104 protein-coding genes, 1 tRNA gene, 3 pseudogenes and 1 riboswitch are annotated in these 115343 nt (G+C 60.6%); of the genes and pseudogenes, 63 read left to right on the forward strand and 45 right to left on the reverse strand.

Features of this window, described 5'->3' with window-relative positions; genetic code table 11:
• Positions 1-33 precede the first annotated feature (33 nt).
• Positions 34-163: riboswitch (TPP riboswitch) on the forward strand.
• Positions 164-376: 213 nt separating this feature from the next.
• The 4 genes from PTE31013_RS15240 (at position 377) to PTE31013_RS15255 (ending at position 3830) form a co-directional block, all read left to right on the forward strand.
• Positions 377-1507, forward strand: a complete 1131-nt coding sequence (locus PTE31013_RS15240; RefSeq protein ID WP_150613625.1) for an FAD-dependent oxidoreductase — start codon at positions 377-379, stop codon at positions 1505-1507.
• Between the two features lie 16 nt (positions 1508-1523).
• Positions 1524-1721 (forward strand): sulfur carrier protein ThiS, encoded by a 198-nt coding sequence (thiS, locus tag PTE31013_RS15245; protein WP_150613626.1) that lies wholly within the window; start codon positions 1524-1526, stop codon positions 1719-1721.
• 1 nt (position 1722) lies between these two features.
• A complete protein-coding gene (locus tag PTE31013_RS15250; RefSeq protein WP_150613627.1) occupies positions 1723-2568 on the forward strand; it encodes a thiazole synthase in 846 nt (281 codons plus the stop codon).
• A gap of 65 nt (positions 2569-2633) precedes the next feature.
• Positions 2634-3830 (forward strand): thiamine phosphate synthase, encoded by a 1197-nt coding sequence (locus PTE31013_RS15255; protein ID WP_150613628.1) that lies wholly within the window; start codon positions 2634-2636, stop codon positions 3828-3830.
• A gap of 22 nt (positions 3831-3852) precedes the next feature.
• On the opposite strand, the gene PTE31013_RS15260 is transcribed toward PTE31013_RS15255, so the two are convergent.
• Complete coding sequence (locus tag PTE31013_RS15260) at positions 3853-4347, reverse strand: GNAT family N-acetyltransferase (RefSeq protein WP_246174605.1); 495 nt, start codon at positions 4345-4347, stop codon at positions 3853-3855.
• Between the two features lie 341 nt (positions 4348-4688).
• Between PTE31013_RS15260 and PTE31013_RS15265 the strand changes: the two genes are divergently transcribed.
• The 26 genes from PTE31013_RS15265 (at position 4689) to tatC (ending at position 23538) form a co-directional block, all read left to right on the forward strand.
• Positions 4689-5507: an ABC transporter ATP-binding protein gene (locus PTE31013_RS15265; RefSeq protein WP_150613629.1), complete on the forward strand. Its 819-nt coding sequence runs from the start codon at positions 4689-4691 to the stop codon at positions 5505-5507.
• The gene (mlaE, locus tag PTE31013_RS15270) at positions 5504-6271 is read left to right on the forward strand and encodes a lipid asymmetry maintenance ABC transporter permease subunit MlaE (RefSeq protein WP_150613630.1); all 768 of its coding nucleotides are present in this window, start codon (positions 5504-5506) and stop codon (positions 6269-6271) included. The genes PTE31013_RS15265 and mlaE overlap by 4 nt, the downstream gene beginning before the upstream one ends.
• Before the next feature lie 53 nt (positions 6272-6324).
• Positions 6325-6879: an outer membrane lipid asymmetry maintenance protein MlaD gene (gene mlaD, locus PTE31013_RS15275; RefSeq protein ID WP_150613631.1), complete on the forward strand. Its 555-nt coding sequence runs from the start codon at positions 6325-6327 to the stop codon at positions 6877-6879.
• Positions 6880-6884: 5 nt separating this feature from the next.
• On the forward strand, positions 6885-7739 hold the full coding sequence (locus tag PTE31013_RS15280; RefSeq protein WP_150613632.1) for an MlaA family lipoprotein: 855 nt from the start codon (positions 6885-6887) through the stop codon (positions 7737-7739).
• Positions 7740-7928: 189 nt separating this feature from the next.
• On the forward strand, positions 7929-8549 hold the full coding sequence (locus tag PTE31013_RS15285) for an MlaC/ttg2D family ABC transporter substrate-binding protein (RefSeq protein ID WP_150613633.1): 621 nt from the start codon (positions 7929-7931) through the stop codon (positions 8547-8549).
• 4 nt (positions 8550-8553) lie between these two features.
• Positions 8554-8811: an STAS domain-containing protein gene (locus PTE31013_RS15290; protein ID WP_150613634.1), complete on the forward strand. Its 258-nt coding sequence runs from the start codon at positions 8554-8556 to the stop codon at positions 8809-8811.
• 327 nt (positions 8812-9138) lie between these two features.
• Complete coding sequence (locus PTE31013_RS15295; protein WP_150613764.1) at positions 9139-10065, forward strand: ABC transporter ATP-binding protein; 927 nt, start codon at positions 9139-9141, stop codon at positions 10063-10065.
• Complete coding sequence (locus tag PTE31013_RS15300; protein ID WP_150613635.1) at positions 10062-10841, forward strand: ABC transporter permease; 780 nt, start codon at positions 10062-10064, stop codon at positions 10839-10841. Before PTE31013_RS15295 ends, PTE31013_RS15300 begins: the two co-directional genes overlap by 4 nt.
• Before the next feature lie 18 nt (positions 10842-10859).
• Positions 10860-11099, forward strand: a complete 240-nt coding sequence (locus PTE31013_RS15305; RefSeq protein ID WP_150613636.1) for a BolA family protein — start codon at positions 10860-10862, stop codon at positions 11097-11099.
• A gap of 59 nt (positions 11100-11158) precedes the next feature.
• The gene (gene murA, locus PTE31013_RS15310; RefSeq protein WP_246174629.1) at positions 11159-12436 is read left to right on the forward strand and encodes a UDP-N-acetylglucosamine 1-carboxyvinyltransferase; all 1278 of its coding nucleotides are present in this window, start codon (positions 11159-11161) and stop codon (positions 12434-12436) included.
• Positions 12433-13113, forward strand: a complete 681-nt coding sequence (gene hisG / locus PTE31013_RS15315; protein ID WP_010808174.1) for an ATP phosphoribosyltransferase — start codon at positions 12433-12435, stop codon at positions 13111-13113. The genes murA and hisG overlap by 4 nt, the downstream gene beginning before the upstream one ends.
• A complete protein-coding gene (gene hisD, locus PTE31013_RS15320) occupies positions 13110-14432 on the forward strand; it encodes a histidinol dehydrogenase (RefSeq protein ID WP_150613638.1) in 1323 nt (440 codons plus the stop codon). The genes hisG and hisD overlap by 4 nt, the downstream gene beginning before the upstream one ends.
• 148 nt (positions 14433-14580) lie before the next feature.
• Entirely contained in the window at positions 14581-14997 is a 417-nt protein-coding gene (locus tag PTE31013_RS15325; protein ID WP_150613639.1) for a hypothetical protein, read from the forward strand.
• Positions 14998-15105: 108 nt separating this feature from the next.
• A complete protein-coding gene (gene hisC / locus PTE31013_RS15330; protein WP_150613640.1) occupies positions 15106-16170 on the forward strand; it encodes a histidinol-phosphate transaminase in 1065 nt (354 codons plus the stop codon).
• 27 nt (positions 16171-16197) lie between these two features.
• Positions 16198-16785 carry an imidazoleglycerol-phosphate dehydratase HisB gene (gene hisB, locus PTE31013_RS15335; RefSeq protein WP_150613641.1) on the forward strand — a complete coding sequence of 196 codons (588 nt, stop codon included), beginning with the start codon at positions 16198-16200 and terminating at the stop codon, positions 16783-16785.
• 105 nt (positions 16786-16890) lie between these two features.
• Entirely contained in the window at positions 16891-17517 is a 627-nt protein-coding gene (locus PTE31013_RS15340; RefSeq protein ID WP_150613642.1) for a MarC family protein, read from the forward strand.
• On the forward strand, positions 17514-18152 hold the full coding sequence (gene hisH, locus PTE31013_RS15345; RefSeq protein ID WP_150613643.1) for an imidazole glycerol phosphate synthase subunit HisH: 639 nt from the start codon (positions 17514-17516) through the stop codon (positions 18150-18152). Before PTE31013_RS15340 ends, hisH begins: the two co-directional genes overlap by 4 nt.
• Before the next feature lie 191 nt (positions 18153-18343).
• On the forward strand, positions 18344-19093 hold the full coding sequence (gene hisA / locus PTE31013_RS15350) for a 1-(5-phosphoribosyl)-5-[(5-phosphoribosylamino)methylideneamino]imidazole-4-carboxamide isomerase (protein ID WP_150613644.1): 750 nt from the start codon (positions 18344-18346) through the stop codon (positions 19091-19093).
• A gap of 38 nt (positions 19094-19131) precedes the next feature.
• Positions 19132-19905 carry an imidazole glycerol phosphate synthase subunit HisF gene (hisF, locus tag PTE31013_RS15355; RefSeq protein WP_150613645.1) on the forward strand — a complete coding sequence of 258 codons (774 nt, stop codon included), beginning with the start codon at positions 19132-19134 and terminating at the stop codon, positions 19903-19905.
• 17 nt (positions 19906-19922) lie between these two features.
• Positions 19923-20321, forward strand: a complete 399-nt coding sequence (hisI, locus tag PTE31013_RS15360; protein ID WP_150613646.1) for a phosphoribosyl-AMP cyclohydrolase — start codon at positions 19923-19925, stop codon at positions 20319-20321.
• Between the two features lie 5 nt (positions 20322-20326).
• Entirely contained in the window at positions 20327-20683 is a 357-nt protein-coding gene (locus PTE31013_RS15365; RefSeq protein WP_150613647.1) for a phosphoribosyl-ATP diphosphatase, read from the forward strand.
• A 65-nt stretch (positions 20684-20748) separates the two neighbouring features.
• A complete protein-coding gene (locus PTE31013_RS15370; protein ID WP_246174606.1) occupies positions 20749-21171 on the forward strand; it encodes a DUF4870 family protein in 423 nt (140 codons plus the stop codon).
• Between the two features lie 54 nt (positions 21172-21225).
• The gene (locus PTE31013_RS15375) at positions 21226-21600 is read left to right on the forward strand and encodes a histidine triad nucleotide-binding protein (protein WP_150613648.1); all 375 of its coding nucleotides are present in this window, start codon (positions 21226-21228) and stop codon (positions 21598-21600) included.
• A gap of 280 nt (positions 21601-21880) precedes the next feature.
• On the forward strand, positions 21881-22126 hold the full coding sequence (gene tatA / locus PTE31013_RS15380) for a Sec-independent protein translocase subunit TatA (protein ID WP_150613649.1): 246 nt from the start codon (positions 21881-21883) through the stop codon (positions 22124-22126).
• A 12-nt stretch (positions 22127-22138) separates the two neighbouring features.
• A complete protein-coding gene (gene tatB / locus PTE31013_RS15385) occupies positions 22139-22681 on the forward strand; it encodes a Sec-independent protein translocase protein TatB (protein WP_150613650.1) in 543 nt (180 codons plus the stop codon).
• A gap of 65 nt (positions 22682-22746) precedes the next feature.
• Positions 22747-23538, forward strand: coding sequence for a twin-arginine translocase subunit TatC (gene tatC / locus PTE31013_RS15390; RefSeq protein WP_150613651.1), 792 nt, complete (start codon positions 22747-22749; stop codon positions 23536-23538).
• A 209-nt stretch (positions 23539-23747) separates the two neighbouring features.
• Here the strand turns inward: tatC and PTE31013_RS15395 are convergent, their stop codons facing one another.
• Positions 23748-24989: a Do family serine endopeptidase gene (locus PTE31013_RS15395; RefSeq protein WP_150613652.1), complete on the reverse strand. Its 1242-nt coding sequence runs from the start codon at positions 24987-24989 to the stop codon at positions 23748-23750.
• A 20-nt stretch (positions 24990-25009) separates the two neighbouring features.
• Between PTE31013_RS15395 and PTE31013_RS15400 the strand changes: the two genes are divergently transcribed.
• Positions 25010-25759 (forward strand): Nif3-like dinuclear metal center hexameric protein, encoded by a 750-nt coding sequence (locus PTE31013_RS15400; RefSeq protein ID WP_150613653.1) that lies wholly within the window; start codon positions 25010-25012, stop codon positions 25757-25759.
• A 21-nt stretch (positions 25760-25780) separates the two neighbouring features.
• Here the strand turns inward: PTE31013_RS15400 and mscL are convergent, their stop codons facing one another.
• Positions 25781-26227, reverse strand: coding sequence for a large conductance mechanosensitive channel protein MscL (gene mscL, locus PTE31013_RS15405; protein ID WP_150613654.1), 447 nt, complete (start codon positions 26225-26227; stop codon positions 25781-25783).
• A gap of 415 nt (positions 26228-26642) precedes the next feature.
• On the opposite strand from mscL, the gene petA reads away from it, so the two are divergent.
• From petA to PTE31013_RS15455, 11 genes and pseudogenes are all read left to right on the forward strand, one after another.
• Positions 26643-27257, forward strand: coding sequence for a ubiquinol-cytochrome c reductase iron-sulfur subunit (petA, locus tag PTE31013_RS15410; protein WP_150613655.1), 615 nt, complete (start codon positions 26643-26645; stop codon positions 27255-27257).
• A 149-nt stretch (positions 27258-27406) separates the two neighbouring features.
• A pseudogene (locus PTE31013_RS15415) lies at positions 27407-28501 on the forward strand (cytochrome b); the annotation flags it as partial.
• The gene (locus PTE31013_RS25420; protein ID WP_484555855.1) at positions 28441-28680 is read left to right on the forward strand and encodes a Bbp19 family protein; all 240 of its coding nucleotides are present in this window, start codon (positions 28441-28443) and stop codon (positions 28678-28680) included. The pseudogene PTE31013_RS15415 and the gene PTE31013_RS25420, both read left to right, overlap by 61 nt.
• The gene (locus PTE31013_RS15420) at positions 28677-29396 is read left to right on the forward strand and encodes a cytochrome c1 (protein WP_150613657.1); all 720 of its coding nucleotides are present in this window, start codon (positions 28677-28679) and stop codon (positions 29394-29396) included. Before PTE31013_RS25420 ends, PTE31013_RS15420 begins: the two co-directional genes overlap by 4 nt.
• 83 nt (positions 29397-29479) lie before the next feature.
• Positions 29480-30091, forward strand: a complete 612-nt coding sequence (locus PTE31013_RS15425) for a glutathione S-transferase N-terminal domain-containing protein (RefSeq protein ID WP_023593906.1) — start codon at positions 29480-29482, stop codon at positions 30089-30091.
• A gap of 75 nt (positions 30092-30166) precedes the next feature.
• Positions 30167-30625: a ClpXP protease specificity-enhancing factor gene (locus tag PTE31013_RS15430; protein WP_150613658.1), complete on the forward strand. Its 459-nt coding sequence runs from the start codon at positions 30167-30169 to the stop codon at positions 30623-30625.
• Between the two features lie 126 nt (positions 30626-30751).
• Positions 30752-30827, forward strand: a tRNA-Thr gene (locus PTE31013_RS15435).
• A gap of 191 nt (positions 30828-31018) precedes the next feature.
• On the forward strand, positions 31019-32227 hold the full coding sequence (locus PTE31013_RS15440) for a tyrosine-type recombinase/integrase (RefSeq protein WP_150613659.1): 1209 nt from the start codon (positions 31019-31021) through the stop codon (positions 32225-32227).
• A gap of 242 nt (positions 32228-32469) precedes the next feature.
• On the forward strand, positions 32470-33210 hold the full coding sequence (locus tag PTE31013_RS15445) for a transcriptional regulator domain-containing protein (RefSeq protein WP_150613660.1): 741 nt from the start codon (positions 32470-32472) through the stop codon (positions 33208-33210).
• Positions 33211-33320: 110 nt separating this feature from the next.
• Positions 33321-33554, forward strand: coding sequence for a helix-turn-helix transcriptional regulator (locus tag PTE31013_RS15450; protein WP_343039555.1), 234 nt, complete (start codon positions 33321-33323; stop codon positions 33552-33554).
• 151 nt (positions 33555-33705) lie between these two features.
• Complete coding sequence (locus PTE31013_RS15455) at positions 33706-34806, forward strand: phage/plasmid replication domain-containing protein (RefSeq protein ID WP_174978584.1); 1101 nt, start codon at positions 33706-33708, stop codon at positions 34804-34806.
• 260 nt (positions 34807-35066) lie between these two features.
• Here the strand turns inward: PTE31013_RS15455 and PTE31013_RS15460 are convergent, their stop codons facing one another.
• On the reverse strand, positions 35067-35468 hold the full coding sequence (locus tag PTE31013_RS15460) for a helix-turn-helix domain-containing protein (protein ID WP_246174608.1): 402 nt from the start codon (positions 35466-35468) through the stop codon (positions 35067-35069).
• A 151-nt stretch (positions 35469-35619) separates the two neighbouring features.
• On the opposite strand from PTE31013_RS15460, the gene PTE31013_RS15465 reads away from it, so the two are divergent.
• The 3 genes from PTE31013_RS15465 (at position 35620) to PTE31013_RS15475 (ending at position 37835) form a co-directional block, all read left to right on the forward strand.
• A complete protein-coding gene (locus tag PTE31013_RS15465; protein ID WP_217426239.1) occupies positions 35620-36168 on the forward strand; it encodes a YccF domain-containing protein in 549 nt (182 codons plus the stop codon).
• Positions 36169-36197: 29 nt separating this feature from the next.
• Entirely contained in the window at positions 36198-36584 is a 387-nt protein-coding gene (locus PTE31013_RS15470) for a hypothetical protein (RefSeq protein ID WP_150613662.1), read from the forward strand.
• 696 nt (positions 36585-37280) lie between these two features.
• Positions 37281-37835 (forward strand): HD domain-containing protein, encoded by a 555-nt coding sequence (locus PTE31013_RS15475; RefSeq protein WP_150613663.1) that lies wholly within the window; start codon positions 37281-37283, stop codon positions 37833-37835.
• Between the two features lie 117 nt (positions 37836-37952).
• Here the strand turns inward: PTE31013_RS15475 and PTE31013_RS15480 are convergent.
• The 5 genes and pseudogenes from PTE31013_RS15480 to PTE31013_RS15500 all read right to left on the reverse strand — a co-directional run.
• A protein-coding gene (locus PTE31013_RS15480) for an IS3 family transposase (RefSeq protein WP_150613664.1) occupies positions 37953-39040 on the reverse strand; the annotation gives its coding sequence in 2 pieces (ribosomal slippage) (positions 37953-38791 and positions 38791-39040; 1089 coding nt in all).
• A gap of 166 nt (positions 39041-39206) precedes the next feature.
• Positions 39207-39680: a DEAD/DEAH box helicase family protein gene (locus PTE31013_RS15485; protein WP_246174610.1), complete on the reverse strand. Its 474-nt coding sequence runs from the start codon at positions 39678-39680 to the stop codon at positions 39207-39209.
• A 42-nt stretch (positions 39681-39722) separates the two neighbouring features.
• A complete protein-coding gene (locus PTE31013_RS15490) occupies positions 39723-40973 on the reverse strand; it encodes an IS256 family transposase (RefSeq protein ID WP_150613666.1) in 1251 nt (416 codons plus the stop codon).
• A gap of 159 nt (positions 40974-41132) precedes the next feature.
• Positions 41133-42241 (reverse strand): IS3 family transposase gene (locus PTE31013_RS15495; protein ID WP_150613667.1). Its coding sequence is split into 2 segments (ribosomal slippage): positions 41133-41995 and positions 41995-42241, totalling 1110 coding nucleotides; the frame shifts between segments, so codons are not numbered across the junction.
• 59 nt (positions 42242-42300) lie between these two features.
• A pseudogene (locus PTE31013_RS15500) lies at positions 42301-43076 on the reverse strand (transposase); the annotation flags it as partial.
• Positions 43077-43673: 597 nt separating this feature from the next.
• Here PTE31013_RS15500 and PTE31013_RS15505 point away from each other — a divergent pair.
• The 3 genes from PTE31013_RS15505 (at position 43674) to PTE31013_RS15515 (ending at position 52557) form a co-directional block, all read left to right on the forward strand.
• Entirely contained in the window at positions 43674-46199 is a 2526-nt protein-coding gene (locus PTE31013_RS15505) for a UvrD-helicase domain-containing protein (RefSeq protein ID WP_150613668.1), read from the forward strand.
• A gap of 365 nt (positions 46200-46564) precedes the next feature.
• On the forward strand, positions 46565-48421 hold the full coding sequence (locus PTE31013_RS15510; RefSeq protein ID WP_150613669.1) for a DUF4209 domain-containing protein: 1857 nt from the start codon (positions 46565-46567) through the stop codon (positions 48419-48421).
• Positions 48422-48789: 368 nt separating this feature from the next.
• Positions 48790-52557, forward strand: a complete 3768-nt coding sequence (locus PTE31013_RS15515) for an ATP-dependent DNA helicase (protein ID WP_150613670.1) — start codon at positions 48790-48792, stop codon at positions 52555-52557.
• Between the two features lie 315 nt (positions 52558-52872).
• Here PTE31013_RS15515 and PTE31013_RS15520 read toward each other — a convergent pair whose 3' ends face one another.
• The 8 genes from PTE31013_RS15520 to PTE31013_RS15555 form a co-directional block, all read right to left on the reverse strand.
• Positions 52873-54105, reverse strand: coding sequence for a GIY-YIG nuclease family protein (locus PTE31013_RS15520; RefSeq protein ID WP_150613671.1), 1233 nt, complete (start codon positions 54103-54105; stop codon positions 52873-52875).
• On the reverse strand, positions 54092-56206 hold the full coding sequence (locus PTE31013_RS15525) for a DEAD/DEAH box helicase (RefSeq protein WP_150613672.1): 2115 nt from the start codon (positions 56204-56206) through the stop codon (positions 54092-54094). Before PTE31013_RS15525 ends, PTE31013_RS15520 begins: the two co-directional genes overlap by 14 nt.
• A complete protein-coding gene (locus PTE31013_RS15530; RefSeq protein ID WP_150613673.1) occupies positions 56206-59004 on the reverse strand; it encodes a class I SAM-dependent DNA methyltransferase in 2799 nt (932 codons plus the stop codon). Before PTE31013_RS15530 ends, PTE31013_RS15525 begins: the two co-directional genes overlap by 1 nt.
• A gap of 973 nt (positions 59005-59977) precedes the next feature.
• The gene (locus PTE31013_RS15535) at positions 59978-60838 is read right to left on the reverse strand and encodes a hypothetical protein (protein WP_150613674.1); all 861 of its coding nucleotides are present in this window, start codon (positions 60836-60838) and stop codon (positions 59978-59980) included.
• 78 nt (positions 60839-60916) lie between these two features.
• Positions 60917-63853 carry an HsdM family class I SAM-dependent methyltransferase gene (locus tag PTE31013_RS15540; protein WP_150613675.1) on the reverse strand — a complete coding sequence of 979 codons (2937 nt, stop codon included), beginning with the start codon at positions 63851-63853 and terminating at the stop codon, positions 60917-60919.
• 1345 nt (positions 63854-65198) lie between these two features.
• Complete coding sequence (locus tag PTE31013_RS15545; protein WP_150613768.1) at positions 65199-66251, reverse strand: sensor domain-containing diguanylate cyclase; 1053 nt, start codon at positions 66249-66251, stop codon at positions 65199-65201.
• Between the two features lie 277 nt (positions 66252-66528).
• The gene (locus PTE31013_RS15550; protein ID WP_150613676.1) at positions 66529-66831 is read right to left on the reverse strand and encodes a hypothetical protein; all 303 of its coding nucleotides are present in this window, start codon (positions 66829-66831) and stop codon (positions 66529-66531) included.
• Between the two features lie 291 nt (positions 66832-67122).
• Positions 67123-68433 (reverse strand): sigma-54 interaction domain-containing protein, encoded by a 1311-nt coding sequence (locus PTE31013_RS15555; RefSeq protein WP_150613677.1) that lies wholly within the window; start codon positions 68431-68433, stop codon positions 67123-67125.
• 216 nt (positions 68434-68649) lie between these two features.
• On the opposite strand from PTE31013_RS15555, the gene PTE31013_RS15560 reads away from it, so the two are divergent.
• The 4 genes from PTE31013_RS15560 to PTE31013_RS15575 all read left to right on the forward strand — a co-directional run bounded on the left by PTE31013_RS15560 (position 68650) and on the right by PTE31013_RS15575 (position 72317).
• On the forward strand, positions 68650-69525 hold the full coding sequence (locus PTE31013_RS15560) for an MBL fold metallo-hydrolase (RefSeq protein ID WP_150613678.1): 876 nt from the start codon (positions 68650-68652) through the stop codon (positions 69523-69525).
• 17 nt (positions 69526-69542) lie between these two features.
• Positions 69543-69737 carry a YgaP family membrane protein gene (locus PTE31013_RS15565; RefSeq protein ID WP_130027368.1) on the forward strand — a complete coding sequence of 65 codons (195 nt, stop codon included), beginning with the start codon at positions 69543-69545 and terminating at the stop codon, positions 69735-69737.
• Between the two features lie 83 nt (positions 69738-69820).
• Positions 69821-71488 carry a bifunctional protein tyrosine phosphatase family protein/NAD(P)/FAD-dependent oxidoreductase gene (locus PTE31013_RS15570; protein ID WP_150613679.1) on the forward strand — a complete coding sequence of 556 codons (1668 nt, stop codon included), beginning with the start codon at positions 69821-69823 and terminating at the stop codon, positions 71486-71488.
• Positions 71489-71528: 40 nt separating this feature from the next.
• Positions 71529-72317: a sulfite exporter TauE/SafE family protein gene (locus PTE31013_RS15575; RefSeq protein ID WP_150613680.1), complete on the forward strand. Its 789-nt coding sequence runs from the start codon at positions 71529-71531 to the stop codon at positions 72315-72317.
• A 520-nt stretch (positions 72318-72837) separates the two neighbouring features.
• Here PTE31013_RS15575 and PTE31013_RS15580 read toward each other — a convergent pair.
• From PTE31013_RS15580 to PTE31013_RS15590, 3 genes are all read right to left on the reverse strand, one after another.
• Positions 72838-73926 carry a M14 family metallopeptidase gene (locus PTE31013_RS15580; RefSeq protein ID WP_150613681.1) on the reverse strand — a complete coding sequence of 363 codons (1089 nt, stop codon included), beginning with the start codon at positions 73924-73926 and terminating at the stop codon, positions 72838-72840.
• Positions 73927-73932: 6 nt separating this feature from the next.
• Positions 73933-75123 (reverse strand): M20 aminoacylase family protein, encoded by a 1191-nt coding sequence (locus PTE31013_RS15585; RefSeq protein WP_150613682.1) that lies wholly within the window; start codon positions 75121-75123, stop codon positions 73933-73935.
• A gap of 148 nt (positions 75124-75271) precedes the next feature.
• Entirely contained in the window at positions 75272-76597 is a 1326-nt protein-coding gene (locus PTE31013_RS15590; protein WP_150613683.1) for an MFS transporter, read from the reverse strand.
• 168 nt (positions 76598-76765) lie between these two features.
• Here PTE31013_RS15590 and PTE31013_RS15595 point away from each other — a divergent pair, with 168 nt between their 5' ends.
• Positions 76766-77638: a LysR family transcriptional regulator gene (locus tag PTE31013_RS15595; protein ID WP_150613684.1), complete on the forward strand. Its 873-nt coding sequence runs from the start codon at positions 76766-76768 to the stop codon at positions 77636-77638.
• A gap of 373 nt (positions 77639-78011) precedes the next feature.
• Here PTE31013_RS15595 and PTE31013_RS15600 read toward each other — a convergent pair whose 3' ends face one another.
• The 4 genes from PTE31013_RS15600 to PTE31013_RS15615 all read right to left on the reverse strand — a co-directional run bounded on the left by PTE31013_RS15600 (position 78012) and on the right by PTE31013_RS15615 (position 81106).
• Positions 78012-78320, reverse strand: coding sequence for a hypothetical protein (locus tag PTE31013_RS15600; RefSeq protein ID WP_246174612.1), 309 nt, complete (start codon positions 78318-78320; stop codon positions 78012-78014).
• 107 nt (positions 78321-78427) lie between these two features.
• The gene (locus PTE31013_RS15605) at positions 78428-79087 is read right to left on the reverse strand and encodes a dienelactone hydrolase family protein (protein ID WP_150613686.1); all 660 of its coding nucleotides are present in this window, start codon (positions 79085-79087) and stop codon (positions 78428-78430) included.
• A 28-nt stretch (positions 79088-79115) separates the two neighbouring features.
• Positions 79116-80432, reverse strand: a complete 1317-nt coding sequence (locus PTE31013_RS15610) for an erythromycin esterase family protein (RefSeq protein WP_150613687.1) — start codon at positions 80430-80432, stop codon at positions 79116-79118.
• A complete protein-coding gene (locus PTE31013_RS15615) occupies positions 80432-81106 on the reverse strand; it encodes a phosphoribosyltransferase (protein WP_150613688.1) in 675 nt (224 codons plus the stop codon). The genes PTE31013_RS15610 and PTE31013_RS15615 overlap by 1 nt, the downstream gene beginning before the upstream one ends.
• Before the next feature lie 618 nt (positions 81107-81724).
• On the opposite strand from PTE31013_RS15615, the gene PTE31013_RS15620 reads away from it, so the two are divergent.
• The gene (locus tag PTE31013_RS15620) at positions 81725-82885 is read left to right on the forward strand and encodes a methyl-accepting chemotaxis protein (protein ID WP_150613689.1); all 1161 of its coding nucleotides are present in this window, start codon (positions 81725-81727) and stop codon (positions 82883-82885) included.
• A 154-nt stretch (positions 82886-83039) separates the two neighbouring features.
• On the opposite strand, the gene PTE31013_RS15625 is transcribed toward PTE31013_RS15620, so the two are convergent.
• From PTE31013_RS15625 to PTE31013_RS15640, 4 genes are all read right to left on the reverse strand, one after another.
• Entirely contained in the window at positions 83040-83456 is a 417-nt protein-coding gene (locus PTE31013_RS15625) for a cupin domain-containing protein (protein WP_174978585.1), read from the reverse strand.
• A gap of 130 nt (positions 83457-83586) precedes the next feature.
• A complete protein-coding gene (locus tag PTE31013_RS15630) occupies positions 83587-84363 on the reverse strand; it encodes a 3-hydroxybutyrate dehydrogenase (RefSeq protein ID WP_150613691.1) in 777 nt (258 codons plus the stop codon).
• A gap of 12 nt (positions 84364-84375) precedes the next feature.
• Positions 84376-85776: a GntP family permease gene (locus PTE31013_RS15635; protein ID WP_150613692.1), complete on the reverse strand. Its 1401-nt coding sequence runs from the start codon at positions 85774-85776 to the stop codon at positions 84376-84378.
• A 65-nt stretch (positions 85777-85841) separates the two neighbouring features.
• Entirely contained in the window at positions 85842-86159 is a 318-nt protein-coding gene (locus PTE31013_RS15640; protein WP_150613693.1) for a hypothetical protein, read from the reverse strand.
• A 39-nt stretch (positions 86160-86198) separates the two neighbouring features.
• Between PTE31013_RS15640 and PTE31013_RS15645 the strand changes: the two genes are divergently transcribed.
• On the forward strand, positions 86199-87614 hold the full coding sequence (locus PTE31013_RS15645) for a sigma-54 interaction domain-containing protein (RefSeq protein ID WP_425495574.1): 1416 nt from the start codon (positions 86199-86201) through the stop codon (positions 87612-87614).
• Between the two features lie 131 nt (positions 87615-87745).
• Here PTE31013_RS15645 and PTE31013_RS15650 read toward each other — a convergent pair whose 3' ends face one another.
• Together PTE31013_RS15650 and PTE31013_RS15655 are read right to left on the reverse strand one after the other, a co-directional pair.
• On the reverse strand, positions 87746-88924 hold the full coding sequence (locus PTE31013_RS15650; protein ID WP_150613695.1) for a porin: 1179 nt from the start codon (positions 88922-88924) through the stop codon (positions 87746-87748).
• A gap of 74 nt (positions 88925-88998) precedes the next feature.
• Positions 88999-90888, reverse strand: coding sequence for a bifunctional sugar phosphate isomerase/epimerase/4-hydroxyphenylpyruvate dioxygenase family protein (locus tag PTE31013_RS15655; protein ID WP_150613696.1), 1890 nt, complete (start codon positions 90886-90888; stop codon positions 88999-89001).
• Positions 90889-91211: 323 nt separating this feature from the next.
• On the opposite strand from PTE31013_RS15655, the gene aroQ reads away from it, so the two are divergent.
• The 3 genes from aroQ to PTE31013_RS15670 are packed head-to-tail and all read left to right on the forward strand — an operon-like array spanning position 91212 to position 93926.
• Entirely contained in the window at positions 91212-91679 is a 468-nt protein-coding gene (gene aroQ, locus PTE31013_RS15660; protein ID WP_150613697.1) for a type II 3-dehydroquinate dehydratase, read from the forward strand.
• Positions 91676-92551, forward strand: coding sequence for a shikimate dehydrogenase (locus PTE31013_RS15665; RefSeq protein WP_150613698.1), 876 nt, complete (start codon positions 91676-91678; stop codon positions 92549-92551). The genes aroQ and PTE31013_RS15665 overlap by 4 nt, the downstream gene beginning before the upstream one ends.
• Before the next feature lie 22 nt (positions 92552-92573).
• Positions 92574-93926 carry an MFS transporter gene (locus PTE31013_RS15670; protein WP_425495573.1) on the forward strand — a complete coding sequence of 451 codons (1353 nt, stop codon included), beginning with the start codon at positions 92574-92576 and terminating at the stop codon, positions 93924-93926.
• 122 nt (positions 93927-94048) lie between these two features.
• Here PTE31013_RS15670 and PTE31013_RS15675 read toward each other — a convergent pair whose 3' ends face one another.
• Positions 94049-94729 (reverse strand): TetR/AcrR family transcriptional regulator, encoded by a 681-nt coding sequence (locus tag PTE31013_RS15675; protein WP_150613699.1) that lies wholly within the window; start codon positions 94727-94729, stop codon positions 94049-94051.
• A 27-nt stretch (positions 94730-94756) separates the two neighbouring features.
• On the opposite strand from PTE31013_RS15675, the pseudogene PTE31013_RS25165 reads away from it, so the two are divergent.
• Positions 94757-94918, forward strand: a pseudogene (locus tag PTE31013_RS25165) (IS3 family transposase); the annotation flags it as partial.
• Here the strand turns inward: PTE31013_RS25165 and PTE31013_RS15680 are convergent.
• The 11 genes from PTE31013_RS15680 to PTE31013_RS15730 all read right to left on the reverse strand — a co-directional run bounded on the left by PTE31013_RS15680 (position 94873) and on the right by PTE31013_RS15730 (position 105590).
• The gene (locus PTE31013_RS15680; protein WP_150613700.1) at positions 94873-95928 is read right to left on the reverse strand and encodes a 2Fe-2S iron-sulfur cluster-binding protein; all 1056 of its coding nucleotides are present in this window, start codon (positions 95926-95928) and stop codon (positions 94873-94875) included. The pseudogene PTE31013_RS25165 and the gene PTE31013_RS15680 sit on opposite strands and share 46 nt — an antisense overlap.
• Before the next feature lie 120 nt (positions 95929-96048).
• Positions 96049-97110: a hypothetical protein gene (locus PTE31013_RS15685; RefSeq protein ID WP_246174614.1), complete on the reverse strand. Its 1062-nt coding sequence runs from the start codon at positions 97108-97110 to the stop codon at positions 96049-96051.
• Positions 97111-97210: 100 nt separating this feature from the next.
• Positions 97211-98149 carry a CoA transferase gene (locus PTE31013_RS15690; protein WP_174978586.1) on the reverse strand — a complete coding sequence of 313 codons (939 nt, stop codon included), beginning with the start codon at positions 98147-98149 and terminating at the stop codon, positions 97211-97213.
• Positions 98149-99339: a CaiB/BaiF CoA transferase family protein gene (locus PTE31013_RS15695; RefSeq protein ID WP_150613703.1), complete on the reverse strand. Its 1191-nt coding sequence runs from the start codon at positions 99337-99339 to the stop codon at positions 98149-98151. The genes PTE31013_RS15690 and PTE31013_RS15695 overlap by 1 nt, the downstream gene beginning before the upstream one ends.
• Entirely contained in the window at positions 99336-100691 is a 1356-nt protein-coding gene (locus PTE31013_RS15700) for a phenylacetate--CoA ligase family protein (protein ID WP_150613704.1), read from the reverse strand. Before PTE31013_RS15700 ends, PTE31013_RS15695 begins: the two co-directional genes overlap by 4 nt.
• Positions 100692-100846: 155 nt before the next feature.
• The gene (locus tag PTE31013_RS15705) at positions 100847-102001 is read right to left on the reverse strand and encodes an acetyl-CoA acetyltransferase (protein ID WP_150613705.1); all 1155 of its coding nucleotides are present in this window, start codon (positions 101999-102001) and stop codon (positions 100847-100849) included.
• Positions 101998-102369, reverse strand: coding sequence for a Zn-ribbon domain-containing OB-fold protein (locus tag PTE31013_RS15710; protein WP_150613706.1), 372 nt, complete (start codon positions 102367-102369; stop codon positions 101998-102000). The genes PTE31013_RS15705 and PTE31013_RS15710 overlap by 4 nt, the downstream gene beginning before the upstream one ends.
• 2 nt (positions 102370-102371) lie before the next feature.
• Positions 102372-103145: an enoyl-CoA hydratase/isomerase family protein gene (locus tag PTE31013_RS15715; RefSeq protein ID WP_246174617.1), complete on the reverse strand. Its 774-nt coding sequence runs from the start codon at positions 103143-103145 to the stop codon at positions 102372-102374.
• Entirely contained in the window at positions 103142-103597 is a 456-nt protein-coding gene (locus PTE31013_RS15720) for a MaoC/PaaZ C-terminal domain-containing protein (RefSeq protein WP_150613707.1), read from the reverse strand. Before PTE31013_RS15720 ends, PTE31013_RS15715 begins: the two co-directional genes overlap by 4 nt.
• A 70-nt stretch (positions 103598-103667) precedes the next feature.
• On the reverse strand, positions 103668-104255 hold the full coding sequence (locus tag PTE31013_RS15725; RefSeq protein ID WP_150613708.1) for a TetR/AcrR family transcriptional regulator: 588 nt from the start codon (positions 104253-104255) through the stop codon (positions 103668-103670).
• Positions 104256-104630: 375 nt separating this feature from the next.
• Positions 104631-105590: a LysR family transcriptional regulator gene (locus tag PTE31013_RS15730; protein ID WP_174978587.1), complete on the reverse strand. Its 960-nt coding sequence runs from the start codon at positions 105588-105590 to the stop codon at positions 104631-104633.
• A 258-nt stretch (positions 105591-105848) separates the two neighbouring features.
• Between PTE31013_RS15730 and PTE31013_RS15735 the strand changes: the two genes are divergently transcribed.
• From PTE31013_RS15735 to PTE31013_RS15745, 3 genes are read left to right on the forward strand one after another with little or no spacing between them, the layout of a single operon-like run.
• Positions 105849-106928, forward strand: coding sequence for a porin (locus PTE31013_RS15735; protein ID WP_150613710.1), 1080 nt, complete (start codon positions 105849-105851; stop codon positions 106926-106928).
• A 32-nt stretch (positions 106929-106960) separates the two neighbouring features.
• Entirely contained in the window at positions 106961-108184 is a 1224-nt protein-coding gene (locus PTE31013_RS15740; RefSeq protein ID WP_150613711.1) for a M20 aminoacylase family protein, read from the forward strand.
• Positions 108181-109497, forward strand: coding sequence for an MFS transporter (locus PTE31013_RS15745; protein WP_150613712.1), 1317 nt, complete (start codon positions 108181-108183; stop codon positions 109495-109497). Before PTE31013_RS15740 ends, PTE31013_RS15745 begins: the two co-directional genes overlap by 4 nt.
• Before the next feature lie 111 nt (positions 109498-109608).
• Here the strand turns inward: PTE31013_RS15745 and yiaY are convergent, their stop codons facing one another.
• On the reverse strand, positions 109609-110757 hold the full coding sequence (gene yiaY / locus PTE31013_RS15750; RefSeq protein ID WP_150613713.1) for an L-threonine dehydrogenase: 1149 nt from the start codon (positions 110755-110757) through the stop codon (positions 109609-109611).
• 184 nt (positions 110758-110941) lie between these two features.
• Positions 110942-112462 (reverse strand): acetaldehyde dehydrogenase ExaC, encoded by a 1521-nt coding sequence (gene exaC / locus PTE31013_RS15755; protein ID WP_150613714.1) that lies wholly within the window; start codon positions 112460-112462, stop codon positions 110942-110944.
• Positions 112463-112755: 293 nt separating this feature from the next.
• Between exaC and PTE31013_RS15760 the strand changes: the two genes are divergently transcribed.
• A complete protein-coding gene (locus tag PTE31013_RS15760) occupies positions 112756-114660 on the forward strand; it encodes a sigma-54-dependent Fis family transcriptional regulator (protein WP_150613715.1) in 1905 nt (634 codons plus the stop codon).
• A gap of 35 nt (positions 114661-114695) precedes the next feature.
• Here the strand turns inward: PTE31013_RS15760 and PTE31013_RS15765 are convergent, their stop codons facing one another.
• A complete protein-coding gene (locus PTE31013_RS15765) occupies positions 114696-115160 on the reverse strand; it encodes a CreA family protein (RefSeq protein WP_150613716.1) in 465 nt (154 codons plus the stop codon).
• Between the last annotated feature and the right edge of the window lie 183 nt (positions 115161-115343).

The following is a 115343-nucleotide window of genomic DNA, read 5'->3' on the forward strand; positions in this document are numbered from 1 at the left end:
GCACGGGCATCGGCATCTATGTTGTAATGGCTGCGGGCGAAACAGGGGTGCTCCGTGTCGAACGCAGGCGTTGGCCATGCGTAACCATCCGACGTGGGGCTGAGAGAGACCCTTTGCACCCGACCCGGATAATACCGGCGTGGGAAGTTTCCGACTCCTCCAGTGGGGTAAGGTGTTCAACACCGTTTCGTCCTTTGCTTTCATGAGGAAAGGACCCCATGCGTTGCCTTCCGCAGTTTCCCACGCGTATTTCCGCGCTTGTTTCGGTGCCTGTTCAGGCGCTTATTTCCGCAATCGCCGCGATTCCCCCCGCGCGTCCGCCCCTGGGGGCTTTCGAGAGCCTGCGCGCCGTCCCGGCCAGCGCGGCAGCACGCGTATGAGCGCGTCTCCTTCGCGTCCCGACGTCGCCGTGCTCGGCGGTGGGCTGTCCGGCCGTCTTCTGGCGTGGCAACTGATTCGTGCCGGCGCGCGCGTGGCGCTCTACGAGCGCGGGGATGCCGACGGATCGGCGGCTGCCGGCTGGGTCGCGGCCGCCATGCTTGCCCCCTTGGCCGAGGCGGCGGTGGCCGAGCCGAGCATCGTCGAGATGGGCGCCGTCGGCCTGGAGCGCTGGCCGGCATTGATCGACGGCCTGCCCGAACACGTTTTCTTCCAACGCAACGGCACGCTGGTCGTGTGGCATCAGCCCGATCGCGCCGAAGCGGTGATGTTCGATCGCCGCATGCGGGCCAATGCCCCGCCGGCGTTGCTTCGCGACGGGGTTCGTCGCGTGTCGGGCGCGCAGTTGGCCGACGTCGAGCCGGCGCTGGCCGGGCGTTTCCAGGAAGGCTGGTGGCTGCCGAACGAGGGCCAGCTCGATAACCGTCAACTGTTGCGCGCGCTGGCGGCCGGTCTCGCGAAGGCGGGCGCGGCGCTGCATTGGCATACCGAGATCGCGGAGGGGGCATATCCGGACGCCGGTCTCGTCATCGATTGCCGTGGGCTGGGCGCACGTGCCGCGCTCACGCAACTGCGCGGCGTGCGCGGCGAGGTGGTGCGAATTCACGCGCCGGGTATCGGGCTGCGCCGGCCGGTGCGATTGTTGCACCCGCGCTATCCGATCTACATCGCGCCCAAGGAAAACGATTTGTACGTGATCGGCGCGACCGAACTCGAGTCGGAAGACATGTCGCCGATGACGGTGCGCTCGGCGCTCGAGCTGCTCTCGGCGGCGCATTCGTTGAACCCGGCGTTCGGCGAGGCGCGCATTGTCGAGCTGAACGTCAACTGCCGTCCGGCATTGCCCGATCATTTGCCGCGGGTGCAGTGGGACGGTGCGCGGTTGTTGCGCGTGAACGGCTTGTACCGGCACGGCTATCTGCTCGCGCCGGCGGTCACGGGAGAGGCTTGCGCGCTGGCGCAGGCATTAATGCAAACGACGGGCGCGCAAATGGGCGTTGGGCACGCGTTCGATTGGGAGACGTGGCGAGCCAGCCGGCCGTGGCCGGATCTGTTCCGTCAGGTTTGAGAGGGAGGGGGACGCGATGGATATCCATATCAATCAACAGACACTGAACGTGGCCGACGCGGCAACGCTGGCCGAGGCGCTCACCGCCTACGGCGCCAAGCCGCCCTTCGCCGCGGCAATCAATGGGCAGTTCGTGCCCAAGTCGCAATATGCCGCGCGTGCGCTGGCGCACGGCGACAAGATCGATGTCGTGCAACCGGTGGCCGGAGGCTGAAATGAATGCATTCACCGAATCGGCCAATGTTGCCGCAGGCAGCGTGCGCGACGCGCTCACACTCTACGACACGCGCTTCGGCAGCCGCTTCCTGCTCGGGACGGCGCGCTATCCGTCGCTGCAGGCACTTAATGATTCCATCGACGCCGCCCGTCCGGGCATGGTGACGGTGGCGTTGCGCCGCCAGCTCTCGGGCCCCGGGGCGCAGGCCTCGGAAGGCCATTTCTGGGAAACGCTGCGTCGCCTCGCGGTGCCGGTACTGCCCAATACGGCCGGCTGCCATTCGGTGCAGGAAGCGGTGACGACGGCGCAAATGGCGCGCGAAGTCTTCGAGACCGACTGGATCAAGCTCGAACTGATCGGTGACGACTATACGCTCCAGCCTGACCCGTTCGGGCTGGTAACGGCCGCCGAGCAACTGATTCGCGACGGCTTCAAGGTGCTGCCGTATTGCACGGAAGACCTGGTGCTGTGCCGTCGCCTGCTCGATGTCGGCTGCCAGGCGCTGATGCCGTGGGGCGCGCCGATCGGCACCGGCAAGGGCGTGATCAATCCGTACGGCTTGCGGCTACTGCGTGACCGACTGCCGGATACGCCACTGATCGTCGACGCGGGCCTGGGCCTGCCGTCGCACGCGTGTCAGGTGATGGAGTGGGGCTTCGACGGCGTGCTGCTCAACACGGCCGTGGCGCTGGCCGCGCAGCCGGTGGAGATGGCCGGTGCGTTCGCCGCTGCCATCAAGGCGGGCCGCGTGGCGTGGCTCGCGGGGCCGATGGCCGAGCGCGAGAGCGCCGAAGCCAGCACGCCGGTCGTCGGGGTGCCGTTCTGGCATCAGACGGGCGCTTGATGTCCGAGGATGGCTCGCTTGAATTTCAACGTCACGCCGCACTGCCTCACCCACCAGGGATCTTCATGACGACGCATACCGGCGCCGCCTCGCTTTCTCACGTGCAATGCCTGCCGGCCGACGCGCTTCTCGCGAGCGCGTGGCAACAGGCCGCGGCCGACATCCGCGCGCGTCTCGCGCCGTGGCCTGACGACCCGACGGCACCCAGTTGGCGTGTGCATGCGCAGACGCCTGCCTGCGCCAGCACGGGGGATGTGATCTGGTGGCCGCTTTCGCCGCAGGGCGCGTCCGGAACCGAAGCGTCCGCGCAGATCGACGCATGGCGCGCGGCGGACGCCGTTGTCCTTTGCTCGCGTGCACTGGCTGCGGGGCAGGTGGAAGACACCCTGTACACGCGCGACGCCGTTTATCGTGTTGCGGGCGCAGACGATCCGGCCTTCTTCCCCGCATTTGCCGCGTTTCTCGACTGCGGGTTCGCGCCGCACGACGCACTCATGCTCGCGCGCGCGTGGCGCACCGACGGCAGCCATGCCCGCGCTGCGGAGGCAGACACGCTGGGGGCCTGGCCGACGGTGCTCGAGACCTTCCCCGTCGTGCTCGGCCAAGTGCCGTCGCCTGGCCGCTTCCCGGCGTGCCCATCGCGCCTCGGTCTGTATCCGGTGTTGCCGAGCGCCGATGCGTGCGAGCGCATGGCCGATCTCCAGGTCGGCACCGTGCAGTTGCGAATCAAGGACCCCGCGCATCCGACGCTGCGCTCGGAGATCGAGCGGACGGTGGCCGCGGGACAGCGCGTGACGCACGACAGCGCCTGGTTCATCAACGACCATTGGCGCGAGGCGGCGCAAGCGAGCGCCTATGGCGTGCATCTAGGCCAGGAAGATATGGCGGCGCTCTCCGCCGAAGCGGTCGCCGCGCTGTTTGCGACCGGTATGCGGCTGGGCATCAGCACGCACGGCTATTACGAGATGCTGGCGGCGCATCACTTTCGGCCGAGCTATCTGGCCGTGGGGGCCGTGTTTCCGACAACGACCAAGGTGATTGCGACCGCGCCGCAGGGACTGGCCAAGCTGGCGCGGTACGTCAAGCTCATCGCGCCGCACTATCCACTCGTCGCGATTGGCGGCATCGACGCCGACAACCTCGCGCAAGTGCTGGACACCGGTGTGACCAGCGCGGCGGTGGTGCGTGCCGTCACGCAAGCCGTCGATGTGGCGGCAGCGGTGAAAGGAATGCAGCGCGCCTTCGCGCAACAACGGGCGTGATGCCCGTTGCGTTGGCGGTCCGTTAGAGCGAGCGCGTCATGAATACGGCGCCGTCGCCGTAGCCGGCCAGCTTTGCGGCCATCTGCGGCGAGATGTCGCTCATCGCGGCATAACCGAAACGTGTCCAGAATCCCTGCGATTGCTGTACCGCCACGAGGGCCGACGCCGGCAAACCCAACGATTGGGCCGACGCCAGGGCGGCCGCGTACAAGCGGCGGGCCACACCCGCACCGCGCGTGCGCGGGGCGAGCGCCATATCGTGGACGTACCAGCAGTCGGACGCATCGGGCAGCGCGTCGAGGCGAGTATCCAGGGGCGGCGGCGCTGCGATGCACCACGGGTGCGTCAAGAGATAACCGGCCACGGTAGCACCCATCGCGTCGGCGTCCACCGCGACCCAACACGTGGCTGGCGAGAGCGCATGGCGAGAGGCCAACGTCGCCTCTGTCTCCTGCATCGGACCACGATACGCCAGCGCCTGAACCGCCAGGACTTGGGGAAGATCGCCGGATTGCATCGGACGAATCCGGAATTCGAGATTGTCCGCAGATTGCGACTGAATGGGGACGAAAGGCGTTTGGGCGGCGCGGGACATTCGGGTCAATGAGTTATTGCGTGAAACGCGGTATTGTAGCAACGGCGCAACATCCATGCCCGGGGAGGTCCCGATAAGTCCTTGCCGCCGTTACGTTTTTTGTCCGTGGTGCCGACGGGAAGGTGGTAGGGCGAATGGGCGCAGGCCCTGTAGAATGCCGCTGGGCAATGCCGATCCCCGATTTCGTTCATCTCCGTTGGGCGGCATCAATCGGCATTCCCCCCTATAATTGGCGTTTTGCGCCGCACTATAAGACCCGAAACGTGCCTACCCCGAATCCGGAAAATTTGCTCGAATTGCGCGACGTCAGCTTTGGTTATGGCGAGCGGCTTGTGCTTTCTGGGTTGAATATGCGGTTTCCCCGCGGCAAGGTCATTGGGGTGATGGGCGGCTCCGGCTGTGGCAAGACGACTGTGCTGCGCCTGATCGGCGGGCTGGTCCATGCCAGCCGCGGCACCGTCGATTTCGACGGGACCGACGTCGCATCGCTTGACCACGCGGGTTGGTACCGCCTGCGTCGGCGCATGGGCATGCTGTTCCAGTTCGGTGCGCTCTTCACCGACATGACGGTGTTCGACAACGTGGCGTTCCCGCTGCGCGAACACACCCGGCTCAGCGACACGCTCATTCGCGATCTTGTGCTGATGAAGCTCAACGCGGTGGGCCTGCGAGGCGCGCGCGACATGAAGCCCGCCGAGATTTCGGGCGGGATGGCGCGCCGTGTGGCGCTGGCGCGTACGATTGCGCTGGACCCCGACCTCGTCATGTACGACGAGCCGTTCACCGGGCTGGACCCGATCTCGCTGGGCATCACCGCGAATCTGATCCGCAAGCTCAACGACGCGCTGGGTGCCACGTCCATCATTGTTTCGCACGATGTTACGGAGACCTTTGCCATCGCCGACTACATCTATTTCATCAGCGAAGGCCGTATCGGTGCCGAGGGGACGCCGGAGGCAATGCGTGCCTCCAGCGACCCGACGGTGCGCCAGTTCATCGACGCGCAGCCGGACGGTCCCGTGAAATTTCAGTATCCTGCGCCGCCCCTTGCGGACGATTTCGGAATGGGAGCGCGTGCATGATCACAACCCTCGGCAGTTATGTTCGCGGCCACGTCGAACGCGTGGGATATGGCGCTCGCATGTTCCTGCGGGTGCTGGCGTCGAGCGGCGCGATGCTGCGCCGGCCGCGCCTGGTGACCGACCAGATTCACTTCGTCGGTAATTTTTCGTTCGTCATCATTGCGGTCTCGGGCCTGTTCGTCGGCTTCGTACTGGGGCTGCAAGGCTATTACACGCTCAACCGGTACGGCTCGGAGCAGGCGCTGGGCCTGCTTGTGGCGCTGTCGCTCGTGCGCGAGCTGGGGCCGGTGATCACGGCATTGCTGTTTGCCGGACGCGCGGGCACCTCGCTCACGGCCGAAATCGGCCTGATGAAGGCGGGCGAGCAATTGACGGCCATGGAGATGATGGCGATCGATCCGGTCGCGCGCGTGGTGGTTCCGCGTTTCTGGGCGGGGGTGATCGCCATGCCGATTCTCGCGGCGATCTTCTCGGCCGTGGGCGTTTTCGGCGGTTACCTGGTCGGCGTGCAGTTGATCGGCGTGGACTCCGGCGCGTTCTGGTCGCAGATGCAGGGCGGCGTGGACGTGTGGTCGGACATCGCCAATGGCGTCATCAAGAGCATCGTGTTCGGCATTGCCGTCACCTTTATCGCCCTGTACCAGGGGTTCGAGGCGCAGCCGACGCCGGAAGGCGTGTCGCGTGCGACTACCCGCACGGTGGTGCAGGCGTCGCTTGCCGTGCTCGGCCTCGACTTCCTGCTCACGGCCCTCATGTTCAGCTGACGGGCCTGCGTGCCCGCCAAGACATAGACAGACAGTTTGCGCACACTGACACAATGAAAAAACACCCCCTCGACTTCTGGGTTGGCCTGTTCGTGGTTCTCGGCTTCGCAGCGCTGCTGTTCCTCGCGCTCAAGGTGGGCAACATGAGTTCGCTGTCGTTCTCGAGCTCGTACCCGGTGACGGTGCGCTTCGACAACATCGGTGGCCTCAAGCCGCGCGCGCCCGTCAAAAGCGCGGGCGTCGTGGTGGGGCGCGTGGCGTCGATCCGGTTCGACGACAAGCGCTACGTGGCCGACGTGACGCTCAACATTGATTCGCAGTATCACTTTCCCAAGGACTCGTCGGCGAAGATCCTGACGTCGGGCTTGCTCGGTGAGCAGTACATCGGGCTGGACGCCGGCGGTGACGATCAGATGCTCAAGGCGGGTGATACGATCACGATGACGCAATCCGCGATCGTGCTGGAAAACCTGATCAGTCAATTCCTGTACAGCAAGGCGGCAGATGCCGGGGGCGCCCAAGCGGGCGGGGCATCGGCTGCCGCGGCACCGGCAGCACCTTCTGCCACGCCGGCATCAGGGGCGGCAACGGTAACCCAAGGAAAATAAAAGAGATGACCCGCATCCGTACTTCGGCAGTGCTGGCCGCCGGCGCGATGGCGCTGGCCGGTTGCGCTACTGTCACGAACCCGAGTCCCGCAGACCCGATCGAAGGGTTCAACCGTTCGATGTATACGTTCAATGACACGCTCGACAAGACGGTCATGACCCCGGTGGCCAAGGGCTACCGCTTCGCGGTGCCGCAACCGGCGCGCGACATGGTCACGAACTTCTTCTCGAACGTGGGCGACGTGTACAACTTCGCCAACAACCTGCTGCAGCTGGAAGTTACCGCTGCCGCGCAGGACTTGATGCGCCTGACGATCAACACCTTCCTGGGGGTGGGCGGTCTGGTCGACTTCGCCACGCCCGCCGGGTTACCCAAGCACAGCCAGGATTTCGGCGTGACGCTCGGCAAGTGGGGCCTGCCTGATGGTCCGTATCTCGTGCTGCCGGTGCTCGGCCCGAGCACGGTGCGCGACACCGTCGGTATGGCTGGCAACATGTTCATCGACCCGACGTCGTATATCAATCCGAATTGGGTGAGCTACTCGATCTATGGGGTTCGCATCGTGAATACGCGGGCGAACTTGCTCGACGCCTCGAACCTGCTCGAAGCCGCAGCCCTCGATCCGTACTCGTTCACCCGCGATGCTTACCTGGCGCGCCGCAAGTACCTGATCAATGGTGGGGCCTCGGGCAACGCTGCGCTGCCGAATTACGAAGAGGAAGACGGTACCGCCGGTGGCACGAATGCCCAGCCCAAGCCAGCCGAACCCGCGTCGGGCGTTCGGGCCGAACCGGAAGCGCCGCAGGGTTCGCCCGTGCCGGGCAAGATCGTGCCGGGCGGCCTGCCGTTCCGTCGGTGATCGTCGCGAGTCGACTGCCGCGCGGCAGCGACTGACCCTGATGACAGGGCGCCCCGCAGAACGGGGCGCCGTCGGCAGGCCCCGTCGGGCAACAGTTTGTTACACGACACTGCCGGCATTCCGAGAACTCCAGACGCAACACGGGTATCCAACCCCGCAACACCCGTCACTCGAAAGAGGAAGTCCACAATGAAGAAGTTCTGGCTCATTCCCGTCATGGCTTTGATGACGTACACTGCCGCCGGCGCCGCCGTGGCCCAGGCCCAGGCGCCCGACGTGCTGGTCAAGCAGACCGTGAACGAGGTGATGTCCGCGGCCAAGATCGATCCGAATATCCAGAAGGGTGATCTGAACAGTATTACCAAGCTGGTCGAGCAGAAGATTCTGCCGCACGCGGACTTCGCGAAGACGACGCAACTGGCGACCGGCGCCGCATGGCGCAACGCCACTCCGCAGCAACGCCAGCAACTGACCGAGCAATTCAAGACGCTGCTGCTGCGCACGTACGCGGGTGCCATCGCCCAGATTCGCGACCAGCAGGTCAACTACAAGCCGTTCCGCGGTCAGCCCGGCGACACCGACGCGGTCGTCTATACCGACGTCCTCAACAACGGTCAGCAGATCGAGCTCGACTATCGTCTGTACAAGACCGCCAGCGGCGAATGGAAGCTGTATGACCTGAACGTGCTGGGCGCCTGGCTCATCCAGACGTACCGCAACCAGTTCGCCGAGCAGGTGAACAAGTCGGGCGTCGATGGCCTGATTCAGTTCCTGACGCAGCGCAACCAGCAACTGGCAGGCGGCAAGTAAGCGCATGCTCGCGTTGCAGACCAACCTTACGCACGACACCGCCGGCGACGTCCTCGCGCAGGCCATCGATCGCATCGACGCGGGCGAGACCCAGATCGATTGCGCCGGGCTCAAGCAATTCGACTCGTCGGCGCTCGCCGTGCTGCTGGCCCTGCGTCGCCACGCGGTCCGGCGTGGCTCGACGTTGGCGTTCACTAATCTGCCGACGGGGCTGGCCAGCCTTGCGCTGGTGTATGGCGTCGATCATTTGCTCTCGATCTGATTCGTCCGGCCAACGGTGACCCAACGCAAAGCGTCGTCTCGCAACGGCGCTTTTTTTATGCGCCATGCGGCGACGCCGGTCGAGCGCGACGTGCCACTGGCATGACGGCATCGCCGGTGCTGCCGGGCCGTTCGACCGGGCGTGAGCACGGGCGCCACCAGCTTCCTTTATAATCAGGGGTTTTCTGCCGACTTTTGGGCAGTTACCCTCATCCGGGCACCCGCGCCGCCGCTGTGGCTGCTGCCGCGATCTCAGCGGTTGGCGCCCACAGGCGGCCGTGACCGGAGAATCTATATGGCGTACCCGCCAGGCGGGTGCGTGCAGTCAATGGCCGCCATCGAAATCCGTCACGTCAAAAAGCGCTATCAAGCGTTGCAGGCGCTCAAAGGCGTCAGCTTTTCGATCGAAGAAGGGGAATTCTTCGGTCTGCTCGGTCCCAACGGCGCCGGCAAGACCACGCTGATCAGTATTCTCGCGGGGCTTGCGCGCGCGGATGCCGGCAGCATCAGTGTGCTTGGCCACGATGTCGTGCGCGACTACCGCAATGCCCGCCGCAAACTCGGCGTGGTGCCGCAGGAACTCGTCTTCGATCCGTTCTTCTCCGTGCGCGAAACGCTGCGTATCCAGTCCGGCTATTTCGGCCTGGCACACAACGACGACTGGATCGACGAAGTGATGGCGAATCTCGACCTGACCGACAAGGCCGACGCGAACATGCGCCAGCTCTCGGGCGGCATGAAGCGACGTGTGCTCGTCGCGCAGGCGCTCGTGCATCGCCCGCCGGTGATTGTGCTCGACGAGCCGACCGCCGGGGTCGACGTCGAACTGCGCCAGACGCTCTGGAAATTCATCTCGCGCCTGAACCGCGAAGGCCACACCATCGTGCTGACGACGCACTATCTCGAAGAAGCGGAAGCGCTGTGCGACCGCATTGCCATGCTCAAGCGCGGCGAAGTCGTGGCGCTCGAGCGCACGACCTCGCTGCTGCAGCGTTTTGCGGGCACGCGTCTGGTGCTGCGCTTCAAGCAGGGCACGCTGCCTGACGAACTGCGTCCGTTGCTGAGTGATGCGCAGGACACAGGAGGTTCCCAGTTCGCGCTGCGCCTGTCGGGCTGCGACGAAGTGGAATCGATTCTCGCCACCTGCCGGGCGGCGGGCTGCATCGTCGAGGACATCGATATCCAGAAGGCCGACCTCGAGGACGTGTTCGTGCAGATCATGTCCGGTTCGCGCGCGACGGAGGTGGCAGCATGAGCGGCGCATGGGTTGGCGGGTGGATCGGATTCCGCACACTGTTCTACAAGGAAGTGCTGCGCTTCTGGAAGGTCAGTTTCCAGACCGTGGCCGCGCCGGTGCTCACCGCGCTGCTGTACCTGATGATCTTCGGCCACGTGCTCGAAGACCGCGTGAAGGTCTATGACCAGATCACGTACACGTCCTTTCTCGTGCCGGGCCTGGTGATGATGAGCGTGTTGCAGAACGCGTTCGCGAACAGTTCGTCGTCGCTGATCCAGTCCAAGATCACGGGCAACCTCGTGTTCATGCTGTTGCCCCCGCTGTCGCACTGGGAGATATACGGCGCGTACGTGCTCGCCGCCGTCGTGCGCGGGCTGTGTGTGGGCGCAGGCGTGTTCGCGGTGACGGTGACGTTCACGCATCTGACGTTTGCCGCGCCGCTGTGGATCTTGGGCTTCGCGTTCCTCGGGGCGGCGATTCTCGGCACGCTGGGCCTGATCGCGGGCATTTGGGCAGAAAAATTCGACCAGCTTGCGGCGTTCCAGAACTTCCTGATCATGCCGGCAACGTTCCTCGCGGGCGTGTTTTACTCGATTCACTCGCTGCCGCCGCTGTGGCAGGCTGTCTCGCACTTCAACCCGTTCTTCTACATGATCGATGGGTTCCGTTACGGCTTCTTCGGCGTGTCCGACGTCGCCCCGCAGACCAGCCTTGCCGTCGTGGGTGCGACTTTTCTGATAGTCGCAACCGTGGCGCTGAATTTGCTGCGCCGTGGCTATAAATTGCGTCACTGAACTTCTCTAGGATTGGCCATGCTGCCTACCCCCGAACAAATCAAACACTACATCGAAGCCGGCCTGGCGTGCGAGCATGTGGCCGTCGAAGGCGATGGCCAGCATTTCTTCGCGACCATCGTGAGCGAGCAGTTCGCCGGCAAGCGCCTCATTGCCCGCCATCAACTTGTGTACGCCGCGCTGGGCGATCGCATGAAGGCTGAAATTCATGCGCTGTCCATGAAGACCCTCACGCCCGCGGAGTATCAGGCGCAATGAGGATTACGCAAGAAAGCGCCGGCGTCGCCGGCAACGGCGAGACCGCCGCTGGCGAGCGCATGGCCACCGACCACCTGGAGATCGAGGGCGGCGAGCGGCTGGCGGGCGAGATTACCGTGTCGGGCGCCAAGAACGCGGCCCTGCCGATTCTGTGCGCGTGCCTGCTGACGGCCGAGCCGCTGGTGCTCGGTAACGTCCCCGATCTGCACGACGTGCGCACCATGCTGTCGCTGCTCGCGCGCATGGGGGTGAAGATCGAGCGCCACGGCGAATCGGTGACGCTCGACGCGTCGCAGATCACGGAGCCGGCGGCCCCGTACGACCTCGTGAAGACCATGCGGGCGTCGATTCTCGTGCTTGGCCCGCTGCTGGCCCGTTGCGGCGAGGCGCGCGTGTCGCTGCCGGGCGGGTGCGCGATCGGGGCGCGGCCCGTCGACCAGCACATCAAGGGCCTGCAGGCGATGGGCGCCGAGATCACGCTGACGCATGGCGACATCGTCGCCAAGGCGGCGCGCCTGCGCGGCGAGACGCTCGTGACCGACATGATCACCGTGACGGGTACCGAAAACCTGCTCATGGCGGCAACGTTGGCCAACGGCGTCACCGTGCTGGCCAACGCCGCACGCGAACCCGAAGTGACGGATCTGGCCCAACTGCTGGTGAAGATGGGCGCGAAGATCGACGGCATCGGCACGGACCGTCTGGTGGTGACCGGGGTGTCGCGCCTGGGCGGCGCCACGCACGATGTCGTGCCCGACCGGATCGAAGCCGGCACGTTCCTGTGCGCGGCCGTGGCCACGCGCGGCGATATCACGCTGCATCGCGTGGTGCCGGGCACGCTCGATGCCGTGATCGAGAAACTGCGCGAAACCGGCGCGAACGTGACGGCCGGCGCGGATTGGCTGCGCGTGTCGATGGACCGGCGCGCACGGGCGGTCAGTTTCCGGACGTCGGAGTATCCGGCGTTCCCGACCGACATGCAGGCCCAGTTCATGGCGCTCAACTGCGTTGCCGAAGGGGCGTCGCAGGTCGTCGAAACGATCTTCGAGAACCGCTTCATGCACGTGCAGGAGTTGACGCGTCTGGGCGCGAATATCGGCATCGACGGCAACACGGCGCGGATTTCCGGCGTGGATCGCCTGTCGGGTGCGCATGTGATGGCGACCGACCTGCGCGCGTCCGCCAGCCTGATCGTCGCGGGGCTGACGGCAGAGGGCCGCACGCTCGTCGACCGTATTCACCACCTCGATCGCGGCTATCATCGCATCGAGGCCAAGTTGTGCGCCGTGGGCGCGCGAATCCGGCGCGTCAAAGCGCGCCAGGGAGACATTGCATGAGTTCCGCCAAGCCCGCCCAGCCGCTCGCTCAACCGCTGACGCTGGCGCTCTCGAAAGGGCGTATCTTTACGGAGACGCTGCCGTTGCTGGCGGCCGCCGGCATCGAAGTCACGGAAGACCCCGAGACCTCCCGCAAGCTGATTCTGCCGACGACGGATCCGAACCTGCGCGTGATCATCGTGCGCGCGACCGATGTGCCGACCTATGTGCAGTATGGTGCCGCCGACTTCGGCGTGGCCGGCAAGGATGTGCTGATCGAACATGGCGGTGGCGGCCTGTATCAGCCGATCGATTTGAACATTGCGCGTTGTCGCATGTCTGTTGCTGTACCGAAGGGCTTCGACTACGCAAATGCAGTACGTCAGGGGGCGCGCTTGCGCGTGGCGACCAAGTACGTGCAGACGGCGCGCGAGCACTTCGCGGCCAAGGGCGTGCACGTCGACCTGATCAAGCTGTACGGCTCGATGGAGTTGGGCCCGCTCGTGGGCCTGGCCGACGCGATCGTCGATCTGGTGAGCACCGGCGGCACGCTGCGGGCCAACAATCTGGTGGAAGTGGAGGAGATCATGGACATCTCGTCCCGCCTCGTGATCAATCAGGCTGCACTCAAGTTGAAGCGTGAGTCGTTGCAGCCTATTCTGGATGCTTTCGAGCAGGCTTCCCGGCAAACAGCATGAAACTCGATATTCGCAAACTCGACTCCTCCGCCGAAGGCTTCGCGACGCAACTTCGCGATGTCCTGGCGTTCGAGGCGAGCGAAGACGCCGCCATCGATCGAGCGGCGGCCGATATTCTCGCCGACGTGAAAACGCGAGGTGATGCCGCCGTCATCGAATACACCAACAAGTTCGACCGTCTGCGCGCGCCCGACATGGCGGCGCTGGAGCTGTCCGCCGAAGCGCTGGCGGCAGCGCTCGAGTGCCTCGAGCCGAAGCGTCGCGCGGCGCTCGAAGCCGCGGCGGCCCGCGTGCGCGCGTATCACGAGAAGCAGCGCATCGAGTGCGGCAGCCATAGCTGGCAATACACCGAGCCGGACGGCACGGTGCTGGGCCAGAAGGTCACGCCGCTCGATCGCGTGGGCATCTATGTGCCGGGCGGCAAGGCGGCGTATCCGTCGTCGGTGCTGATGAACGCCATCCCGGCGCGTGTGGCGGGCGTGAAAGAGATCGTCATGGTGGTGCCCACGCCGGATGGCGTGCAGAACCCGCTGGTGCTTGCCGCCGCGCAAATCGCCGGTGTGGATCGCGTGTTTACCATCGGCGGCGCACAGGCCGTCGCGGCGTTGGCCTACGGCACCGCGACGGTGCCGGCCGTCGACAAGATCGTCGGCCCGGGCAACGCTTTCGTGGCCGCCGCCAAGCGCCGCGTGTTCGGCACCGTCGGCATCGACATGATCGCCGGGCCGTCCGAGATCCTTGTCATCTGCGACGGCACGACCGATCCCGACTGGGTTGCCATGGACCTGTTCTCGCAGGCCGAACACGACGAACTCGCGCAGTCGATCCTGCTGTGCCCGGACGCCGCGTACCTCGCACGCGTGCACGCTTCGCTGGAGCGCCAGATCGACGAGATGCCGCGTCGCGACGTGATCGCCGCCTCACTGCGTGGCCGTGGCGCGCTGATCAAGGTGCGCGACATGGCCGAAGCGTGCGAGATCGCCAACGTGATCGCGCCGGAGCACCTCGAGATCTCGGCCGAAACCCCACGGCAGTGGGGCGACAGGATTCGCCACGCCGGGGCGATCTTCCTCGGCAAGTTCACGAGTGAGAGCCTGGGCGATTACTGCGCCGGTCCCAACCACGTGCTGCCGACATCGCGCACGGCACGGTTTTCGTCGCCACTGGGCGTGTACGACTTCATCAAGCGTTCGAGCCTGATCGAAGTGAGCGAGGGCGGCGCCCGCATGCTCGGCGAAATCGCCGCGGAACTGGCCTACGGCGAAGGCCTGCAAGCGCACGCGCGCAGCGCCGAATACCGTCTGCGTCGCGAGTCCTGACATGCGCGACGACGCCCTGCGGCCCGCGTATTGTCCAACGACGTGGGCCATCGCTTGGCGTCGGATCCGCGCCATCGCGGGTTCCCCGTGGTCATCTTCATGGTCGCTGCCCGTCCGCTTCCAGCGGGCTGTTCGGCGGGTGGGCGCCGTGTTCGCCCTCGGGATGGCGGCCAGTGCCTCGGTCTGCGCCGCCAGTCAATATTGCCAGCACGCCACGTTCGACGGCACGTCCGTCGAGCGCATGACGGTATGCGTGAGCCGTCAGGCGTTCGATAACGACATCTACGTGTTGCGGCTTGGCGGCAAGATCGCGCTGCGTGGCACGGACGACGAAGTGGCCCATGGTCTGTTCGGGCGCGTCGGCAATCGCCTGGTGGCGATGCGATGCGAGGCGGAAGCGGCGCCCGCGCGCGTGAGTCCGGCGGCAGCGCAGGCGCTGTCCTGGCAGACCGGCGTGCGGTTGCAGCGCATTACCGATGCCCTCGGTAGCGTGGAGACCGGCCGCCGGTGCATCGTCAAGATCGACGGTGCCGACGCCGGACGGCTGACATTCGCCTTCAACTAATCCTTTTCGACCCATTGCGACGGTTTCGAGCCGTTTCGAGCCGTTTCGAACCGTTTCGAACCGTTTCGAACGCCTTTGCGCGATGTCGCCCGATCCTCATCTACTGCCATGTCCGTCGACCAAGTGATTCGTACCGATGTGCTCGCCATGAGCCCCTACGCCGTCCCTGACGCCAGCGGTTTCCTCAAGCTCGACGCGATGGAGAATCCGTACGGCCTGCCGCCGGCGTTGCGCCGCGCGCTGGGGCAGCGCCTGGCCGACGTGGCGCTCAATCGTTACCCGGCGCCGCGTCCACAGGCGCTGCTCGATACACTCGCCCGCACGATGGGCGTGCCGGCCGGGGCCAAGCTGCTGCTGGGCAACGGCTCGGACGAGATCATCAGCATGATCGCGATGGCCACGGCCCGGCCGGGAGCCGCCGTGATCGCCCCGATGCCGGGCTTCGTCATGTACGAGATGTCGGCGCGCCTTGCGGGCATCGAGTTCGTCGGCGTGCCGCTGCGCGCCGACTTCTCGCTCGATATGCCGGCGATGTTGAACGCCATTGCGGCGCATCCTGGCGCAGTGGTCTACCTGGCCTATCCAAACAACCCGACGGGCAATCTGTTCGCCGACGACGACGTCGAGACGCTCGTGCGCGCCGCCAGCCGTGGCCTCGTGGTGATCGACGAGGCGTACCAGCCGTTTGCCGGGAAGACGTGGATGCCGCGTCTGCCGGAGTTTCCCCATCTGCTCGTCATGCGCACCGTCTCGAAGCTCGGGCTGGCGGGTATCCGGCTGGGCTACGTGGCGGGCAGCGCGCAATGGCTCGACCCGATCGACAAGGTGCGTCCGCCCTATAACGTCAACGTGCTCACGCAGGCGTGCGCCGAATTCATGCTCGATCACCTCGACGTGCTCGACGCCCAGGCGGCCGAATTGCGCGCCGAACGGGCGCGCCTGGCCGCTGCCGTGGCGGTGCTGCCGGGGGTCCGTGTGTTTCCGAGCGATGCGAATTTCCTGCTCGTGCGGGTGCCGGATGCCGACAAAACCCACGCGGGGCTGCTCGCACACAAGGTGTTGATCAAAAACGTGGGTAAAATGCACGTATTGCTGGCCAATTGCCTGAGATTGACGGTCGGCACCCCCACGGAGAATGCGGCAATGGTGGAAGCCCTGGCCGCATCACTCTAACAAGCCATACGACGAGAACTCACCATCATGCGCATTGCGGAAGTCGTTCGCGATACCAGCGAAACGCAAATACGCGTCAAGATCGACCTGGACGGCACCGGCCGCAAGACACTCGATACCGGCGTGCCGTTCCTGGACCACATGCTCGACCAGATCGCGCGCCACGGCTTGATCGACATGGATGTCGAAGCCCGCGGCGATACCTTCATCGACGATCACCACACGGTGGAAGACGTCGGTATCTCGCTGGGCATGGCGGTGGCCAAGGCCATCGGGGACAAGAAGGGTATCGTGCGCTACGGCCACAGCTATGTGCCGCTCGACGAGGCGCTGTCGCGTGTCGTGATCGATTTCTCGGGCCGTCCCGGTCTCGAATTCCATGTGCCGTTCACGCGGGCGCGCGTCGGCAATTTCGACGTCGACCTGACCATCGAATTTTTCCGCGGCTTCGTCAATCATGCGGGTGTCACGCTGCATATCGACAATCTGCGTGGCATCAATGCCCACCACCAGTGCGAAACGGTGTTCAAGGCGTTCGGTCGCGCGCTGCGCATGGCGGTCGAGATCGACCCGCGCGCCGCGGGTGTTGTGCCGTCCACGAAGGGAAGCCTGTAACGCGAGACGGGCCGGCGCTGCCGGCCCGATAGCCCGTCGGTCCGCGAGGCCGGCGCTCCTGCGACGATTCATCGACCGGCTGGCCGCCGGCGCCGTGTGCCCCCTATGACGCTCGACGCCTTCAAGTTTTTCATCTCGTTGCTGGCCCTGATCAATCCGCTCGGGGCGATCCCGCTATTCATCAGCCTGACGTCATCGCAGACGCGCGATGAGAAGCGACGTACGATCAATGTCGCGGCGATCGCCGTCGCCCTGGTGGTCGCGGGCTCGGGGCTGTTCGGTGAAGCCATCATCCGCTTCTTCGGTATTTCGATCGCGTCGCTTGAAGTTGGCGGCGGCGTCATCATGTTGCTCATGGCAGTGAACATGATCAACGCGCAGACCGGGAACACGCGCTCGACGGCGGAAGAGCGCGACGAAGCGGAGGAGCGACCCAACATCGCCGTGGTGCCGCTCGCGATCCCGCTGCTCACCGGACCGGGTACGATCAGTACCGTGATCATTTACTCGGGGCGTGCGCACGGCTGGGCGCAGATCCTGATGCTCATGGCGATTGGCGTGGGCCTGGGCGCGGTGTGCTGGGTGGCGCTGCGCAGCGCCGGGCGCCTTGAAGCCTGGCTCGGGCGTACGGGCATCAATATCGGCACGCGTCTGATGGGGTTGATCCTCTCGGCGCTGGCCGTGGAATTCATTATCGATGGTTTGAAAATACTGCTGCCGGGTTTGAGATGAATAAGATTGCGATTGTCGACTACGGAATGGGCAACCTGCGCTCGGTCTATCAGGCGCTGCGTGCGGCCGCGCCGGAGGCCGATGTGAGCATCAGCAGCGACGCCGCTGAGATTCGCGCCGCCGACCGCGTGGTGCTGCCGGGACAGGGCGCGATGCGCGACTGCATGGGCTGCCTGAATGAATCGGGCCTGCGCGAAGCGGTGGTCGAGGCCGCCGCCACCAAGCCGATGTTCGGTGTGTGCGTGGGTGAGCAGATGCTGTTCGACATGTCCGAAGAGGGCAATACGCCCGCGCTCGGCCTGCTGCCGGGCCGCGTGGTGCGCTTCGAACTCGAGGGCCAGGTGCAGGACGACGGCTCGCGCTTCAAGGTGCCGCAGATGGGCTGGAACCGTGTGCGCCAGACGCAGCCCCACCCGATGTGGGCCGGCGTGCCCGACGACAGTTATTTTTACTTCGTGCACAGCTATTACGTTGTGCCCGCAAGACCCGAGTTGACGGTCGGCGAGACGGTCTATGGAGTGCCCTTTACCTGTGCAGTGGCCCAAGATAATATCTTCGCCACCCAGTTCCACCCGGAAAAGAGCGCTCAGGCCGGCCTTGCCCTGTATCGTAATTTTGCGCAGTGGAAGCCCTGATCGTGATCCGTTTGGCGCGTTCGCGCCCGGATGTCTCTCGGAGCATGCCCGGCGTCCCGGCTTATACTGTGTCATGTTGATGAATCCGATCCCGACGTGCCGATACCCGGCAAGGCTGGGGTCGGTTTTATGTTGTCCGCGTAGTCTGCGAATTCCCTTTACCTCCCTCTAGCGACGTTTCACGATTGCCTATGCTGCTCATCCCGGCCATCGACCTTAAAGACGGTCAGTGTGTTCGCCTCAAACAAGGCGACATGGATCAAGCCACCGTATTCTCGGAAGACCCCGCAGCCATGGCTCGACATTGGGTCGAGCAAGGCGCGCGCCGCCTCCACCTGGTGGACTTGAACGGCGCATTCGTCGGCAAGCCGCGCAACGAAGCGGCCATCCGCACCATCATTCAGGAGGTCGGGGCTGATATTCCCGTGCAACTGGGCGGTGGTATTCGCGACCTGGCCACCATCGAGCGCTATCTCGACGACGGTCTGTCGTACGTCATCATCGGGACGGCGGCGGTGAAGAATCCCGGATTCCTCCGCGATGCGTGCACTGCCTTCGGCGGGCACATCATCGTCGGTCTCGACGCCAAGGACGGCAAGGTCGCCACCGACGGCTGGAGCAAGCTCACCGGCCACGAAGTCGTGGATCTGGCGCGCAAGTTCGAGGACTACGGCGTCGAATCGATCATCTACACCGATATCGGCCGCGACGGCATGCTCCAGGGCATCAACATCGAGGCGACCGTACGTCTCGCGCAGGCCGTGACGGTGCCGGTGATCGCCAGCGGCGGGCTGTCGAACCTGGACGATATCGATGCGCTTTGCCAGGTCGAGCGGGAGGGCGTCGAAGGCGTTATCTGCGGCCGTGCGATCTACTCGGGCGACCTGAACTTCTCGGCGGCGCAAACGCGTGCCGACGAGCTTTCCGGAGGAGCGGCATAAGCGAGACCACGGCTGCGGCCGCCTCGCCTGCCAACATCATGGCTCTCGCTAAACGCATCATCCCGTGTCTGGACGTGACGGCTGGCCGCGTGGTCAAGGGTGTCAATTTCGTCGAACTTCGCGACGCGGGCGACCCCGTCGAGATCGCCCGTCGCTATGACGAACAGGGTGCCGACGAACTGACGTTCCTCGACATCACGGCGACCTCTGACGGGCGCGACCTCATCTTGCCGATCATCCAGGCGGTGGCCGCGCAGGTCTTCATTCCGCTGACCGTGGGCGGTGGCGTGCGCGAGGTGGCCGACGTGCGCCGCCTGCTCAACGCCGGTGCCGACAAAGTCAGCATGAACTCGTCGGCCGTGGCCAATCCGCAACTGGTGGCCGACGCGGCCGCCAAGTACGGCTCGCAGTGCATCGTCGTGGCGATCGACGCCAAGCGTGTGTCCGCCGACGGCGACGCGCCGCGCTGGGAGGTCTTCACACACGGCGGCCGCCAAGCCACCGGGCTCGACGCCGTGGCCTGGGCCAAGCGGATCGAGACCCTTGGTGCGGGCGAAATCCTGCTCACCAGCATGGATCGCGACGGCACGAAGAGCGGCTTCGACCTGGCGCTCACGCGCGCGGTGTCGGACGCCGTGAGCATTCCCGTGATCGCATCGGGCGGCGTGGGATCACTGGCCGACCTGGCCAACGGCGTGACCGAAGGCCACGCGGACGCCGTGCTTGCCGCGAGTATCTTCCACTACGGCGAGCACACGGTCGGCGAAGCGAAACGCTTCATGGCCGACAAGGGTATTTCGGTGCGGCTCTGAACGGAATTCGACGGATCATGACGCAAGATTGGCTGGACAAGGTAGCTTGGGACGCGCAGGGCCTCGTGCCCGTCATTGCGCAGGAAGTCGGCAGCAACGATGTGCTGATGTTCGCCTGGATGAACCGTGAGGCGCTCGCGCGCACGGTCGAGACTGGCGAGGCCGTCTATTATTCGCGTTCGCGCAAGCGGCTGTGGCACAAGGGCGAGGAGTCGGGCCACGTGCAGAAGGTGCACGAGATTCGTCTGGACTGCGACGAAGACGTGGTGCTGATCAAGGTCGAGCAGATCGACGGCATTGCCTGCCACACCGGTCGCCATTCCTGTTTCTTCCAGAAGTTCGAGGGTAGCGTCGAGGATGGCCGATGGGCATCCGTCGAGCCGGTGCTCAAGGACCCGCACAAGATCTACAAGTGAGCGCCATGAACGATACGCTGGAGCGTGTGGCCGAGGTGATCGCCTCGCGCAGGGGGGGCGACCCCGACAAATCGTACGTCGCCCGTCTGTTCCACAAGGGCGACGATGCCATCTGCAAGAAGATCGGCGAAGAGGCCACTGAAGTGGTGCTCGCGGCGAAGGATATTCGCATCGGCGGGGCCGATAACCTGCGCCAGAAGCTTGTCAACGAGACGGCCGACCTGTGGTTTCACTGCATGGTGCTGCTCGCGCATCACGACCTGAGCCCGAACGAAGTGCTCGCCGAACTGGCGCGCCGCGAAGGGTTGTCGGGGCTCGTGGAAAAGGCGCAGCGCGGCATCCGTGGCGAACACGCAGATTGATTTCCCTCGGCCGTGATGGCCGTGATCGTGGATATGCCGCGCAGGCTCACGCGAGGAGACGCCTCATGAACGATTCGCAGCCCCCGGGTGCGACCGGATCGTCCGGTAGCCCGGGCAATCCTTACCTTGCCACGCCCCCGAATGCGCCGAGCGCCGAGCAGGAGCGCGCGCTGCGCAAGCTCACGCACGTGCTCTATGCGCTCTACGCGCTGTTCTGGCTCACGGGCGGCGTGACCGCCATCGTGGCGATCATCATCAACTACATCAAGCGCGACGATGCGGCCGGCACGCTCTACGCCTCGCATTTCACCTGGCAGATCCGCACGTTCTGGTGGTCGGTGGTCTGGGGTGTGCTCGGCGTGGCGCTCGCCGTGGTGATGGTCGGCTTCGCCATTCTTTGGGTGCTGGGCATCTGGGCACTGTACCGGATCGTCAAGGGCTGGCTCTACCTGAACGACAACAAGCCCATGTATGCCGCGCGCGCCTGAACCACGCTGAGCGGCACTTCGAACCGTACACGTATTCGAGAGGACGACACACGCATGACGCACGACAACTGTATCTTCTGCAAGATCATTGCCGGGCAGATCCCGAGCGCGCAGGTCCATGCCGACGACGATGTCGTGGTGTTCAGGGACATCAACCCGGCCGCCGATCTGCACCTGCTCATGGTGCCGCGCAAGCACATCGCCACGCTGCAGGACTGCCAGCCGGACGATCAGGCGCTGCTGGGCAAGATGATGCTGCTCGCGCCAAGGCTGGCCGCGGAGCAGGGCTATCGTTTTGACGGCGATGCGTCGAACATCGAAGGCAACGGGTTCCGTGTCGTGACGAACACCGGGCCGGGCGGCGGCCAGGAGGTTTATCATCTTCACATGCACATTCTGGCCGGGCCGCGTCCGTGGAAGCGGATGTAAATAGCGCTGGCGGCGGGGCACGACACTTTGTCGCGCAAGACAGCCAGATCGTGCAAGCGTCCCGCATCGACGACAGTTTCACGAAACATTTATTTCTACCCGGCCTCCGGCCCGGTTACGATGCAGGACGTGACGCGCAATGTGCCACAATGGGGCACATTGCCGCGGGCACGGCGGCAAACATGGAGCGCTTGTCCGGGGGGCGTGACGCCAGGGCAATCGTGCACGACAAGACCCCGTCGCGATGCGGCAGGGGTGGGGAAACGCAAGGAGAGTGGTCATGGGTTCGTTGAGTATTTGGCACTGGCTGATCGTGCTGGTGATCGTGATGATGGTTTTCGGCACCAAGAAGCTGCGTAACATCGGCAGCGACCTGGGTGGCGCCGTGAAGGGTTTCAAGGACGGCATGAAGGAGGGCGAAGGTGCCCCGGCCGCCAAGGAAGACCCGGCGGCTGCCAAGGAACTGCGCGATTCGACCACCATCGACGTGCAGGCCAAGGACGCGAGCAATCACAAGCAAGGCTAAGCCGGCGTCGACATGATCGATCTTGGTCTTTCCAAGCTGATGCTGATCGGCGTTGTCGCGCTGGTCGTGATCGGCCCCGAGCGCTTGCCCAAGGTGGCACGCACGGCGGGGGCACTCTTTGGCCGCGCACAGCGCTATATCAACGATGTGAAAGCCGAGGTGAGCCGCGAGATGGAACTCGACGAGTTGCGCAACATGCGCACCCAGTTCGAGGACGCGGCCCGCAGCGCCCAGAACACCATTCAGAAGCAGTTGCACGAGCAGGAGGCGTCGCTCAACGACGCCTGGGCCAGTGCCACGGGGACATCGACCGGCGAAATCGCCGGTGGCGGCACGGACGCGGCGACCGGGTATTCGGACAGCTATCTGGCCGAACCGGTGGTCACGTCCGGGATACGCGGGTCGACCAAGCGCCGCAACTGGCGTGTGCGCCGGACTGCCACACCGATCTGGTTCAAGCAGGCCAGCGCCACGCGAACGCGGGTGCAGTCGGGGGCGGCGCGCGTGGCGCGCCACACGCCGGTCAAGCTGCGCCGGCCCGTCAAGTTCTTCTGAGGCGCTTGCGCACTGAACTTCCCGCCATCTGGCACTGTGCCGGCTTCATTCCTGGATAAGTCGACGTGAGCGACGACAAGCAAATCCCCGAAGGGGGCTCCGAAGAGACCTTCATCTCGCATCTGATCGAGCTGCGCAACCGCATCATTCGCGCGGGTGCGGCGGTGATCGTGGTGTTCCTCTCCCTGGTCTATTGGGCGCCGGATATTTTCCGCCTGCTCTCTCGTCCACTGATGCAATCGCTGCCCGTGGGCGGCAAGATGATCGTCACGGATATCACCGGCTCGTTCTTCGTGCCGATGAAGGTCACAATGATGGTGGCGTTCGTCATCGCGCTACCGATCGTGCTCTACCAGGCCTGGGCGTTCGTAGCGCCGGGGTTATATCAGCACGAGAAGAAGTTGGTCGTGCCGCTCGTCGTGAGCAGCTACACGCTGTTCCTGCTCGGCATGTCGTTCGCCTACTTCCTGGTGTTCCCGACCGTGTTCCACTTCATGGCGCATTACAACGCGCCATTGGGCGCGGAAATGAACACCGATATCGACAATTACCTGAGTTTTGTCCTCACGATGTTCCTGTGCTTCGGGGTGACCTTCGAAGTGCCGGTCGTTGTCGTGGTGCTCGCCCGCATGGGTGTGGTCAGCATCGACAAGCTCAAGCAGATTCGGCCGTACGTGGTGGTGGGCGCCTTTGTGCTCGCGGCCGTCGTGACGCCGCCAGATATGCTCTCGCAGCTCATGCTGGCGATCCCGCTCTGTATCCTTTACGAGCTGGGCCTGATTGCTGCACGGCTGTTCGTCAAGCAGGGGCAGCAGGCTGGAGACGAGAGCGAGGGCAATGGCGAGGCGACGCCGTAACCCAGCATAACCGGACGTGACCTGCCGCGGCACCGCCACCGGCTCGCGACACCGATACAGACAAAAAAGCACGGGTCCATGACCCGTGCTTTTTTTGGGAGTGATCGCCAAGGGGGACTGCCCGGGCGGCGATGGACAATGCTGAGCGCAGAGACGACGACGGCCGCGCCGAAGCGCAGCCGTCGTGTCGTTCCGGCCGTCGGGTGCCGTCAGTCGGCGCTGTTCCCGTCCGGGCCGCCGTCACCACCACTGTCGGTGCCGTCGCCACTGTCCTGCGCCGGTCGCTTGGGGGGCGGGGGGCGTTTGCCGATGGTCACGATGAGATCCATCGCTTTCTTTTTGCGCGTGACGTTCAGCTTGACCTGCGTGCCCGGCTTGATCTGAGCGATCACGTTGAGCAGTTCGGTGGTGTCGCGAATCGACTCGTCGTTCACCTTTGTCAGGATGTCGCCCGGTTGGACGCCGGCCTTGTCGGCGGGCCCCCCTTGTACGACGCCGGCGATGATCACCCCTGAGTCCTGCTGCAGGCCGAACGACTCTGCGATATCCGAGGTAATGTCCTGTGGCTCGACACCGACCCAGCCCCGCGTGACCGAGCCGGTGGTAATGATGCTCTCGAGCACCGAGCGGGCCGTCGACACCGGAATGGCGAAGCCGATACCCATGTTGCCGCCGCTGCGCGAGTAGATCGCTGTGTTGATGCCCAGCAGGTTGCCGTTCACGTCGACCAGTGCGCCGCCCGAGTTGCCGGGGTTGATGGCGGCATCCGTCTGAATGAAGTTCTCGAACGTGCTGATGTCGAGGTGATTGCGGCCCAGCGCGCTGATGATGCCCATCGTGACCGTCTGGCCGACGCCGAACGGGTTGCCGATGGCGAGGACCACATCACCCACGTGTACCTGTTCCATGCGGCCCAGCGTGATCGCAGGCAGGTTGTCGAGCGTGATCTTGAGCACCGCCAGGTCAGTCTCGGGGTCGCTGCCGACCAGCTTGGCGCGGGCCTTGCGGCCATCGGCGAGGGCGACTTCGATCTCGTCGGCGCCGTCCACCACGTGATGATTCGTGAGAATATAACCTTCGCTGCTCACAATCACGCCCGAGCCGAGGCTCGACACTGGGTCTTGCCGCACCGTGCCGCCGCCGTCGCCGAAGAAATAGCGGAACAGCGGATCATCGAGGCGCGGATCGCGATTCTGCTTTTGCTCCTTGCTGGAAAAAATGCTGACGACCGCGGGCATGGCCTTTTGCGCGCCGTCGGCATACGAGCCGGTGGCCTGCTTCTCGGACAGGCTCGGCGCGACTTCCTGCAACGCGATGATGGGATTGGCCAGTTGCTTGCCGAACGAACCCTGGCGTTGCAGCCACTGAGGCTTCAGGGTGGCGACGATGAAGAGCAACGCAAGCAGCACGGTGACCGCTTGCGCGAACAGTAGCCAGAAGCGTCTGAGCATGAAAGAGCGAGACCTTATATATGAATCGTGTTGAACTCGAATTGTATCTGAACGATACCCTGCAAATCGCGCAATTTCGCGATTACTGCCCGAACGGCCTCCAGGTCGAAGGGCGCAATGCGATCCAGAAAATCGCCAGCGGCGTGACCGCCAGCCTGGCATTTCTCGAAGCCGCCCGCGACTGGGGCGCCGATGCCGTCCTCGTCCACCATGGATACTTCTGGAAGAGCGAAGATGCCCGAATTATCGGGATGAAGCGTCGTCGTTTGGGCGTGTTGATCAGTCATGACATCAACTTGTTCGCCTACCACCTGCCGCTCGATGCCCATCCCGAGCTGGGCAACAATGCGCAACTCGGCAAGTGGCTGGGTTTCACCGACGACGGCGGCCGTTTTGGCCCGGATCAGTTGGGGTGGCTTGGCGCACCCGCTGCGCCGACGACTTTGGCGGCGCTTGCGGCACACGTCGAAGCGAGGCTGGGGCGCGCGCCCCTGCTGCTGGGCGATCCGGACCGCGCGGTGCGCCGTGTGGCATGGTGCACCGGCGGGGCGCAAGGGTTCTTCGAAGCCGCCATCGCGGCGGGCACCGATGTGTACATCAGCGGCGAGGTCTCCGAGCCCACCCAGCATCTCGCCCTCGAGAGCGGCGTGGGTTACCTGGCGGCGGGGCATCACGCGACCGAGCGTGGCGGCGCGAAAGCCGTGGGCGAGCATGTTGCCGCCCGGTTCGGACTCGAGCATCGATTCTTCGATATGCCGAACCCGGCCTGACCCGAAGGGCGGCGCGTGGCCTTACCCGTTCTGCTTCTTGAGACTATCGCGGATTTCGCGCAGCAGAACGATGTCTTCCGGCGTGGGCGCCGGGGTTGCCGGAGCTTCCGGGGCGGAGCGCTTGAGCCGGTTGATCTGCTTGACCATCAGGAAGATGATGACGGCCAGGATCAGGAAGTTCAGGGCCACGGTGATGAAGTTGCCATAGCCGAACACGGCCACGCCGGCTTTGGTCAGATCGGCGTAGGACGTCGGATTGCCCTTGAAGTCGGGCGGTATGGCGCCGAGCAGAATGAACTTGCTCGAGAAATCTAGGCCACCGAAGATTGCACCGACGATCGGCATGATCAGGTCCTTGACGACCGAATCGACGATCTTGCCGAAGGCCCCACCGATAATCACACCGACGGCCAGATCGATGACGCTGCCTTTGACGGCAAATTCCTTGAATTCCGACATGAAGCTCATGCCATTTCTCCCTGATTTTCATGAGTGACCGGAGAAGCATCGCGACACCGGCACTCATGAACTGGCATTGAGTGACCGGTCATTCCATGCGGGCCGCACGGCTGCGGCGGGCGCCGCGTCGATCAATGTCACGCTAATGCCACAGGCCGCGCGCGATGTCACCGGGACGAGACAGGGAAAATGATGACTAAATGTCGTGCACGCGTCAACGAAAGCGGCGATCATAGCGGTTCTCGTGCAGCATCCCAGAAGCGAAACCCCGGGTGAGCGCTAGCCACCCGCAGGGTACGTTAATCCTTTGAAAATACGCGAAAACCACTAGGAGACTGGGGCGTTTTGCCGTTGTTGCAGGCATTTGCGCTCGCGTATGATTTAAGGTTGACGGAAATACCAATTCAACCGTGTGGGGCTTGTGATGAGTGACAATCAAGAAAAGGCCGTCGACAGTAGCCGTCGGAATCTGTTGATTGCAACGTCCGTAGCGGGAGGCGTGGGCGGCGTTGCAACGTTGGTTCCCTTTGTCAGTTCGCTCGAACCTTCGGAGCGCGCCAAGGCTGGCGGGGCGCCTGTCGAGGCTGACATCAGCAATCTCAAGCCAGGCGAGAAGATGACCGTGGCCTGGCGCGGCTTGCCGGTGTGGATCGTGCGCCGCACGCCGGACGAGATGGCTTCGCTGTCCAAAGTGACGGCCGAGCTGGCCGATCCGGACTCCAAGGAAACGTTTTCCTACCCGATGCCCGACTATTGCAAGAACGCGTTTCGCGCGCGTGTCGAGCACAAGGACCTCCTCGTGGTCATCGGCATCTGCACTCACCTCGGTTGCATCCCTTCCGGCCCTTACCAGGCGAACGCCAACGCTGCGCTGGGCCCCGACCCGGGCTTCCTGTGCCCGTGCCACGGGTCGACCTACGATATGTCGGGCCGCGTGTTCAAGAACAAGCCGGCGCCCAAGAATCTCGACGTTCCTCGTTTCATGTTCGTGAACGACACCAAGCTCGTGATCGGTAAAGACGAAAAAGGAGAAGCGTAACCATGGCCGCCGACAAACAGGTCGACACGACGGGCTTGCTGGGCTGGATCGATCGCCGGTTTCCGCTCAGCCAGCTCTGGAGGGAGCACGCGTCCGAGTATTACGCGCCCAAGAATTTCAACTTCTGGTATTTCTTCGGATCGCTGGCCATGCTGGTGCTGGTGATCCAGATCCTCACCGGCATTTTCCTGGTGATGAACTACAAGCCCGATGCGAATCTCGCGTTTTCGTCGGTCGAGTACATCATGCGCGAAGTGCCGTGGGGCTGGCTCATTCGCTATATGCACTCGACGGGCGCGTCGATGTTCTTCGTGGTGGTGTATCTGCACATGTTCCGCGGGCTGTTGTACGGGTCGTACCGCAAGCCGCGCGAGCTGGTGTGGGTGTTCGGATGCCTGATCTTCCTGTGCCTGATGGCCGAAGCGTTCATGGGCTACCTGCTGCCGTGGGGACAGATGTCATACTGGGGCGCGCAGGTGATCGTGAACCTGTTCTCGGCGATCCCGTTCATCGGTCCGGACCTGTCGCTTTGGATTCGTGGCGACTACGTCGTCTCGGACGCCACGCTCAACCGTTTCTTTGCCTTCCACGTGATCGCCGTCCCGCTGGTGCTCATCGGACTGATCGTCGCGCACATCATTGCGCTGCACGAAGTCGGGTCCAACAACCCTGACGGCGTCGAGATCAAGGACAAGAAAGACGCCAACGGCCGGCCGCTCGATGGCATTCCGTTCCATCCGTACTACACGGTGCACGACATCATGGGCGTGGGCGTGTTCCTGATGGTGTTCTCGGCGATCGTGTTCTTTGCGCCGACGATGGGCGGTTACTTCCTGGAAGCGAACAACTTTATCCCGGCGGATTCGCTCAAGACGCCGCCGCACATCGCTCCGGTGTGGTATTTCACGCCGTTCTACTCGATGCTGCGTGCCACGACAGACGACTTCAAGCATCTGCTCATGGTGCTGGCGGTGATTGTCGCGACCATCTGGTGGATCAAGGGCAAAGCGGCCGCAACCACGAAGGTGGCGGCGTCTGGCGGCGTGGTGTTGCTGCTGCTGGCGATGTACCTGACCGAGGCCAAGTTCTGGGGCGTGGTGGTGATGGGGGGCGCGGTGGTCACGCTGTTCTTCCTGCCGTGGCTGGACCATAGCCCGGTGAAGTCGATTCGTTACCGTCCGGGATTCCACAAGGTGCTGTTGGGTATTCTCGTCGTCGTTTTTGCTGTGCTGGGGTATCTGGGCATCCAGGAACCGACGCCGGTGAAGACCGCGATCTCGCAGGTCGGCGCGCTCTATTACTTCGGATTCTTCTGGTTGATGCCGCTGTGGAGCAAGCGCGGCACGTTCAAACCGGTGCCGGAGCGCGTGACTTTCGCGGCGCACTGAGCGCACGTCAACGACGACTAGGGATAACACGATGAGAAAACTGTTGCTTGTCCTGGCGCTCCTGAGTGGTTTCGCGGCGCCGGTCTTGGCTGAAGAAAGCGTGGCGCTGGATACCGCGCCCAATCGGATCGACGATCTTGCGTCGCTGCAGCGGGGCGCAAAGCTGTTCGTGAACTACTGCCTGAATTGCCATTCGGCGGCATCGATGCGGTATTCGCGCCTGAAGGATCTGGGATTGTCGGACGCCGAGATCAAGAACAATCTGCTCTTCACGACGGACAAGATCGGCGACACGATGACCGTGGCCATGCGCGCGGCGGATGCCAAGGAGTGGTTTGGTGCGGCGCCGCCGGATTTGTCGGTCGAGGCGCGGGCGCGAGGGACGGACTGGCTTTATACCTACTTGCGTACGTTCTATCGGGACGATGCGCGGCCGACGGGGTGGAACAATCTGGCGTTCCCGAATGTGGGCATGCCCAACCCGTTGTGGCAGTTGCAGGGGCAGCGCGGATTGAAGCATGGGGAGGGGGCGGAGCAGGGTCCGGCCCAGTTCGTGCAGATCACGCAGGGGACGATGAAACCGGTGGAATTCGATACTGCCGTGGCTGATCTGGTATCTTATCTGGATTGGATGTCGGAACCGGCGCAACGCACACGCCGGCAGTTGGGTGTCTGGGTTTTGTTGTTCTTGGGACTCTTTACGGTACTTGCCTGGCGCCTGAATGCGGCCTATTGGAAGGACGTGAAGTAAAATAACGTCTGTACGACGGGGCCAGGGTTTGGGAAGCGTCGGTTTCCCGCCCCGGCCCCGTTGGTTTTTAAGGAAGACGCGCTATGATGGTTTTGTACTCGGGCACGACGTGCCCCTTCTCCCAGCGTTGCCGGCTGGTTCTGTTCGAAAAAGGCATGGATTTCGAAATCCGTGACGTCGACCTGTTCAACAAGCCGGAAGACATTGCGGTGATGAATCCGTACGGTCAGGTGCCGATTCTTGTCGAACGCGACCTGATTCTGTACGAATCGAACATCATCAATGAGTACATTGACGAACGTTTCCCGCATCCGCAACTGATGCCGGCCGATCCGGTGCAGCGTGCGCGCGCGCGGTTGTTCCTGTTCAATTTCGAGAAAGAGCTGTTCGTGCATGTGAGCGCGCTCGAGAACGAAAAGGGCAAAGCGGCGGAGAAGACGCATGAGAAGGCGCGTGCGTCGATTCGCGATCGTCTGACGCAGCTTGCGCCGATTTTCGTGAAGAACAAGTACATGTTGGGCGAGGAGTTCTCGATGCTCGACGTGGCGATTGCGCCGTTGTTGTGGCGTCTGGATCACTATGGCATCGAGTTGTCGAAGAATGCCGCGCCGTTGATGAAGTATGCCGAGCGGATTTTCAGCCGTCCGGCGTACATTGAAGCGCTGACGCCGTCCGAAAAGGTCATGCGTCGCTGATGCGTTGATTGAACCGCTGGCGAGGCTGGCCTGCCGATGGGGTGGGCGGGTTTCGCGGCGGGATAAGTTGGTCATATGCCTGAAACGTCTACCAAGCCTTACCTTTTGCGCGCGCTGTACGAGTGGTGTACCGACAACGGGTACACACCGTATTTGGCCGTGCATGTCGATGCCAGGACGCGAGTACCGCGCGAGTTTGTGAAAGATGGCGAAATCGTGCTGAACATCAGCTTCGACGCCACGAGCGGATTGCAGATGGGCAACGACTGGATTGAGTTCAGCGCGCGCTTCGGCGGCATTTCGCAGAAGGTGGAAGTGCAGGTGCCGAACGTGCTGGCGATTTATGCTCGCGAGAATGGCCAGGGGATGGCGTTCCCGGTCGACAAGCAGGCGTCTGAGGAAGAGGGGGCCGAGTTGGAAGCGGTGCCGTCGGTGCAGGCGCCGAGTGATGACGATTCCGACCCGACGCGCCCGGGCGGCAATGGCGCGGCGGGCGGCAACGCCGGGCGTGCTCGCCTGAAGGTGGTGAAGTAATTCACGAGGGTGGGTGAGCGGGGTGAGCGCTTTGTGCGCATTACCTCAATCGCTCGCGCCCACGAACAATTTTGCCCTGACAGAGAGTCGTCAGTGACCGATGAATCGGTTACAATACACGACTTCGCCGGCTTAGCTCATCTGGTAGAGCAGTTGATTTGTAATCATCAGGTGGCGGGTTCGAGTCCTGCAGCCGGCACCAAATACCATTCCCAGATTGTCCTGGGAAATCCAAAAACCCGTGATAGCATAAGGCTTCACGGGTTTTTTTATTCCAGCTTTGTCCACTGATGCCCGTGCAGATCCGGGGGCATGTGGGGGCACCTCCGGGGGACTTTTGGCATTTGACATGTGCCCCCGAGAAAAATGCCCCCTCGGGTTGTAAGGTGCCTTATGCCATTGACCGACATTGCTGTCCGGAAAGCGATGCCCCGTGAAAAGCCGTACCGCCTTGCTGATGGTGGTGGTATGTACCTGGAGGTCGCCCTCTCAGGTGGGAAGTACTGGCGCTTCAAGTATCGTTTTGCTGGCAAGGAAAAGCGGCTCGCGTTGGGAGTCTATCCGGATGTTTCGTTGGCTGCAGCGCGGGAAAAGCGGGACAATGCGCGAAAGATACTGGCGGCAGGTATTGACCCAGGCGAAGCGAAGAAAGCCGATAAACGGGCGGTGCGTCTGGCGGCGACCAATTCCTTCGAGGCAGTTGCGCTTGGCTGGATGGATGAACTCAAGCCGTACATTACGGCTGGGTCGATGGCGAAAACTAAGGCTCGCTTCGAGAAGGATGTGTTCCCTTGGATGGGTAAGCGGCCGGTTGCCGAAATCGATGCTCCTGAAGTTCTGACGGTCCTCAAGCGGATCGATAGCCGCGGTGCGCGTTTCACGGCTCACAAGGTTCGTGGTGAGATCAGTCGTGCATTTCGCTACGGAATCAAGGAAGGCTACTGTAAATCTGACCCTGCTCGTGATTTGGTCAATGCTATTCCACCTGCGCAGACAACGCATTTCGCTTCGATTACCGAACCGGCGAAGGTTGGCGCAATGCTTCGAGCATTCGATGGGTTTTCCGGCACGTTTCCTGTTCTGTGCGCGCTGAAGCTTGCTCCCATGTTGTTTACTCGACCTGGCGAGTTGCGAAAGGCCGAGTGGGCTCAGATCGATCTTGATAAGGGCGAGTGGCGGTACCTTGTCACCAAAACGAAGACAGAGCATCTGGTTCCGCTCGCAACCCAAGCTGTGCGAATTCTGCGGGAGCTTCGGGCGCTGACCGGCAACGGTCGTTACGTCTTTCCCGGAGCACGCTCCTCTCAGCGCCCAATGAGTGAGGCCGCGGTCAATGCGGCCCTTCGTCGACTCGGCTATGACACTCGCACGGAAATTACAGGACACGGCTTTCGGGCAATGGCGCGCACGATTTTGCACGAGGAGTTGGAGCAAAAGCCGGAGGTAATTGAGCATCAGCTCGCGCATTCGGTTCCGGACAATCTCGGCAAGGCATACAACCGTACGAAATTCATCAAAGAGCGATGCGCCATGATGCAGAAGTGGGCTGATTATTTGGAAAAGCTAAGAGCTAACGGCATACATGGTCTGCCTATGGGGTGAGCGTCGGTGTGCACCCCATCAGCCTTTCCCTGGCTACTCCTACCGATCTAAAAGATGGGCCTTCACGAGGAAGATCGAGCACAAGGCAGACGTGCCTCACTATATTTCCCGCCGATTATTTAGGCCCAAGCTTGGTGTCCAACGACTGATGCGTTGCCACATCGCCACTTTGGGATTGGCGAGCTGGGCCGAAGTGGCAGCGATGCCGGAAATCCTTTGGGCGGCTCCGATACCAACTGATTATGAAAAAATCTCAACGAATACCCCTGCCGGATGGGGCAAGCATCGACGACTACAAAGGGTGGGAAGAGTGGGATTATCGACGATGGGCATGGGAGTACCTGAGGCGAAATTTGTCGTTTCGAGCCGCTTGTGCCGACGTATCTGCGATAAAAAATAGTGCCGAACGGCTTGCGCGCAAGGCCGAGATCGCTCAGCGGTTCATGTTGAAAAGGTATCGCGATTGCGATGCTCCGTGTGAGACACAGAAGCCCGCCTTTCAAGCTATCAAGCCGTCTCCTTTGCCGCAGTCAATCGGTGCAACGGAATGGTCCACTGCGTTAAGACACGATCAAGTCGCGATCGTATTCAATCTTCGCCCCGCCCTCCACGCGAAGAATGCGATAGGGGCGATGGTGGCCAACGCAGAAAAATGTCTGCAAAAGTACCTCGAGAATCTGAAGGGTTTTGAGAAAGACTGCAAGCAACACCCACAGAGCCATCTTGGCAGGAAGCAACACCTTCGGAATCTTCGACTGCTAGATGCTACTGCTGTGGGGCACGATCCTATCGACATTGCTCATTTGCCTTGGTGGCGCGAATATACGAAGAAAGGGCAACCCAAAACGTTGGAAGCCGATGCGATTCGTAAGGCTGTCAGGTCCGCGAGGGACTTAACCGAATTCGGGTACACCGCAATTTTTTCTTCTCCGAAGCGGCTGGAGCGCATGCCGGTTCGACCCAAAGAACAGGACAGCAAATAGTAGCCCCGCGGAGGAAAAAACAACCGTTTTTCCTCCGTGCCGAGGGCACGTATATGTCGGATCATGTCATCCATGCTATTGCAGAAAACGGAGATCTCCCGAGGACAGACATGACCAACATCATCCACATCGAACAGAACAGCGCGCGGTCTATTTGGCAAAATATGACAATTCTGCGTCGCAAGGACGTGGAACTCATTACCGGACTTTCGCGCTCCAGCATATACGCCGGGATTCAAAATGGCACGTTTCCGGCACCCATTCGCCTATCGGTCAAGTCCGTAGGCTGGGTCTCGAACGAAATTGATGCGTGGATTCAGCAGAAGATGGCGCAACGTACGTAATACTCCTTCGTTTCTGACTTACACCGAATCACTGTAATACATGGCATCTAGACATTATTTGGCATGTGGTATTTCCAATAAATTTAGGATTCCTATGTGTTTCAAGAGACCGACAAATCGGCATCAACTGACTCTGATATTTAAGAAAGCTATGAACAAGAACCCCTTAATTGAAGTCCTGGGTGACAAATTCCAGGTGAACATCGACACTGTTGAGTTCTCCGTCTCTGACGTTCACGTACCATCGCTCGGTGTTACGAAGATGACGACGACGAGCCCGGACGGTGAAGCTCTGGCAATGTCCACAAATCGCAAGCCGATTGCTGGTGCGCATCAACGCCATCCGCTGCAAGTCCGCTATCGACAACTTCGTGAGCACTTCGGGAAGAATGGCGTTCTTTTTGTCGAGGGGTCACTGTTCGGATTTCGTTACGGGCAGAACGTGCACACGTCGGCTCGCCTCCGCTCAGGCTGCGTCGCAGCATTGCGTAGGATTCGGGATCAAATTGGATTCACTTCAACCACCGAAGTGTGGGAGCGCTGGAAGGGTGGCGATATCGAACTTTATCGTGTGGACTTGGCCGTCAACTTCGATCTCGGATCCGAATCGGCCGTTCGTGCGCTCATCAAACGGCTAGCTCATCAACTAATTGGCCGGAATACCAACTGCCACGCATATGATGGTTACGTGTCTCTGGCTCCGCAGCGCGCTAGGAAATACTGCGTGGCCGGATACGCAAAGGGCCCGCAATTGAGGTCAAAATTGAATCGCTCGAAATCAGATGTAAACTTCGCGCGACTCGTCAGCGAATGCCAGAGCCTGCTTCGCGTTGAAGTGCGCTTGCGGCGGCCGGAGCTCAAGAAGCTGGGTCTTTCTCGTGCCATGGATTGGACGCCTGAGAGGGCAAGAGACGTCTTTCGACAGTACGTCGGGAAACTTCCTGCGCTCAACGTCACGAGCGGGCCTGTGTCCGAGGATGAATTCAACGCTATTCCCCCGAAACTTCGCAGTGTGTTCTTCTTGCATAAGCTCGGGGCCGACCTCGCGTCAATTTTTCCCGCACGTACCTTGGCGCGTTATCGCGCGAAGTTCCGCATTCTAGGTATCGACATCGCGTGCCCGAATCTTGAAAGTGCGCCACTGAACGCGTCTCTATCGATTCATCCGGTGAGAACGCCGAAATGGTTGATCGACGCAGGCATGGCGCCTCCGAAGGTCCGAAGAATGGCACCTTCGACTACAAAGGCATAGTCGTTGCCGTTACATTGCTCGAAGGACTCGCGCTCAGTGATATTCGAGGATCGTCAGACATGTGGCCCAGTTCCGCTTGCGCCAAATGCGAGAGCAAATTCCGTTCGGCAACAACCTCGGATCATCCTTCGACAGTTTGCCAAATTGGCCGACAACTCCCTTGCGATTTCTATGATCATCTGTCATTCCGAAGTCGCCGTCTTCGAAACTCTGTAGAAACCGCACGAAATCTACCTAACCGGCATCGAAGACGATGCCGGTTAGGTTAGCTCGTCCCCTTCAGCTTCAACGTGCGTGCTTTTGGACTTGCGAGTTTCTCGCCCGATTCTCAGCGCGAGTTTTTCCATGATTCCAACGAGCATCTGACGATCAACCGGAGACAGTCGGGAAAGTAGCTGCTGAACGTGTTCCGCTTGGTCGGTCGGTCGTCTGGACCCCTCTATCAGAAACGTCTCTACCCCGCACTCAAACAACTCGGCCATTTCGTACAACTTGAAGATGCCGGGACTCACTAGCCCTCGTTCGATACGAGAGAAGGCCTCGTTCCCGATGCCCAGGTGTTCTGCCACCTGTTCTTGGGTATAGCCCGCAATTCGCCGCTTCTTTGCGATCGTTTTGCCGATTTTCCGATTGACCAGCTGTTCCTGCTTGGACAGAGCCACGTTCAACCTCTCCACGTGCGTCTAGTTTGACAACGTAGATGGTCGGCTACCAACCTTATTCACGTAACACATGAATTGGTTGTCGGTCAACTTTTTGCGTAGTAATATTAGATGCTTGTTTACGAATATCACCTTCTTAGGTTGAGTCTCGATGAAAGTTTGGCCGCCTGCCAGCCTTCGCTCAACCAATTCGGAGCTTCTGATGCGCACACTTGGTAACGCCATCTGGTTTTTCTTTCTCGGGGGATTTTGGTCGTGGTTGCTCTGGTTGGTCGCCTCAGGCATTGCCTTTGTTTCCGTCGTTGGTATCCCTTGGGGGCGCTCCTGCTACAACATTTCGGAGCTCGCGGTAGCTCCATTCGGGAGGGAGGCGATCAACCGTCGTGAACTGACGTTGAACCGTGATGTGGGGACCTCATGGATTGGCACCGTTGGTAACTTTGTCTGGTTCCTACTTCTCGGCTTCTGGATCATGCTTGCTCATACGGTTTTGGGTATTGGCTGTTGTTTGACCGTTTTGGGAATTCCATTTGGAATTCAACACTTCAAGTTGGCGGGGCTGGCGATTGCACCGATAGGCAAGAGCATCGTGACTACGAAACTCGCCGAAGAAGCTAGAGGTGAGAATGCAAAGGCTGCTTTACGTGACGTGCGGGGTGGGGCGTCGGTAGCTGGCTTGAAGTCCTACGACGATATCTGAACATCGAGACGTGCCGGTCAGGAGCGCAAATGGTGAAGTGGACAATGCTCGCAATTCTTACTGTGTTTGCCACTTTGGCCGGCGCACAATCAATACCTTTAGCATGCGATCAGTACTTCAGGGCAGCGGAGGCCTGTACTCGCAATCTAATGAGCGTGTACGAGAGAACAAATCCCAAAGAAGTGCAGGATATAAAAAATGCGCTAAAGGCTTTGAATGAAGGGCGCGTTCAAATCCGCAAACAAATTGCGGAACAGGGAGGTGATGCCGTCGCGCAAAAATGTGCAGGCGAACAGTTTGTCGTACCCATGATGAACCTCATCAATGGGCTTGTCGTGCCACTGCAATTTTCCCGGTCCTTAAATAGCTCGTGTCAGCGGGCGATGGGTGAGATACGGCTGCCACCAGGGATGTGATTGCGAAGACAAAGTCTCCGCACGCAAAAGCTGAAGTTGATCTCGAGACTCTTCGCGTCCGCACATCTTGTTCGTTCGAATATTGGTCCATTCTGTGCGGGCGAATTCGCCAAATTGGCAAAACCTTACGCAAGGAGATTTCATGAAATTTCAGTCGCTGACTTTTGCACTCGTTCCTCTTGTAATTTCGACGTATGCGCTAGGGGCATCGTTTGACTGCAAAAAGGCGAGAACGTACGCTGAAACGCAGGTGTGCAGTAATCCGCTTTTGAGTAAGTTGGACGATGCAATGTCATTCAACTATCGGAACATGACGACTGCCGATTTGGGGCCGGGAGGAGGAGCAACTATTAGGCAGGAGCAGAAAAAGTGGCTATCAGCGAGAGATCGATGTTCCACCGTCGCATGCCTGGAGCAGCTGTATCGTAGTCGCATCACCGCAACGTGCGACTACGGAGTCGTCGCTGGTGTTCATCCTGATTGCATTGATGCTGACGACATACATTGATATCGCCGTTGCGCGTCAGAACAGGTCTGACGTTGCCCCGACGAGAAACTTGTCGCCTCCATCCGAAAAAATATATAGGAGTTCGCCAGACTCTGTTCGGAGGCGGCGAACGCCGACCGACTGTGCCCTCGTCATTGATGCGGACCGCTGTCGATCGATATCCTGTGGCGCTCTTTGATGAGGATGAAATGAGAAACCTGATTGCGGCGATCGCGTTCGCGGCCGAGAAGCACCGAAATCAACGTAGAAAAGACCCCGACGCATCGCCATACATTAACCACCCTATAGCGCTCATTGATGTGCTGGCGAACGAGGCTTACGTTGAAGACGAAACGGTTTTGGTCGCGGCCATTTTGCACGACATTTTGGAGGACACCGATACCAGCGCGGAGGAGTTAGCAAATTGTTTCGGGCAAATTGTGGCGGATATCGTATGCGAAGTATCGGACAATAAAACGCTTTCAAAAAACGAACGAAAACAATTGCAGATCGAACATGCGTCGAACAGCAGCCGACCGGCGAAGCTCATTAAGATCGCGGACAAGATCTGTAACTTGCGAGACTTGGCGAACACCCCACCGGTTGGCTGGTCAGAGGAGCGAACGCAGGCCTACTTTGATTGGGCCAAAGCCGTCGTAGATCAGCTTCGCGGCGTACACCCGACGCTAGAGCGACTATTTGACAATGCGTGTCGTGGCAGAAGGGGCGAGCCACATCGTTGGGATCAGAGGGACGCAGGGTAGTCCAATGCGGTCTAACGGTGAGGTTGTCTGCTATACAGATAGCGTGGCTCACGTTGCCGTGTTGTTTTGACCTGCTCCGGTAATGCCCCCGTTTTCCACGGTCAGCAGAAGTAGAAACTAAGCGGCCATGGCAAGCCGCTGCTTCGGGGTAAAACCGCCCAATGCCATATTCGGGCGCTCGTGATTGTAAATCCACATCCAGTCGGCCGCCGCTTCGCGAACCTGCTCCAGGTCGTCCCACAGGTACTGCGACAGCCATTCGTATCGCGCAGTCCGGTTGAACCGTTCGATATACGCGTTCTGCTGCGGCTTGCCCGGCTCGATGTATTCCAGCCGGATGCCTTGCTTCTGCGTCCATGTCACGATGGCCGCACTCAAATATTCCGGGCCGTTGTCGCATCGGATGACCTTCGGCTTGCCTCGCCATTCTATATGTTGCTTCAGCGTGCGAATCACCCGCTCGGATGGCAACGAGAAATCCACCTCGATGCCCAGCGCCTCGCGGTTGAAATCATCAATCACGTTCAGCGTCCGGATACTGCGCCCGTCAACCAGTTGGTCATGCATGAAGTCCATCGACCACACTTCATTGATGGCCTCCGGTACCGATAGCGGCTGCGGCGTTTCCCGCACCAGCCGCTTTTTCGGCTTGATGCGCAGGTTCAGCTCCAGCTCGCGGTAAATCCGGTAAATGCGCTTGTGGTTCCAGCCGAATCCCTTCACGTTACGCAGGTAGAAGTAGCACAGCAGAAAGCCCCAGTTGCGATGGCAGCCCGTAATACGCAGCAGCCAGTCGGCAATCTCTTCGTTCTCCGTGTTCAACTTCGCCGCGTACCGGTAGCACGACTCGCTGATGCCGAACACCGCGCACGCCACACGAATTGACACGCGCCGCTGTTGCACAACCTGCTTTGCCATCTCGCGCCGACGAGATGGCTTCAGAACTTTTTTTGCAAGGCCTCCGAGGCAATCTCAGCCTTGAGCTTCTCCTCGATGTACATCTTGCGAAGCCGGGCATTCTCCGCCTCCAGCTCCTTCATGCGCGACATCATCGACGCGTCCATGCCACCGTACTTCGAGCGCCATTTATAAAACGTTGCCGAACTGATGCCCAGTTCTCGGCACAGCTCCGGCACCGCCAGCCCAGCCTCCGCGCGCTTGAGCGCCTCCAGTATCTGGCTGTCCGTGAATCTCGACTTCTTCATCTGCAGAACTCCCTCTTAACAAGAAAATTCTACTTCTCCTAGCGGTGGGTTTCCGGGGGCATTACCCTCCCAGCAAACAGTGCCATCCGGAGTCTAGTAAAGTTCGTTTTCGGAGATTAGGACGAATGATCCGCTTGGGTTCCACATCCCGCCTCACCGGTGAAGACTATGTCTGCAGTTCGCTGCGGATTTTGTTCACGCATTCATTTACCGTGCCTCGGGATGTGTCGATGAAGACATCGGTAAATGAACGCGACTGATATCCTTGGGCGTACATCTCGATAATTCGCTCTCGCTCCCATCTCGTCAGTTTGCGCACTCCGCGATCGGCCAGTGCTGTTTTCATCGGCGGAGCCAGGGTGACAACGACAAGGCGCGCAGATCGATGCCGGCATGCCGCGTTGAGCCTGAGGAACTGGCTTTCATCAATCGGATAAGCAACTACAAGGTATTGGCATTGCGTGTCTCGAATGCTCTGTTCGATTCGCTCGAAGGCAATTGCCCATTGAACTTCGCGTGGTAGGTGTTCAGGGGCGCCGTGATCATCACCCTCAATCAGATCCGTATGTGGAAGCACGTGCGCCAAGGCGGAACCGATCGTTGATTTCCCGCTGCTGATAGGGCTGTTAATGTGGATCACGGTGGGGGTGTCAGAAATTCCGTGTTCAAGGCGGGTTGAGAATCACACGGACGGTCGCACGAAACGATCGGCGTAGAGGATAGCGAATTGGTTCATGGCCGCTTTCCAGTCTTTGGCTGCACGCCCCCAATCAGCGGTGATATTGCGCAGTGCCAGCCAAATGAGTTTCGTCGCAGCATCATCGGTCGGGAAGTGACCTCGCGTCTTGATGATCTTGCGCAGCTGCGAATTGATATTCTCAATGGCGTTCGTAGTGTATATAACCTTGCGGATGTCCGGGGGAAACGCAAAGAATGGAATCACGCGATCCCAGGCATTGCGCCACGACGTACTCACGGTTGGGAATTTCTGGCCCCAAGGCCCGTGGGCAAACGCATCCAATTCGGCTTGAGCCGCCTCGGCGCTGGGCGCGGTGTAGATCGGTTTGATCGCGGCAGCCAGCCCCTTGCGATCCTTCCAGCTCGCGTAATCGAGGCTGTTGCGGATCAGATGGACGATGCAGGTTTGCAGCGTCGTGGCCGGAAACACGGCGGCCAGGGCTTCAGGCATGCCTTTGAGGCCGTCGGTCACGGCGATCAGGATGTCCTGGATCCCACGCGTTTTCAGGTCGTTGAACACCTTCATCCAGAACTTGGCACCTTCGGTGTTCTCGATCCACAGGCCCAGGATGTCGCGCGAGCCGTCAGGCAACACGCCCAGTGCCAGATAGACAGCCTTGTTACGCACCACGGCGTCTTCGCGAATCTTGACCCGCAGCGCGTCGAAGAACACGATCGGATACATCGGCTCCAGCGCCCGGGCCTGCCAGGCAGTGACCTCGGCCATCACCTCGTCGGTCACGGAACTGATGAAGTCGGGTGAGACCTCGGTGCCGTACTGCTCCAGCAGGAAGCCCTGGATCTCGCGCACAGTCATGCCTCGGGCATACATGGCGACGATCTTGTCGTCGAAGCCCGTGAAGCGGCGTTCGTGCTTGGGAATCAGCAGCGGCTCGAAGCTGCCGTCACGGTCGCGGGGCACCTCGATGCGCATTGGGCCGTCCTCAGTCAGCACCGTCTTGGCGCCTCGGCCGTTGCGCTGATTGGTGACGTTGGCCGGTTTGGCCCCGCCGGCCGGGTAGCCGAGATGGTGGTTCAACTCGCCGCCCAGGGCGCGTTCGATGAGCGCCTTCTTGAGCGCCATGGTCGCGGCATTGATGGCTTCGGCCGTCATCGGACCATCGCCGAACTGCTCAAGCAGCTCGGCGGGAATTGCCGGCAGCTCTGCCAGCGGGGCTTTCGGTTTGCGAGGCATACATTCTCCTTGAGAGCATCATATGCCTTGAACACGAAATTACTGACAGGCCCATCACGGTCGAGAGTTGCATAGTGGTCATCGTTTTCTGCAGGTTTCTTCAACGATTGTTGACGATTCGCCCTTCTGACCTGACGGATTTCTTCGTACCACGGGTGTCTAGAGGTTCACGGCTCCAGTGGTTGAAATACATTCGCTAGCCCGGCGAAATTCGGCCGGGGTTTGGTACTGCAAACTCGAATGCGGGCGCACTTCGTTGTAGTGAGTGCGCCAGTCTTCGATCACGATCTTCGCTTCAATTCGGTTGCGAAACCACTCCATCGCCAAACATTCATCTCGGAATTTTCCGTTGAAGCTTTCGTTGGTACCGTTCTGCCACGGCTTGCCCGGATCAATCAGCGCTGTCTCGATGTTCTCCTGCACAGCCCATTTGAGCAGCGCCGTGCTGACAAACTCCGGCCCATTGTCTGAGCGCAGATAACGAGGTGCGCCATGCACGCTGATTAACCGGCCCAGCACTTCGACGACTCGACTTGAGCGAATTGATCCCGCCACATCAATCGCCAGGCACTCCCGCGTAAATTCGTCGACCACCGTCAAGCATTTGACCTGCTGGCCATTCGCACAGGCATCGAATACGAAGTCATAGCACCACACCGAGTTGCGAGTTGCTGGCGCATGAGGTCTTGGCCGACTGCCAGCCACCTGACGTCTACGTCTTTTCTTTGGTACTTGCAGACCCGCCTGTGCCAAGAGCGAGGCGCATCGATCGCGACCGACGACAATACCTTCGCGTCCCAGCAACACTCGGATGTGGCGCGAACCGAAACGCGGGAATTGCCCCGACAACGTTCGCATCGCCTCGATCACCGGTGTGCTTTTACGCGGCATCTTGAGCGTGTAGCTCAAGCTTGATCGGCTGACCTGCATGAGCGCACACGCTCGCCGTTGGCTCAAACCACGCTCCATCGCAAAGCGGGCTTGCTCACAGCGAACCTGCGCGCTCACCACTTTTTTGCACCGATCTCCTTCAAGACCTGAATATCCAGCGCTTGGTCGGCGACCAGCTTCTTCAGCCTGACATTCTCCGCTTCAAGCGCCTTGAGTCGTTTGACGTCGTCGCTGACCATCTCGCCAAAGTGCTTTCGCCAGGCATAAATCGACGCTTCGCTCACGCCGTGGCGCTTAGCCACTTCAGGCACTGTGTCTCGATCCGCTTCGCGCAGTATCCGCACAATCTGTTCGTCGTTGTACCGACTTTTCTTCATACCAACTCCTCATCTGAGCTGAGGAGCCATTATCTCTAGATTTCTTTGGTACGAAATTTCCCGGTCAGGTCAACTTCGTGAGTCACAATGAGGTGAAGTTTCGTATCGACAGCCACCTGAACGTTGTAGCCAACTACGCCCGTGCCCTTGGCTTGCGACATCATCGAGCGCGAATCTGGATCAGTTAGCGAGACCCGTTTGCCAGGTAAATCATTCCGCAGTTCTGCGGTGCGATCCAGATCGCGCATCTGCTCGCGCAGCGTTTCGATCTTTTCCCGTAGCCGTTCGGTCTTTGCTTCCACCTCGGCCGTCTCCAGGGCATCCAGATAACGCTGAATGCTCCGCTCAATCTGTTCCTGACGCCTTGCAATCTTGTTGGGCGTGAAGTTGTTATCGCGGCTGTTAACCACTTTGAACTTGCTGCCGTCAATGGGGCCAGCCGCTTGCGTGAAGAGCTTCAGGTCACGGCACATAATCACGAAGCGACGGCACCATTGCTGCGCCTGAACTCGGCAATCGTCTTAAAGTCAGGTGCGAGGCGACCGGTCAGCCGCATCAATTCGACATCGCGCTGGCACTCGCGCTCCAGACGTCGGCTCGACTGCACGCGGTTGAGAAAACCGTAGATGTAGAGCATGAGCAGAACGGGTGGATGGTAAGACGGTCGCCCAGTTATCGCGGGCGTGGTGCCTTCGAATCCCATGGAAGCCAGATCGAGCTCGTCTACGAATGCATCGACTATCCGGACGGGATTGTCCTCGGCGATGAAGTCTTCTAGACATTCCCGCAGCAACGTTGCCTGACTGCAGTTCGCACCCTCGACAAATCGCCCCATCTCCGCCTCTCGCGCTAGCAGGTTGATTCAGTCTAGGCGATCGGGACGGTTTTGGCACAGCCTCGGCCGGAAACAGTCGTCACCCGTAACTGCGCATGCCGCCGCGGTCGGGAAAGTCCAATACGGCTTGAGCCTCGGGCGAAAATAGTGCCCCTTCTAGTATTGTGCATCTTAAGCGGTTGTATTCCTATTTTTAGGCCGGGGGAAGGTGAATGAAAATCTCCGGATGGAATTGTCCGGAATCTTTTGAGTTCGCCAGCGACGATCCGAAGACTCCCTTGTCTTGTGGGAAGCTTGTGCGTCAGTTTGGGGTTTTCGCCGGTGGGCGACCGCTCGCGGGCAATCCCTGTGAACTGCGCTCCTTGTAGCGCTCTCTCCGAGAATATTGACGTTAGGACGCGTGGGAATTCGCCGCGGCCGAAATGGGGCGCCTCAGTCTCGTTGGCAAGCCTCCAATCGAAGGGGAGGGTCAAGAAGTAATGGGAACTTTGCTGGGGAGCGGGGTGCCACCACATCGCCAAATTCCGTAGAATCTGTGGTGAAAAGCGCCAGTGCGTTAACTGCGCTGGGATAGTAACTACGGGGATTTGCGCTGAGATGAGATTCAAGGAAATCGTTGCTCGTTTGTTTGGCTTAGCCGAGAACTGTGTTGCACGTTTGATCGCCAGTCACATCGACGAAGTCCGACAAGCGGCTCAGCACTCCGGTTATCGAAAGGGCTATGAAGCGGGGCGAACGTCCGGTGAGCAGGATGGCGAAACGTCTGGACATGCAAGTGGCTACGAGAAAGGTCGCGCTGAGGGGGAGGCAACCGGACACGCGACCGGATTTGCGGAGGGCCGCCAGGTTTGGGTTATCGAGAATCATCAGACGCCGACGGAGCCCCGGCCCTTGGAGTCAACGGTGTATGGGCCACATAGCTTCACGTTCGGGGCCGACGTGGAGGCAAAGATGCGCAGTGAAGTGGCCGCCGCGGTACGCGAAAAAAAGGTCCCCGCACCGACAGAGCAGCAATGGAGCATGATATTCGCTAAGCATCCCGCCACTTGTGTTATCGCGGGGGCTGGCTCGGGCAAGTCAACTACGCTTGTTTTGCGTGTTGTGTTCATGCTGAAACATTTGCGGCGGCAGAGGGACGAAATCACGGTTGTTTCGTTCACTCGAGCCTCGTGCGATGAGCTGCGCGAGACTCTCATGGAAGTACTTCCACACTGGGGAATTGAGCTCGACTATAGCGAAGCGAAGCGTCTTGTTAGGACGTTTCATTCTATGTTGTTCCGTGTGGCGAAGAGTGCTTTTCCCGGCGTCGGATTTTTTGAGAACATCAGGATAACTAAATTAGAAAACAAAGGGAATATCGATCGCCCTGATGACGAAGAGGACATCGATAACCCGATGTCTGCAGCAAAGCTCAATGACGATCAACTGACGCTTATTAACTTGGCTTACGCGCAACTGTTCGCTGCTGACGAAAAATTCCGCGAACATGTGCTGCAGATGCTTATGATCGAGTGCAGTCGAGCAGCGTCAGCCGAACGGGATGACGACAAGGAGTATAGAGAAGGTACGATAAGGTCGGCAGCCGCCCGCGATCTGAGGCTCGTTGAAACTGTGAATGCTCGCTACCGAGAGAGAGCATTGTGGCCGGACGGCGTCGAGGAGGGTCCGTTTCCGGCGTTCAAGCGTGACGGAAGAATTTTCTACGCCAACGCGCGGACCGAGCATGGGAGGCTGGTGTTCTTTGGCGAGCTTGTTGAGAAGGATGCCGCTGCAATGTTCTCGCCGGAGGAGCAGCTCGTCGACGATGCTGGAAAGGCAATATTCACTCTCCGGTCAGCCCTAAAAGTGAAGAGAAATATAGTCGCTGTATCGTTCGCGGGAGACTATCGTTACGTCAACACGAGGTCTCGCTTAGACATGCTGGCGCTTGAGCGTCTGTGGCTAAGTCCCGGCAGCCGGCCGATCGGCGGGGCACCCGTTTTCGAGGTGAAGTTGGACGGCGAGCTGAAGTTTGCGAACATTGCAGAAGCCTTTTACATGCAGGCTTCGTTTATCGAGAGTATGGGGATGCGTGTTCCAAATGCGGTGAAAGAAATGCCCGCATTCCGCAATTATGGTCTTGAATTTCACTTCTGCTCCGCGTTACCCAGATACTGGTTGCATTTCAACGAGCTTCTGTCGACGAAGAAGCAGATGACTTTCAACAACGCGTTCCTGCTACTCTCAAGTGAGCAACGCGATACTGGTCCTCGAGTTCCACTGGATGTGCTTCGGCCGCTAACGAACCTCGTGATCGACGAATTCCAGGATATTTCGCCACAGATTGTCCATTGGTTGGTGTCGTGTCAGCGGCAACTCGCGGACACGGAGAATCCGGATAAATTTCCTACCCTCATGGCCATCGGTGACGATTGGCAAGCCATCTATGGCTGGAGAGGAAGTGCGCCGGAATTCTTCATAAAGTTCGATAGCCATTTCCCCGCGCACCCTCAGGTCGGTCCGGCGCTAAAAGTCCAGATGGTTGAGAATTTTCGCTCGGTTGAGCCGATTATCCGAGACGCGGAACGGCTGCTTGGATCTGTCGTGACCAAAACGATAAAGTCCAGCGTTGCGACTCAGCCGCTGGAGCATGGTGACCACGGCGTGAAGCTATTCGAGTGTGGCGAGCTGTCAGCGGAGAAGCTCAGCAAAATCGCAGCATTCATTGAGGAGCAGCTGGAGTATGTTAAGTCATTGCCGAAATCTCATAAGAACAAAGTTATAGTTATGAGTCGGACAAACACTGTGATCGACAAACTTAAAGCGCTTCTGGAGGCGCGAGCGGGGATTCTGTTCTACACCTACCATCGCGCGAAAGGGTTGCAAGCTGAGGTGGCAGTCATGATCGAGGATTGCTCGTACGATCAGGTTCATAAATTGCGGAACCGAGTATACGTGGCCAGCGGGCTCTTCGACGTTAACTATACGTACGATATGGCCGCGCTTGATGAGGCATATCGTTTGGCATATGTGGGGGCGACGCGCGGCCGACGTCGCACGTTTTGGTTCGTGGATAGTGTAGCCGGCGCCTCTGCTCATTTGTTGAATGTTAAGAGTCAAACTGGGCTCCCCGCTCGACTATGAAAGTGCTCGTCAAGTAGTTGACCCTATCCCAGTAAGCGGTGCCGCCGAATTCAACCTGTCACTGTAACGCACGCTGAAGTATTTTTGCTGGTGTTTTGAACCTCAGAGTTTTTCTTGGCCTGATGCTCAGGTTCTCAGCAACGTCGCTCGGCTTCTTCTGCGAAATTCCGTCCGGAGGAGTGCCTTTAGGGAAGCAATGTCGCGGCAAGCCGTTGGGGTTTTCGTTGGTGCCTCGCTGCCTTGGGCTGCTTACATCGGCGTTGTTGGAGCCAAAGTTGTATGTGCGTACGAGCACTTATGCACGTTCTGGCTGGCTAAACAGCCGTACCACACGCGAGTTGGCAATCTCACGTTTACACAACTAAATGACCACCGATACTGCAAACCCAGATGAACCACTCAGCGCGGCGGACTTTCGTGCAACCGCGTACGAAGCCGTCCTGGCGGATGGCTCTGACGAAACCTGCATGATGGCTTCATGCCGACTCTATGCGGCTGCGGAGGCCGCGCGGGAGGCTGGGGACGCACGTACTTCACGAGTCTTGAAATTGCTTGCGAACGCCACGTCGATGATGCTCGTCGCTGAGGACAAGAGCCACCCGTTTCGACATTCGATGCAATTCGGAGACAGGCGTTCAACTGCACCAGACGACTTTTCAGAACATGAGATTGCTCTTTTCGCGGAAGTGGCACCGGAGGTCGCCAATTCCCATCTTCGGGCAAGATTGGCTGATCTCGTCTGGCTGCACCCCAGAAAGTTCGGGGTGAAATACGCGCATCTGGCAATTGACTCCTACCGCGAAATACCTCCGTCAGATGAATCGTGGTTTGCCTCGGGCCGCGAATACTGGGCTCGCGCATTGACGCTTGCCATGTCGATCGGATCGGGCGCCGGGCCGCGTATCGGTGAGATCGAGGCGTCATTGATCAGCGCTATTTTTGCAAATGGGGATCGTGGCTATGTTCCTCTACAGATCGCTGCGATATTGCTCAAGGCTGGCGCAGGAAGGGGGAGCGCAGGCGATATTGCTACCAGAATGGAAGCACTGGCACGCACACACGCCGCATCACTTATGTACCACGAGGCGATCGCTTATTTTGAGGCCGCTGCCACATGGCACGCTCGTTCCGCCGCAAGAGATAAATCCGTGGAGATGGTCGTCGCCGGAGCAGATTGTTGGGAGATGCAAGGCGATAGCAAGGGTGCGGGGTTAGCCTCCCTAAACTTTTATGAGAATGCCATCAAAGTGTTTCGTACTGTGCCTGGTCCAAGTCGTGTGCAGTACACGGTCGACGCTCGAATTGAATCGCTTCACGCGAAAGTGCGTCAAGCTGGACAGGCCGCCGCCGTGCATATGCAGACTGTAAAAACTAGCCCTATAGACATTAGTGAGCTGATCAGGCAGGCGGTGGAGAAGGTCACCAATAAGCAACCATTAGAGGTCCTCGCAGCGTTCTCGCAGCTCTATCGAGGAGCGCGTGTAGAACGCATACGCGCCGTTGCGCAGAGCAACCTAGACAAGAGCATCTTCCGACAGATTATGGGTAGCGTGGTTATGTCCGCCCAAGGTAATACGGTTGCGCGGCAACCTGCGGCGGGGGGCAGTCTTGATGCAGCAGATGCGGCTCTTCGTTCCCAAATGGTCCGTGATTTTCAGATTGTTGTTGGATTGACCGCTACTGCTGAGATTAAGCCGGCCCTTGAGGTTATCCGCTCGCAGCACGTATTTACCGTTTGGGATTTTGAGGAAGTCTGCCGCTATTCGCCCTTTGTGCCTCCTGACAGAGTTGACCTGCTGGCGGAGGGGCTGTATGCCGGTTACTGCGGCGACATGGTACATGCGATGCACGTGCTTGTACCCCAGGTCGAGAATATCGTCAGATTTCACTTGCAGCACGCCGGCGCAATTACAACCACGACGTCGCCTGACGGCATCGTCATGGAAAACGGAATGAGCACGTTAGTGAAGTTGCCACAGATGGTAACAGTGTTTGGTGAGGACTTTACGTTCGAGCTGAGCGCATTGTTTTGCGACCAGAACGGCCCTAATTTGCGGAATGAGATAGCGCATGGCTTGATGAGCAAGGCTGCGTGCGAGTCCGATGCCTGCATTTACGCGTGGTGGTTGATTTATGCACGCATGTTCAGGAATTTTTGGACTGCTCAGCAACGCGTGGCGCAGATGGAAGTGCCTGGAAAGACTGGTAGTTCTGCAACATAGTCTCGACATTGGCTCCGTGGCCCAAGCTGTTTCGCTTCTCAAGCCGCTCGTTCCGAGTGTCGTCAAGGGTTACTGACCGTAAACCCTCTCGTCCACTGCGTTGAACCGCCGGTCGCGAGTATTCGAGGTCGCGCTACTTCTGCGCAGTTGGCCCACTGGGGAAGTGCGGAGCCCGTTGTCTGGAAAGAGTGCATCTTTGCTGGAGGGCTGAAAATCGCTGCAATTAAACATTTTGAATGTCTAGCCCGCGCCTGCCATCGAATGCGAACTCAGGTTAGGATGGAAAAGTCCGCCGGGTAGCGAGTTCAACGCGTTCGTGGTTCACGTCCCCAAAAAGCAATCGCCGCGACAGATCAAAAGAGAAAAAAATGTCAAATGTTCAGCACATTTCGATTCGAGTACCGTGGCACGACGACCAATGGCAGGGAACGGTATGCAAATGTCCTCGCGACAATGCCTCATGCGTAGTGCTTCCTGAAATCGCCAATGCGAAGCGCGATGATGCGGAAGGCTGCTTTGCTGGAAGTCGACTAGACAGTCTGGCCGAGGCACAGTTTCCCCCTTGCGTGAAAGAACGTGCGACTTTCATGGCGCCATTTACCGTGCGGCGCACTCTCGTCCACCCCTATGTGGCCACGGATAGCGCGGCGCATCGCGATCTGCTGCCCGTTGGATTGCAGCAGTCGGCATTTTCCGCAGCGTGCATTCCTTTCAGATGGATGCGTCGTGAATTTGCAGATGAAATCGCAAAGGGGGGGCGTCTGGATTATGACCCGGCACGGGAACCGAAAGAGCCCAAATGGCTTTTGGATTCCGGATGGGTTCAGGATGGCCGAAATCAGCGTGCAATGCTCGACGGGTTCTTTTCACCGATAAAGAAACACCTGTCGCTGTGTTTCTTCTATGCGAAGCAAACGCCTTTTTCGGATGATCACAGGCGAGTGCTCATCGGTGTTGGCCGTGTACTGAAGGTCGCAGAACCTATTCAATACGAACGAGAGGGCGAGTCAGCCGAGGTCGGTACGTCGTATGTCTGGGACGTGATGGTTGAGCACTCCATCCGGTCTAAGGGGGGGGATGGGTTCTTGATGCCATACACGGAACTCGCCGCAGCGCAACGACATGGCGCGGAGGTGGACTGGAGCCGGTGTCTAGCGTTCGCGCCGGACGACCGGTTGATCGAATTCTCTTACGTGTCCGAGCACGTCAGTCATGACGGAGCCATTTCCTCGCTACTCGAATGCCGGTTGGCGTTAGAAGCGGCCCGTGACATTCTTCAGGAAGTGGACAGCGTCAAGGAAGCGCTGCGCTGGATTGACGGGAGAATCGCGGAACTTTGGAATATGCGGGGCCCATACCCGGGACTGGGTGCGGCTTTGACTGCATTGGGTGTGCCTCACGGCAACTTCCTGGCATTGCATCTAGCCGAGCAACTCGACGAAAATGACGACCCATGGCCACTCGTTGACCAGGCTATGCGTAAGCCAGATTCCCTGCCGCGCCCGCTAGCCACGCTCATCACAGCTGACCTGACTATGGATTGGAAATCGCTCAGGCCTGGCCGTCTTGAGTTGCTCAAGCTCCTCGCGCGCTTCGAGCTTACTAATGACCAAGCGACGCGGTTTTATGTGAGCGCGGTTCGAAGTGCAGCAGGTCTGCACTATACCGACGCACAACTTCTCGAGAATCCCTACGTTCTATACGAAGGGGATCGCTTTTCCGTCCCCGCATTCGACGACGAGCGGTTGGCACGGGTGACTTTCGAGATGATCGATCGAGGTGCGTACCCGGCAGATGTCGTCGCCGAGATACATCCGTTGCCGGACATTTCGAGAATGTCTGGCCCCCGCGATCAACGCCGCGTGCGTGCACTCATCATTGCGCAGCTGGAACGCGCGGCCCAGACCAGTGGCCACACCACGGTTTCGGAGAGCCACATTATCCTTGGTATCCGCAATGCGAAGTTGGAGCCGCCTTGCCCGATTTCGGAAGACTCGATCGAGTCCGTCGCCGACTTCTTCTCTTTCGAGGTAGCCAGAACGGAGATGAGGGATGGTGTACCTGCCCTGCAACTACAACGCTATTTACTGTACCGAAAACTTCTCTCATCACAGATCAGCAATCGCGCACTACAAGGCGCAAGATTCAACTTCCCGAACGATTGGAGAGCACGTCTCGACCTTCTCCTTCCAGCGCTCGAAACTACCGACAAAGATGAAGTGAGGGCGCGTGAGGAAAAGGCTGCTGCACTGGCGGAGCTTGCTGCCTCGCGCTTTTCCGTTTTGGTCGGCCCGCCAGGCTCCGGCAAGACCACACTGCTCGAAGCTTTGTGCCAGCATGAGGAAATCTCGGCCAAGGGGATTCTTCTACTGGCACCGACAGGCAAGGCACGCGTGCAACTTGCGGCTAAGTGCGGCCACGAAGCACAGACACTGGCACAGTTCCTTACCGGCTGCGGCCGGCGATACGACGGTCGGACGGGGGTCTACAAGACCGTGCAAGGTGCGCAATACAAGGGCTGCAAGACGATCATCGTGGACGAAGCCTCGATGCTCACCGAGGACATGCTCGGTGCGCTATTCGACGCGGTGAAAGCAAGCGTGGAGCGCCTTATCCTAGTGGGTGACCCAAGGCAGTTACCGCCCATCGGAGCCGGCAAGCCGTTCTTCGATGCCGTGACTTTTCTCACTCCGCCAAACGCGTTGTTTCCGAAGGTCGGCAAAGGATACGCTGAACTTACGATCCAGCGCAGGCACAAGAAATCGGGCGAAACGGAGAGCTTTCCACTGGACCTTCAGTTGGCGAACTGGTTCAGCGGGAAGGACCTACCCCCCGGTGAAGATGAAGTTTGGTCCATTCTCGGTAGCGATGGCGACGTTTCGGGCCGTGTCGCCACGTATCGCTGGGATACTACAGAGGAACTGCGCACTAAGTTACTCGAGGTTTTGCGCGAAGAGTTGAACCTAAGATCTCTCGACGATCAGCAAACTTTCGGGCTCAGCTACGGCGGCGTTTTAAAGGGTGACAACATCTACTTCGAAACTGGTGCAGCAGCCGATGTCGAGAAATGGCAAGTTCTGACGCCCCGCCGGAACGAGGTGCTTGGCGCGCGCGACATCAATCGCTTGTTACACAAGCGATTTCGCAAGGATGCTGTCGCTTGGGCAAGTCGCCACTCCAATCGTCGAGGCTGGATCTCACCGCCGCGTGGCCCCGAGGAGATCGTGTACGGGGACAAGGTCATAAATGTTCGAAATCACAAGCGCAAATACGTCACGCCGGTCGACGACGCTTTGGCATATGTCGCTAACGGCGAAATCGGTGTGGTGATAGGCGACCTTCTAGATTCTGCAACGAGAGGCGACAAGGCTTGGCGTACCAAGGTGGAATTCTCGTCGCAACCCGAATATGTCTATAGCTTTGCGCCTTGGGACTTCGACGATGATGGCAGCACACCGCTCGAACTCGCTTATGCCGCGACAGTTCATAAAGCTCAAGGCAGTGAGTTTGAAACCACCATTCTGGTGTTGCCAAAGCGGGGGCAACTGATCAGTCGCGAAATGCTTTACACGGCACTCACCCGGCAACAGCGCCGGGTTGTCATTCTTCATGAGGGAGATCTGGCGGACATGAGAAAACTCGCGGCTGATGAGCACGCGGTCATACCGAGCCGCTTCACGAATCTCTTCTACGAGCATCCGTCGATGCTTCCGGCGCCAATTGAGGTGAACGGGAAATGGATGGACGCAAGGCACATCCACCGCTCCCGCCGCGGCACATCGGTGCAATCAAAGTCTGAGGTCATTATCGATGACGCTCTTTTCGCGCACGACGTGGTGGCCGGCTACGAGATTCCGTTCCACAGCACGGATGGACGACAGTATCGCTTACCCGATTTCACGATCGAGGACGCAGCAACGGGGCGGACTATCCTGTGGGAGCATTGCGGAATGATGTCTGATGAGGGATACCGCGAGCGCTGGGAAAAGAAGCTGCGGTGGTATAGGGAGAACGGCGTGCTGTCAATCGAGGAAGGCGGCGGCGAAAGGGCGGCGCTGGTCGTCACCTACGACGATGAGAGGGGCGGCATCGATGGTCAAGCGATCGACGCGTTGATTGAGAAGCTTTTCTCGTAATAGGACTAGGACCGCCGCTGCAAAGGTGGCTCGCGTCGGCACTTCGTCCAACTCATCGATCCCATTCACCCCCTCAATCCAGCAAATCCTAGCGGTAACGGAGAGAATTCAGTATCCCGCCCGGCAGTGGTTCCGACTGGCATCGGCATTGGCTGAGCGCTCAAAATCTTTCGCGCCGTCGTTGCTTCCCACGCGATGCTCTCACGTGCAGCATGGTTGGGGTGGGTTAGATTTCGATGAAAATCCCGGGTCAAAATTTGGTGAAAATCAACAAGCGTCGACATATTGCGACGATACCGCTAGCTCCGCGAGCTGTCATGTACACCTGCTGACCAGCGTACCAGTCTCTCGGTCGTATACCTTGTCTAGGATCGTACCGTTTAGGATACTCTGCACCGCTTCATCGACAATCGGTAGCGGCACCAGGAACCATTCGCGAGGTTTGACCGGCTTCCCGAAGCGGTCGAGGATCTCCAGATCAATTTGCGCGCTCGCGAAAATCCTATGGATCAGGTTTTCCACCTTGGTCCGATCGACGCCCGCGAGCTTGTAGGTGGTCACGACCTCCACCTTGGCGAGCAGGTATGTCGCATCGTTCTCTGCGTCGGCGATCCTCGTCTCAACCTTGCCCCCGGTTACGCCGATCTTGTGGATGACCTGGCGGTACGGCGCGATACGTGGATCGTTCGACAGCGAGCGCAGCACGTAGATGGTGCCGCTCTGTACGTCGTCGTCTTGCCATTCGCCGCTGAAAAGTGATCCCACAACTTTCTTGCGCAGACGACGCGGGGCATCGTCGCGGTATAGCGCTTTCTGGAACGAACGCTGCAACAGATCGCTTTCGGTCTCGTTGTCGTAGACGACACGAAGCCGCGCATCCGGTCGATCGGTAACGGACGTCTTGATTTCCTCGCCCATGTTGGCAATGTGGACAATCTGGCCGTTCAGGATGTAGAAGTCGCCTTGCTGAATGCTCCCCAACTTAATTTCAGCGTCGTGAGCAAAAGGTAACGCTTCCCAGGTACCGTCCTTCAACCCCGACTTGGCCTCGTCGAACAGAGGCTTGAACGTCCCGAAATCGACGCACGGCGTACGGTCGGCGATTTGCTCGGCCGCCGCCTTTTCAGTGGCGGATCGGACATGCCGAAGCACGGTAATGTCGTCGTCGTCTTTTGCGTCGACACCAAGTTCCGCGAGCAGATCATCGTCGGCGAGTTGGTCCAGATTAGCCACGACTTCGGCCGCCGGCTGTGCGAGCAGGCCTTGGGTGTCCAATGTTGCGAGCAGTGCCAGCGCGGCCGTGTTGCGGCGTAGTTGATTCAGACGAACCGCGTAAAGGCGCTCAAAGATGTCCAAGCCTTCGCCGTGTCGAGGTACGTGCTCGTGCTGCTCGACGAAGCGCTGGATTTCCTCGAAACCGGCGATGATGCGTTCCTCCTGGGCCGTACGACCACCCGTTACCTCGACTTCAACGGAGATGCCTAGCTGCTCAAGCAGGTCGTCGTCGGAGACATCGTCTTCTATCGGGCTTTTTTTACGCGTTGCCATTGCCTTCCTTCCTCTTCTCGGAAGCCTTGAAGCGTGTGAGAACCGCGATGCCCTCGGCCATGCGCTTCTCCCACGGATCGGCGGCGTTGATTTCCGGCAGACGATTGCGATCACGCTTGAACTCAACGGCTCGTTTCGCCAGTTCACGCGCCTCTTCGATAGGGATGTTGATCTTGCGCGCCGCGATCACGGCTTGCACTTGCTTCAAGGTTTTCTCGTCCATCGCCTTCGCGAGAATCGCGTAGGCTGTGTCGAACGGGTTGATCCGATCGATCAGATCGATGTCTAGTTCCTTGACGCTCATCGCAAACTGCTTGACCCCTTCAATAAGGGCAAGGTTTGCTTTGGGCGTACCGTCGTTGGCCCCGCCGGTTGCTTCGTCGGTGACCAGCATTTCGACCTGCTTGGCCTTTTGCGTGAAGGCTAGCGCGGCGACCGCGTATTGGCGCACGGCCTCCTGATCGTCCTCCTCCAGGTGCGGATACTTCTCGCGCACAATCTTGCCCATTTGAAGGATCGTAAGTTCTTCAGGGATCGTGTTGTCGTGGTCGAACAACCCGCGCTCGAGCGTTTTGCTGTTCTGCACGAACGAGGCGAGCACTTCGTTGATGTCCTCGCGGCAGATGCGCGCCGCTTCCTCGGACTTCGGTTCGACCAGACCCTTGACCTCGACGTGCACACGCCCGTCGTCGTGGTTCACGCCGATGTTGAGTTGGCCTTGCTTGTAGCCGTCGGGGCCGTAGTCGAAGCCGGGTTGCTCGCCAGCATTCTTGGGAGTGAACTCGAAGCGCGGTGCCAAGACTTGCTCCATGAGCAGACTTGCAGCGATCGCCTTCAAGGTGTCGTTGATCGCGTCGGCCACCATGTCCTCGGACGCGTCCGGTTCCGCGATTAGGTTCGTGAAGCGCGCGCTTTCCTTGCCTGGCGCGTCGCGGGTGGCGCGACCGATGATCTGAACGATTTCCGTTAGGCTGTTGCGGTAGCCAATGGTCAGCGCGTGCTCGCACCAGATCCAGTCGAAGCCTTCCTTCGCCATGCCGAGCGCTATGATTATGTCGACGTGGTCGCTGTTGTTCTTCTGCTTCGGGTCTTTCAGTGCCGACAGGACAGCGGAGCGGACGTCACCGTCATCCACCAGGTCGGCAATCTTGATCACGCGGCCCTCGGGCAACTCGACAAGATGAAAGCCGGTTTGGGGATCGGTACCTTTCCAGGTGCCGAGACCGTCCATGATCCCCTCAACCTCTTTGTGCTTTTGCTTCAGGCTTTCGCGCGCGTTGACGTTCGGGATGTGCACGATCGTCTTCAACGACGGATCAAGTACCCGCATGACCGCATCGAGGTACTGGCCGGTGTAGAAATAGTAGCCGATGTCAAGCGATTTCAGGTACTCGTAGCCATTCAACTGCTCGTAATAGGTGTACGTCACCGTGTCGAAGCGCGCTTCGTCGTCCGGTGCCAGCACAGCCTCGGCATCGCCACGGAAGTACGAGCCAGTCATCGCGACCATGTGCACCTTGTTCCGCTGAATCAACTCGGTCAACTGCCGGCCAAGGATGTTATTTTGATCACTGCTGACGTGGTGGAACTCATCCACCGCGATCAAACGATCGTCGAACGCGGTCGGCCCCAGTTCCTGGTAGGCAAAACGGAACGTGGCGTGCGTACAGACCAGTATCTTGTCGTCGCTGGCAAGGAACTCGCCGACGGCCTTAACCTTGGACGGAGCCACCTTCACGTCGTCCGTACCAGGTGCGTTGCACAAATTCCACTGCGGCTTTACCACCCAATCGCTAAAGAATCCGTACTGGGACAGCGGTTCGTCGGCAAAACTGCCACCGATCGAGCGCTCGGGTACCACGATCAGCGCTTGTTTGACGCCCTGGTTCATCAGCTTGTCGAGTGCGATGAACATCAACGCACGTGATTTACCGGAGGCTGGCGGCGACTTGATTAACAGGTATTGCTCGCCCCGTTTGGCGTAGGCACGTTCCTGCATCGGGCGCATGCCCAATGCGTTCGATTTGCTGGACGCCCCCGTTCGATCCGTCTTGATCGAGACGGTTGGGATGGAATAACGCTTGGTCTCTTCAGTGCTCATTACGCGGTCTTCCGTGCTCGAATGGTTTTCTTGGCCGGCTTCGCTTGTGCCGCCGTCATCTTTGTGTACAGATCGAACAGTTTTTCCAGACGCTCGGTATCGTTGCGGAATCGACGTCCGATGTAGATGCGTTCGAGCACCTCGTCGTTTCGCTCGTGCGCGCGACGCAAGTTCTCCGGCATCATTGCCGGGTCGTAGAGGTCCGCGATCGTTGCTGGGAAGTGTGCTTCACGCGCGAGCAAAATCTCTTCGGCGCACTTTGTTAGATCAACCTTGTTCTGCTCGGTTAGCGTCGGTACAGGGAACGTGTTCCAACCCAACGTGTTCGAGTACCGGAAATCCGTCTTCATCTTTCCGCAGACCGTACCGATCCATACAAGGTGCAACCGAGACGCAATGAGTGCCAAGTTCCAAAGAGGCGCATCGTAGAGTGCGAATGCAAGATTGCTGGCGATAGTGCCCCGAGCCATATATCCGACGGGAAGGTATTCTCGCGATTCAGACGATACGCTCGGCACGATGATTACCGTTTCGTTTCCCGATTGGCGCACTTCGCCGAAGCGGTATGGAACACCGGCAAGGTTTTTCGTGGTTGGCCTGTCCGATTGAGCTCTCTTTTCCCGCACGCAATCGAATCTGTTAGCTAGCCATGGGTTCATGCCTGCTTCGGCATAGTTCGCATCCTCGATCCAAATGCATCTTCGCTCGGTTCCACGAATATATTCTTGAGACCCTATAAACGGGCGAATGAATCTACTGTCGACGTCATGTTGGTTCAATGCAGTTTCAGCTTCGTGACGCGTCAGCAACAAGTTACCGCCATCATTTGGCATATTTCCGAATAACATCTCAGCCACGTCACCAAGTGGTGCTGTACGTGGTCCGACTATGATCTGTTGACTGGACACTAGGTACGCATTGATGTGCTCCGTAGTCTTCACGGCCCCGGCCCCGTCGGCGCTTTCGCTGAAAAGCTGGCGATTGGCTTTAGGAGCCTTGGTAATGCCGACGATGACGACAGTTACGCCTGCATTCTTACTCGCGAGATTTGCCCACTTGAAAGAAGTATGGGCAAATGCAATTTGATGTCCCGTCCCAAAAATGAGTGACCAGAGAGTCTCGACTTGGCGGCCTTGGCAGATTGAGTTCGTTGCTACAAATGCCGAAACCGTCGGTGTCTTGGTGCCATAGTCAGCAGCCTTGGCAAACCAACCGGAAACGTAGTCGAGTGATTTCCAGTTCTTAACTCGGCCATCGAAAATGGCTTTGAGATCGGACTTTTGCTCGTCCGTTTGCCATTGACTTCCACGATACGGCGGATTGCCACAAATGTAGGTCTCGCCGCCTTCGTTTTCGAAGTCGATTTCAGGCTGCCCCAATGGGCTATTGAATAGACCGTCTGATAGAACCTTCACCCCGATGCCGGTCGGCGGGAACAACGCCAGCCAATCGAGTCGCAGCGCGTTGCCACTGGTAATCCAGTTCTCTGCTTCGAGCGGCAGGAACTCCTGCACCGCTTGCATCTGTCCACGATATAAAACGTCGCACTGGTACTCGGCGATGATGAGTGCAAGCCGCGCAATCTCCGCAGGAAAACTGCGTAGTTCGATACCTCGGAAGTTGGTCAAGGGGATGCCCGATCGTAGATCGGGTTCTTCGCGAAGCCGATTTATTTCGGCTTCAATCGCGCGCATCTGTTTGTACGCGATGACCAAGAAGTTGCCCGAACCACACGCCGGATCGAACACGCGGATGCGCGCTATGCGCTTGCGCAGGTTCAGCAACTTCGCCTTGTTGTCGCCCGCGGCTTCCAGCTGTGTGCGCAGATCGTCGAGGAAGAGCGGGTTGAGCACCTTCAGAATGTTCGGCACGCTCGTGTAGTGCATGCCGAGCGCGCCACGCTCCTCGTCGTCGGCGACCGCCTGGATCATCGAGCCGAAGATGTCCGGATTGATTGCGTGCCAGTCCAGTTGGCCGGCGTGCAACAGATAGGTGCGGGCCATGCGCGTGAAGCGCGGTACGTTGTTGCCGCCGCCGAACAAGCCGCCGTTCACATAGGGGAAGACGTCAGCCCACCCTGGGATTTTCGCCTTTGCACGGGCACCGCTGTCCTTCGTCGGCACGTTCATCGCGTGGAAGATCGTGCTGATCACCGCGCGGGTATTGCCCGACGCCGCATCACTCATGCGATCGACGGTCTGCGTGAATAGACCTCGACCATCGAAAATCCCGGTGTCTTCGGCGAAGAAACAGAAGATGAGGCGGGCCATGAAGTGATTCATGTCCTGTCGGCGCTCGTCCGTCGCCCAGTCCGGGTTTTCCTTCAGCAATTCCAGGTACAGTTTGTTCAGTCGGCCGGTTGCCCGAACGTCGATCGCGCTGTCCTTGATTTCCTTGATGGTCGAGATGCCCGCGAGCGGCAAGAAGAACCCGAAGTGCCCGGCAAACTTGGCGTATTCGCTTGCGATCGTTTCGCCGTTCGCCATTTCCTCAGCTTCGAGCGTTTCGCCGTCAGTCGCTAGGATGAATTTGACCTTGCCCTTCAGGGTCTCTGGGCTCGCGCGTAGCGCGTTCAACGTCGAGTTGACCTGGCCGGGCGCACAGGTCGCAAGATGGATGTTGTTTCGTTGCAGCACGCCACCGGCAACATCAGATTTGTTGGTGTCGCCCTTGCGGAGTCGCGCGATCGTTGTTTCTTTGTTCCCGAAGGCCGCGAGGAATGCGTACGGGAACTCTGCAGCGTCAAATGGTGTTTCGCTCAGCTCGGAGACTGCGGCCTCGATTTCGACTGCGTTCATGTGTCGTGGCGTATGGTGTGTTTTCCCTAGATTATGCCAAGTCTTAAGGAAAACTTGGAGGGCATTCCAATCCCGGTCGTGCCGGGTGTTCGCGTTGTAGGCGCGGTCGGCCACGGGAGTACGCAGAGCGCCGGGAACGTAGTGCCCGAGGTCGGGCGCCAAGGCGCAGCTGACCTACGAGTCCTCCTACTCATCCTACCTGGAAGCCGCGGTTCGACGACCGAACATCGGAAAAACGCTGTCTGTAACGGCACCGAAGCGTTTCTGGAGCGTAGGGCAAAAACTCTCGCCCGTGCAGCGACTTTTCAATAGAGGAGAACTTTGATGCCGCATGACTGCCTCGTTCGCAAAGACCATTGAACTCCTGGCTTACCGAGCCGATTAACGAAGATCTGTCGGCGCGGAAGACCGAATCCGCCGACATCGCCGATTACGGCAAGGTCGCACCGGACGCTCTGCGGTAGCGGAACCACGACGCTTGCTCTGGTTGAGCAAAAAAAAGAATATGCGGGGGTGGCGAGGCATCCGGTCGGGCGCTTCTCGCTTCGCGGACGCTATTTCGTGTACTTGATAGGGACGGTGCCCACGACCTGGAACGAATCGTGGGCGGCGATGAGTTCGTCAAGTGTCTCTGTGCTGCGTTTGTCGGTGGGGCATCCAGTAGCAGATCAATCTGCATTCACAGGGCCGGCATTGGCTCAGTTGCAATTGCGCTGATCCTGGAAGTCGAATTCGCTCAACTTGACCCACCTATGCAAGCTCAGGAAAGTGATATGTGATTGAAAAAATCTGGAATCGCGTTTGGCGACGGCGAACTGCGTAGTTTCGGTAATCGGCGCACTAATCTGTATGCCAAAGGCGTTGGCGGAGCTAGTCAAGCGGCAGCCGCGCGGATTGTCGGCGTGCTCGAAAAGCCAACCAAGATCGTTTCCTTCTCGGAAAATTACGTCCCCAGTGACCCTATACCCTATGGCTAAAATCCTGACGCCTTTTTTCGCTTAACCACCAGCGAGGTGTGGAGCGAGCCTGGTGCAGCGCGTGCTGCAGACGAGGATAACGTCGTCGCTCTAGCGCGAACCTTTGTTCCGGTCTTTGCTTTCGTTGCTCGCTTTTTTACCGTTGCTAGGCCGGTTTGGCGAATGCTCGGGAATCCAAGTACAACGCCCAAACAGAGCAATCCAGAGTTCTTAGTTGTCGCCAAAGTACTTTTTCGGGCACTGGTGACGTTGTCCCAGTCGCAGTTGCGCTGCATAGTGGCTACGCTGTGGAATCCCGTTGCCGAGTCAGTAGTCATGGCCGAGTGCAGGGCCGCCTGATGCTGCGCAACTGACGCGTGGTCCGCGTAGCCAAACAAGCCAATAACACCACTGGTCTCGTAAGGATCATCGGGCCGCGTGAAGCAGCCAATCCCTTCCGGGCCCAGAAGCAAATCTTTGCAGTCGTTTTGACCTTCAAGTACCTTTGCCTCAACTGCGAATGCCAAGTTCAGTTCGGGGTCAGCTGGCATGAAGACTAGATCGGGACGCTTTGAATTGTTTCCAGTGGTTTTTTTTCCGGGGCGGAGAGCATCAGCTTGAACAACGGAAATCGCATCAGAGGGCACAAAGCCTCGCGGTGCCGTTGCGCGTTGCTGCGGGGAGCCTTTTCTTAGCAGCGCCTGTGCCTCCAACGCAATGTCGGCAGACAATGCCGTTTCCTTCACGCGAGGAGCACCGGTCTTTGTCTTGGAAAGGGTCCCTGTTTTCGTCAAGAACGTGGCCCAGTTGGGGCCGCTCAAGATATCGTGGGCAGCATGAGCAAGGCCCATGCACTCGCTTACAAACTTCCCGATCATGGCAGACCGGCGTTTGCTAGGGACGCAATTTTGAAGCGATGTCTGAAGGTCAACGAGCAATGGGTTGTGCATCGCGCGTTATCGGAGAAACAAGCGGTTGATTACGTGGAGACCATCTGCATATGCGCGTTCGAGCGTCATGTGCTCAACGCCCTTTGGCTTACACATGATGACCTGCGACCGTCCGCTGCCTCTCTTGAGCCTTGCTGAGTCGAAGAACTGAAATCCATCTCCATCACTTAAAGCTGCTATTGCAGTATCTTCCAAGTCGCTCTGGAACCCGAGTACGATCTCGGTCATAACCGAATTACCTTCGCCCGTCGTGACTTCCACTTCTTCATTCAAGCGGCTACACAACACATCTCCAAGCATGGCCAAATATGTCTCCGGCACCCTTGAGTCTCCCGAAGGACGCGGTGTGGGCCAACGAGCGTTCTCAAGTTCGCTGCGAAAGTCTGCATAGTCCTCAAGCGGTGCTAGAAATTCCTCCATCTCCATACGCTTGAGGACGTCACTCGCTTTGGAGCCCGAGCAATCCCAATCGGTATGGCTCTGCAACGAAGCAAGCGAAGGCACCACTATGCGCTCCAAATCGTTCTTCTCCGCTCGCTTGCCGTCAATCTGCCAAAGTTTTCCAAACAAGGCGAATTGGTACCGCGCAAAATCGCTCATTAGATACTGTCCCAGGCGGGACAGCAGTTCAAGTTGCCTGGCTTCGTCACGCTTAGGCGTTGGCTTGATTGAGAAGATCAAATTGAATGTCGGATTGACCGCAAACACCTCAGCGGTGCGGTAGCAATACTGCATGCTGCGCGCCAAGATCAGCCGAGGCCCTTTGCACCGTGCACCGACAGAGTTCTCCTTCAGTTGCTCGATCGACAGATCTCGAAGATCTGGGTGCTCTTCAAAGACCGCCGACAGATCCGTTATGACCGAGCGCCTGTCATCTCGCAGTTTTGGATCAAGTTGTGCAGCAGCCGCTCTTGCCGCGCCCGGGATCTTCAATTCCGCAGCCGTGACCCCCCGCGCAAGCTCCAAACCCGCATCATCCAACAACCCACGAAGAGAAGTGACTTTTTCTCCGTGATATAGGCTGATGAGCCGCTGCTTAACCCTACGGTCGTATGGTTTGAGGACAAAAGCATCAAACACATTTTCCGGGTTGGCAAAAGCCATTGCGCTGGGCAAGCTATTCACGTCAGCGCGATCGACGGCGAGCATCCACATAGCGTCAGGATTGAAGGGCTGAGACCACAGCCGCGGCATGTAGAAATAGGTTCGCCCTACTGCCTTCGGTGGTCGATTGGTGGCAAACATCAGGGCTGCCGGATCCTCAGCGCCCGCGAAGAGGTAGCGCCGCCAACTAGACATGTTCACAACCAAATCGATGTCGGTCTCTCGTGCGAAGGCCGTAACGAAACGACCTGCGGCTGGCGCAGCAAAGGATTTAGCTGGCAGCACCAAAGCAAGCCTACCGTCGACTTTAAGGTACTTTTTTACGAGACTCCACGCCACATGCTGGGAGGCGTCGTGCCACTCAATCGCGTATCTCTCCACCTCACCGCTGTGCTCCGTGACATCGGCCAACTTCTTCCATGGCGGGTTGCCAACAGTGATGTCAAAACTGATTTCTGGGAAAAATCGTTTCTTAGAGAAGAAATCCGCCGCGACGATATTCGACCCAAGCATCGGTGGAAACACTTTCTCGGCGCTCACCTCGTTGATGTGAGACGCAAGATCTACGGGATCCAGGTAGTCCAAAAGATTCAAGTACAAACTGAACGCAGCTACCTGCGCCGCCGAGGACGACTTCTCCACCCCATAAATGCAACCTTTGAGTAGTTCGTGCAACCTCTGCAAGGATAGGTAGCGACGGCCGCGCTGCCTCCCCACCGCAAGCTCACTTTCAACAATGTGGCGGAATGCCGCGACCAAGAAGACCCCCGAACCACAAGTCGGATCCAGCACCTTTGTGTCTCTCTTGAACTTGCAGCTGTCTGCGACCCGATTCAAGATGAAATCCGCTAGGAATGGGCGCGTGTACACGACGCCGTCACGATTGGCGTCTTCGACGGACTCCGTCCGGAGGAACTTTTCGTATACAGCCGAGAGGGTCTCGATGCGAATGGCAGAAAGGTCGATCGAGAACAGCGCAGTCTGTCGATATTTGCCATCGTATTTCTCGCCTCTTCGGATGAAACCGATGGCCAGATCCAAGAGGGAAGGCGTGACTAGTGAACGTTCTTGCTCGCTGATCTGAAAAACTCCGCCGTTGAAGACTTCATCTATTCGGTCTTGCAGCGTCCAAAATCTTGACGACTGCTGTTCGAGAAGTCTTTCCCCCTCCGCTGCATCACATTCCCAACCCTCGACCTCAATGACCCTCTTGTCGGTGAGCAAGTAGGTGTAGATCAGTCTGCCAATGAGTCGATTGATCAGATCTGGCCGGATCCTCAGCCTCTCCGACTTGATGTTATCCGCAAGGTAATCATGCAGTCCTTCGAGACCGTCTAACAACGCTGCATCAACCCCAACCTTTCCTGATTTCGTAAAATCTCGCCACGTGATGGACGCATGCAGACGGTCGGGCGCAAGGTCCCGTAGCGAAGGCGCGAGACGGTCCCCGGTCGACCAAGGCAACGGCTCTCGTTGCACCGCGTCGTTCCAGCGAGCGTCGGTCAAAAAGTGGAAGCCGCTGCAGACGATCACTTCGTCGGGGCAGAGAATGACCAAGCACGGCACTTTGCCCTGACTCCAAACCCAGCGGTGGATGCGTCGGGCATCGTCTTCATCGTCTGCCTGCACAATGTAGACCAAGGGAGTGAAACGTCGCGAGCCATCCTGGCCCCAATGATCCTCCCAAGCGCCAAAGCACGCCTGCAACTTTGCTTGATCGTGCGCCGCCCAGAGCGCCTGCGCAACGCCAGTCACCTGGGAAAATTCCCTAGGTTCAATCAGGCCGCTGTCCCCGTCGTAACCGAGACATTCGCAGAAGTGTTTAACGGGGGTTCGCATGATCCCTGGAAGATACTATAAATAGGGTCCTCGTATAGCACAAATAGACCTCATTCGCATCAAAAATCGCGGTTTTACGACCTGGCCGCAAGGATTGTGGAGAAATTGGTTCTGGACGTATCACGTCAGTTTCACTCGCCCTTTGCGACGAATCTCAATTAGACATTCAAGCAACTCGCGCGAAACCACCCCGTCCGTTTGTGCACGTCCGATGGAATGCTGAGGTTTTGCTAGGCGTAGGCCATGCTGTGGGGCTGAGCGCGGTACGACCGCCCCGATAATGGGCCGTTCCGGGACGCGTCGCGCAACGCGGTGAACAAGGCAGGGACTTTGGAACCGATTCCAAATGGTGCGTTTCTCGCCCGGCAAAGCGCTTGCTTCAATCGAACGGTTGCGCAGAGGCGTTATCGTCGATGCCTCGTATTCAGCGGCCATCAGCCACTATGCGATGCAACGTTGCGCGGCATCCTCGTCTGCGTTTTTCGCGGCAGCCGAAACGCGTCTCGCGGACCACTCAATGCGAACTCGCACCAGTCGCCAAGCCGGCTCTTGCGTATCCAATGCGAGAAATGCTCACGTTCAGATGCGTAAAAGAATGCTCGCAGCGAGCACAATGGCGAGCGCGGCAGACCGGATATGCCTCCGAAGACCAGACACGACAATCGTCAAATCCTGCTTCATCGTAAAATTGGTCGATTGAGGTCGCCTCGTTGGTACACTCGGCTGACGCTTCAGCGGCCTCCTGAGTCAAGCCGCCCTTGGTTTGCATATGCCGTGTGAATTTGAGGGTATCGATCATGTTCTTCCCGTAGAGTTCGTGAACAACAGACGGGTGGTCACATGGACCAAGCTGCCGTGTCAGTGGGGCTGCTTTGTTGATGTGGCGGATCGTGTCGACGTGTGGCGTGGACGACGACGAGGGCTTTGTCCAGCGCAGTACGCTACAATTTTGTCCGGAAGGCGGTTGTCGCCGTGGATGTCGAGTTTTTCCGTCGCGCGCTAAAATCAGATTGGCAACAGAACCGGAGTGTTTCCGCAATTTGGGGGCATTTTTGGGGGCATGGCGGGATCGAAGAAACTACGAAAGCATTTTGTGGATTGGCTTTAGAGGAAATTTGCGAGTCCTGCAGCCGGCACCAATAAATTCAAAGGGCCACGTGATTTTCACGTGGCCCTTCGACGTTTTCGATGGTTCCCGCGCTGCCAATGTGCCGCTTCAGACGGCTCACTAACGCCCCCGGGTGCAGGTCGCCGCAGGGACGCCCGACGACGCCCAGTCGCGAGGATCAGCCCGGCGAAACAAATAACGCCACGCCAAAACAATCGCCGCACCCAAACCAGCGGATCAGCGCGACTGCCGCTTGTATCCTTCGCCGCCGATGCGTGCTCGGTCTACCGCCGCAATTCGGTTGCGCCCCTGGTCTTTGGCCTGATAGAGCTGCGCATCAGCCAGATTGATAAACGCGGTGATATCGATGTCTCCGGTCGGCACGACGGTCGCTACCCCGAAGCTTGCCGTCACTCGCTGACCGTGCGGGGAGCGCAGGTGAGCGATGGCTTCCTCCGCGATCAGCGCGCGGCAACGCTCCGCAACACGCACGGCGTCATCGGCATTCGTGTCGGCGAGCACGAATATGAATTCTTCCCCGCCAAACCTGCCCAGGAACGCATTCGGCCCAACTGCCTCTTCGAGCACGCGCGCAAGGCGCTTCAGACACTCGTCGCCTTGAAGATGACCGTAATAATCGTTGTACGATTTGAAGAAATCGATGTCGACCATCACGAGCGAAAGCGGGTTGCCCGATGCCGCCGCGCTCGCCCATTCGCGGGCAATGACCGTGTCGAACATGCGACGGTTGCCGACCCCGGTCAAACTGTCTGACAACGAGAGCCGCTCCAGTTCGCGCTGGAGTTCCGCGAGCCGAGCCTCGGTGCGCTTACGTTCACTGATGTCGAACATGAAGCCGATCAGCGCGTCAACGTCACCGTTCTCTTTGCGCACGACGTGGACAACGTCGCGAATCCACACATACCCGCCGTCCGCAGTCAGCGCGCGATAGTCCGCCTCATGATCGGCGCCCGCTTGCGACTGTGCGACGCAAAATTCCACAACCGCCTCCCGGTCCTCCGGATGCATCCGCGAGGCCCAGTCCTCGACCGTTCTCCACGTCGATGGCGCGTAGCCAAGCAGTTTCTCAATCTGCGGGCCGATATAGGTGAACTGCATTGTCGCCCAGTCGATCTTCCAAGGGATCGCTCGGGTTGACTCGAGCAACGTGCGATAAACCGCAGGGTTGTCCTCGCCGGGCTGGTGTTCGGACGATACCAGGCTGTCCTCGTGGCGCAGGAAGGCGGCTTGAAGCGAGCTGGGAGCTAAATCCTTTTCTTCGTGACTCATCGTGGTCTTCCAATACCCTGTAAATCCATTATCGGCAGGTGCGGCAGGGCCTTGAGCACAGCGCGACGATTGATCGCCTGCAGACCCGCAAGTCATCGGTTGCCAACAACCGCACGTTTCCAATTGTCGCCGAGGTCGAGGCAAACTGGGCTGCTGCCGATTCGGTGCGAGGTCGCCCCGAATTTGAGCTGCGTGCGGATATAGCGTCCAATCATGTAGTCGGGAAATTAGACATGAAGAAGCGAGGTCCGCCGCCGCAGACGGGCCTCCGCTACAGCTACCCCCTCACTTTCGGCGGCAGCCCCTTGCCCGGCGAGTAGAGGATAAGACTCGGGCTAATCAATTTGTCCGACGCGACCACGGCATGTGCCAAGGTGTCGAAATAGATGGCGTGCTCCGGATCGGCAACCGGGGACTTTTTGATTTCCCTTGCCAGTTCGTCCCACTCGAAGCCGAGGTATTTCCTGTGTTCGTAGAACCAGACGACGTGTCCTTCACGTGTCAGCGACTTCTGGATGTCGCGTCCGTCATCTCCTGCATCTGCACCGCCCTTTCCGTTGTCATTCTCTGAAGTACTCATCAAGGTCTCCTGTGAAGTGCGTGGGTTCAGCCGGTCTATCGGCCAAGCTCATCATCGCAGCAGTGTCGAGCCTTGCGTTTCAGTAACTTCCGAATAACTTCGCCGATGTGTTGACACTCGAAACGTATCGGCCACCGACAAAAACGCTCGCGACGTACGACGGGCTGAAAATACGGATGCGTCACTCCCTTGCGGCTTCCCGCTCCCGCCGCCGGTTTCCCGCTTCTCCGCGAAGCCGGATGTCGCGTTCGATTTGAACCCGCGCGGCGTAACCGGCGGGCAATACCGGTGTCACGCCAATCCTTCGGCTTTCAGACGCCGATACAGGGTGCGCTCGCTCAACCCCAGATGGGCCGCCAACGCCTTGCGCGTGCCCTGGAAATCGCGAACCACCGTGGCGAGATCGACCTCGCCGCCAGTCGTGAGCATCTCCGTCTGGCGGGTTGTGGCCACGTCAAGTGCGAGGTGCTCGGGCCTGATCACGCCGTCGTCGGCGAACAGACGCGCGCGCTCAAGCACGTTTCGCAACTCCCGGATGTTGCCTGGCCAGTCGTATCGAACGAGTTGCGCCATGGCCTCCGGCGACGTATGCAGTCGTTGATCGGGGTCTTTGCCGCCTCGTTGCAGCAGCGATTCCACAAGCAGGGGAATATCGTCGCGCCGCTCCCGTAACGCGGGCAGGTGAATGGGGAAAGCGCTGATCCGGTAATAGAGATCCTGACGAAACGCGCCTTCGACCACCATCGTTTGCAACGGCTTGTGGGTGGCGGCGACCAAACGGAAATCTGCCTGTTGCGTGTCGACAGAGCCGACCCGCCGGTAGGTGCCCGACTCGATCAGCCGCAACAGTTTGACCTGCATCCCCAGCGGTACGTCACCAATCTCGTCGAGGAAAATGGTGCCGCCTTTTGCCGTCTCGACGAGTCCAGCCTTGCGCGTATGCGCGCCGGTGAATGCCCCCTTCTCGTAGCCGAACAGTTCGCTCTCGAACAGGGTTTCGGTCAGCCCCGAGCAGTCGACCACCACAAACGGGCCGCGCGAGCGCTGGCTCGCCTCGTGCAACGCGCGCGCAAACAACTCCTTGCCGCTGCCCGACTCTCCCAACAGCAGCACCGGCAATTCCGCAGTAGCCACCCGCTGCAGTTCTCCGAGGGCGCGATTGAACGCGGCCGACTTGCCGACCAGCCCCTGACGACTGGCTTGCACCGACGCGTGTCGTACGGTTTGCAACCGTTCGACGAATCCAACCACTTGATGATGGCTGTCAACGATCGGCCGGAGTTCAACGTCGACATGCTCCGGACCCCGCGGCGTGTGGTGGATGTGGAGAACGCGATCCGGACCCTTGCTGATCAGCGCGCTTTGCATAGGGCAATGCTCGCCGGCCTGATCGCAGGGCACCGCGTAATGGTGCGACATCGCATAGCACTTGTGGCCGACGTAAGGCTTTCCTGCCGTCGCGAACTGGCGCTTGTAGGCCGTATTGGCCGCCAGGATCTCGTAATCGGTGTTCATCACGATCATGGGTGCGGATTCGTGATCGAGATAGGAAATCAGGGCCTGGACCTGAAAGGCCTGAAGAACGTCGGGAACGGGGTGCATAGCGGATGCTCGCGATAGTGGAACGGCAACGACTGCCAGTACTGCCATTTGGCAGTATGCCACTGCCAAATGGCACTGTCACGAGCGACAGAAATCGCTCAGTCTCATCCGAGATTTAAATTTTGATTATTCAAATCATTGAGTTAACGGAATTTCACGAGTTGGCACGAATTTTGATAGTTATCGGACATTCGACTGATTCATGAGGAGGAGATCATGGAGAACTTGTACATCGAGGGCAACTTCGACCCAGCGACCAGCACCATCAGCTATATCGTGCTGGATCGCGCCACAAACCACTGCGCATTGCTCGACACTGTGCTTGATTACGACCCGAAGTCCGGCCGGACCTCGACACACAACGCCGACCACCTTATCGAGCGGGTTCAGGCGCTAGGCGCGACGGTGCAATGGATTCTGGAGACCCACGCTCACGCCGACCATTTGTCGGCTGCGCCCTATCTCAAGCAGAAGCTGGGCGGACGTATCGGCATTGGCGAGCATATCCGCCAGGTGCAGGATGTGTTCGGCAAACTGTTCAATACGGGCAGCGAATTCGCGCACGACGGAAGTCAGTTCGATCACCTGTTCGCGCACGGCGAGCACTTCCAGATCGGTGATCTGAAAGCCCGCGTCATGCATACGCCGGGGCATACCCCCGCGTGCATCACGTACGTCGTCGAGGAAGGCGACCAGATCGCCGCCTTCGTGGGCGACACGCTCTTCATGCCCGACTACGGCACGGCGCGTTGCGATTTTCCCGGCGGCAATGCGCGCACGTTGTTCCACTCCATCAACGAGGTCCTCAGCCTGCCGGCGCATACGCGGCTCTATCTCTGTCACGACTATCAACCCAACGCCCGCAAGCTGGAATTCGTCACCACTGTCGCCGACGAACGCAAGCACAACGTTCACGTGCGTGACGGAATCAGCGAGGAAGAGTTCGTGGCCATGCGCACGACACGCGACGCGACGCTGGACATGCCGACGCTGCTGCTTCCGTCAGTCCAGGTCAACATGCGCGCGGGGCAGTTGCCGCCTGCGGAAGACAACGGCGTGCGCTACCTGAAGATTCCCCTTAACGCTGTCTGATCACGCGAGGTGCCATCATGAATATCAATGTGGGCGGTGTGGACCGTGGCCTGCGAATCGTCGCCGGCGCAGTGCTGATCTTGCTTGCGGCCACCGGAACCGTCGGGTGGTGGGGGTGGCTGGGGCTGATCGCTTTGATCACCGGGCTGGTCCGGTTCTGTCCGCTCTACTCGCTGTTCGGCATCAGCAGTTGCAAGACACGGGGTCTCTGACCCCATCGCTCGGACGGCACCGGCGCGGCTTTGCCCCCGAAATGCCGACGCCGAAGCGCCTATCGTCACCGAGGAGACACGCCATGAATATCAAGCAACTGACGGCGCAATTGTCCGTCTGCGCGCAGGTCTCGCCTGCCGACGTTCCGGACATTGCTGCCGCCGGCTTCAAGTCCATCATCTGCAACCGGCCGGACGGCGAAGCCGCCGACCAACCCAGCTTTCGCGAAGTGGAGCAGCAGGCTCAGGCGGCAGGGCTGGAAATCCGCTACTTGCCGGTGACACCCGGCAGGGTTTCCGACGAACAGGCCGCGCAGTTCGATCAACTGCTCGACGCGTTGCCCACGCCGATCCTTGCGTATTGCCGCAGTGGCATGCGAAGCACGACGCTATGGGGACTCGCGCGCGCCGATCGCCTGTCCACCGGCGAAATCCTCAAGCGCGCCGAAGCGTGCGGCTACGATCTGAGCGCGGTGGTGCGCCGGATCTCACAGACCGCTGCCACGCCGTTCGCTGTCGCCGATTCGACCCACCGGGTCGTCATCGTGGGCGGCGGTGCGGCCGGCATATCGGTGGCGTCGAGTCTGCTGGCCCGCCAGCCGGGACTCGACATCGCCATCATCGATCCCGCCGACGTGCATTACTACCAGCCTGGATGGACGCTGGTGGGCCGCGGGGTATTCAAGCCTGCACAAACCGCCAGGGTCATGGGGTCGCTGATTCCGCGCGGCGTGCGCTGGATCAAGTCGGCTGTCGCAGGCTTCGAACCGGAGCGCAACGCGGTCTTGCTCGACGGCTGCCGGGTCGTGAAGTATGAGCAGTTGATTGTGTGCCCGGGGTTGAAACTGAACTGGGAGGGTATCGAAGGGCTCACGGATACGCTGGGGCGCAACGGCGTGACGTCGAATTACCGCTACGATCTCGCGCCCTACACGTGGGAGTTGGTCGAGCGCTTCAAAGGCGGCAATGCGCTGTTCACCCAACCGCCGATGCCGATCAAATGCGCCGGCGCGCCTCAGAAAGCGATGTACCTCTCGTGCGACGCGTGGCGACGCGCCGGTGTGCTCGGCCAGTCTCACGTGAAGTTCTTCTCGGCCGGTAATGCGCTGTTCGGCGTGCCGGAATACGTACCGGCCCTCATGGAGTATGTGCAGGCTTATGCCATCGATCTCAATTTTGGCCACAACCTGACGGCCGTCGACGGCGTACGCAAGATCGCGACCTTCAGCGTGGCATCCGCCCAGGGCGACGCCGGGAAAATCGAAGTTCCGTTCGACATGATCCACGTGGTGCCGCCACAAACGGCGCCCGACTTCGTCAGCCGCAGTCCGCTGGCCGATCCCGCCGGGTGGATCGACGTCGATCAGGAGACGCTGCAGCACAAGCACTTCAGCAATATCTTCGGACTGGGAGACGCCAGTAATTCGCCCAACGCGAAAACTGCTGCGGCCGCGCGAAAGCAGGCGCCGGTGGTGGCGCACAACGTGCTCTTCAACCTTGGCCTCAAACGCGGGCAGGCACGCTACGACGGTTACGGATCGTGCCCGCTGACGGTGGAGCGCGGCAAGATCGTGCTGGCCGAGTTCAAGTACGGTGGAAAGCTCGCGCCCAGCTTTCCTTCCTGGCTGATCGACGGCACGCGCCCCTCGCGTCTGGCGTGGCTGCTCAAGGAGCGCATTCTGCCGCCGCTCTATTGGGAAGGCATGCTCAAAGGCCATGAGTGGATGGCACAGCCGGAAATGGTCGGCTGATGCGCGCTCGTTCCATGACAACCCATCGAGATCCTTTGCCATGACTGTCAGTCTGTTGCTGGGCGCCATCGTCGGCTGCATCATGGGCCTGACCGGCGCCGGCGGCGGTATCCTCGCGATTCCGCTGCTGGTGTTCGGCCGGCATCTGAGCGTGCCGGAGGCCGGTCCGATCGGCCTGCTGGCCGTGGGCATCGCGTCTGCCATGGGCGCATGGATGGGCGTGCGCGCCGGTATCGTCCGTTATCGCGCGGCAATGCTCATCTCCACCATTGGCATCGTGCTTACGCCGTTGGGTTCGTGGTTGGCGCATCACATGAATACCCGCTATCTGACGCTATTGTTCGCGGCAATCATGATTTGGGTGGCACTCAAAGGGTTATGGGAAGCCCGCCGCGGCAAGTCGCTGGCGCCGGTGCAGCCCGATTGCCCGTGTTTGCGTGACGAAAGCGGCCGCTTCGTCTGGACACCGCGCTGCGCCAGCCGGCTCGCGGTGATGGGCGGCGTGGCGGGAGTGCTCTCCGGTCTGCTCGGTGTGGGCGGCGGATTCGTCATGGTGCCGGCGTTACAACGCTTTACCGATCTGGCGATGCACTCGGTCATCGCGACCTCGCTGGCTGTGATCGCGCTGATCTCGCTGGTGAGCGTCGGTGCCAGCATCTATGGCGGCCATTTCGATCTTACGATCGGATTGCCGTTCTCGGCAGGTGCGGTGGCCGGCATGCTGGTCGGCGGCAGACTGCTGACTCGATGGCATCCCTCGCATCTCAAGCGGGCGTTTTCCGTGGTGTGCATGATTGTCTCGATCGGTCTGATCGCTAAGTCGATCTGAGCGTTGCCCTGACGTGTTCCGCGACGATCCGTCGGAGAGCCGCTTTTGGAATCCAGAAAACAGTGGTGCGTTCTGCACTGGCGGCCTCAGCGCGACGCGGCGAAGCCGATACGTTGAACGTGGCGGTAACCGGGAGCGTAGTGAGCCAGTCAACTGAACGTCGCACATCGGGTACCTCTGTATCGCCTCATTGCATTCAGGCCGCCTGCTCCGGCGGCTCACTCCGGTGCCAGTGCGGCGGCACGTCCAGCGGCTCTAGGGCGCTTGTCTCGTCCAGATGAAACACTGCATCGAACTGGCGGGCGTGGCTTCGGCCATAACTGCAATCAAGATCGCCGTAAGTACCGTGCCGATGGCATTGGTATGGTTAGCCGCAAGGACTCGCCTAAACGCATCGCGGCTGGTCCGGATTTAGCCAAGTAGATCACCAGTGGTTGAACTACATTCAGCTAGCCCGGCAGAAATTCTGCCGGGCAGGTCAATGCCTCCCGTTTTCCACAGAGATGGATTTTTGGGGGCATCACCTCACCACGCTCAATCCGGTCACCGCTTGCAGAATCGCCACACGCGCCTGACCGAGAATCTGCCCCTGCCATACGGGATCGTCGAAGCAGAACGCCTTTTGCACCGATTGACGAATTGCCGATGCCTGCGCGCCCGGCACGTCGGGATGCCGTCTGAGCCACGAATCGGCGCGCAGCATGTGCAGCATGTCGATGAGCGGCACCGTACCGTATTCGATGGCGATGGCCGTCACCTGCGCATCGGGTCGCGTGGTGCGCAGCGTGTCGAGCAATGGGCCGCCGACGTTCGAGGCCACTGTCGTGCCGTCGAGCGGACTCGCGAGGTCCGCGCCCCACCAGGCACGGGCGCGCGTCAGTTCTTCTGCGTCGAGTCCGCCCACACAGATCTTCTCGCCGTGGCCCGGTGGGCCGAGTCCGGTATGAAAATCGATCCACCCGATGGCGTTGCAGTGCTGCGCGTGCGTCTCGATCAACGTGCGCATCAGCCGCGTGCTCCATACCGGTTCGCGTCCGCCGTAGAACAATCCATCGGCAAATGCATACTGTCCTACGGTCAGTGCCCGCTGATACGCGGCTTCCCCGTGTATCGCAATGTAATCGGCGATCGCGCACACGTTGTCGTCGGATGGAGGCCAAGTCGCCGGTACGAGCAAGTCGTGCAGGTCGGCGTAGTCGGCGTTGATTGGCAGCGTCTGCGTAAAGTCTATGCTGTTGCGATTCAGATCGACGTTGTCTTCGTTCGTGCGCGATAGCCAGGAAAAGCCGTAAGGATTGATGGCGTGCACGATGAGAATGGCGACGCCCGCTGCTTCGAGACGGGCCTTCAGACCCGCATCGCCGAGCAGTGCGATCTGCGCCGCGCTGCCGCAGAAGCCTTCGACACCGTGCGTGCCCGAAGTGAGAATGAGCAAGCGTCGTGCATCGGGCGCGCCCAGGCGCACAACGTCCGTTGCCAATATCTCACCCTCGCATCCGATGCGATCGGGGATGACGTGGCTCTCGACCTCGACGCCGGCCCGCTTCGCCGCTGCGACGAAGCGCTCCCGCGCCTGAAAATAGCTGTCTGAAAACGGACTCGTGGTCATCTCGCGTTACTCCACCAGGAAGGCTTCGGCCAGACGCACCCAATAGGTCGAGCCGAGCGTGAGCACGTCGTCGTTGAAGTCGTAGCTTGTGTTGTGCAGCATGCACGGACCGAGGCCATGGCCGTGCGCACGGTGATTGCCGGTACCGTTGCCGATATACGCGTAGCAGCCAGGACGCTCCAGCAGAAGGAACGAGAAGTCTTCCGCCCCCATGGTCGGGTCGATCGGATCGACGACGTGATCGCGTCCCACGATCTCCTGCATGACGTTGACGGCGAACTGCGTCTCGGCGGCGGTGTTCACCGTCGGCGGATAATTGCGGAGAAACGAGAATTCGACGGTGCAGCCATACGCAGCGGCAGTGGATTCGCAGAACTCGCGCATGCGAGATTCCACCAGATCGAGCACCTCGATCGAGAAGGTGCGCACCGTGCCTGCGAGCGTGGCAGTGTTCGGAATGACGTTGATCGCCTCGCCCGCCTGCATTTGCGTGATCGAAAGTACGGCGGCATCGATCGGGCGCTTGTTGCGCGTCATGATGCTTTGCAGGCCGGTGCCGATCTGCATGGCGGTCAGCACCGGGTCGATACCGTCGTGCGGCATGGCCGCGTGGGCGCCCGTGCCTTTGACGACGATGCGAAACTCGTTGCTCGACGCCTGCGTGGCGCCCACGCGCGCGCCGAAACTGCCGGCGGCGAGTCCCGGCCAGTTGTGCAGGGCGAATACGGCGTCGACCGGAAACTTGTCGAACAAGCCGTCTTCAAGCATGGCCTTCGCGCCGCCGCCGCCCTCTTCTGCCGGCTGGAAGATGAAGACGATGGTGCCGTCGAAGGTGCGGTGCTTGGCGAGATGTTGAGCGGCGCCGAGCAGCATGGCGGTGTGCCCGTCGTGGCCGCAGGCGTGCATCTTGCCCGCGTATTTCGAGGCGTGCTCGAATGTGTTCAGTTCCTGGATGGGCAGCGCGTCCATGTCGGCGCGCAAGCCGATGACCTTCTTGCCGGTGCCGTTGCGCAGCACCCCGACGACACCCGTCTTGCCAAGGCCGCGTGTGACTTCGATGCCCCATGATTCGAGCAGTTTCGCCACGATGTCCGACGTGCGCGCCTCTTCGTAGCGCAGTTCGGGATGGGCGTGGATATCGCGCCGGATGGCTTGCAGTTCGGCCGAGCATTCGGCGATTTCGGGAATGATGGACATGCGAATCGTCTCTTGATGAACGCCCCGGATGACGCGCGCGTCACCGGTCGGGCCGGTGAGGCGCGCCATTGGACAGGGGCAGGTTGGGGAGGAGTGCGGCAGGCGCACCGGCGAAGCCAAACGCCGGGGCGCCAAGATAAGCGATGGATTACAGCAAGGGCTGGCGCGAGCGGTCCTTCAGCAACAGGATCGTGACGAGTCCTACGGCGGCACCGAACAGGCCGTAATACACGACGGCGAGCTTGTCGCCCGTCCAACCGATAAGCAGTGTGGCGATGGCGCCAGCGAAGCCGCCGAAGATCATCACCGCGAAGTTGTAGCCGATGGCCATCGATGTCGCACGCACACGTGACGGGAACAGTTCACACACGAAGGCACAGTACGAGCCTTGGAACAGGCCGAGCGAGAGCATCAGGCAACACTGCACGAAGATCAGCATCGGCAGGGTCGGCACGTGGCTCACGGCGAGGAACAGCGGATACGCGATGATCAGGCTGATCATCGCCGAGGCAGTCATCGGCTTCTTGCGGCCGATGACGTCCGAGATGCGACCGGAGGCGAACGTCCCCACGATATAGGCGACGGCTGCGCACAGTGATGCGATGACGCTGCTCTTGAAGGGGATGCCCAGCGACTTCGTCGCGTAGCTCGGCATGTAGTAGTAGAAGATGTACGTGCCGATGGTGCCGTACACGGTGAGGCCGAAGCCGGCCACTACCTGACGCCAGTGCACCGTGATCGATTCGAGGAATGGGGAGCGCTTTTCCGTCTGCTTGTGGTGAGCGTCCTTGAACACGGGCGATTCGTCCAGACGCGAGCGAACGTAGAGACCGACCGGCACGATTAGCAGACCGATCACGAATGGGATGCGCCAGCCGAAGGCATCGATCTGTTCGGGGGTCAGCGCCTGCGTGATGCCGACCGAGACGATGGCGCCCAGCAGCATGCTGCATGCCTGCGCGATCATCTGGAAGCTGCCGTACACGCCGCGGCGCTCGACCGGCGCATGCTCGACGAGGAAGGCGGTCGCGCTGCCCACTTCGCCGCCCGCAGAGAACCCTTGGAGGAAGCGACCAACGAGCATCAGCATCGGCGCGGCCATGCCGATCTGGGCGTAGGTGGGGGCGAAAGCGATGAACGCGACACCGAGCGCCATGACGGAAATCGTCACCAGCAGTGCGGCTTTTCGGCCGTGTTTGTCGGCGTAGGCGCCAAGGACGATGCCGCCCAGCGGACGCGTCAGAAAGCCGACGCCGAAGGTCGTCCATGCGGCGAGCAGCGCTGCGGTGGGGTTATCGCTGGGGAAGAACTGGCGGGCAATATTGGCGGCGAAGAATGTGAAGACGGTGAAGTCGAACCATTCGAGCGCGTTGCCGACGGTGGATACCGCGATAATCCTGACGTCGATGCGTTTTCTGGACCGCTCGGGAACCGCGGCATCTGTGGCGCTATCGCGCCCAACCGAAACTTCCATGGGGATACTCCTTTTCTGTGAAGTGTTTTCATGGCAAGTCGACCGCACTCGCTTTGCCCATTCTGCTTGTGCAAAAAAACCAATAAAAGCTAGAATTTGTAATCCGTCATCGCAACTTTTTTGATGAATCGACGGCCTTTTTTCCCCGATGGATATGGCGAGCGAGCTATGAGCAACCTGCGATTCATGAGGACGTTTGCGGCCGTCGCGAGACATGGCTCCTTCGCTTCGGCGGCGGAACATCTGGCGATGACGCAGTCGGCCGTCAGCATGCAGATGCGGGCGTTGGAGGAGGAGTTCGCTCATGCGCTGTTCGATCGTGTGGGGCGTTCGGTTTCGCTGAATGCGATGGGGCGTGTCTTGCTGCCGCATGCGGAGCAACTGCTGGCGCAATACCAGACGATGCGTATGTTGGCGGCCGGAATCGAAGCGACGGCGGGACCGGTGACGATCGGCGCGGTGGAGTCGGCGGTGAGCGCTCTTGCCCCCGCGGTGACGCAGATCAAGCAAGCGCAACCGCATTTGGAGATATCGATTCAGACGGCGCGCTCGATCGAACTGACAGCGAAGCTCGATGCTGGGGAAATCGATTGCGCGGTGTTGGTGGAACCGTCGGGACGTCGTCCGGCGGGCGTGCGATGGACGCCGTTGTATCGAGAGCCGTTGGTACTGTTGGTGTCGTCGGCGCTAAAGTCGGCGTCGGTGACTCGGTTGCTGGAGACGGAGCGGTTTTTGCGGTTCGACCGGACGCAGCGAACCGGTGCGCTGATTGATCGCGCGGTGCGACGTCAGCACGTGAAGGTGAGTGACTTTCTGGAACTGAGTTCGATCGAAGGAATCGTGGCGCTGGTGCGGCAACGGATCGGCATCGCTGTCGTGCCGCTGCTACATAGCGCGACGTGGGCGCAGGAGGATTCGCTACGGGTCATTCCACTGCCTGGCGTGACCGAGCAACGCTGCATCGGGCTTCTGGAACGGACACGCCACGACAAGATGGGAATTACGACGGCGATCGCGCAGCAGGTGATGGCGCAGGGGTGAGAGGGAAAAGCGTCGGGGGCGTTACCGAAGGTTCGCAAAGCACGGCGGGCGGCGATCAAACCGATCTACACCGCGCCCAACGCGGAGGCGGCTCAGGCCGAGTTTGATGCATTTGCCAAAGGGCGTTGGGGGCAGAAGCTCCCAACCGCGCCAGTCTGTGTGATTTTCAACTCGCCTTGAACACGGAATTTCTGCCCCCCTTCCGCGGACTTCATTCTAATGTTGAGAATGTAATGTGGACCGGCCAGCGTTTCATGGACACTGACGAACCGCGCGAACGTGGTAGACGTTGACGCCCGACGGCGCTTGGCCAAGAAAGTGCCAAGACGTTCGAAGATGCGGCCCGCCATTCACGACGGGCGACCCTCGGCCTTTATCCTTTCACTTTCGGCGGTTTCCCGCTTCCTGGGGAATAAAGGATCCGGCGGGGACGGGTCAATCTTTCGGATGCGACCACTGCGTGCGCATATGTATCGAAGTAGATAGCGTGTTCCGAGTCGTCAACATGCGCCTTTTGGATCTCCCCCGCCGACTCGCTCCACTCGAAACCAAGGTACTTGTTGTGTTCGTAGAACCAGACAACGTGCCCTTCGCGCGCCAGGGACTTCGGGATGTCACCCCCGCCGCTCACCCGACCTCCGTTTCCTCCGTCCTTTTCGCCGTCGTCGTTTGAAGCGCTCATCAAAGTCTCCTGAGATGTACGTGGGTTTAGCCAGCCTCGTGGCTAAGCCCATCATCGCAGCAGTGACGATCCTGGAGTTTCAGCAACTTCCGAATATCGTTGCCTGCCTAGGCTTGAGGCATGTGGATCGAGAACCAGTCCGCCGCCAGGTGTGCGACCGCTTCAAGCGTCCCTGGCTCTTCAAACAGATGTGTGGCGCGAGGCACGAGGATCGTCCGATGCTCGCATGCAAGCCGGCGCGCAGCCGTCTCGTTCAATTCGATCACCTCTGTATCCAGCGCGCCGACGATCAGAAGTGTGGGCGCCTGTACGCGTGGGAGCGCGGCGTCGGCGAGGTCGGGACGGCCACCTCGCGACACGACCGCCCGCACCCGTGCCGGGCGCGCCGCGGCCGCAATCAGCGCTGCGCCCGCACCCGTGCTGGCGCCGAACAGGCCGACGTCGAGCGTGGCGGTTGCCGGGAGCGCAGCAAGCCAGTCGATAGCGTCAGTCAGGCGTCGCGCGAGCAGGGGGATGTCGAACCGATAGACGCTCGTCACCACGTCCCGGCTGCTTTCGTCGGCTGTCAGCAGGTCGAACAGCAGGGTCGCCAGTCCGGCCTGCTGCAGCACCGCGGCCACCGCCCGATTGCGGCGGCTGAAGCGACTGCTGCCGCTACCATGGGCAAAGGCGATCACCCCGCGCGATCTTGCAGGGACGGCGAGGATGCCTTCCAGCAGCACATCGCCGGACGGTATCGAGACATCTTTCAACTGAACTTCGCGCATTGGCGACCTCTATTTCGTATCGCATCGCTCAGACCGCCTGCTCGGGCACCTCACGCCGGTGCCAGTGAGGCGGCGCTTCCAGCGGCTCCAGGGCGCTTGTCTCATCCAGATGAAACAGCGCATCGAACTGGTGGGCGAGCGACGTCCAGAAATAATGACTTTCACGTTCGGTCTGGGGCAGGTAGATCACGCCGATCGCCCGTTCGAGCATGGCTTCACGAAGCGGCTCCGCTGCCACCCCCATGAGCGGCAGGAAGAACCGGTCCAGCCCGGTGCTGTGAAACAGATATTCATAGCTGTCGTGCAATGCCGGTCGCACCCACTTGTGCTCGACGTCGCCATCCCATTGGGATGCGGCGGATACGTATCCCGTGTAGGTGCTGAAGCCGACCAGCAGGGCCTTCGCACCGACGGCTTCACGCACCAGTTGACCAAGATTCCACTCGCCGCGCAGATGGGATTCAGTCGCGCGTGCGTCGCCCAGGTGCGAATTGTGCGCCCAGACGACAACCCGCCCCCGACCGCCACGTTGCAGTCGATAGCGGGCAAGGGTGGATAGCGTGCGATACATATGCGCGTCACGCAGATTCCAGGTGTTCAGGCGCCGTCCGAACATCGACCGATAGTAGTTTTCCGCGTCGACGACAACTTCGGCATTCTGTTGCGCAAAGAACTGGGCATCGAGTGCCGCAAGGCCATCCTGCGAAAGATGGAGGCGCGCGTCAGCCCGCAGTTGCAGCAACTGGGCGACTACGCCTTCACGCGCATCCGGCCGGGCGCCGACCGCAGTGGCATACCCATAGGCCTGGGGCTCGCGCACGTGATCGAGCGCCGCGTAGCGGGCGCGTGCCATTGCCGCCTGCTCGGGATCGACCTGCTCTAGATAGCGGATCACCGCATCGGCTGACTGGTACATGCTGTACAGGTCGAGTCCATAAACGCCGACCCGTTCCCCAGGCGACAGCGCGGCGTTGTGCTCACGTAGCCACAGGATGAAGTCGCGCATCTCACGATTGCGCCACATCCAGGTAGGGAAGCGCTTGAAATCCTCAAGTGCGGCATCCGCATCGGCATCGCCTTCGCCTTGCACGAAACAGTTCACGCGCCAGGTGTCCGGCCAATCGCCTTCGATGGCGACCGCGTCGAAGCCGCCGTCGGCGATCAGGCGGCGGGTAATCTGTGCGCGCATCCGGTAGAAGTCCTGCGTGCCGTGCGTGGCTTCGCCGAGTAACACGAACTCGCGATCGCGCGCCATCTCCAGCAGCGCATCGTAGTCGCTATCGTTGTCATCAAGCCGTTGCGCGAGCTCGCGTACGGCGAGAAAGGGCGTGGTGGCGGGGTGCATTACAGAATGTCCTGACGTGAGCGGGCGAGGAGCGCGCTCACTTCGGCGTCGCTCGTCTGCCCGAAGTCGCGGTAAAACCGGCCGACGCCACCGAACTGACGCGGGCTGTGCGGACAGACGAATTCATCGGCGACGCCGCGCAGCCGCTCCGCCGTGCCCTCGGGCGCGACCGGCACGGCAACAACGATCCGGGCCGGCTTGCCGGTACGCAACGCCGCGATGGCAACGCGCATCGATGAGCCGGTAGCGATGCCGTCGTCGACAACGATGACCGTGCGCCCCTCGATCTTCAGCGGCGGCCGCTGCCCGCGGTATAGCGCTTCCCGTCGTGCCAGTTCGCGGCGTTCATCGCCCAGTACGTCGACTATTTGCGCCTGGGTGATGCCTGCGAGCCGGATCATCTGCTCGTCGAGGTAAAGCGCTCCGCCGGACGCGATTGCGCCCATTGCCAGTTCCGGATTGTGGGGCACGCCCAGCTTGCGCACGACCAGCACGTCGAGTTCGACAGCCAACGCTTGCGCAACCTCATAGCCGACTGGCACGCCACCGCGCGGCAGTGCCAGTACGATCACATCGCTGCGTCCCGCGTATTGGCCCAGTTGTCGTGCAAGCACGCGCCCGGCCTCAGCGCGATCGCTGAATCGCGGTTCGTTACCCACCCAGTATGAATTCATGAGATCACCGCTTCGGCTGTGAACCGTTCTCAGCGAGAAGAGTTCGCCATGTCTCCCCTCTCCTTGAGGTACGCGGTCCGACACGAAGTGCGATGCGATGACCGAGAGCGCGATTCCCCATATGACAATTCTGGGCGTCCGGACGAGGCAGTATTTGAGATTGATCAAAGAAGTGGTACAAGGCGGGCCACGGTCGGTGCTGATTGCGATCTGACGCTATCTCGACCTCGGCGGCGATATTGCGGAACTGGGACGCCAGGGGCCGGCCAGCAATCGGTAACACCGGTGAACTCCAGTGCATGAACGACCTTTACGGCGGCGGCCAATCGCCGCGCTGTTTCCAGACATGTTCCGGTCGATTGGCAGTGGAGACAGCGGGGATGGGTAAACGCGTATGCAAAATCTTGCATCCCGGTCGTAAATAACAGGTGCCGGGCGAATACCGACATCGAGTCTCGAAATGTCAGGTCCGCCCAGGCTGATTTGAAGGTTGACTCCCCCATTCTGGTAAAACGAGCGATCGCGGCAGCACGTCGAAATGCGTCAGGCATTGTCGTACGGCCATCCCTGGCGGTACTTTTCGGACGCGGCCGCGTCGCCACTCACGAAGGAAACGAAGTGCAGCGATTTGTCTTCACGATCCGATTCAAGTTGATGCTCGCCTTCGGCGCCTGGGCAACCCTGATGTTCGTCGTCGGACTGGTGGCGACGACCTCGCTATGGGGCCTCGACGCGAACGCGGCTTCGTCATATCGCCTGTCGTTGACGAGTCTGATTGTCGTGGCGTCGATGGGCGGTGCCGTCGCGATCTATTGCGGCGTGCACCTGAACCGAGTCGTATGCGGTGGGTTGAACCGCATGGGCAGAAAATTCGAGGACATCGCGCTCACCCTTGACCTGTCAACGCGGTCATCAAGCCCGCGTATGGACGAGTTCGGCCGCGCTGCCGTGGCGTTCGACAAGCTGATGCGTCGCGTCGAAGCCACTGTGTCCGCCGTGAATGTATCGACCGAATCGGTTGCCACCGCTACGCGAGAAATCGCGGCCGGGAATCTTGACCTGTCCGCACGCACGGAGGAACAAGCTGCGTCGCTGGAGCAGACGGCCGCCAGCATGACCCAACTGACCGAGACGGTGAGGCAGAACGCCGACAACGCACGTCAGGCAAATGCGCTGGCCACGAATGCCACGGACATCGCCGGTACCGGCAGCGATGCGGTGCAAACCATGGTGGCCACCATTGAGAGAATCAACGGCAGCTCGAACAAGATTTCCGAAATCACGAGCGTGATTGAGGGAATTGCGTTCCAAACCAATATTCTTGCGCTGAATGCCGCCGTGGAAGCGGCTCGGGCTGGCGAGCAAGGACGGGGCTTCGCGGTGGTGGCGAGCGAGGTGCGTAGCCTGGCCCAGAGATCAGCGTCCGCGGCAAAGGAAATCAAGGACCTGATTTCCTCCTCGGTCGCCACGATTCACGACGGCTCGCAACAGGCCGTCGAAGTCAGTGCCGCGATGGACGAGATCAAAAGCGCGATCAAGCGGGTGTCGGAAATCGTCAGTGAAATCGCCGGGGCGTCGGAGGAGCAAAGTCGCGGCATCGAACAGGTCAGCCAGGCCGTCACTCAGATGGACCAGGTGACGCAGCAGAACGCGGCGCTCGTCGAGCAGGCGGCAGCGGCGACACACTCACTCGAAGATCAGGCGGCCAAGCTGAAAGGCGCGGTTTCGTCATTCAAGATTACCGAGTCGGCGCGCCTCACGGTTGCCATCGCCGCGTAGTTCACACCGTGCCCGCGTCGGAAAATGCTCGACAGCGACGCCCGCACGGTGGTTCGCACTCAGGTACCCGGCCGGCCCGCGGGTGTCGTCGCCGGTCGCTTGACGCAGTACGTCGAGACCGATGTGGTGGCCGATCGCTGCCGCGTCGCGAACGTCACCATTTCGCTGGTGCAGGCACGGCGCACGGCCCCTCGACGCCCACGCTGGTGAATTCCGCCGGACCGACGATTTCCAGATATTCCATATCCGGCGAGTAGTCGAAGAGAAAATGGCGGATGCCGGGTCGTTGATGGACGCAATCGCCCGCTTCCACAAGTGTTTCCTGGTCTTCGTACATGAACTTGGCCCAGCCTTTGAGCATGTAGACGATATGGAAATCGGCGCCGTGGATATGCCAGCCGGTACCCGCCTCGGGCGCATGATTGGCGCGAACCAGATGCGCGATCACCTTGCCGCCGGTGGCGTCGGCGATGCCGAGGTCGCGATACAGGAAGAAGTCGCGCAGGCCGCCGCTCACAAATGCGGTATCGCCCGGCTTGACGTGAGAAAACTTGCTTTCGTTGCTGTTCATGATGGAGATGACAAGTCAATGAAAACTGCAGGTTGGAAATACGGCGTCGCCGCGCCTGGCATTAACGTCACGTCAACTAAGGGCCCGTCGCACCTCTCGGTCTGCCAGGCCCCCGTACCGCAGGCCAGACTTATTGAGCGGTCCAGCCACCGTCCGCGGCCCATGTGGCACCGCGCACCTCGGATGCCAGCGGCGAACAGAGCATCAATGCAAGGTTGCCAAGTGCCTCGGGCGAAACGAATTGGCCGGACGGCTGCTTTTCCCCCAGCAGGCGCGCGCGCGCGTCGCCCGGAGAAAGGCCGTCGCGCCGCGCCAGATCGTCGATCTGCTTTTGTACCAGCGGCGTCAACACGAATCCGGGGCAGATGGCATTGCATGTCACACCGGTCTTCGCGGTCTCCAGTGCCGTGACTTTCGTCAGCCCCACCAATCCGTGCTTTGCCGCCACATAGGCTGACTTGCCCGCCGAGCCAACGAGGCCATGCACCGACGCAATGTTGATGATGCGCCCCCAATCGCGAGCGTGCATGCCCGGCAACGCGAGGCGGGTCGTGTGGAAAGCCGAACTCAGGTTGATGGCGATGATGTCGTCCCATTTGCCGGGATCGAACGTCTCGATGGGCGCCACATGCTGGATGCCGGCATTGTTGACGAGAATGTCCACGGCACCGAAGCGATCCCGCGCCGCAGTGAACATGGCTTCGATGGCTTCCGCGTTGCGCATGTCGGCGGGATGGTGCATGACCTCGGCCCCCTCCGATGCGATCGTCGAGACGGCGGCATCGACATCGCCGAACCCGTTGAGGATGAGATTGGCGCCGGCGTGTGCCAGCACCTGTGCGATGCCCAGGCCAATGCCGCTGGTCGAGCCAGTGACAAGCGCAGTTTTCCCGTTCAGAGTCGTCATGGTATTCACCGTTCAAACCAGTCCGGTCGAGTAGTAGAGCGTGATCACGAAGAACACGGCCATCGTCTTGATGCACGTCACCGCGAAGATGTCCCGGTACGATTCGCGATGCGTCAGTCCGGTGACGGCGAGCAGGGTGATGACGGCGCCGTTGTGCGGTAGCGTGTCCATGCCGCCGCTGGCCATCGCCACCACACGATGCAGCACTTCCAGCGGGATGTGCATGGTTTGTGCCGCCTTGATGAACGTATCGGACATGGCGGCGAGCGCAATACTCATGCCACCAGAGGCCGATCCCGTAATCCCCGCGAGCGTCGAGACGGACACCGCCGCATTGACCAGCGGGTTGGGGATCCCCTTGAGCGCGTTGGCGACCACCAGGAAGCCGGGCAGTGCGGCAATGACGCCCCCGAATCCATATTCGGAAGCCGTATTGAGCGTGGCGAGCAAGGCGCCGGAAACGGCGGCTTTGGTGCCGTTCGCGAAGCGGTGGCGGACCTTGCCGAAAGCCGTCAGCAGCACCAGCAGGATGCCGGTAAGCAGTGCCCCTTCGACGGCCCAGATCGCCACCACGCCGTTGATCGATACCGTCAGCGGGGCATGAATGCCGGGAAGAATGTCGGGGGTCACTTCAAAGCGATCGCCATACCAATGCGGAATCGCTTTCGTGAGCGCGTAGTTGACCACGCCCACCAGCACCAGCGGCGTAATGGCCAGAATGGGATTGGGCAGGTTCTCGGCGTTGACGCGCTCGGGTTCGTTGTGCAGCGAATTGCCGTAGCCTTCGCCGTTTGCCGCGGCAACGCGGCGACGCCACTCGAGGTAGCACAGACCGACCACGACGATGAAGACCGCCCCGGCCACCCCCAGCACAGGCGCTGCCCAGGCCGTGGTCTTGAAGAACGTGGTCGGGATGATGTTCTGGATCTGCGGCGTGCCCGGCAACGAATCCATCGTGAAGCTGAATGCCCCCAATGCAATGGCGCCGGGCATCAGGCGCTTGGGGATATTGCTCTGCCGGTAGAGTTCTGCGGCAAACGGATAGACGGCAAACACAACCACGAACAGGGAGACGCCGCCGTAGGTGAGAAGCGCGCACACGGCGACGATCACGGCGTTTGCCCGGGTGCGACCGATGTACTTGATCGCGGCGGCAACGATGGACTCGGAGAACCCGGACAGTTCGATGACCTTGCCGAATACGGCGCCGAGCAGGAATACGGGCAGGTAGAGCTTGACGAAGCCGACCAGCTTTTCCATGAAGATGCCGGAAAAAACGGGCGCCACGGCGTCAGGCTGGATCAGCAGGACAGCGCCAAGCGCCGCGATCGGGGCGAAGAGAATCACGCTATAGCCGCGATACGCAACAAACATCAGAAACGCCAGGGCGGCGAGCACGATGAGAAACGACATTTTGTCTCCGGTATGTTTGCCCGCACACTGCTGCGCAGGCTGAAGTTCTTATGAGCGGAAACCGCTTACGCAATAACTGTGCCTTCGTCGACTAAGTCCTTGATCGGGAAGTACTCAGGCATTTCTTGCGCCACTTTGCGGCGGGCGGCGGCTGGCGCGGTGCGGCGGAATGTCATTGGATTGTCTCTATTCGGAGACGGAAGGCGAGGATCGTTGGCCCAGTAACGCCTGGAAATACCAGGAAATCCCAGAAATGAAGGCGTTTTTACCGATAGAGGTGATGTCTCTGTTTGTGGAATAATCGTCTCGAAATATGGACAAACGACGATTTCGAGATGAGTGATATCGAAAAACTGGACGCCATCGGCGTCGGCAGGGAGCATGGCTTGCTGTCCGATTACGGATTCGTTCGCAAGCAAGCGATGCAATCGCTGTTCGAGACGCTGGACCATTCCAGCGAAGGCACGGTCGTCGTCGACAGCGATGCGCGGATTGTCTGGATCAATCGAAGTTACGCGGCCCGCTTCGGATTCACCAATCCAGACGAAGTGATCGGCCTGGATTGCGAAGCCGTGATCCCCAATAGCCTGATGCGCGAAGTCGTGGAGACGGGCCGGCCAATCCTGCTCGATATTCTTGAAACCGGGCAGGAGCCGCTGGTGGTGACGCGGCTTCCGATCCGGGACTCGCTCGGTGGCACCATTGGTGCAGTGGGATTCGCATTGTTCGATGAACTGAAGGCGCTGACGCCGATGTTCAGCAAATATTCGCGATTGCAGTCGGAACTCCTGGCAACTCGCCAGTCGCTGGCTCAGGCGCGGCGGGCCAAATACACCTTTTCAAGTTTTGTTGGCACGAGCGCGGCAAGCCTGGAGACCAAGCGTCTCGCGCGCCGCGCTGCGCAGCTCGATTCGCCGGTGTTGTTGCTCGGGGAAACGGGAACCGGCAAGGAGTTGCTGGCCCATGCAATTCACGGTGCTTCTACGCGCGCGGACAAGCCGCTGGTCACGGTCAATGTCGCCGCGATTCCCGACGCACTGCTCGAAGTGGAGTTTTTCGGCGCGGCGGCCGGTGCCTACACCGGGGCGGACCGGAAAGGCCGAACGGGCAAGTTTGAACTGGCCCAGGGCGGAACACTGTTCCTCGACGAAATCGGCGACATGCCGCTGTCGCTGCAAGGCAAACTGTTGCGGGTCTTGCAGGAGCGGGAATTCGAGCCGATAGGGTCGAACCGTGTTGTCCAGACGGACGTGCGCATCATCGCCGCGACCTCGGCGGATCTGCCGACCCTGGTCGCGCAGGGCCGGTTCCGGCCGGATCTGTACTATCGCCTCAACGTGTTGATGATTCGGGTTCCGCCGTTGCGTGAGCGCCCGTCCGACATCGAAGCCATGTCGTATACGATTCTGGACAAATTGAGCTCGCGCCGCGATGCGGGTCACCTGGATTTGGACGAGGACGCCATCCGGCGGCTCATGGCCTATCGCTGGCCGGGTAACGTCCGCGAGTTGCATAACACGCTTGAGCGCGTGGCATTGCTCTCGGAGGGCGGGCGCATCGACGCGCGTTCGTTGGCGCGATTTATCGGCGATGGCGTCGGCGCGGCATGCGACCCCGATGGGGTTGCGGGCACGCAGGCGGTGGTTGATCCGGCAAACGGCGAACGCGGTGCCTCCGGCGTGCAGCGATATGACGAGGCGATGAAAGCGTTCGAGCGTCAGTTGTTGATGGACGCGGTGCGTGCTGCGGGCGGGCGAGTTGCCGAGGCGGCCGCGCGATTGGGTATCGGCCGCGCCACGCTGTACAAAAAGATGGCGCTTCTCGATATCACCGCATAGTCGCGTTGGCCGGTCGACGATCGTTCGATGGGGAAGCCGTCACCGCCAATGACGCAGCAACGCACCGTCCCCGCCAGCAGCGATGCCGGCGGGAAGGGTTCCAGCGTATCGCAGGGGACGTTGCAATACGATCAGAAAATGACGGCCATGCCGAGCATGCCGACGAACTGGCCGGACGTGCTCGATCCGGTCAGGTTCTGCGAGTCGCCGACGGCCGGCGAGGCGGCGATGATGTTCCCCGCCCCGTTCTTGCCGAGCGTCTGCCCGCTCGCGTGCTGATACGCCTGCAGCGCGTACAACACGGTACGCTTCGACAACCGGTAATACTCACGCAGCGAGAACTGATGATAGCGAGCGCTGTCGGTCACGCCATTCGCACTCGTCGCGGCGGTGAATGAATAGCCGGCGCCGACATCGAAGACCGGCGTGACCTTATACACGCCCAACACGCCGACCGTATTGAAGATCGCCGAGTCGGTAAAGATTGATCGGCTCCCCGGCAGGTAGGTCACGTGCGAGACGTTCGCGCCCAGAGTGACGTTGCCGAACGAATAGTTGGCCGCCGCCGCCCACTGCTCCAACGCCCGGGCGCTGACATATCCCTGGTTCAACACGGACGTGCTGAACGACCCCGTCGACGCACTGTCGAACCCGGTCGTCGTGGCCGCATTGTTCAGGCGCAAATACCCCGCGCCGACGGACACCGGACCATTGTCGTAACGCAAGGCCGCGCTGATCGTGCTGCCTTTGCCCGTGCTGCCGGCAAGGCCGCCAAACGCATACATCACGCTGGCTTGCAGACCCGCATATGTCGGCGTCGTGTAGACGATCGCGTTGTTGATGCGAATCGTCGTATCGAGGCCGTCGATGTCGCCCGGATGCGCGCCGGTGGCGCCCGTCAAAAGACTGCTGCCGGTCAGCGGGCCGACGAACTGGTAGTACGGCGTGTACTGACGGCCGATCGTCGCCGTGCCGAATTTTTTGTCCTGCAAGCCGACGAACGCCTGGCGATTGAACAACTGCCCGGCGCTCGCGGCCGCGCCCGTGTTCAGGTCGAAACCGGCCTGCACGTCGAAGATTGCCGCCGTTCCGCCGCCCAGATCCTCACGTCCGCGCAGCCCCCACTTCGACGCATAGAGATTGCCCTGCCGCAGATAGACGTTGGACGCGCCGTTCTGGTTATTCACGTAGGTGATCGCGCTGTCGACCATCCCGTACAGCGTGACGTTCGATTGCGCGGATGCCGCGCCTGCGATCGTCATCCCGGCGGCGAGTGCAAGCGCGTGCCTGCACTGACGTGCATTTCTCATGTGTGTCTCCTTCTAGGTTGTTGACGTGGGTAGTGCTTGTTTTTCTAAAATCCGGTAACTCGGCGGCGCTGCACTCAACTGCGGCGTGCCGACTGCGCGGCCAGCCGCACGGACGCATTGGGCGCGCCGTAGCCGTCATAGCCGCCGCGCCGCTCGACGAGTTCGAAGAAGAAGCGGTGGTCGACTTGCGCGGTATAGGCGTGCAGAAACTCGCCGCCGTTCGCGTCGCGGTCGTACAGGATGTTGTGCTTGCGCAGTGTGTCGACGAACGCCTCGTCCAGACCGAAGCGCGCGGCGATGTCGTTGTAATAGCTCTGCGGAATCCGCAGGATCGGCACACCGTCGCCTTCCAGTCGACGAACCGCCAGGGCAATGTCGTCGGTGCGGAACGCCACGTGGTTCAGCCCGGAGCCCTTGTAGGCCGAGATCGTCTCCGAGTGGATCGTGCGTGGGTCGACCGAGGCATTGAGCACGATGCGCACCGACCCGTCGGGGCTGCGGATCGCCTGGCTCTGGATCTGTCCGTAAGGATCGTGCAGCACGACGCTGTGCTCCGCCTCGAACCCGAACACCGACCGGAAGAACAGTGCCCAACGCTCGAGTGAGCCGCCCGGCACCGACAGCGCCACGTGATCGACCGCCGTGATCGGCCCGGTCTGGGTCGGCCCGTCGATGTCCGTGAGATGGAAGTCCGACTCGAAGAGCGTTGGCGCATCGGGCAATTCGTCGACCAGGTAGAACAGGCTCTGGTCTGGCGCGAGCACGGCGGGTACATTGCGCTCGTTTGGCCCGACCTGTCCTTCGAAGCGCGCGTAGCCGACCTGCGCTGCACGCGTCACGGCGTCATGGGCCGACGGCACGCGAAAGGCCGATGCGCACAGCGATACGCCGTGGTGCATGAAGAACGCGCTGGCGAACGAATCGGGCTCGGCATTGAGGATGATGGACGCGCGTCCGTGCTGAAACAGCGTGACATCCTTGGAACGATGGCGGCCCATGCGCAGGAACCCGAGCTTCTCGAGCCACGTCGTGAGTGTGGCGCGCGCGTTGGCATCCACCGCAAACTCCAGGAACTGAAGATCGATGGCCGCCGGTGCCGGCGGCAGGCGCGTCAGCATGTCGAGTCCGTGCGTCGCCTTGCGCTCGGCCAGCACGTCGCGCACCTGGGATTCGAGATAGCGCAGCGAGCGAATGCCATCCTTGGCGGTCGCCTCGGCCGGGGCGGCCCGGAATCCGTCATTGAAGATCTCCAGTGACAGTGGACCCCGATAACCCGCGGCCAGCGCATTGGCGACGAAGCCCGTCACATCCAGATCGCCCTGACCGGGGAAGCAGCGGTAGTGGCGGCTCCATTCGAGCACGTCCATCTTGCGCCGCGGCGCATCGGCGACCTGCAAGAAGGCCAGCTTCTCTCCGGGAATCGTCGTCAGTTCGGTGACGTCGTCGCCAATGGACAAGGTGTGGAAGCTGTCGAGCCCGAGGCCGAGGTGAGGGCTGTCGACCGCTTTCACGAGCTGCCACGCGTGGCGATACGAGTTGACGTGTGCGCCCCATGCGAGCGCTTCGTAGGCAATGGTGACGCCGGCCTGACGGGCGAGTTCAGCAAGCGCGCCAAGCTGATCGATCGCCAGGCGATCGTCGCGAATCACGTTCGGCGACACATTGCTGCACACCAGCATCGTGTCGACCCCGAGTGCGTGCATCACATCGAATTTTCGCCGTGCCCGCTCGAGGTTCTGGTCCAACTGGGCCGGCGACACGCCTTCAAAGTCGCGAAACGGTTGATAGAGATAGATCGCCAGCCCGAGATCGGTGGCCATCGAGCGCACGGTCTTCGGTGCACCGTCGAAGTACAGCAGGTCGTTCTCGAACAGTTCGAAGCCGTCGAAGCCGGCGGCGGCAATGGCGGTCAGCTTGCTCGGAAGCATGCCCGACAGCGATACGGTGGCAATGGATGTCTTCATGCGCAGTGCGGTCTGATCCCCCGTCAAGGGGCTAAAAGCGACGTGATTCGATGATCGATGACTGGATATACACACCAGTTAGATCACACATAACGAAAAGTAATTCAAGTTCAGCAACGGTTACGATGCGAATTATAGTAACTAACTAGATGGTTAAAATTATAGTTAACCCCAGATGACGGCCGACGTTTTTATTCGCAGAATCGGTGGCCTGCTGAGCGTGAATCGCTACGTTGGCGCGCGGATGGCGAACCGTACCGACCATCCCAGGCGTGTCGATGGGCACCGCGCCAGCAGGTAACGTGAAGAGGAGTGAAGAAGGGATGTCGAATCGAACGAGGCCGTTGGTATGGGTGCTGAACGGGCCAAATATGAACTTGTTGGGAACGCGTGAGCCAGCCATCTACGGCTCGGAGACGCTTGCCGATGTCGAGGCGAAATGTCGTCGCGTGGGCGATGCACTGGGCGTGGACATTCGTTTCCACCAATCCAATGCCGAGCACCAGATCATCGACTGGATCCATCAGGCCCGTGTCGAAGCGCACGGCATTGTGATCAACCCCGCAGCCTATACGCATACGTCGGTCGCGATTGGCGACGCATTGCGCGCATCCGATCTGCCCGTCGTGGAAGTGCATCTCTCGAACGTGCATCAGCGCGAGGCGTTCCGTCATCGTTCCTATGTATCCGCCGTCGCGCGCTGCGTGATTTGCGGAGCGGGCTCCGACGGTTACGAGTATGGCCTGCGTTACTTGGCCAAACTGCTGGGTGACGCAACGGAGAGAGTATGAAGAACGATCTGCGTGCCGAGCCAAAATCGTGGCTCATCGGTCTCATCGGCGACGGCATCGGTGGCTCGATGTCCCCGGCCATGCATGAGGAGGAGGCGCGCCGCATGGGCGTGTCGTATGTCTATCGCCGTATCGACATGGCGGAACTCGGGCGCGGCGCCGCGGACCTGCCGGCCACGGTGAAGGCGCTTGAGGCGGCGGGCTACGACGGCTTCAACGTCACTTACCCGTACAAGCAGGCCATCATTGCCCTGCTCGACGAACTGTCCGACGACGCGAAAGCCCTCGGCGCGGTGAACACCGTGGTACTGCGCGGCGGGCGCCGGATCGGCCACAACACCGACTGGTCTGGCTTCTATCGCGCATTCCGCGAAGACATGCCGGGCAACGTGGCGATGTCGCGCGTGGCGCTGATCGGCGCCGGTGGCGCGGGCTGCGCCGTCGGCCATGCCGCCATGAAGCTCGGCGCGCAGGAACTGCGCGTGTTCGATGTCGATGCCGCGAAGGCCAACCACCTCGCGCAGGATCTTGCGGGCCGCTTTCCGCAGGCACGCGTGCTGGCCGTGGCCAGTATTGCGCAGGCGCTGGACGATGCCGACGGCGTGATTCACGCGACCCCTACCGGCATGACCAAGTTACCGGGCATGCCGATTCCGGCGGCGTTGCTGCGTGCCCCGATGTGGGTGGCCGACGTCGTGTATTTCCCGCTTGAAACCGAACTGATCCGTACCGCCCGGTCGCTGGGTTGCCGCACGCTCAACGGCGGCGGCATGGCCGTGTTCCAGGCGGTGGATGCCTACCAGATATTCACGCGTATGGCACCGGATCCCGACCGCATGCTCAGCCACTTCCGAAGCCTGCTGTCGAGCTGATACCCTTTCCCAAGGAGGAGACATGTCTTACACATCACAAGGCGCCGGATCTCAAGGCGTAGAAGCACGAGCGGAGGGCGTCACGAGCGTGGCTGCCGGTACGAAGCGAAGCAACGCACGCTACAAGATTCTCGCGTTGCTGGCGATCGGCACCATGATCAACTATCTCGATCGCACGGTGCTCGGTGTTGCCGCGCCGCAATTGACCAAGGAGCTGGGGCTGTCCGCTGCCGTCATGGGCATCGTGTTCTCGATGTTCTCGTGGAGTTATGTGCTCGCGCAGGTACCGGGCGGCATGTTTCTCGACCGCGTCGGCAGCAAGGTCACGTACTACCTGGCGATGACGCTCTGGTCGATCTGCACGCTCGCGCACGGTCTCGTCACTGGGCTGTCGGGGCTGATCGCCTGCCGGCTCGGCCTGGGGTTGGTCGAAGCGCCTTGCTTTCCGGTCAACAGCCGGGTCGTGGCCACGTGGTTCCCGCAGACCGAGCGCGCGATGGCCACCGGCACCTATACCGTCGGCGAATACATCGGCCTGGCGTTCTTCTCGCCGGTGCTGTTCGCGATCACGGGAGCCTTCGGCTGGCGCGTGCTGTTCATCACGGTCGGCGTGGCGGGCGTGCTGTTCGGGCTGGTATGGTGGCGTTTCTACCGTGAACCGCAGGATCACCCGGGCGCCAACGCCGCCGAGCTGGCCTACATTCGCGGCGATGAAGCGGCAGCGCCCGCGGTCGCAGTCGAGCGTCAGCCGTTCAGTTGGAAGACGGTGGGTCAGTTGATCCGTCGCCGCCAGTTGCTCGGCATCTGCATCGGCCAGTTCGCGGGCAATTCGACGCTCGTGTTCTTCCTCACCTGGTTCCCGACGTATCTGGCGACCGAGCGTCACATGGGCTGGCTCAAGATCGGCTTCTTCGCCATCCTGCCGTTCATTGCGGCATCGGTCGGTGTGATGTTCGGCGGCTCGCTGTCAGACTGGCTGCTGCGTCGCGGCCTCTCGGCCAACGTGGCCCGCAAGCTGCCGATCATCGCAGGCTTGCTGGGCGCGTCGAGCATCGTGGCGGCGAACTACGTCGACAACAATGCCATCGTCATCGCGATCCTGTCGGTGGCGTTCTTCGCGCAAGGCATGGCGGCGCTTGGCTGGACACTGGTTTCGGACATCGCGCCGAAGCACCTGCTGGGCCTGACGGGCGGCATCTTCAACTTCGCGGCCAACCTCGCTGGTATCGTGACACCGCTCGTGATCGGCTTCATCGTCGCGGCGACCGGCTCGTTCGTTTGGGCGCTCACGCTCATCGGCGCCATCGCGATCGTGGGCGCACTGTCCTACATTTTCGTGGTGGGGGACATCAAGCGTATCGACCTGGCAAGCTGATCGTCGTCGCCGGCCAACGGAATGCCCCGGTACGCCGTCAAGGCGTGCCGGGGCATTTCGCATGACCTCGACATCGGATCGAACCGGGCGTGTGGTTCTCGATATACGGTGGACGTAGCGCCTCAGGCAGCCACGTAACGCCGCACGAGGTCAACAAGCGTGTCGCGGTGCTGCGTGCGCAGGCGTGCGTGAGAGGGATCGCGCCCGAAGGCCGCCGCCCACGTGTAGCGATTCGAAATGCGGTGGAAGCAGAACGAACTGATGATGAGGTGCAGGTCGACCGCGTCGATGCCCACACGGAACTCGCCGCTCGCCGTGCCGCGCGCGAGCAACGACTCCAGCGTGGTGATGATCGTGGCGTTGCGGTTCTTGAACGTTTTGAGCTGCTCGACGTACTTCGCCTGATGAATGTTCTCGATGGCCACAAGACGCACGAAGTCGCGATGCTTGTCGTGATAATCGAACGCGAACTCGACCAGTTTGCGCATGCCCTCGGCGGGCGGCATGGCGTCGACGTTCAGTACCTGTTCGAGCGCGCGAATGTCGCTGTACACCTTCTCGAGCACGGCTTGATACAGCTTTTCCTTGCTCTCGAAGTAGTAATAGATCATGCGCTTGGTCGTGTTCGTGCGCTCGGCGATCGCATCGACGCGCGCACCCGACAAACCCATCGTGGAAAACTCGTGCGTCGCGATATCCAGAATGTTCTGCTTGGTCTGTTCGGCGTCGTACTTGCGCCGGCCGTCGGCGGCAGGCGCCGCCGCGACAGACCCCTGACTTTCAGATTTCACCGCGCGCTTCATGGCTATTGGCTGGCAACGAAAACGAGAATGTTAGCACGCACCAATCTCACTGGAGAGCGGATGATGGCCTTCCTGCGGGAGGCCGAGGCTGGTTAGCCGATCAAGGACCTCTGCCGTCGACACGGTGTCTCGAAGGCCGGCAATTATCGGTCGCCAAGCAAGTGCGACGGCGTGCACGTGCCCGACGCCGCCCCCGAAGATGCGAAACTGTCGGTGGAAAGGCGATCGGCAGCAAGCCCGAGCGCCATGCAAGCCTGCACGCACGCCCGAACAAAACCTGGGGAGCCGCTGATGACGGCTCGGTGCGACGCCATGGATGAAAATGTCTGTTGAATCCACAACGGCGCGAGCATCGGCTCGGCGGTATAGCGGCTGACTTCTTCCGTCACGACAATCTGGTACCGGAAATGTTGATAACGACGCGTGAGCGTCTCCAATCGATCGAGTGCGAAGATCTCCTGCACTTCCCGAACAGAGAGCATCAGCAGCATTGCGTCGCTGACGCCACGCGCCAGCGCATCCTCGAAGATGGCGAGCACCGGGGCAAGCCCCGTTCCGCCAGCCAAGCCGACGACAGGCCCGTCCCCCTGCGGCAGTCGGCACGTGCCAAACGGTCCGCGCACCTGAATCCGATCTCCGACCTTCAGTTCGTCGTGAATGAAACCACTCGCTAGTCCAGACGGATGACGCGAGACGAACAGCTCCAGAATGCCAGTGTTCTCATCGGCAGCCGCCAGGCTGTACATACGGTTGGGGGCAACTCCCGGGATCGCAACCTCGACGTAGGCGCCAGCGGGATAGGTAAAACCGGCATCGACCGGCGCCGCCAAGACGACTCGCTTGACTTTAGGCGTCAGATTCACGGTGCTCAAGACTTCAGAGGAAAACACCGTTGGGGTCTGAGCGTCGACATCGTCGCCCACGGGGAGCTCGATCTTCAATGTTGGCGTCAATGCCCGAGCCTGACACAGCAAACAATAGCCCTGCGCTTTCTCGTCATCCGAGATAGCCAGCCCCAACGACCAGCCATGATCGACGGCCCCCTGCGCAACCTTGACCTTGCAGGTCCCACAGGATGCGCCTCGGCATTGATGCGGCAGCGCAATCCCCTGGGCCAGTGCACCATCGAGAATGATGTCCGCCTGATTGACCGAGAATTTCGCCCCGGTGTTAAGCACCGTAACTTCACAAGTTGTCATGACGTCAAACCTATAGTTGGTCCGGCACCGTTTCGCTGCCGGACCTCATTTCACGGCACATCGATGCGCGATCACCGCCAGTGCAGTTGCCGGACGATCGCTGCGAATGCGTGGTTTCGATTAGAAGATGGGGATGACCTTCTCCGGGTCGTAAACCACCTCCTTGCCACTGATGCCCACCTCCGGCAACGCGGGAAACTCGATGCCGTACGGATCCAGATTCGCCTTCATCCGCAAAACGGCGGTGCGCCAGTTCTCGACACGCTCGTCCAATGTGAGCACGCCGAACCCGGCGGATCGGGCCACGTCCTCCAAAGACCGCTGTGCCGGGATGAACGTCGGCGGAAGGTCCCAGAACTGTGCGGGCGGTTCGTGCAAGATGCCCGACAGGAAGACGAAGCCGGCGCGCAGTTGAATCGAGATCATCTCCTTGTCTTCCTCGCTCAAGTGCGGAAGTAGCTTCTGAAGCACCGTGAGGCAGATTCCAAGATGACGTCCCTCATCCTGTCCGATTCGGCGGAAAGCTTCCTTGAACACCGGAATTTCCGTCTTTTGGTACATCCCATGGAACAGCGTGGAAGATGCAACTTCCCCGAACAGGAACGATGTGAAGAGAATCGGTAACGGATACTTGTCCACGGCCTTGTTAAAGCCGGTCCAGTATCGTGAACCGTTGTAGTACAGCCACTGCACGTTATTTCTCGCGAGCTTTCCTAGTGCTGTTTCGGGCTCGTAGCCCAGCGGTCCGCCAGGTGTCAGCAGACGAATCGCGCGACCACAAACCTCCTCGTGATTCATCTCGTCTCTGACCACCGAGAAGAAGCATTTTCGAATGGGGTCTTCTTGCTTGCTTTCGTAGGTGTGAATCATGGCTCGCGCAAACACCGTCGGCCCGGACCCGTCGAAGACCGATAACAATGCGAACCAGTAGGCAATGGCATAGCGCTGGTCGAGCGTAAATGCATTGACGTCCAACGTATCCCAAGGCAAGGTGTGCGGCGACCATCCCGGATCCCGGGCCGTATCGTAGATGTCATATAGCTTCGGCGTCTCGACGTTCCATTCGAGCGGGAAGATATTCTTCGGATCGATCGCCGGAGCCGCTGTCGTCGAGAACAGCAATTCGTCCGGCGCCGGCATTTCATCAAGCAGGACCGGCGGCGGCGAAATCTGCTCGGCCAACTGATCGCAATTGGATTGGGTCATTAAGATTCTCCTGATAGTGGGAAAACTACGATTCACGTATTGGATAATTAAATTATCCATCTAGACGGGTAATTAATTAACCGTGTTTTACCTCGGTTAAGCAGCATGGGGCAGAGAGCGACAAGGCCTCCCATTCCGACGCACCTTTACTGCGGAGGACTTGCTCGACAATTTGATGACAGCGGCCATCGCTCTCACGGGTGTCGAATTGATGCCGAATCAGTTCCGGGCAGCCGATAAGTGTGCAAAATCGCGCCCAGAATTTGGGTTCAAGCGCCCCCAGTGCAAGCATCGTGTTGTCGGCGGCTTCGTAAATGCGATAGCACGGAAAATCTCCCGATAGAAAGGCGCTGAAACGATCGTCCGGAACTTGGCGCGCGACGTCCGCCAGGAGATTCAAGCCTTCAAGCACATCGGCGATGCAGATCTCGATATGCCTTCCGGTCCCCGACTTCGATCTTGCGTAGAGCGCAGCGAGTACTTCCGCTTCGGCGGCCAGCACGCCGCCCGCGATGTCGCCGACGGGAAAGGTCGGAAGCTTTCGCCACGGCGAAAGACCGAGCGCGTGCGCCAAACCACTGGCCGCAAGGAAATTGATGTCATGGCCCGGCAAGGCGGCGGCATCTGCGTTGCCACCCAACCCTACGATGGCGCAGTAGACGAGTTCCGCGTTGCGATCCCGCAGATTGCCTGAATCGATACCCAGCTTGCTGAGCGTCCCGGGCAGAAAGCTGTCGATCACGACGTCGGCTATCTCGCATTCGCTCAGCGCGCGACGGCGTTGAACCTCATCCGTCAGGTCGAGCGAAAGCACCTCGCTGCCTGCGTGAAGCCACGCATGCAATACCGGCGTGCCATCCGCGTCGACAAACATGCTTCGTGTGGGATCGCCCGCCGGCGGTTCGATATGCAGCACCTCCGCCCCTTTGTTCTTCAGGCGCATGGACAGCATCGGGCCCGGCAGATTGAGGCCGAAATTCACGACTTTCACGCCTTTGAGGGGAAACAGGTTCACTATGCCCCCCTCATGGCCGTAGGAACGGCGCCGGTCGCCAACAACAGCGCAATCCTATTCTCGTCGTATCCCATTCCCTCGAGAATTTGCCGCGCATGCTCAGCAAACATCGGCGGTGGCGTCCGATACCGTGCAGCGGTTTCCGAGAGTTTGACTGGCGATCCGGTTCCGACATAGTCACCGATCTCCACGACCATATCGCGATGCCGGGTATGTGGGTGTGCTGCGACTGCCGCCGTATCGACAACCGCGCCGCACGGAACTCCGGCCTGCATCAGCGTCTCGGCAAGAACAACACCCTCAACGTCCTCGATTCGCTGCTCGATGGCCGCCCGAAGCGCCTGGCTGTGCTCGAGTCGAAGCGCATTGGTCAGGAATCGCGGGTCATTCGCCAAGGCGGCGTCGCCAATGATGTCCGCGAACGTTGCAAACTGGCGGTCGTTCCCGATGGCCAGGAAGATCGGTACGGTCGCCGTTGAAAACATATCGTAGGGACAAATGTTTGGATGCGCGTTTCCGGAACGCGCTGCCGATTTTCCCGACAGGTGAAAGTTCGGCAAATGCGGATGCATCAGCGAAACACCCGAGTCATACAGCGTCGCTTCGACAAACTGCCCGCGCCCGGAAGATTCACGTGCGTGTACGGCAAGCAAAATGGCAATCACGGCATTCATGCCGGTGACGATGTCGATGACGGGAACGCCCATTCGAAGCGGCTGGGCGCCCTTTTCTCCGTTGACCGACATCAAGCCCGACATCGCCTGCACTACGGCGTCGTACCCCGGCATGGAGCCAAGCGGTCCTGTCGCACCAAATCCCGACACTCGGCAGTGAATCAACCGCGGAAAGCGCTTGGATAGCGTCTGCTCGAATCCGAGTCCCCATCGCTCCATCGTTCCCGGCTTGAAGTTCTCGACGAGCACGTCGGCATCCGCCAACATATCGAGCAAGACGTCTTTGGCCTGGGGTTGCGTCAGATCCAGCGCCATCCCCAGCTTGTTGCGATTAACGCCGATGAAATAGGAAGACGCGTCTTGCTTGAACGGCGGGCCCCAACCTCGGGTCTCGTCACCCTGCGGCGGCTCCACCTTGATCACCGTGGCACCGTGATCGGCCAATAGCTGCGTGCAGAACGGTCCGCCCAGCACGCGTGAGAGATCGATGACTTTCAGCCCGTGTAGAGACGTCATAGCGCCCCCTCCTTACCCACCGACGCCGGGCGTTCAACAACGCGCACGGCCTTTGACTCGTACCTGGGTAACGTGCCTTCCTCGTGACAGACCACCGTGCAGGATAAACCGAGACGCGCCTTGAGCTTCGTCCGAGCCTCCTTCTCCAGTGCTTCGCGCGTCGCGGCGGCGTTCGCCACGCGCTCAATGGCGACCTCAACTGTGTCAAGGCTGTCAGCGCGTTTGTCCACGTAGATTTGCCATGCCTCTTTGATCGTTCCATCGAGGCCCGTGATGACGTCTTCGATCTGCGACGGATACACCATCACGCCGCGCACTTTCAGCATGTCGTCGGATCGCCCGACGATACGGCCGATCAACGGGAATCCGCGCCTGCCGCAAGGACAATCGAAGGGATGCGCCGACAAACGGACCAGGTCGCGAGTGCGCCATCGAACGACAGGGGACGCTTCCTTGTCGAGCGTGGTGATGACAATCTCTCCGATCTGCCCCGGCGCTACGGGTTGCAGTGTGACCGGATCGAGGATCTCCGTCATGACCGAGTCGTCGTTGATGAGATGCATCTCATCCGATTCGTGAGAATGCTCACACGAGATGGAGAGAATTGGACCACCGGCCTCCGTCGAACCATAGATATTGTGGGCGACGAATCCCGGCGGCATCATGCCCTCGAGCTCCCTGCGAAATGACGTCGATACTGATTGACCGCCGAACAGACCACACCGCAGACGCCAGTCCTTCTTCGGATCGATGCCGGCCTTCTGCGCAAGCGAAATGAGCGTCATTAGCCACAGCGGTGACATGGTTGTCGCCGTGTACGCATGATCGCGAAGCCATTGAACGACCAAGTCGCCGCGTCCAGGCCCCACCGGGAAATTCACGGCGCCATACGCATGTAGCGCCTGATCCATGGATGTGCCGCCGATCCACAAGCCATATCCATAGCCCTGGTAGACGCGATCGCCGGGAGCAATGCCAACCGTTCTGAAGATTCGACTCAACTGCTTGACGATCGTATGCTCCCAATCGTGCCGGGTGAACCCAAAGAGCACGGGCAGCCCGGTGGTCCCGGACGTTGCACAGAACCGGGCGATTTGCTCCAGCGGCACGGTCAGGAACGGGTAGGGATAGTGCGAACGCAAGTCTGCTTTTTCCAGCGTGGGCAGCGCACTCAATGCCTGACGATCCGCCAGGTCATTCGGGGTAAGCCCCGCCCGCTTGAAATGATCCATCCAGGCGGGGAACGCAGACAGTCGTGTGCCAAGCGACGCCAGCTTTCTGTCTTGCGTGGCAAGCACGTCCTCGCGACACGCGAAGTCGCCTTGCAAGTGTTCCGATTCGACTGCCTCCATGACTGTCTCCTTGTCCATCTTGGATTGGACATTATTTATTTGGCTTGGCCGGCCATTGTGGGGAACGCTGCTACACAATCGCGCCATCGCCACTGGCTCGATCACAACGATTCGTGGGTCGACACCACGACAAGTACGCGAAGCATCCAGCCGCCTTATAACGACGCTTGCGTGCCAAAAATGGCTGTTGAATGACTCGACATGTAACCGCCAGGTGCGTGGGCTAGTGCGATCTCCGCGCCGCTCACCTGGCGTGCTCCGCAGTCCCCGCGCAGTTGCAGAACCGACTCGATGATTGTGTAGATCCCGAACATTCCGGGATGCCCGAATGACAATCCGCCGCCGTTGGTGTTCATGGGAAACGCGCCTCCCGGGTCGGTGCGCCCGTCCGCCAGGAACGCACCGCCTTCCCCTTTCGCACAAAAGCCGATGTCTTCGGCGAACAGGACCGGCATGATCGTGAATGCGTCGTAGAGTTGCGCGACATGGATGTCATCCGGTGTCAGCCGAGCTTGTGAAAACGCTCGTGAAGCCGAGATCGACGCGCCCGTCGACGTGAGATCCGTCATTTGCGCAATGCTGCGATGGGTAACCGCCTCGCCTGCGCCCAACAGATAGACGGGCGTGCGCCTGCATGACTTTGCCCGGGCCGCCGACGTCATGATCACCGCGCCGCCGCCATCGGTGACCAGACAGCAATCGCGAACGGTAAATGGCGTGGCGACAGGTCGTGAGGACAGCACATCCTCAACCGTGAGCGACGCTCTTTCGCTCGCCAGCGGATTCAGCGCAGCCCACTTGCGGGCGGAGACGGCCACGTTCGCCAGCTGCGTTCGCGTCGTTCCGAACTCGTACATGTGCCGCTGCGCCATCAAGGCATAGGCGGCAACCGGTCCGGGATACGCGTATGGCGTTTCGTACGGGTTGGGCTCCGAATGCGACACAAACTGCGCACCCGAGGAGCGCTGCGTGCTCCCGTAGACCACAAGCGCCACGTCGCACAGCCCTGCCGAAATGGCTGCCTGCGCGTGATTGAGATGTGCGATAAACGACCCCCCACCGACTTGAGTGGAGTCGGTGTAGCGGGGCTGAATGCCGAGATACTCGCAAATGCTCAACGTCGGCATGAACACCTGCAGGCCCGCAGCGAAAACACCGTCGATTTCGCCCATGGCAACGCCCGAGTCTTGCAGCGCTTCAGCGACTGCCAACGCCATTGCATCTATCGGCGAACATCCTGGCGGCAGTGCCGGGAACGCACTGACGCCGACGCCGACGATCGCGGTTGAGCCACGAAGATCCTGGTTCACGAAGGCACCTCGAATACGACACGAGGTCCGGTGTCGGTTGTCTCGAAGTGGGCCCGCACCCTGGTACCGATCGGGGTGTCGGACGGTGTGCCGACGAGCGTCGACATCAACCTGAATCCTTCATCAAGTTCGACGATCGCGATCGCGTAAGGCGGCCTCGATCTGGGATGGAAATGGGTAATCGAATAGACCGTCCCCAGCCCCGCGCTTTCACGCCACTCGAGCGCGTCGGGGCGCCCGCTGGGGCCGACCTCGCGCGGGAAGAATACCGGCAAGCTGACAATCCGGTCGAATTGATACATCAACTTCCCGTTTTGCAGGCCATTCAAATACACGCTTCTCGCGGATTGCGCCGGGACGGGCCACATGATCATCTCCCGATAAACACGGGGGGGCGCCGCGCGATGAACGCCGCGAGGCCCTCCTTGCCATCGACCCCGCGCATTGCCTCGGCCTGTTTGACGGCTTCACGTTCCGCAACTTCGGCATACGTCGCGCTAGCGTCGAGAATTTCTTTGCTGGCGGCAAACGCCTTGGTGGGACCGTTGGCAATTGACATCGCAAGTGCCGTGGCGACGTCATCGAGGTCCGCAGCACCTACGCTGCGGTTGACGAGTCCCATCGCGGCGGCCTCGCGCCCCGTCAGCATTCGTCCAGTGAATATCAGTTCAGCCGCTCGGTGTCGCCCAAGCCGTTCGCGGAGGTAGTAGTGTCCCCCCGAATCCATGACCAGTCCGATTTTGCGAAAAGGACTGCCAAGCATGGCGTTATCCGCCACGACAGTGATGTCGCAGGCCAATGCCAATCCGAAGCCGAACCCCAATGCCGGCCCAGCAACAGCCGCAATCGTGGGGACAGGGCAACGTCTCACCACTTCCAGCACCGGATTGATCTTGTGCGCAAGAATGTCGTAGGTATCGTCGCGCTCGGGATCGGTGCCCTTAAGGTCGCGTCCGGCGCAGAAGGCGCCGCCTTCTCCCGAAATGAGAATGCAACGCGCGCCGACTTCCACCGCCTGTTGCACCGCCGCGCCGACGGCTGCCATCTCGTCGATGGAAAGGCTGTTCTTTGCCTCAGGCTTGTTCAAGCTGACGCGTGCCAGCGCCGATTTGACGGTGAGTCGTACGGTGCCGGACGTATTCAATTTGCGCTCCCGCGACAGCTCATCAGAATCTGAATGTCGGTTTTGAGCAGGAGCTCGTTGTTCTGGTTGAAGACATTCCAGCCAAGTTTGAGAACGCCATCTTTTCCCGGCCGCTTGTCCGCCCGCCCGATGACTTCGCTCTCGAGCCTGATGGTGTCGCCGATGAATGTCGGCGCGACAAAGCGGAGGGCATCGGTGCCGTAGTTCGCCACGATGGCCGGCGCATCTGGCGGGACGCCGAGGCCGGCTGCGACGGCGTGCACCAGCAGCCCGGGAGCAATACGTTGACCAAAGCGCGTGCTTTGCGCGTAGTGCGCATTCGTGTGAAGCACGTACCAATCACCCGTGAGTGCGCACCACTGCACAATGTCCGTCTCGGTAATGGTTCGCCCTCTCGTGACGAACCGTTCACCCACCTCGATTTCGTCGAAGTACTTGTCCAGAAAGTTCATGTCTCCGCCTCCGTATTTGAAGGCAGTATATATATAATCCGTCTGGACGGTCAATTAATTGGCAAAAAAATTAGAGGAGTCCGTGGAGACACAGGTCCGACGCTTTTCGCGCCAATGTCGGCAGATCCAGCTTGCCCGTCGGCTCGTACCAGGTATAGGTCCAGTTGAGCATTCCGTAGATGAGCATTGCGTGAGCCGACACATCGAGGCGGGACGCAAACTTTGCCGCGTTCAGCTCTTCGAGCAGCGTTGAGAGTTGCCCAACCAGTCGGTGTTCGGCACGCCGCACCTCCTCGCGCACGGGCTCCGGCAGATACTCCGCATCGCCGAGGAGGACCTTGTGGCAATCACGCGACTCGAAGTAGTACTTCAGGTGTGCCAGTACGAACTCGCGCAGCTTGGTTTCCGGATTCAGCTTGGAAGTCGTGATGTCGCGCGCGATAGCCAACAGTCCATTCACGTGCTCGAGCAGCATCGCCTCGAGCATTGCTTCCTTCGACGGAAAGTAGTGATACATCCTCGACTTCGAAGCGTTGCAGGCGGCCCCGATATCGATGATGTTCGTATTTCTGAACCCCTTCTCTGCAAAAAGATGTGCCGCTGCCGCCAGGATTTGCGACTTGATGTCGTCGAAGTTCTCCGCCCGCGTACGTGCCATGACCTTGCTTTTTTTACGATAAATGATCCCGTCATTCTATCCGATCGTGCTTCAGCACTCGCTGACGGGCCACCTGCGAGCGCGGTGAGAACCGAGACGCACCAGCTACGCTGGCGTTGCACCGGATGCGCTGGCAATCGTGCCAATGAAGCGATAGCGACCGCCGCACGTGGTGATCGTCGCCCTAGCCAACAGGATGGCGCGAAAGACCTGCGCGGTGCCGGCCCAAGATCGACCGTACCCAAAGCGATACGTGAGCGTGAAGCTCGCACGAGTGGCGAACGTATGAGAGATTGGTTCTGTAGAGGCGGAGCGTCGAAGGCTGCATTGGGAATCGAGAGGGATGGCAACGAGCGTTACCTTTCGCCCGCCTATTCAGCCGACACGCTCACTGGCTGGCTCGACCATGCTGAAGATGCGGCGGGTCGGACCATCCGGCGAAGAGGCCAACTCCCGTGCCACTCGCCAGAATGTCTCCAGGAATGCCAGTGCCGCGCCCTGTAACGGCTCATAGCGACGCGTGATGAGGCAGGTCGTGCCCTCGTCGGTAATCGCGTCGAAATCGAGTGCGACGAATCGGTCCCGCATGTCGGGCGTCTCGATCAGCGGCCACGGCACGGCCGTAAGCATGTCGGTCGAGCGCACGATCGCCAGCGCGGCGTTGACCGACCTGGCGAAGTGGCAGCGCTGCATGGCACCGTCGCGCTGGTCTTCCAGGAGGGCCCGGATCGCATGCGCCGTGCGCTCAATCGACCGGCTGAGCAACCAGTCGTAGCCAGCCAGCTCGGAAATCGCACGCGCGTTCTCCGCCGGATGGCCTGGGCGGCAGACGACTGCGAATGAATACGTATAGATCGGCCGGACTTCCAGTGCGCGCTCCTGGCCGACGTCCGGGTTTGGTCCAAAGGCGAAATCCAGTTGGCCGTTGCGCATGGCCGGATAGTCCCCACCCAGATGCTCGGCGATGTCGATCTGCACGTCGGGCCGAAGTTGCCGAAACGCCCGCACGACCGCCGGAATCACCCCGTGCATCAACCAGGGGGTGACGGCCATGCGAATCGTGCCTCCCTGCTTGGCACTTGCCAGCACGGCATCCTCGCTCGCCCGACGCAACTGCCCCAGGATCAGCCGCGCGTGCGAGAGCAGGGCAGTCCCCGCTGGCGTGAGTGACACGCCGTCGGGGCGCCGCTCCATCAACACCACATCCATTGATTGCTCAAGTTCCCGCATTGCCTTGCTGATAGCCGTTGGCGAGCGCCCCAGCCGATTCGCAGCGGTACGCACACTGCCGTGATCCGCCACGGCCACGAGACATTCGAGTTGATGCAGTTTCATCGCTATCGACATGGTTCACGCGCAAGGAAGGCGGACATCGCGAGGCGATGACGCCAAGCCCGGCGCGACTTGGCTGTGACATTGAATCATCGACGGGCCTGGCATGGGTGTCAACCATTGGTTGACGCCGAAATTTGGCGTTGCCTACCCGCTGCAAATCGATCTGGCTACCATGCGTCGAACTTTACAAGTCGTACACAAACGATCCATAAGCACGGCCGCTTTCGACGGCCGACAAGGCATAGGCACAGGAGTCCAATGCGTCAAACCCCCAATCGATCCGACACACGTCGTGCGAATCGCTTCACCGCGCGCGTCACCCTGACCGGTCTCACCGCCGGTACGCTCCTGGCCATGGGCAGCGCCCCGGCGCGGGCGGGCGTGCAGCTTTACGGCGCGGTCGACAACTACGTTAGCTATGACTCGGGGGGCAAGGGCAGCTCGACACAAGTGGGGAGCGGGGCGGGCTCGACCTCGCGCTTTGGCCTGACCGGCACGGAGGATCTGGGCGGAGGGCTCGAATCGGGTTTCCGTCTGGAGTCTGGCTTCAACGCCAATAACGGTACGCTGCAGTCGACCAACACCATCTTCAATCGTGAAGCCAACGTGTGGCTGAAGTCGCGCCGGTTCGGCATGTTCAAGCTCGGTCGCCAGTTTCCGACAATCTTCCCGTTGTCGTCTCAGGTCGATCCGTTCGCCCTGACCAAGTTCTCGCTGATGGCCAACGTAGCGTATGCCTCGTCGGACCTGGGCGGCAACGCTACCGGTATCGACTCCCGCGTGGCCAACGCGGTGAGCTACACCACGCCCGACATGAACGGCTTCTCGGGTCAGCTCCTTTATGGCTTCAGCGCGGCCTCCGCCGGCGGCACGCCGGCGCACTACACCGGGTATCTCGCGCAGTACGAGAACCCGCGGATGTATGCGGGAATTTCGTACAACGTGGTGCGCAACGACCTGTCTCAGGCCACCGACCACTATGGCGCGGGCGTGTCGTACAAAATTGGCAACGCCACGCTGTCGCTGGCCTACAACCGCATCGTGCCGAACGTTGCGTCGGGTCGCATTGCCACAACCTACCTGATTGGCGCAACGTTGCCGGTCGGCCCGCACGTGTTCAAGCTGTCCGTGCTCGAGCGCCTGGTGGCCGGAGGCGGTACTCATGCCTTCGGCGCGCTCGGCGGCTATGACTATCAGTTGTCCAGGCGTACGGCCCTGTACACCCGCGTTGCCTGGATCGCCAACGGTGGCGCGTCGTCACTCACGCTCGACAGCGCACCGACCAGCGCCGGGCGCGACGTTTTCGTCACAGCCCTTGGCGTGACACACCGTTTCTGATGCATCGCCTTCTTGTCATGACTGGAGACCCCATGCCACACGACACCACTGAGCACGCCTTTCCGGCGGCGGTCGACGCCGACATTCCGGCTGACATTCTTGAGCACGACGCCAGCATGCGGGCCCTGCGCCACCAAATTCATGCCCACCCCGAACTGGCCTACGAGGAGTTCCAGACCAGCGACCTGGTGGCGGACAAGCTGACAGAGTGGGGCTACACAGTTACGCGCGGTATCGGCGGGACGGGGCTGGTCGGTACGCTCAAGGTAGGCGACAGCGCACGTACCTTGGGTCTACGTGCCGATATGGACGCGCTACCGATCCAGGAAGCGACCGGCAAGTCATACGCCAGCCGACATTCGGGAAAGATGCATGCATGCGGCCACGACGGCCACACCGCGACGCTGCTCGCTGCGGCCCGTCATCTGGCCAGGACGCGTAATTTTGATGGCACGCTGCATTTGATTTTCCAACCCGCCGAAGAGGGCCTTGCCGGTGCGCGAAAGATGATCGAGGACGGCCTGTTCGAGCGCTTCCCATGCGACGGGCTGTTCGCCTATCACAACATGCCGGGCTTCCCGGTCGGCAAGATAGGCTTCCGTGCCGGCCCGGCGATGGCGTCGTCGGATACGGTGATCATTACCGTGCACGGCCGCGGCGGACACGGCTCGATGCCGCACATGAGTGTCGATCCCGTGCTGGTGTCATCGCACATCGTCGTGGCGCTGCAGTCGATCGTCTCGCGCAACGTCGACCCGCGCCGTATGGCCGTGGTGACGGTCGGTGCGATCCACGGCGGCGACGCGCCCAACGTGATCCCGGACAGCGTTGAACTGCGCCTGTCAGTGCGCGCACATCTGCCGAAAGTGCGCGAGCAGTTGCGTGATCGCATCGTTGAACTGGTCAATGCACAGGCCAGCGTGTTCGGCGCGCATGTCGACGTCGATTATCGCTGGCGTTACCCGGCACTCGTCAACGACGTCGAAATGACCGAATTCGCGCGTCAGGTGGCGTTGGAATGGCTGGGCCCGCAGGGCCTGATGGACGATTTCGAGCCGCTCACGGGCAGCGAGGACTTCTCGTTCATGCTGGAGGCGTGCGCGGGCAGCTACCTGATTATCGGTAACGGCGAAGGGGAGGGCGGCTGCATGGTGCACAACCCGCATTACGATTTCAATGATGCGCTGCTGCCGATCGGAGCAACGTACTGGACGCGTTTGGTCGAGCGATTCCTGCGCATGGAGAACAAAGCATGACGACCCGCATCGACACCACTGCAGCGCAGGCTGCACCAGGCGCCGAGAGCGCCCCTGCAGCATCGCTCACGAAGAAGATCGCGGCGATCACGATCGGGAACGGTCTGGAATTCTTCGATTTCGCGATCTACACGTATTTCGCGACCGTGCTGGGCAAGCTGTTCTTTCCCGCTGCGTCGCCGCTTACGCAGTTGCTGCTGTCACTGGCGACGTTCGGCGTGGGCTTTGTGGTGCGGCCACTGGGCGGCATTGTGATCGGCGGTTATGCCGACCGACGAGGCCGCAAGGCAGCCATGACGCTCACGCTGTGGCTGATGGCCGCGGGCTCGGCAGTATTCGTGGTGGCGCCAACATACGCCCAAATCGGTATGGCCGCCCCCGTGTTGCTGGTCCTCGGCCGTTTGGTTCAGGGCTTCGCGGTGGGCGGCGAGGTGGGCGCGTCTACGTCGATGCTGCTCGAATACGCCAGCGCCAACAATCGTGGTCTGTTCGCGAGCTGGCAATTGTTTAGCCAGGCGTTCTCGACGCTGCTCGGCTCGCTCGTGGGGCTGGCCCTGACCGCATCGCTGTCGCAGGAGCAACTGCTGGCGTGGGGCTGGCGCGTGCCGTTTTTGATTGGCATGGCGTTGATTCCACTGGGGACCTACATTCGCAAGCATCTGGACGAGACGCACGAAGCCGAGCCAGCCAAGCGAGGGGCGCGCAGCCCGATTGCCGAAGTGATGGGCGCACACCGTCGTGCCCTGGTGCTCGGCATACTCATGACGGCAGGCGCGACTTCGTCGAACTACATCTCGCTGCACTACCTCACCAATTACGGCGTGGGCGTGCTTAAGCTGTCGTTATCGAGTGGCTTGTGGGCATCGTTCGTGGCGGGTGGCCTGCAAATGGGACTGGCGGCAGTCGCCGGCATCGCAAGCGATCGCTGGGGGCGAAAGCGCGTGGTGACAATTGCCCGTGTGATCCTGCTCGCATCGATCGTTCCCGCGTTCGCGTGGCTGACAGCGGCACCCGATACCGGTCGCTTGCTGGTGGTGGCCGCAGTGCTGACGATTCCGACGGTATTCATTTCGGTGACGACTGTCACGATGATCACTGAGGTGTTCCCGCGTCATATCCGTGCCACAGGCTTGGCAATGGTCTATGGTTTGGGCGTCTCGGTGTTCGGGGGCTTCGCGCAATTCATTGCGACGTGGCTGATCGGCGTGACCGGCTCAAAGCTCGCACCGGCCGGCTACGTCATTGCGATTGGATTGGTTTCGTTTGTGGCGGTGCTCAAGAGCGAGGAAATGGTGGGCAAGACGTTGGATTGAGGTGAGCCTGCCCCGGCGCCGCGCCGGGTCATTCGACCGGTGGGTGAAGCGCCCCATCGATTTACGATGAATCGATGGGGCGCGGGACACGCGTCTACAGCGCTTCCCCCATCAAAATGCGCGTCGGAAAATCTCCTCGATCTCGGCCTGCTCGGCACGCCGCGGGTTGGTGAGCCCACAGGCATCGTGCATCGCATTCGCCGCGAGCGTCGGAACGTCTTGTGTCTTCGCCCCAAGCTCCGAGAGCCCCGAGGGAATCCCGATATCCTTCGATAAACGCCGAATTGCCGCAATCGCGACCTTTGCGCCCTCCTCGTCGCTCAGGCCGTCAACCGATTCGTCCATTGCCTGGGCAATATCCTTCAACCGGCCGGCGCTCACGCTCGCGTTGAACTCTTCCACGTGAGGCAGCAGAATCGCATTGCAAACGCCGTGCGGCAAGTCATAGAATCCGCCGAGCTGGTGCGCCATCGCGTGCACATAGCCAAGCGACGCATTGTTGAACGCCATCCCCGCCAGAAACTGCGCATAGGCCATATTCTCGCGCGCGGTCATGTCATCCCCGTGAGACACGGCACGGCGCAGGTTTCGCGATATCAGCGTGACGGCCTTGAGCGCGCAAGCATCCGTAATGGGTGTCGCCGCCGTCGACACGTACGCTTCGGTTGCGTGCGTCAGCGCGTCCATTCCGGTCGCTGCGGTCAACCCCTTCGGCATCGCCGCCATCAGTGTCGGATCGTTGACCGACAACAACGGCGTAACGTTACGGTCGACGATGGCCATCTTCACGTGACGCTTCTCGTCGGTGATGATGCAGAACCGCGTCATTTCGCTTGCGGTTCCCGCCGTCGTATTGATCGCCACGAGCGGCATCTGAGGCTTCTTCGAGCGATCCACGCCTTCATAGTCCGCGATCTTCCCGCCATTGGCCGCGCACAGCGCGATTCCCTTCGCGCAGTCGTGCGGCGAACCGCCGCCCAGCGAAATCACGAAGTCACATTGATGCTGCTCGAGCATTGCCAGCCCCGCTTCCACGTTTCCTGCCGTGGGGTTCGGCTTGACCCCGTCGAATACCGTCGACTGGATGTCCTGCTTCATCAGCAGCTTCGCCACCTTTTCCGCGACACCCGCCTTGGCGAGTCCGGCGTCGGTCACGATCAGTGCACGCCGGAAGTGGTACTGACGCAGCGCGGACATCGCCTCGTCGAGGCTACCAATGCCCATCACGTTGACTGCGGGGATAAAGAAAGTCGTGCTCATGGTCATGCTCCATTTCTGTCCCATCGAGGGGAGTGCACCGCGCTCGTCCGGCATGGTCGATCACCCACGCGAACCCTTGAGCGGTGTAACGAATCGGTTTTCGCAAACGATGGGAACAGCATCGCACCCATGGTGCGATGCGTCATTGATCTGCCGCAAGTTCAGCGGCGAATAGACAGGGCGCTCAAAAGAAGCCGAGCGGATTGACGTCGTAGCTCACCAGCAGATTCTTCGTTTGCTGATAGTGATCGAGCATCATCTTGTGCGTCTCGCGGCCGATGCCAGACTTCTTGTACCCGCCGAACGCGGCGTGTGCCGGATAGAGGTGGTAGCAGTTGGTCCATACGCGTCCGGCCTGAATGGCTCGGCCCATGCGATATGCGCGATTGATGTCGCGTGTCCATACCCCGGCGCCCAAACCGAACTCGGTGTCGTTCGCAATGGCCAATGCCTCCGCTTCATCCCGGAACGTCGTCACCCCAACGACCGGGCCGAAGATCTCTTCCTGGAACACGCGCATGCGGTTATCGCCCTTGAGCAGCGTTGGCTGGATGTAGAAGCCCGACGCCAGCGGACCGCCCAGCGACTCGATGCCTCCGCCCGTCAGCACCTGTGCGCCTTCCTTGCGGGCGAGATCGAGATACGTGAGGATCTTGTCGTACTGCTGCTGCGACGCCTGCGCGCCGACGGCCGTCTCGGTATCGAGCGGATCGCCGCGCTTGATGCGTGCCACCCGCGCCATCACCACCTCCATGAAGGGCTCATAGATCGATTCCTGCACGAGCGCCCGCGACGGACACGTGCAGACCTCGCCCTGGTTCAGGAAGCCGAGCACAAGTCCTTCGGCCGCCTTCTCGATGAACGCCGGCTCGCCGTGCATGATGTCGTCGAAGAAGATATTCGGTGACTTGCCGCCCAACTCGACCGTGCTGGGGATCAGGTTGGCCGCAGCCATCGACAGGATGTGGCCACCGACCGGCGTCGACCCGGTGAAGGCGATTTTCGCGATGCGGCGACTGGTCGCCAGCGCTTCGCCCGCTTCCTTGCCGAAACCCTGCACGATGTTGAGCACGCCGGGTGGCAGCAGATCGCCAACCAACTCGGCGAACAGCGTGATCGAGAGCGGTGTCTGCTCGGCAGGCTTGAGGACCACGCAGTTCCCCGCCGCGAGTGCTGGGGCGAGCTTCCACGCCGCCATCAACAGCGGGAAATTCCACGGAATGATCTGGCCGACGACCCCCAGCGGCTCATGGAAGTGATATGCGGCCGTGTGCTCGTCGATCTCGGCCGCCGTGCCTTCCTGCGCGCGGATGCAACCGGCGAAGTAGCGGAAGTGATCGACGGCCAGTGGCAGATCCGCCGCAAGCGTCTCGCGCACCGGCTTGCCGTTGTCCCACGTTTCTGCGACGGCGAACCGTTCGAGTTGCGCTTCGAGCCGGTCAGCGATCTGTAACAGGATGCGCGAGCGGGCTTGCACCGACGTCTTGCCCCACTTGGGCGCCGCCGCGTGTGCCGCATCGAGCGCCAGCTCGATGTCCGCACTGTTCGAGCGTGGGAACTCTCCGATTACACCGCCGGTGACGGGCGACGTGTTGGTGAAATAGCGGCCTTCCACGGGCGGGACGAACTTGCCACCGATGTAGTTCTCGTAACGCGTCTGCAAGGTCAACAGGGCACCGGGGGTGCCGGGCGGGGCGTATTGCATGGTGTGTCTCCGAATATTGTCTTGTCGGTGGCGCGGGGGCCACACGGGACAACAAGCAAGTCGCGGGCCACCCCGGGCCTGTCGCCGATTCACGGGGCTGACGCCCGCACGACAACGGGCAAGGTGTGCCGAATCCGAGACACGTTTGTCTTGTGCGGTGACACAGGTGTCCCGTTCGCGTGACAGGCAATCGCTGGATGCCTGCCGATTGACATACCGCATTGCAATCGCCTCCGGCATGGGACATGCTTCAGGAACGACGACGAGATCATTCGGCACGGGGGAGACGACCAATGCCAGCCAAGACAGAGTCCGCGCACGCGCGCCGTGTGCTGGATGCCGTACAAGGTCACGTGACGCCCCTCGCGACGGCGACGGACCCGAACATCGCCAATTCATGGCGTCGATGCCTCGACACCTACGCGCTTGATCCGGGGGCGCGCATGACGCCGCGCGTGTTGGCGTCGTCGCAACTGCGCGAGCGGCGCAGTGCGATGGAGCGGCTGTGCCACGTTTCCATGCCGGTGCTCGAGCGCCTGCAGCGTCAGTTGATGAATCCGGGCCAGGCCGTGCTGCTGACGGCCCCGGACGGCGTGATCGTCGACGCCCGTCTCCACGACGGCACGCGCGACGACTTCCATCGCGCAGGCTTGTGGCCGGGGGCCGACTGGAGCGAGTCGTGCGAAGGCACCAACGGCATCGGCACCTGCGTGGTCGAGCGTGCGCCCGTCATCATCTGTCAGCAGGATCATTTCCGCGCGCTGCACACGCCGCTCACCTGCACGGCAAGTCCCGTCTTCGCACCGCAAGGGGAGTTGCTTGCCGTCATCGACGTTTCGACGACGAACGCCGGCGTGACCCGGCAAAGCCAGTTCCATACGCTCGCGCTCGTGAATCTGTCGGCCAAGGTCGTGGAGCGCGACTACTTTTTCCAGCACTATCGCGACGAGTGGCTGCTGCAGCTCCAGGAGCCGGCCGATCATCTGGGCGACTTCGTACAAGCGTTGATTGCGTTCGATGACGCTGGCCGCATCCTCGCCGCGAATCAGAGCGCACTGAATCGCCTGGGCGTCCCGCGCGACACGCTGGTGGGCACGCGCGTGGATCGATGGTTTGCGCAAACGCTCGACGCCTTGCTCGCACAAGCGCATCCGGCGCCGAGTGCGTACTGGCCGATCCGCACGCAGACGGGCGAGGCGCTGGTGGCGATGGTGCGTGCGCCGTTGCGCGCGGTGCGCCGGGTGACGCGTTCGTCAAGCGCGCCCCCCGAGGCGCCTGCCGAGCCGTTTTCCGACCCGGTGCTGGCGCGTGAGTTTTCGCGCGCGTGCCGCGTCTTCGCGCACGACGTCCCGGTGCTGATTCGCGGTGAGACCGGCAGCGGCAAGGAGGTCTTCGCGCGCGCCGTGCATGCAGCCAGTGCGCGGGCCCGCGGTCCGTTCGTGGCATTGAATTGCGCGGCAATTCCCGAGTCGCTGATCGAAAGCGAATTGTTCGGCTACGTCGGCGGCAGCTTCACCGGGGCGCGCAAGGAGGGGATGGCCGGCAAACTATGGCAGGCCAACGGCGGCACACTGTTTCTCGATGAGATCGGCGATATGCCCTTCGCCATGCAAACCCGTTTGCTGCGCGTGCTCGAAGATCGTCGCGTGTCGCCATTGGGCGGCGGCGAGCCGGTGCCGCTCGATATTCGAGTGCTCAGTGCGACGCACCGCGATCTGTCCGAACGGATTGCCGAGCGGCAGTTTCGCGAAGACCTTTTCTATCGGTTGAGCGGCCTCGAGGTTCGCGTGCCGCCGCTGCGCGAGCGCGACGACAGAATCGAGGTGATGCACACGCTTCTGGCGCAGGCCTGTCAGCAAGACCGGATTCGCCTGACGGACGCGGCGCGGGATCGGCTGTGTGGGTACGCGTGGCCCGGCAATGTGCGTCAGATGCGCAGCATCATCCGGACGCTGGTCGCGCTTAGCGAGAGCGGCGTTATCACGCTGGACGACCTGCCCGAGGCCTTGCGCGACGGCCCGGGGCTTGTGCCTGAGGGGCCGCCAGAGGAGGCGCCCCTGGAGGCGGCAGAGCGCCAGGCGTTGCGCACGGCGCTTGACGCGTGCCAAGGGCAGGTCAGCGCCGCCGCGCGCAAGCTCGGTGTGAGCCGCAATACGCTTTATCGGAAGCTGAAGCGATTCGGCCTGTTGCGCGGATAACATCGGCCGCGCTGCCGCCGCCGCGTCGGGGGCGGTTACTTCACCGGGATTGGCGTGGCCCGATCCACGGGGACGGCCGTCACGCTGTTCTGGGGCGAGCCGTCGATGAGCTTGTCGGCGTAGGTGAGATAGACGAGCGTGTTGCGCGCCTTGTCGACCATGCGCACGATGCGCAGTTTCTTGAAGAGCGGAGACAGGCCTTCCGAGAAGACTTCTTCCTTCTTCGGTAGCGGCCCTTCGAACGACACCGGCCCGACCGCACGACAGGCAATCGAGGCTTCCGCCTTGTCTTCCGCAAGCCCAACCAGGCCCTTCAGACCACCGGTTTTTGCGCGAGACACGTAGCAGGTCACGCCGCGCACCTTCGGGTCGTCGTAGGCATCGACGACAATCTTGTGATCCGGTCCGACGAGCTTGAATGCGGTGTCAACGTCGCCAATCTTCTCGGCGTGCGCCCAACTCGTGGCGACCATCAACGCCAGGGCGGCGGCTTTCTTCATGAGGATGTCTTCCGTCAGGAGTCCACGGCGGCTGCAACCGCATCCGCCACGCGTCGCCCAAGGCGGGCGTCGTGCGGCCGATTCTACCCGCGTCGCGCGATCTTCAATATCCGCCGGCGACGCTCGTCACACCCGGGCGGGTCAGTTGCCCGTCGCGATCAAATACGCTATAGTCACGCCTCT

Source organism: Pandoraea terrigena (assembly GCF_902459705.1).
Lineage (GTDB): Bacteria > Pseudomonadota > Gammaproteobacteria > Burkholderiales > Burkholderiaceae > Pandoraea > Pandoraea terrigena.

Bases quoted from the DNA above. Each gene is read 5' to 3' on its own strand.
- PTE31013_RS15240 (WP_150613625.1), top strand. From the start codon at position 377: ATGAGCGCGTCTCCTTCGCGTCCCGACGTCGCCGTGCTCGGCGGTGGG.
- thiS (WP_150613626.1), top strand. From the start codon at position 1,524: ATGGATATCCATATCAATCAACAGACACTGAACGTGGCCGACGCGGCA.
- PTE31013_RS15250 (WP_150613627.1), top strand. From the start codon at position 1,723: ATGAATGCATTCACCGAATCGGCCAATGTTGCCGCAGGCAGCGTGCGC.
- PTE31013_RS15255 (WP_150613628.1), top strand. From the start codon at position 2,634: ATGACGACGCATACCGGCGCCGCCTCGCTTTCTCACGTGCAATGCCTG.
- PTE31013_RS15260 (WP_246174605.1), bottom strand. From the start codon at position 4,347: ATGCAATCCGGCGATCTTCCCCAAGTCCTGGCGGTTCAGGCGCTGGCG.
- mlaE (WP_150613630.1), top strand. From the start codon at position 5,504: ATGATCACAACCCTCGGCAGTTATGTTCGCGGCCACGTCGAACGCGTG.
- mlaD (WP_150613631.1), top strand. From the start codon at position 6,325: ATGAAAAAACACCCCCTCGACTTCTGGGTTGGCCTGTTCGTGGTTCTC.
- PTE31013_RS15280 (WP_150613632.1), top strand. From the start codon at position 6,885: ATGACCCGCATCCGTACTTCGGCAGTGCTGGCCGCCGGCGCGATGGCG.
- PTE31013_RS15285 (WP_150613633.1), top strand. From the start codon at position 7,929: ATGAAGAAGTTCTGGCTCATTCCCGTCATGGCTTTGATGACGTACACT.
- PTE31013_RS15290 (WP_150613634.1), top strand. From the start codon at position 8,554: ATGCTCGCGTTGCAGACCAACCTTACGCACGACACCGCCGGCGACGTC.
- PTE31013_RS15295 (WP_150613764.1), top strand. From the start codon at position 9,139: ATGGCCGCCATCGAAATCCGTCACGTCAAAAAGCGCTATCAAGCGTTG.
- PTE31013_RS15300 (WP_150613635.1), top strand. From the start codon at position 10,062: ATGAGCGGCGCATGGGTTGGCGGGTGGATCGGATTCCGCACACTGTTC.
- PTE31013_RS15305 (WP_150613636.1), top strand. From the start codon at position 10,860: ATGCTGCCTACCCCCGAACAAATCAAACACTACATCGAAGCCGGCCTG.
- murA (WP_246174629.1), top strand. From the start codon at position 11,159: ATGGCCACCGACCACCTGGAGATCGAGGGCGGCGAGCGGCTGGCGGGC.
- hisG (WP_010808174.1), top strand. From the start codon at position 12,433: ATGAGTTCCGCCAAGCCCGCCCAGCCGCTCGCTCAACCGCTGACGCTG.
- hisD (WP_150613638.1), top strand. From the start codon at position 13,110: ATGAAACTCGATATTCGCAAACTCGACTCCTCCGCCGAAGGCTTCGCG.
- hisC (WP_150613640.1), top strand. From the start codon at position 15,106: ATGTCCGTCGACCAAGTGATTCGTACCGATGTGCTCGCCATGAGCCCC.
- hisB (WP_150613641.1), top strand. From the start codon at position 16,198: ATGCGCATTGCGGAAGTCGTTCGCGATACCAGCGAAACGCAAATACGC.
- PTE31013_RS15340 (WP_150613642.1), top strand. From the start codon at position 16,891: ATGACGCTCGACGCCTTCAAGTTTTTCATCTCGTTGCTGGCCCTGATC.
- hisH (WP_150613643.1), top strand. From the start codon at position 17,514: ATGAATAAGATTGCGATTGTCGACTACGGAATGGGCAACCTGCGCTCG.
- hisA (WP_150613644.1), top strand. From the start codon at position 18,344: ATGCTGCTCATCCCGGCCATCGACCTTAAAGACGGTCAGTGTGTTCGC.
- hisF (WP_150613645.1), top strand. From the start codon at position 19,132: ATGGCTCTCGCTAAACGCATCATCCCGTGTCTGGACGTGACGGCTGGC.
- hisI (WP_150613646.1), top strand. From the start codon at position 19,923: ATGACGCAAGATTGGCTGGACAAGGTAGCTTGGGACGCGCAGGGCCTC.
- PTE31013_RS15365 (WP_150613647.1), top strand. From the start codon at position 20,327: ATGAACGATACGCTGGAGCGTGTGGCCGAGGTGATCGCCTCGCGCAGG.
- PTE31013_RS15370 (WP_246174606.1), top strand. From the start codon at position 20,749: ATGAACGATTCGCAGCCCCCGGGTGCGACCGGATCGTCCGGTAGCCCG.
- PTE31013_RS15375 (WP_150613648.1), top strand. From the start codon at position 21,226: ATGACGCACGACAACTGTATCTTCTGCAAGATCATTGCCGGGCAGATC.
- tatA (WP_150613649.1), top strand. From the start codon at position 21,881: ATGGGTTCGTTGAGTATTTGGCACTGGCTGATCGTGCTGGTGATCGTG.
- tatB (WP_150613650.1), top strand. From the start codon at position 22,139: ATGATCGATCTTGGTCTTTCCAAGCTGATGCTGATCGGCGTTGTCGCG.
- PTE31013_RS15395 (WP_150613652.1), bottom strand. From the start codon at position 24,989: ATGCTCAGACGCTTCTGGCTACTGTTCGCGCAAGCGGTCACCGTGCTG.
- PTE31013_RS15400 (WP_150613653.1), top strand. From the start codon at position 25,010: ATGAATCGTGTTGAACTCGAATTGTATCTGAACGATACCCTGCAAATC.
- mscL (WP_150613654.1), bottom strand. From the start codon at position 26,227: ATGAGCTTCATGTCGGAATTCAAGGAATTTGCCGTCAAAGGCAGCGTC.
- petA (WP_150613655.1), top strand. From the start codon at position 26,643: ATGAGTGACAATCAAGAAAAGGCCGTCGACAGTAGCCGTCGGAATCTG.
- PTE31013_RS15420 (WP_150613657.1), top strand. From the start codon at position 28,677: ATGAGAAAACTGTTGCTTGTCCTGGCGCTCCTGAGTGGTTTCGCGGCG.
- PTE31013_RS15425 (WP_023593906.1), top strand. From the start codon at position 29,480: ATGATGGTTTTGTACTCGGGCACGACGTGCCCCTTCTCCCAGCGTTGC.
- PTE31013_RS15430 (WP_150613658.1), top strand. From the start codon at position 30,167: ATGCCTGAAACGTCTACCAAGCCTTACCTTTTGCGCGCGCTGTACGAG.
- PTE31013_RS15440 (WP_150613659.1), top strand. From the start codon at position 31,019: ATGCCATTGACCGACATTGCTGTCCGGAAAGCGATGCCCCGTGAAAAG.
- PTE31013_RS15445 (WP_150613660.1), top strand. From the start codon at position 32,470: ATGAAAAAATCTCAACGAATACCCCTGCCGGATGGGGCAAGCATCGAC.
- PTE31013_RS15450 (WP_343039555.1), top strand. From the start codon at position 33,321: ATGACCAACATCATCCACATCGAACAGAACAGCGCGCGGTCTATTTGG.
- PTE31013_RS15455 (WP_174978584.1), top strand. From the start codon at position 33,706: ATGAACAAGAACCCCTTAATTGAAGTCCTGGGTGACAAATTCCAGGTG.
- PTE31013_RS15465 (WP_217426239.1), top strand. From the start codon at position 35,620: ATGAAAGTTTGGCCGCCTGCCAGCCTTCGCTCAACCAATTCGGAGCTT.
- PTE31013_RS15470 (WP_150613662.1), top strand. From the start codon at position 36,198: ATGGTGAAGTGGACAATGCTCGCAATTCTTACTGTGTTTGCCACTTTG.
- PTE31013_RS15475 (WP_150613663.1), top strand. From the start codon at position 37,281: ATGAGAAACCTGATTGCGGCGATCGCGTTCGCGGCCGAGAAGCACCGA.
- PTE31013_RS15490 (WP_150613666.1), bottom strand. From the start codon at position 40,973: ATGCCTCGCAAACCGAAAGCCCCGCTGGCAGAGCTGCCGGCAATTCCC.
- PTE31013_RS15505 (WP_150613668.1), top strand. From the start codon at position 43,674: ATGAGATTCAAGGAAATCGTTGCTCGTTTGTTTGGCTTAGCCGAGAAC.
- PTE31013_RS15510 (WP_150613669.1), top strand. From the start codon at position 46,565: ATGACCACCGATACTGCAAACCCAGATGAACCACTCAGCGCGGCGGAC.
- PTE31013_RS15515 (WP_150613670.1), top strand. From the start codon at position 48,790: ATGTCAAATGTTCAGCACATTTCGATTCGAGTACCGTGGCACGACGAC.
- PTE31013_RS15520 (WP_150613671.1), bottom strand. From the start codon at position 54,105: ATGGCAACGCGTAAAAAAAGCCCGATAGAAGACGATGTCTCCGACGAC.
- PTE31013_RS15525 (WP_150613672.1), bottom strand. From the start codon at position 56,206: ATGAGCACTGAAGAGACCAAGCGTTATTCCATCCCAACCGTCTCGATC.
- PTE31013_RS15530 (WP_150613673.1), bottom strand. From the start codon at position 59,004: ATGAACGCAGTCGAAATCGAGGCCGCAGTCTCCGAGCTGAGCGAAACA.
- PTE31013_RS15535 (WP_150613674.1), bottom strand. From the start codon at position 60,838: ATGATCGGGAAGTTTGTAAGCGAGTGCATGGGCCTTGCTCATGCTGCC.
- PTE31013_RS15540 (WP_150613675.1), bottom strand. From the start codon at position 63,853: ATGCGAACCCCCGTTAAACACTTCTGCGAATGTCTCGGTTACGACGGG.
- PTE31013_RS15545 (WP_150613768.1), bottom strand. From the start codon at position 66,251: ATGAGTCACGAAGAAAAGGATTTAGCTCCCAGCTCGCTTCAAGCCGCC.
- PTE31013_RS15550 (WP_150613676.1), bottom strand. From the start codon at position 66,831: ATGAGTACTTCAGAGAATGACAACGGAAAGGGCGGTGCAGATGCAGGA.
- PTE31013_RS15555 (WP_150613677.1), bottom strand. From the start codon at position 68,433: ATGCACCCCGTTCCCGACGTTCTTCAGGCCTTTCAGGTCCAGGCCCTG.
- PTE31013_RS15560 (WP_150613678.1), top strand. From the start codon at position 68,650: ATGGAGAACTTGTACATCGAGGGCAACTTCGACCCAGCGACCAGCACC.
- PTE31013_RS15565 (WP_130027368.1), top strand. From the start codon at position 69,543: ATGAATATCAATGTGGGCGGTGTGGACCGTGGCCTGCGAATCGTCGCC.
- PTE31013_RS15570 (WP_150613679.1), top strand. From the start codon at position 69,821: ATGAATATCAAGCAACTGACGGCGCAATTGTCCGTCTGCGCGCAGGTC.
- PTE31013_RS15575 (WP_150613680.1), top strand. From the start codon at position 71,529: ATGACTGTCAGTCTGTTGCTGGGCGCCATCGTCGGCTGCATCATGGGC.
- PTE31013_RS15580 (WP_150613681.1), bottom strand. From the start codon at position 73,926: ATGACCACGAGTCCGTTTTCAGACAGCTATTTTCAGGCGCGGGAGCGC.
- PTE31013_RS15585 (WP_150613682.1), bottom strand. From the start codon at position 75,123: ATGTCCATCATTCCCGAAATCGCCGAATGCTCGGCCGAACTGCAAGCC.
- PTE31013_RS15590 (WP_150613683.1), bottom strand. From the start codon at position 76,597: ATGGAAGTTTCGGTTGGGCGCGATAGCGCCACAGATGCCGCGGTTCCC.
- PTE31013_RS15595 (WP_150613684.1), top strand. From the start codon at position 76,766: ATGAGCAACCTGCGATTCATGAGGACGTTTGCGGCCGTCGCGAGACAT.
- PTE31013_RS15600 (WP_246174612.1), bottom strand. From the start codon at position 78,320: ATGAGCGCTTCAAACGACGACGGCGAAAAGGACGGAGGAAACGGAGGT.
- PTE31013_RS15605 (WP_150613686.1), bottom strand. From the start codon at position 79,087: ATGCGCGAAGTTCAGTTGAAAGATGTCTCGATACCGTCCGGCGATGTG.
- PTE31013_RS15610 (WP_150613687.1), bottom strand. From the start codon at position 80,432: ATGCACCCCGCCACCACGCCCTTTCTCGCCGTACGCGAGCTCGCGCAA.
- PTE31013_RS15615 (WP_150613688.1), bottom strand. From the start codon at position 81,106: ATGAATTCATACTGGGTGGGTAACGAACCGCGATTCAGCGATCGCGCT.
- PTE31013_RS15625 (WP_174978585.1), bottom strand. From the start codon at position 83,456: ATGAACAGCAACGAAAGCAAGTTTTCTCACGTCAAGCCGGGCGATACC.
- PTE31013_RS15630 (WP_150613691.1), bottom strand. From the start codon at position 84,363: ATGACGACTCTGAACGGGAAAACTGCGCTTGTCACTGGCTCGACCAGC.
- PTE31013_RS15635 (WP_150613692.1), bottom strand. From the start codon at position 85,776: ATGTCGTTTCTCATCGTGCTCGCCGCCCTGGCGTTTCTGATGTTTGTT.
- PTE31013_RS15640 (WP_150613693.1), bottom strand. From the start codon at position 86,159: ATGCTCCCTGCCGACGCCGATGGCGTCCAGTTTTTCGATATCACTCAT.
- PTE31013_RS15645 (WP_425495574.1), top strand. From the start codon at position 86,199: ATGCAATCGCTGTTCGAGACGCTGGACCATTCCAGCGAAGGCACGGTC.
- PTE31013_RS15650 (WP_150613695.1), bottom strand. From the start codon at position 88,924: ATGAGAAATGCACGTCAGTGCAGGCACGCGCTTGCACTCGCCGCCGGG.
- PTE31013_RS15655 (WP_150613696.1), bottom strand. From the start codon at position 90,888: ATGAAGACATCCATTGCCACCGTATCGCTGTCGGGCATGCTTCCGAGC.
- aroQ (WP_150613697.1), top strand. From the start codon at position 91,212: ATGTCGAATCGAACGAGGCCGTTGGTATGGGTGCTGAACGGGCCAAAT.
- PTE31013_RS15665 (WP_150613698.1), top strand. From the start codon at position 91,676: ATGAAGAACGATCTGCGTGCCGAGCCAAAATCGTGGCTCATCGGTCTC.
- PTE31013_RS15670 (WP_425495573.1), top strand. From the start codon at position 92,574: ATGTCTTACACATCACAAGGCGCCGGATCTCAAGGCGTAGAAGCACGA.
- PTE31013_RS15675 (WP_150613699.1), bottom strand. From the start codon at position 94,729: ATGAAGCGCGCGGTGAAATCTGAAAGTCAGGGGTCTGTCGCGGCGGCG.
- PTE31013_RS15680 (WP_150613700.1), bottom strand. From the start codon at position 95,928: ATGACAACTTGTGAAGTTACGGTGCTTAACACCGGGGCGAAATTCTCG.
- PTE31013_RS15695 (WP_150613703.1), bottom strand. From the start codon at position 99,339: ATGACGTCTCTACACGGGCTGAAAGTCATCGATCTCTCACGCGTGCTG.
- PTE31013_RS15700 (WP_150613704.1), bottom strand. From the start codon at position 100,691: ATGGAGGCAGTCGAATCGGAACACTTGCAAGGCGACTTCGCGTGTCGC.
- PTE31013_RS15710 (WP_150613706.1), bottom strand. From the start codon at position 102,369: ATGTGGCCCGTCCCGGCGCAATCCGCGAGAAGCGTGTATTTGAATGGC.
- PTE31013_RS15720 (WP_150613707.1), bottom strand. From the start codon at position 103,597: ATGAACTTTCTGGACAAGTACTTCGACGAAATCGAGGTGGGTGAACGG.
- PTE31013_RS15725 (WP_150613708.1), bottom strand. From the start codon at position 104,255: ATGGCACGTACGCGGGCGGAGAACTTCGACGACATCAAGTCGCAAATC.
- PTE31013_RS15730 (WP_174978587.1), bottom strand. From the start codon at position 105,590: ATGAAACTGCATCAACTCGAATGTCTCGTGGCCGTGGCGGATCACGGC.
- PTE31013_RS15735 (WP_150613710.1), top strand. From the start codon at position 105,849: ATGCGTCAAACCCCCAATCGATCCGACACACGTCGTGCGAATCGCTTC.
- PTE31013_RS15740 (WP_150613711.1), top strand. From the start codon at position 106,961: ATGCCACACGACACCACTGAGCACGCCTTTCCGGCGGCGGTCGACGCC.
- PTE31013_RS15745 (WP_150613712.1), top strand. From the start codon at position 108,181: ATGACGACCCGCATCGACACCACTGCAGCGCAGGCTGCACCAGGCGCC.
- yiaY (WP_150613713.1), bottom strand. From the start codon at position 110,757: ATGAGCACGACTTTCTTTATCCCCGCAGTCAACGTGATGGGCATTGGT.
- exaC (WP_150613714.1), bottom strand. From the start codon at position 112,462: ATGCAATACGCCCCGCCCGGCACCCCCGGTGCCCTGTTGACCTTGCAG.
- PTE31013_RS15760 (WP_150613715.1), top strand. From the start codon at position 112,756: ATGCCAGCCAAGACAGAGTCCGCGCACGCGCGCCGTGTGCTGGATGCC.
- PTE31013_RS15765 (WP_150613716.1), bottom strand. From the start codon at position 115,160: ATGAAGAAAGCCGCCGCCCTGGCGTTGATGGTCGCCACGAGTTGGGCG.